Here is a 111,051-nt window from a genome sequence, read left to right as displayed (position 1 = left end):
TCATCGGCGGCCTGGTCGGCGGTGGCGCCCTCGGCTACGACGTCGTCTTCGGCCTCGCCCAGGGCGACCTGGCGACCGGTCTGGTGGCGGGCGGCGCGATCGTCTGCCTCGGCCTGATGCTCGACCGGGTGACCCAGCCCACCGAACGCCGTGCGAAGAAGGGAGCGTGACATGCGAGTCCGCAAGACTGCCGTGATCGCCGCGGCGAGCTCCCTGGCCCTGCTCACCGGCTGCGGCGCGGCCGACATGACCAAGCAGGCGTCGCCCTTCGCCAACGCGCAGGGCTCCAAGACCGTGACCCTGTCCGTGCAGTCCTGGGTGGGCGCCCAGTCCAACGTGGCCGTCGCCCAGTACCTCCTGGAGCACGAGCTGGGCTACCGCGTCGACACCGTCCAGGTCGACGAGGTGCCCGCCTGGGACGCACTCAGCCAGGGCCGCGTCGACGCGCTCCTGGAGGACTGGGGCCACCCCGAGCAGGAACAGCGGTACGTCAAGGACAAGAAGACGATCGCGCCCGGCGGCGAACTCGGCGTCACCGGCCACATCGGCTGGTTCGTCCCGACGTACTTCGCCAAGAAGCACCCGGACATCACCAACTGGAAGAACCTCAACAAGTACGCCGACCAGTTCCGCACCCCGGAGAGCGGCAGCAAGGGCCAGCTGATGGACGGTTCGCCGTCCTACGTCACCAACGACAAGGCGCTGGTGAAGAACCTGAAGCTGGACTACCAGGTGGTGTTCGCCGGCTCCGAGGCGGCGCAGATCACGCAGATGAAGCAGTTCGCCAAGGAGAAGAAGCCCTTCCTGACCTACTGGTACTCCCCGCAGTGGCTCTTCAAGAAGGTCCCGATGACCGAGGTGAAGCTGCCGCCGTACAAGGAGGGCTGCGACGCAGACCTGGAGAAGATCGCCTGCGCCTATCCGCACACCCCGCTCCAGAAGTACCTCAACGCGGACTTCGCGAAGAAGGGCGGCAAGGCGGCGGCCTTCCTGAAGAAGTTCAAGTGGACGACCGAGGACCAGAACGAGGTCTCCCTGATGATCGCCGACAAGAAGATGACGCCGGAGGACGCGGCGAAGAAGTGGGTGGACAGCCACAAGTCCACGTGGAAGAAGTGGCTGTCCTGAGCCTTCCTACGCCAGGAGTCCGGCGGCGATCTCCCGCAGTGCGCGGGTGGCCTGTCGCTGGAGTCCCGGCCCGAAGGTGATCCGGGTGGCCCCTCGTTCGCCGAGTTCGGCGGGCGAGGGGCCGTCGTCCGTCAGGGCCCCGACGTTGATCGGCCCCCGGATCCCGGCCCGCAGCAGCGGCAGAACGTCCGGCGGGACCCCGATCGGGTACACGCAGTCGGCCCCCGCGGCGACGTACAGCGCCGCCCGCTCGATGGCCGCGCCGGGGTCGTCCACCCCGCAGGCGAAGGTGTCGATGCGGGCGTTGACGAACAGCCGGTCACCGGCCGCCTCCCGCACCTCGGCCAGCCGATCGGCGTGCGCCCGCGGGTCCTTGAGCACCCCGTCCGCGGAATCCTCCAGATTGCAGCCGACCGCCCCCACCTCCAGCAGCCGCTCCACGAGGTCCTTCGGCGCGAGCCCGTAACCGCCCTCCACGTCCGCCGACACCGGCACGTCCACGGCCCGGACGATCCGGGCGACCGCCGCGAACATCTCGTCGGCCGGGACCTGCCCGTCCTCGTAGCCCAGGGAGGCGGCGACCCCCGCGCTGGGCGTGGCGAGCGCGGGGAACCCGGCCTCGGCGAACACCCGTGCGCCGGCCGCGTCCCACGGCCCGGGCAGCACGAGCGGATCGCCGGGCGCCCGGTGGTGGTGCAGGGCGCGGAACACCCCGGCCTTGTCCGTCGTACGCCCAGCCCCGGCCGTCACTTGTGCTGCCCCGGCTCGTAGTGCCCCGGCGCCATACGGCACGTCACGCCGAACCGGTTCCACGCGTTGATCACCGTGATCGCGGCGATGACCTGCGCCAGCTCGGCCTCCTCGAAGTGCTTCGCGGCGTTGTCGAAGACCTCGTCCGGCACGAAACCGTGCGTCAGGACCGTCACCGCCTCCGTCAGCTCCAGCGCCGCGAGCTCCTTCGCGGTGTAGAAGTGCCGCGACTCCTCCCACGCCCCGAGCTGGATGATCCGCTCGACGCTCTCCCCGGCGGCCAGGGCGTCCTTGCTGTGCATGTCGAGGCAGAACGCGCAGCCGTTGATCTGCGAGGCGCGGATCTTCACCAGCTCCAGCAGTTTGGGGTCCAGGCCCCGCCGGGCCGCCACGTCGAGCCGGACCATCGCCTTGTAGACCTCGGGCACGTGCGTGGCCCACTCCAGACGGGCGGGCCGTTCGGGGGCGTACTCCATGCTTTCCGGGGCCGTCGTTTCGTCGGTGTGCGTCGTCATGCCCTCGACCCTAGGAGGCAAGCAGCCCAGGGGTATGGTCCATTTCCATGGCGGAATCCTGGGCCACTCTGGGGCTCGACCTGCATGTGGAGCCGAGCGGGCCGGGCCTGCGCCGGGGGCTGACCGACGCCCTGCGCGAGGCCGTGCGCTCCGGGCGGCTGGCCCCCGGCACCCGGCTGCCGTCCTCCCGCGCACTCGCGGCCGACCTGGGGATCGCCCGCAACACCGTCGCCGACGCCTACGCCGACCTGGTCGCCGAGGGCTGGCTCACCGCCCGGCAGGGCTCGGGCACCCGGGTCGCCGAGCGGAGGGTCGTCCCGCCCGCCGGCACCGCACCCCACCCGCGCACTCCCGCCCGCCCGGCCTACGATCTGCGCCCCGGCAGCCCGGATCTCACCTCCTTCCCCCGCGCGGAGTGGCTCAAGGCGGCCCGCCGTGCCCTGAACGCCGCCCCTCACGACGCCCTCGACTACGGCGACCCGCGGGGCCGGCCCGAGTTGCGGGCCGCGCTCGCCGGGTACCTCTCCCGGGCCCGGGGCGTGCGTGCCGACCCCGAACGGATCGTGGTGTGCGCCGGGTTCGCGCACGGCCTGAAGCTGCTCGGCACGGTCCTGCGGGCCCGCGGGGCACGGACCGTCGCGGTCGAGTCGTACGGGCTGGACGTGCACGCCAGGATCCTGGCCGGCTCCGGTCTGGACACCGCCACGCTGCCGTTCGACCGGCTCGGCACCGACCCGGCCGGGCTGTCCGGGGCCGACGCGGTCCTCCTCACCCCCGCCCACCAGTTCCCCATCGGCGTGCCCCTGCACCGCGACCGCCGTGCGGCCGTCGTGGACTGGGCGCGGCGCACCGGCGGGCTGGTGATCGAGGACGACTACGACGGTGAGTTCCGCTACGACCGGCAGCCCGTCGGCGCGCTCCAGGGCCTGGACCCCGACCGCGTGGTCCACCTGGGCACGGCGAGCAAGTCCCTCGCGCCCGGGCTGCGGCTGGCCTGGGCGGTCCTGCCGCCGGGCCTCGCGGAGGAGGTCGCGGCGGCCAAGGGCGGCGTCGACACGTGCGGGGTGCTGGATCAACTGACCCTGGCCGAGTTCCTCACGTCCGGTGCCTACGACCGGCACGTCCGGGCGGTCCGCCTGCACTACCGGCGCCGCCGGGACGCCCTGGTCGCCGCCGTCACGGCCCGGGCCCCACAAGCCCGCGTCAGCGGCATCGCGGCCGGTCTGCACGTCCTGCTGCGGCTGCCGCCGGGCACCGAGCAGCCGGTGGTCCAGGCGGCGCACTGGAGGGGTCTCGCGCTCCACGGACTCGCCCGCTACACCCGTCCCGGCGCGCGGGCCGAGCCCGTCGACGCCCTGGTCGTCGGATACGGCACACCGCCGGACCACGCCTGGTCGGGGGCGCTGGACGCGCTGTGTGCGGTACTTCCCGGATAATCGCGTGAATTCCCCTCCGGAATGCCGCCCGAAGGATATGGTCACCCCATGAATGAACGCTCCCCCATATCCCGCGTCGCCCTGAAGGAAATCACCCCAGACGTCTCCGCGGCAATGGGCTCCCTGCATGCCGCCGCTGTTTCCGCGGCCCAGGACGCCAAACTCGAACCGGAACTGCTGGAACTGGTCAGGGTCCGCGCCTCCCAGATCAACGGCTGTGCGTTCTGCCTCGACCTGCACACCAGGGACGCCCGCGCGCAGGGCGAGGAAGAGCGGCGCCTGCACACCCTGAACGCCTGGCGGGAGGCGCCCTTCTACACCGAACGCGAGCGTGCCGCTCTGGCGTTGACCGAGGCCGTGACACTGGTCCACGACGGCCGCGTCCCCGACGCGGTCTACGCCGAGGCGGCCGCGGTGTTCGACGAGAACCAGATCGCGGCCCTCATCTGGGCGGCCACCGTCATCAATGCGTACAACCGCATCGCGATATCGACCCGCATGGTCCCGAAAAACTGAAGAAGGCAGCAGGAAAAGCCCGCCGGGTCGAATATGGCCCGGCGTCGCTGTTTCCCGCGCAATTCAATCGGCCGGCAGCGGCTCCATCATGCCGTCCAGCCATGCCCGCCACTCCGCGGCCCGTTCCACCGGGGGGATCCGCATCGGCCGTCCGATCCAGCCCGTCACCGGCCGGATGCCGTGCAACGCGTTCAGCAGCCAGATCTCACAGCCGTCCAGCTCGGCCACGGTCCGCTCCCGGTGCGCGATCCGGAACCCGGACCGCAGCGCCCGCTCCTGGACCAGCCCGGCCGTCACGCTCGGCAGGACGGGCAGCCGCGGCGGGGGCAGGCACAGGGTGTCGCCCTCCCACCACAGGACAGCCGCGGTGGCCGACTCCAGGACCGTGCCCGAGGGGGCGATCAGCACCGCCTCCTCCGCGCCCTCGCCCGCGGCCCGGCGGCGCACCCGGGCCAGGGTGTCCAGGTCCGGGCCCTTGCGGCGGGGCACGGTCCGCGGATCGGACTGGCCCGCCGCCCACAGGCGCACCCCGCTGCCGAGCGGCGGAGCGGGCCGCAGGCGCAGCCGCAACTCCATGGAACCCGCCGCCAGTTCCACCCGGGGGAACCACACCCCGGTGCGCGGCAGGGCGGCGGTCACGTCCCGCCAGAACTGCGCGAGCCGGCGCGGCCCGGGCCCGCCGCAGTCGCCACAGGACCGCGAGAACCTCTCCCGATGCCGGGCGTAGGCCCGCACCCGGCCCTCGCGCAGCAGCCAGGAGTCCGCCACCAGCAGCCGTCCCCCGTCCGTGCGCTCGGGGCCCGGGGCCGGGACCAGCCCGCCGTCGGGTGTCCACGCCCACAGTCCCTCCACCACCACCGGCCCCGTCACCACGCGGCCCTCCTCGGTACGCGCGCGGCCCGCGCCACCTCCGGTCCCGTCACCACGCTGCCCTCCTCAGTACGTGCGGCCCGCGACCGCGGGCGCCCCGTGCCGGGGCCCGTACGGCGCGTGCTCCAGCCAGGATCCACACCACGGCAGCATCGGCGCCAGGGCCGCCGCGGCCCGCTGCCTGACCCGGACGGCCCGGCGGCGCGGCCGCAGATGCTCCAGGGCCGTACCGGCCGCGGCGCTGTTGAACAGCCCCGCAGCGCGCCGCACCTCCGCGAAGTGCGCGACCGCCTCGCCGGTCCCGGCGGCGATCGCCTCGGCGGCGGCCGCCGCGTCCGCGATCCCGCTGTTCATCCCGCGCGCCCCGAACGGCGGGAAGAGATGCGCCGCCTCGCCGGCCAGCAGCACCCGCCGGTGCGGGTCGGTGAACGAGGCCGCCACCTTGCGCACGAAGCGGTACGTCGACACCCACAGGATCCGCTCGCCGTAGCCCTCCCCGACGACCGCGGGCAGCCAGCGCCGTACGGCCTCCTCGGTGCCGAACTCCTCCGGCCGGTCCGCGTCGCGGCACTGCAGGTCGACCTGGAAACCCCCGGTGAACGGCACCCGCATCACACTGCGCCCGCCGGCCCCGGGATGCTCGTAGTGGAAGATGCGCTCCCACGGCAGTTCGGCGCCCGGCACATCGGCGACATCCACGACGACGTGGAAGCCCTCGCCCCGGGTGCCCTCCAGCTCGATGCCCAGCGCGCGCCGGACCGCGGAGCGGGCCCCGTCGGCGGCGACGACACGGCAAGCGCTCCACTCCCGCCCGGCGGCATCCGTCAGCCGGACCCCGTCCGCCGTGCTGTGCACGCCCGTCACACGGGCGTCCCACACGAAGTCGACCCCGGCCCGCTCACAGGCCGCGCGCAGGAACCGCTCGGTGTCGGTCTGGCGCAGGCTGGTGAAGGGAGGCGGGCCGGACGGGGGCGGGAAGGTCCGGGCGTAGACCTCACGGCCCCGGTACAGGGTGCGCCTGGTGTGCCAGGTCCGCCCGAACGAGGTGATCTCGGCGGCGAGGCCGGGCAGCATCGCGTCCAGCAGGGCGAGGGTCTCCCGGTGCACGAACAGGGCCCGGCTGCCCGGCCGTTCACGGTCTTGCGGGTCGGCTTCCAGCAGCGTCACCGGCAGGCCGTGCGCCCGCAGCGCGAGGGCCGCCGACAGGCCCACGGGCCCGGCGCCCACGACCACCACCGGGGTCATGCCCGCACACCCTCGGTGAGCATCCGGGCGATCTCCACCCGCTTCACCTTCCAGGTCGCCGTCATCGGCAGTTCCTCGAACCGCCACTGCCGGGGCTCGGCCATCGCCGGCAGCCCCGCCGTGGCCCGCCGCCAGCGCTCCGGGTCCAGGGGCCGCTCGCCGCGCACGCACACCACCGGCACCGGCTCGCGGTCCGCCCCCGGCACGATCACGACCTCGCGCAGCTCCTCCAGCCGGGACATCAGGGTGTCCTCGACCTCCAGGTTGCTGTGCACCGCGTCGATCCGGTCGACCTCACGGTCGATCAGGTACAGCGCCCCCAGCCGGTCCCGGTAGCCCATGTCGCCCATCTCCCACCAGCCGTCGGTGAGCTGACGGTCGTAGCGGTCCGGCAGGCCGAGGTAGGTGAGGATCCGGCCCCGCGTGCGCGCCTCGATCCGGCCCGGGGTGCCCGGCGGGACCCGCGCGCCCTCGGCGTCGGTCACCCGGACCCGGGTGAAACCGGGTATCCCGTAGCCGACCCGGCGGCCGTCCGCCCGGGCCGCACTGCGCCGGGTCACCACCTGGAACGCCACCGGGCCCGTCTCGCTCTGCCCGTACAGCTGGATCAGCCAGGGCGTACGGCGCCGCGAGGCGTCCAGCAGCCGCCGCACGGTGCGTGGATGGATCGCGTCGAACGTCGAGCCGTACGACCGGACCCGGGACAGCGGCGCCCCGGGCGCGTCGGCCAGCTCCTCCCACAGCACGAACGTGTTGGGGTGCGTCTCCACGATGCCGGGCCGGTGCCGGGCCAGCAGCGGGCCCACCGCGGCCGGATCCGGGTCGGTGATCAGCACGAGCGGGCTGCCGAAGTGCAGCAGCACGCCGAGCAGATGGTAGAAGCGCGAATGCACGAACGACATGTGCAGCGCGGCGGTCTCGCCCCGGGTGGGCCGGCCCATCGCCTGCTGCGGCACGAGCCGGTTCCACATGGTCCGCGCGCAGTGCACGGCCAGCTTGGGGACGCCGGTGGTGCCCGAACTGTGGGTGATCAGGGCGGGTTCGCGCGGGTGCAGCCGGACGGGCGGGGGCGGTTCGGCGCCGGTGTACTTCGCCAGGGGCTCGGCACGGGGAGCGTCGTCCACGGACAGGGTGCGCCGTACGAGACCGGACAGGGCGATGCCCTTCAGGCCGTCCAGCGTCGCGGCGTCGGTGACCAGCCAGGGCTGCCGCAGCCGTGCGAGGAGCTGCCCCGCCACCTCCGGGGCCAGCGTCGGCGACAGCAGCACGGGCACGGCCCCGATACGGGAGACGGCACAGGTCAGCAGCATGATGTCGACATTGTCCGCCTTGTGCACCACGACCTGCTCCGAGGGCCGTACCCCCGCCTCCCACAACCGCCCCGAGACCTCCTCCACCACCTCGGCCAGCACGGTGTAGCTCAGGTCGGCCCCGAGGGAGGGGGCTACGTCCAGCGGCCGGTCGAGGGTGACGAAGACCGGCCCGTGCCGGTCGGCCGCACGCCGGAAGACCGGTCCCAGATAGAACCCTCGGTCGGCGAGCAGGTGCTGTCTCATGGGGTCGTCCTCTCCGTGGTGTTCACCAGGCGCCCTCGCGGACCAGATGGCGGCGGAGTTTTCCGGTCGGAGTGCGGGGCAGCGACGGGACGAAGCTGACGCTGCGGGGGACCTTGAAGGCGGCGAGGCTCTCGCGCGCCAGGCCGGTCAACTCGTCGGCCAGACCGTCGCGTACCGGCGCCGCGGGGACCACGAAGGCCCGCAGGCGGCTCGCGCCGCGCCCGTCGGGAACCGCCGCGACGGCCACCTCCCGCACCGCCGGATGGCCGCGCAGCACGGCCTCCACCTCCAGCGGGGAGACGGTGATGCCGCCGACCATCTCCATGTCGTCGACGCGCCCCAGGTGCCGGTACGTGCCGTCCGGTTCGCGGCGGGCCCGGTCCCGCGTGGCCAGCCAGCCGCCCACCAGGGCCCGGGCGGTCTCCTCGGGCCGGCCGAGATAGCCGGGCGTCACCGTCGGCCCGCGCACCCACATCTCGCCCTCGGCGCCGTCCGGCACCGGATGCCCGTCGCGGTCGCGCAGCTCCACCTCGAAGCCGGGGACGGGAAGCCCCACGGTGCCCGGGTGGTTGTGGGCGAAGCCGTTGGCGCAGAACGCGTGACCGGCCTCGGTGGAGCCGATCTGCTCCAGCACCGGCGCGTCCAGCAGCGCGGTCACCTGCCGGGCCAGTGCCTCCGGCAGCCCCTCACCGGCCGACACGGCGGCCCGCACCGAGGCGAAGCAGCCCTCGTGCCCGTGGCCCCGCTCGGCGACCAGCGCGGCGTACGCCGACGGCACGGAGTACAGCAGCGTCACCCGGTGCCGGGCCGCGAGCTCGTCGATGGCGGCCGGAGAGGGCCGCCGGTCGACCAGGACTGCGGAGGAGCCCGAGAACAGGGGGAAGACGAACGCGTTGCCGAAGCCGTAGGCGAAGAACAGTTTCGACACCGACAGGGTGACGTCCTCCGCCGTGATCCGCAGCACCCGCCGCCCGACCAGGTCGTGGTAGGTGCGCGGATCGCCGTGCGTGTGCACGACGCCCTTGGGGTGGCCCGTGGTGCCGGAGGTGTACTGCACGTAGAGCGGGCTGTGCGCGTCGACCCGGTGCGCGGGGGCCGGATCGGCGGCGGGGGCGAGGGCCATCAGCTGGTCGGCGCCGAGCCCCGCCCGGCCGGCGAACCGCCCCTCCAGGCCCGGCCCCGTCACACACAGCACGGCGTCGGTGTCCTCGGCCAGGAACGCGTGGTCGGCGGCCGGGAGTTCGGGGTTGACCGGGACCGCGACGGCCCCGAGCCGGGCGGTGGCGAGGAAGGCCGTCACCCAGGCCGGGGAGTCCGGCAGCGCGAGCAGCACACGGTCGCCGGGGCGCACCCCGTGGCCGGCCAGCACGGTGGCCGCGCGGGCGGCGAGGCCGTGCACCTCACCGTGGGTCCAGGCCCGGTGCCCCTGGTGGAAGGCGGTCCGCGCGGTCCATCCGCGCCGCTCGGCGAGTTCCGCCAGGTGCGCCGCGAGGTTCCCGGGCGCTCCGGTCCCGGCCGGGCTCAGCGTGGCCTGTGGACTGGTCATCGCCGGGCCTCCCCGGCCGCACCGGCCTTCTGCCCCGGCGGGGGCTGCCGGCGCATCCGGTCGGCGGTGTGCCGGTGCAGGGCCCGCATCGGGGCCGCCGTCTTCAGCAGCATCTCCTCGTACTCGGCCTCCGGGTCGGAGCCGAGCACGATCGCGCCGCCCGCCCCGAGATGCACCTGGCCGTCGGCGAAGACGGCGGTACGGATCACGATGCTGAGGTCCGCTCCGCCGCCGCACCCGAAGTAGCCGAGGGCTCCGGAGTAGACGCCGCGGGCCTCGGTCTCCAGCGAGTCGATGATCTCCAGCGTCCGCAGCTTCGGCGCGCCGGTCATCGACCCGCCCGGGAAGCAGGCCCGCACGCAGTCCACCGCGTCCGTACCGGGCCGCAGCCTGCCCTCGACGGTCGACACCAGCTGGTGCACGGTGGCGTACGTCTCCGTGGCCATCAGCTGGGAGACCCGTACGCTCCCGGTCCGGCACACCCGCCCCAGGTCGTTGCGCAGCAGGTCGACGATCATCAGGTTCTCGGCCCGGGTCTTGGCGTCCGCCGCGAGCGCGTCCCGCAGCCGGGCGTCCTCCTCCGGTTCCTCGCCCCGGGGCGCGGTGCCCTTGATGGGCCGGGCCTCGGCGGTGCCGTCCCGGCCGATCCGCAGGAACCGCTCGGGCGAGGAACCGGCCACCTCCAGCTCCCCGAACCTCAGGAACGCCGCGTACGGGGCCGGGTTGTCGCGGCGCAGTGTCCGGTAGAACTCCAGCGCGTCGGGCGGCGCGGGCAGCCGGGCGGCGTTCGTCAGGCAGACCTCGTAGCTGGTGCCCGCCCGCAACGCCTGCCGGCAGGCCTCGATGTCCGCGAGATAGGTCGCCCGGTCGCGCACCAGCCACGGCTCGGCGGCGCCGGGGTCGGCCGGGGCCGGCGGCCCGGGCAGCGGCGGCTGCTCCGTCGCCACGCAGGAGAGGCCGGCCAGCACACCGTCCAGCCAGTCGGCGGCCTCGCTCGCGGCCTGCGGGGTGTCCTCCGCCAGGCACACGACGTAGGTGAAGCCCTCCTCGTGGTCCACCGCGATCACCCGGTCGGCGAACAGCCAGGCGGCGTCCGGGGCGGGGGAGCGGTGCCGGTTGGCCGACCCGCAGTCGGCCTTCACCTCGTAGCCGAAGTAGCCGACGTAGCCGCCGGTGAAGTCGAACGGCAGCCCGGTCGCGTCCACCCGGCGGGTGGTCAGCTGCCGCTTGAGGTAGTCGAAGACACTCGCTCTGACCCGCCGCACCGGCCGGCCCGCCCGCTCGATCTCACACCGCCCGGCGGTGACGTCGTACCGCACGAACTCGGCGAGCGGCCCCTGGTCGTCCCCGAGGAACGAGAACCGCGACCGCCCCGGCTCGACCAGCGAACTGTCCAGCCAGAAGGATCGCGGCGACCCCGCGAACATCCGCCCGAAGACCGCCTCCGTGTCGACGGCACCGCTGATCCGCCGGGTGTGCAGCCGGTAACCGGCCCGCCCGGGACGACGGGGCCGTGGGAAGCCGACGGAGGGCCCGTGCACGTCGGCGGACCCACCGACACCGACGGACGCACCCTGCTCTGCGGCCGAGCCGCCCGTGTGCGCCGTAGCGGTCCCGCCCTGCCCTGCGGCCGAGCCGCCCGTGTGCGCCGTAGCGGTCCCGCCCTGCCCTGCGGCCGAGCCGCCCGTGTGCGCCGTAGCGGTCCCGCCCTGTCCTGCGGCCGAGCCGCCCGTGTGCGCCGTAGCGGTCCCGCCCTGTCCTGCGGCCGAGCCGCCCGTGTGCGCCGTAGCGGTCCCGCCCTGCTCTGCGGCCGGGACACCCATGCGCGCCGAAGCGGCCCCGCCCTGCCCTGCGGCCGGACCGCCCATGTTCGCGGAAGCGGTCCCGCCCGGTGCTTTCGCCGTGCTGAGGGGGACGACAGCCCTCTGGGAGACCGCGGCGACCTGGAAGACGGCCGCCGTCGCGGGCTTGCGCGGGCGCCCGGTGTCCGGCAGGCCCGTCCCCGCCCGCCACACCCCCATGTCGCACTCCGGGACGCCGGGCCGCCGCCGTACTCCCACGTGCGACGGCACGGACGTGTTCTTCGGGCGCAGCTTGCCGGCCCGCTCGGCGGTGAGGTTGCGGAAGTTCACGAGCATGCGGTGCCCGTACTCGGTGAGGACCGACTCGGGATGGAACTGCACTCCCCACAGCGGCCGTGTGCGGTGCCGGAGCCCCATCAGGACGCCGTCCTCCGACCAGGCCGTGGCCTCCAGCGTCTTGGGCAGCGGCTCGCGCACGGCCAGCGAGTGGTAGCGGACGGCGGTGAAGTGCTGCGGCAGCCCGTGGAACAGGTCCCGTCCGTCGTGCCGGACCGTGGACAGATGCCCGTGCCGCGGCTGTGGAGCGGGCCCCACCCGGCCGGCCTCCCCGAGCGCGATGCCCTGATGCCCCAGACACACCCCGAGCACCGGAACCGGGGAGGCCGCGAGCAGCCTGCCCACGATGCCGAAGTCACGCGCCTCGCCCGGGTGCCCGGGTCCGGGGGACACCACGAGGTTGTCGAACGTACGGAGATCGGGGAGGTCGTCGACGGGCGCGTCGTTGCGGACCACCACCGGCTCCTCTCCGTTGACCTCGGCGATCAGCTGGAACAGGTTGTACGTGTACGAGTCGTAATTGTCGATGAGCAGGGTCTTCACCCGCCCACCTCCCTCTGTTCGTTCGCGGGCCTATGTGGCCCGGCGTTTGTGCCGGCCGCGCAGTGCCTGGAGCGACGGATACAGCCATTTCCTGAAGAAACGCTGGAGCCGAGGCATGAGAATCCAGGTGACAAGGGCCGTCACACACAGACACAGCAACAGTGTGCGAAACAGTGCATTGAGGTCACCGAGATAGGGGAGAACCGTCAGATTGAACAGGAGCACCGGCGGGAAAACCGCGCTCATATTCACGAACCACAGTTTCCATTTCGACGGCGGAGCCGGCGGCGCGGGTGTCAGCGTCTGCGCGTCGAACCAGGCCCGGGCGCCCGGCACCCTCCGGCGCTCCGCCTCCCGGGCGACCCCCTCCAGCCGGGCGTCCCACCGCTCCCGGGAGTCTGATTTCTCCCAGGCCAGGGCCGAACCCTCGCTGGCGAAGCGATAGACGACATGCCACTCCGCCCCTCCGTCGACAAGTACCCCACCCCCCAGAAATCCCGGCTGCCGCGCGGTCGCGCCCAGCATGGCCCACCCCCAGGAATGGAAGTCGGCCGCACGGCCCGGCGACACGCGATAGGCCACGGTGACCGTGACGGGATTACTGGTCACGCCGTCCCGTACGGAAAGCGCTCACCCCGCGTTCAAGTTTCAACAAACAATTTTCCGGCCGTTCGCAAGATCACCCCCGAAGGTACGGACTTTCGACAGCCGGAAACCCGCCCCTAGCGTGGCGCCACGGCGCCCTCCTCCGCCTCCACCGGCGCCTCCCCGAACCGCGACAACGCCAGCGCCCCCGCCACCGCCACCGCGAAACCGAGGATCGCCAGCCACCCCAGCCCCGGCCGTGTGCGGTCCCCGAGCCACACCACTCCGATCAGCGCGGGCGCGACGGTCTCCCCGAGCACCAGCCCGGCCGTCGCCGTGGTCACCGACCCGCGCTGCAGGGCCGTGGTGAGCAGCAGGAAGGCCGCCCCGCCGCCGAGCAGCAGCGCGTACGTCGCCGGATTCGGGAACAGCTCACCGGGCGAGAACCCGTCGATCAGCCGCACCGACACCTCCACCACCCCGAACCCCAGCCCCGCCCCCAGCCCGAGCGTCAGCGCCCGCCCCCGCTCCGGCAGCCGCCCGCCGAACGCCCCGAGCAGCAGCACCCCGGCCGCCGCCCCGAGCATCGCCCACGGCAGCCAGCCCGGCCCGGACTCGTCGCCCTCCGCCCCCGACGCCAGCCCCAGCAGCGCGAGCCCGGCACACACCACCGCCACCGCCGCCCACTCCACGCGGCTCAGCCGCACCTTGAGCAGCCGCGCCGCGACCACCGCCGTCACCGCGAGGCTCGCGGCCAGCGCGGCTCCCACGGCGTAGATCGGCACCGATCGCAGCGCCAGGATCTGCAGCACGAAGCCCATCCCGTCCAGCGCGAGCCCGGCGAGGTACCGCCACTGCCGCAGCGCCCGCCACAGCAGCGCCACGTCCCCGCCCGGCCCGGTGGCCGCCGCCGACCGCGCGGCGATCGCCTGCAACACCGTCGCCGTACCGAAGCAGACGGCCGCACCAAGGGCGCACACCATTCCAAAAATCACAAACCGACAGTAGGCGAGCGGTCGTGAACGGGGGGCCATGCGCGCCCGTCCTCACCCATCTCTAGGCTGACCGCTTGTCAGTGCACGGACGGGGAGACACGGGGAGACACGCACATGGCTGAAACACGGCGACGGTTGCGCTCGAGCACGGTGGTGCTGGGCGGCATGGGCGTCCTCGCGGCGGCCCTGTCCGCCTGCGGCTCCGACCCGGACCGCCGCTGCGTGGACCGGGACAGCTACGACTACATCAACGGCTACAAGATCGTCGCCGACAAGAACTGCTCGTCCGGCACGTCCTCCTCGGGCAAGGGCCGCAAGAAGACCGGCAAGACCAGGACCGCCGACGCCGACTGGTACTACGACGCCGACGTCAGCAGCGGCTACGCCGACCACGGCACCTTCAGCCGCAGCGAGGCCGTCGACCGGGGCGGCTTCGGCTGCTCGGGCTCCGGCAGCGGCGGCGGCTGACGGGCGGACACGGCAGATGGAACGCAGAACCGTCGAACCCCGCCCCGGCTGGCAGCAGACCGTCGAGGAACAGGGCCTGATCTACCCCCTGACCCGCTACCCCGACGACTCCCTGCGCCCCTACTGGGACGAGAGCGGGTACTACGTCTTCTCGCTGGAGGAGGTCGAGGCCCTGGAGGAGGTCGTCGAGGACCTCCACCGCATGTGCCTGGCGGCGGCCGGCCACATCGTCACCGAGGACCGCTTCGCCGACCTCGGCATCACCGACCCCCGGGTGGTCCGCACGGTCGCCGAGGCCTGGCAGCGCCGAGCCGAACTCCCCTCCGTCTACGGGCGTTTCGACCTCCGTTACGACGGCACCGGCCCGGCCAAGCTCCTGGAGTACAACGCCGACACCCCCACCTCACTGGTCGAGGCCGCGTCACCCCAGTGGTTCTGGATGGAGGACCGCTTCCCCGGCGCCGACCAGTGGAACTCCCTCCACGAACGCCTCATCGACGCGTGGAAGAAGCAGGCCGCCCTCCTGCCGCCCGGCAGCCCCCTGTACTTCGCGTACTCCTCCGCCGACGAACTCGGCGAGGACATGATGACGGTCGCCTACCTCAAGGAGACGGCCGAGCAGGCGGGCCTGGCCACCGACTGGATCGCCATGGAGGAGATCGGCTGGGACCGCCTCTCCGGCCGCTTCGTCGACAACCGCCTCCGCTTCATCCGCAGCGTCTTCAAGCTCTACCCGTGGGAGTGGCTCACCACCGACCGCTTCGCCGACCATGTCCTGGACACCCTCGACAACGGCGGCGGCACGGGCTCCACCCTGTGGATAGAACCGGCCTGGAAGATGCTGCTCAGCAACAAGGCGCTGCTGGCCATCCTCTGGGAGCTGTACCCGGACCACCCGAACCTCCTCCCGGCGTACCTGGACGGCCCCCGGGACCTGCCGTCCTCCACGGGCTGGGTGGCGAAGCCCCTCCTCGGCCGCGAGGGCGCGGGCGTCACGATCCACGAGCCCGGAGCCGCCCCCACCCTCCGCGACGAGCCCTGCGTCTACCAGCAGCTGGCCCCGCTGCCCGACTTCGACGGCAACCGGGTGGTCCTGGGCGCCTGGGTGGTGGAGAACGAGTCGGCGGGCCTGGGCATCCGCGAGTCCTCGGGCCTGATAACGGACGAGTACGCAAGATTCCTGCCCCACGTGATCCTCTAGTCGGGGCTCAGGGTCACGTCCCTATAGGGGCGCGGGGAACTGCGCGATCAACCACAGACCACCCGCACTCGGCAACGAAGAGCAACCAGGCAGACGCTCCCCGAACCCAGCCGGTACCCTGATCAATGGGCCGTGACTGGCGCGCTGGGATGGGACGAACCATCGGGGAGCGGCCCGAGCAGACAGAGCCGTGCGCCTGGGCCGTACCGTGAACGCTGAACGCAACGTCCGGAGGTCCCCATGTCAGCAGAGCTCACCCCCGCTTCCACCGCCTACCGCGCCGCCCTCGACGTGATCCGCGCCGTCGAACCCCGCGTGGCGGACGCCATCGGCCAGGAGGTCGCCGACCAGCGCGAGATGCTCAAGCTGATCGCCTCCGAGAACTACGCCTCCCCGGCCACGCTCCTGACCATGGGCAACTGGTTCAGCGACAAGTACGCCGAGGGCACCATCGGCCGCCGCTTCTACGCCGGCTGCCGCAACGTCGACACCGTCGAGTCCCTCGCCGCCGAGCACGCCAAGGAACTCTTCGGCGCCCGCCACGCCTACGTCCAGCCGCACTCCGGCATCGACGCCAACCTCGTCGCCTTCTGGGCCGTCCTCGGCGCCCGCGTCGAGGTCCCCTTCCTGGAGAAGACCGGCGTCCGCCAGATCAACGACCTCACCGACGCCGACTGGGCCGAGCTCCGCCAGGCCTTCGGCAACCAGCGCATGCTCGGCATGTCCCTGGACGCCGGCGGCCACCTCACCCACGGCTTCCGCCCGAACATCTCCGGCAAGATGTTCGACCAGCGCTCCTACGGCACGGACCCGGCCACGGGCCTCATCGACTACGAGGCGCTGCGCACCTCCGCCCGCGAGTTCAAGCCGCTGATCATCGTCGCCGGCTACTCCGCCTACCCCCGTCTGGTGAACTTCCGGATCATGCGGGAGATCGCCGACGAGGTCGGCGCGACGCTCATGGTCGACATGGCGCACTTCGCCGGCCTGGTCGCGGGCAAGGTCCTGACCGGCGACTTCGACCCGGTCCCGCACGCCCAGATCGTGACGACCACCACCCACAAGTCGCTGCGCGGCCCCCGCGGCGGCATGGTCCTGTGCGACGACTCGCTCAAGGACCAGGTCGACCGCGGCTGCCCGATGGTCCTCGGCGGCCCGCTCCCGCATGTCATGGCCGCCAAGGCCGTCGCCCTCGCGGAGGCCCGCCAGGAGTCCTTCCGGGACTACGCCCAGCGCATCGTCGACAACTCCCGAGCGCTGGCCGAAGGCCTGATGCGCCGGGGTGCGACCCTGGTGACCGGCGGCACGGACAACCACCTGAACCTGATCGACGTCGCCTCCTCCTACGGCCTCACCGGCCGCCAGGCCGAGGCCGCGCTGCTCGACTCGGGCATCGTCACCAACCGCAACGCCATCCCCGCCGACCCGAACGGCGCCTGGTACACCTCCGGCATCCGCATCGGCACCCCCGCCCTGACCACCCGCGGCCTGGGCACCGCCGAGATGGACGAGGTCGCCGGCCTCATCGACCGTGTCCTCACCACCGCCGAGCCGGGCACGACCAAGTCGGGAGCACCCTCCAAGGCGTCCCACGTCCTCGACGCGAAGATCGCCGACGAGATCTCCCACCGCGCCACCGACCTCGTGGCCGGTTTCCCGCTCTACCCGGAGATCGACCTGGGCTGAGGCCCGCGGCCCGTCACCCGTCCAGGGACTCGGGCCGACACCTTCGCAGGTCACTCGTCGAGGACGCGGCCCGACGCCCTCGGCCCGTCAGTCGTCCAGGTCGATCAGCACCTGACGCGGCTCCTCCCGCGGCGGTCCGGCTTCCCGCCGGGCCGCCGCGCGCCGTATCAGCAGCGTGCCGCCCGCTCCGGACGCGAGCCCCAGCGCCCCCGCCGTCACCGCCCACCGGACGTCGTCCCGCACCCAACCGTCCAGGTCCCCGGCGGCGGCCGTGCTCCCGACGGGCCCGCCCTCCGCGTCACCGATCAGCCGCGCGAGGTCGAACCGGCCGAACACGGAACGTGGCGCCCGGTGCCAGCGGATGTCGTCGTCCTCCACGGTGGGACTGGGGTCCGAGCGCACCCAGGGCGTGCCGTCCTCGGCCACCAGCAGCTGGTCCTGGCGTGCGACGGCCACGTCCCCGCCCGGCGGCCGGTTCGTGCTCGGCCAGCCGCCGACCCCGGACAGCCCCCAGAGCACCGTGAGCCGCACCTGCGGGAAGTCCCCCTCCGCCCAGTCGTCCGGCACCCGCTCGGTCTCCATGTGCGTGGGCTGCAGCAGCTGCCACAGCCGGGCGAAGTCACGCTGCCCCGAGCGCACGGCGGCGGTCCGCCCCGTGCCGCCCGCGACGACCATCGCCACGTCGGGCACGTCCCGCCCCCGCACCGGGAGGGCGGCGGCCGCCGTCCCCGCCACACCCACAGCAGGAACACCCGCCACGGCCAGCGCCAGCCCCCACCGCACGACCCGGCCCCACGACCGTGCCCGGCCCACCCGGCGACGACACCGTGTTCTGCCCGCCCCACCTCGCGCCCGCATCGGTCCCCCTCCGCATCCGCCCCACCCCGGACGCCCGGGGCGGTCCTGTGCCTCAACCTCTTGTTACACCGCCGGGGCCGAACGGGACCTCGTCTGTTTCCGGCCGGTTCCGGATCGGCCCCCGGGACCTGAGAGAATGGTGAGCATGGCCTCTGACCGACCTCGCGTGCTCTCCGGGATCCAGCCCACCGCCGGCTCGTTCCACCTCGGCAACTACCTCGGCGCCGTCCGCCAGTGGGTGGCTCTGCAGGAGACCCACGACGCGTTCTACATGGTCGTCGACCTGCACGCGATCACCATCCCGCAGGACCCGAAGGACCTGCGCGCGAACACGCGCCTGGCCGCGGCCCAGCTCCTCGCGGCGGGCCTCGACCCGGACCGCTGCACGCTCTTCGTGCAGAGCCATGTCCCCGAGCACGCCCAGCTCGCCTGGATCATGAACTGCCTCACCGGCTTCGGCGAGGCCGGCCGGATGACCCAGTTCAAGGACAAGTCCGCCAAGCAGGGTGCCGAGCGCGCCTCGGTCGGCCTGTTCACGTACCCGATCCTCCAGGTCGCGGACATCCTGCTCTACCAGGCCCACGAGGTCCCGGTCGGCGAGGACCAGCGCCAGCACATCGAGCTCACCCGTGACCTCGCCACGCGCTTCAACGGCCGGTTCGGCGAGACCTTCACCCTGCCGAAGCCGTACATCCTCAAGGAGACGGCGAAGATCTACGACCTCCAGGACCCGTCGATCAAGATGAGCAAGTCGGCGTCCACGCCGAAGGGCCTCATCAACCTCCTCGACGAGCCGAAGGCCACGGCCAAGAAGGTCAAGAGCGCCGTCACCGACACCGAGACGGTCATCCGCTACGACGCCGAGAACAAGCCGGGCGTCAGCAACCTCCTGACGATCTACTCGACCCTCACCGGCGAGAGCATCGCCGAGCTGGAGGAGAAGTACACCGGCAAGATGTACGGCGCGCTCAAGACGGACCTCGCCGAGGTCATGGTCGACTTCGTGACGCCGTTCCGGGAGCGCACCCAGCAGTACCTGGACGACCCCGAGACGCTGGACTCGATCCTCGCCAAGGGCGCCGAGAAGGCCCGCGCGGTCGCCGCGGAGACTCTCGCGCAGGCGTACGACAAGGTCGGCTTCCTGCCCGCCAAGCACTGAACCGGCCTCCGGCACACATCCGTACCACCGAACAGCGCTGTACATCACTCCGGTTGCGCCTGCCCGTAACCCGGTCGTGGCCGTACAGTCGATAACCGGGTGGTCGTATCAACGGCCACACTGACACGACGGGAGACGACGTGGGGACCGTAACGATCGGTGTCTCGATCGCGGTCCCGGAGCCTCACGGCAGCGAGCTCCAGCAGCTGCGCGCGGGCTTCGGCGACGCCTCTGCTCACGGCATCCCCACGCATGTCACCCTGCTGCCGCCGACAGAGGTCGACGAGAGCGCCCTGCTGGCCGTCGAGGCGCATCTGGCCGAGGTCGCCGCGGCAGGCCGCGCGTTCCCCATGCGGCTGTCCGGCACCGGCACCTTCCGGCCCGTGTCGCCGGTGGTGTTCGTCCGGGTCGCGGCGGGTGCCGAGGCCTGCACGCTGCTCCAGCAGCAGGTCCGCGACCCCGCGGGTCCGGCCCCCCGCGAACTGCAGTTCCCCTACCACCCGCACGTCACCGTGGCGCACGGCATCGACGAGGCTGCCATGGACCGCGCCTTCGAGGAGCTCTCCGGCTACGAGGCCGAGTGGCCCTGCACCGGCTTCGCCCTCTACGAGCAGGGCGCCGACGGCGTCTGGCGCAAGCTCCGTGACTTCCCCTTCGGCGGCTCGGTGGTCCCCCCGCAGGCCGGACGGGTGGAGCGCGGCTCGGTCCCCACCCGCTGAGCCGCCGCCGCTCGCCGGAACCCCTCGCCGGTCCGACGGCCGGCCGCCGGAACATCCCGCCGGCGGGACGGGCAGCCGCCGGATCACCTGGTCGGCCGGACGGGCAGCCGCAGGAGCACCTAGCCGGTCGCCGGGGCACCTTGCCGGCGGGACGGGCAGCCGCCGGATCACCTAGCCGGCCCGACGGCTGGTCGCCGGGACACCTTGCCGGACGGGCAGCCGCAGGAACACCTAGCCGGTCGCCGGGGCACCTTGCCGGCGGGACGGGCAGCCGCCGCAACACCCAGCCGGCCCGACGGCTGGTCGCCGGGACACCTTGCCGGACGGGCAGCCGCAGGAACACCCAGCCGGCCCGACGGCCGGTCGCCGGGGCACCCCGGCGGTCAGATCGGCAGCCGCCGGAACACCCCGCGGGGCAGGTGCCGCAGCGCCGCCATCACCACGCGCAGCGTCCCCGGCACCCACACCGTCTCCGAGCGGCGCCGCAGCCCCAGCTCCACGGCCGTCGCGACCGCCTCGGGCGTCGTCGCCAGCGGTGCCTCGGGCAGCCCGGCGGTCATCCGCGTCCGCACGAAGCCGGGGCGGACGACCATGACGTGCACGCCCGTGCCGTGCAGCGCGTCGCCCAGGCCCTGCGCGAAGGCGTCGAGACCGGCCTTGCTGGAGCCGTAGATGAAGTTCGCGCGGCGGGCCCGCTCGCCCGCGACGGACGACATCACGACCAGCGAGCCGTGCCCCTGGGACTGGAGCGAGCGGGCGCACACCAGACCCGCCGACACCGCGCCGGTGTAGTTGGTCTGGGCGACCCGCACCGCCGCCTCGGGCTCCCGCTCGTCGCGGGCCTGGTCGCCGAGCAGCCCGAAGGCGAGCAGCACCATGTCGACGTCGCCCTCGGCGAAGACCTTGCCGAGCACGGCCTCGTGGGAGGCCGGGTCGAGGGCGTCGAAGGCGACGGTGTGCACGTCGGCGCCGAGCCCGCGCAGCTGCCCGGCGGCCTCCTCCAGGGCGGGGGAGGGGCGGCCGGCCAGCCAGACCGTGCGGGTGCGGCGGGCGATCAGGCGGCGGGCGGTGGCCAGCGCGATCTCCGACGTGCCGCCGAGGACGAGCAGGGACTGGGGGAGGCCGAAGGCGTCCTTCATGACAGCAGCTCCTAGGGGTTGCTCAGAGACTGAGGCGGCGGGCCAGGTCGGACACGAACACCCCGCGCGGGTCCAACCGGGCGCGCAGCTCGCGGAAGTCGTCGAGGCGCGGGTACATGGCCGCGAGGAGTTCCGGGCGCAGCCGGGCGTCCTTGGCGAGGTAGACGCGCCCGCCCGCGGCGGCGACCTCCTCGTCCAGTTCGTCGAGGAACGCGCCGAGGCCGGGCAGGCCAGCCGGGATGTCCAGGGCCAGCGTCCAGCCCGGCACGGGGAAGGACAGCCAGCCCGGGTCCGACTCCCCGAAGCGCTTGAGGACGGCCAGGAAGGACGGGCAGCGGCGTTCGGAGATGCGGCGCACGATGCGGCGCAGGGCGTCCTCCCGGCCGTGGCCGACGACGAACTGGTACTGCACGAAGCCGCCGCGGCCGTAGACGCGGTTCCAGTGGGGCACGCCGTCCAGGGGGTGGAAGAAGCCGGAGATCCGCTGGAGCCGGCCGGTGCGGGCGCGGGGGGCCTTGCGGTACCAGAGCTCGTTGAACAGGCCCACCGTCGTCCGGCTGAGCAGGCCCTCGGGGAGGACCGCCGGGGTGGCCGGGAGGCGGGGGGTGCGGAAGGCGAGCGGGTCCCGGCGCAGGCGGGCGGGGAGCGCGTCCAGGGGGGCGTGGTCGCCGCGGGTGAGAACCGCGCGCCCGGTGGCGGCGCCCCGGGCCAGCAGGTCGATCCAGGCGACCGAGTAGCGGTAGCGGTGGTCGGTGGCCGCCAGCCGGGCCATCAGGTCGTCCAGGTCCGTCGCCCGCTCGGTGTCGACGGACATCAGCGACGTCTCGACGGGCTGGAGCCGGATCGTCGCGGTGAGGATCACGCCGGTCAGGCCCATGCCGCCGGCCGTCGCGTCGAACAACTGCGTGCCGGGGACCACGGTGCGGATCTCGCCGCCGGCGGTGAGCAGTTCGAGGGCGAGCACGTGCCGCGCGAAGGAGCCGGAGACGTGGTGGTTCTTGCCGTGGATGTCGGCGCCGATCGCCCCGCCGACGGTGACGTAGCGGGTGCCGGGGGTGACCGGCACGAACCAGCCGAGCGGCAGCAGCACCTCCATCAGCCGGTGCAGGGAGACGCCCGCGTCGCACAGCACGGTGCCGCCGTCGGCGTCGATCGCGTGCACCCGGTCCAGGCCCGTCATGTCGAGCACGGACCCGCCCGCGTTCTGCGCCGCGTCCCCGTACGCCCGTCCCAGGCCCCGGGGGATCCCGCCGCGCGCCCCGCAGTCCCGGACGGCGGCCGCGGCCTCCTCGTACGTCCGGGGGCGGACCACCCATGCGGCAGTGGGGGCAGTGCGGCCCCAGCCCGTGACGGTGGTGTGGTCCAGGCCCATGACGTCCGGGTCGGAATCGGTGTCGGCAGACATGTCCGTGACCGTATCGCCCCGATGAGAGCGAATAGTTAGCGAACATGGCATCCCTCCCCGAAATGGGTGATTAATGGGATGTCGCCCAATATTGCCGGAGTTCAGGCCTGAAGGGCGTGAACAGTGAGTCCACATGGACGACCTCGACGACCTGCACGACATGGACCACCGGATCGTTACGGCGCTCAGGGAGTGCGGCACCGACCCACGCGTCGCCGGCGCCGCTCGTGCCCTGTCCTGGGCGGGGGAGCACGCGGCACTGTGGCTGGCGGCGGGGCTCGCCGGAGCCGCCGTCGACGGCGGGCGACGCGGCGCGTGGCTGCGCGGCACCGCACTGACCGCGGGCGCGCACCTGGTCAGCATGGGGGTGAAACGGGTCGTGCGCAGACCGCGCCCCGCGCACGTCGAGCCCCTGGTGCGCACCGCCGGCCGGCACTCCTTCCCCAGCTCGCACGCCGCCTCCGCGGCGGCCGCGGCCGTCGCCTTCGGCGCCCTGGGCGCCCACGCGGTCCCGCCGCTCGCCGGCCTGGTGTGCGTCTCACGGCTGGTCGCCGGTGTCCACTTCCCCACGGACATCGCCGCCGGGGCGGCCCTCGGCGCCCTCACGGCCCGGCTCGGCGCCCGCTGGATGCGGGAGGGCGTCCACCATGGCTGAGACGGCCGTCCTGCGGCAGCGCACCCACGAGGAGCGGCCCGCACCACCCCGCAAGGGCGGTCTCCCGGCCGGTCTCCTCAGGACCGCGCGCCCCAAGCAGTGGGTCAAGAACGTCCTCGTGGTGGCCGCCCCGGCCGCCGCCGGCGAGCTCTTCTCCCGGCACGCGCTGCTCCGACTCGCCCTCGTCTTCTGCCTCTTCACGGCCTGCGCCGCAGCCGTCTACCTCGTCAACGACGCCCGCGACGCCGACGCCGACCGCGCCCACCCCGTCAAACGGCACCGCCCGGTCGCCGCCGGGCAGGTCCCGGTACCCGTCGCCTACGCCGTCGGCGGCTGCCTGGGCGTCCTCGCGCCCGCCGCCGCGGCCTGGCTGTGCGGCCCGGCCGTCGCCGGCCTGCTGACCGCCTACCTGGCCATGCAACTGGCCTACTGCGTCAGCCTCAAGCACGTCCTGGTCGTCGACCTCGCCGTCATCACCACCGGCTTCCTGATGCGGGCCATGGTCGGCGGACTCGCCCTCGGCATCCCGCTCTCGCGCTGGTTCCTGATCACCACCGGTTTCGGCGCGCTGTTCATGGTGTCGGCCAAGCGCTACTCGGAAGCCGTCCAGATGGCCGGAAAGGCGGGCGCCACCCGCGCGTTGCTCACCGAGTACACCACCGGCTACCTCCGCTTCGTCTGGCAGCTCGCGGCCGGCGTCGCCGTCCTCGGCTACTGCCTGTGGGCCATGGAGGAGGGCGGCGTCCCGCACACCAGCGTGCTGCCCTGGCGCCAACTGTCCATGGTCGCCTTCATCCTGGCGATCCTGCGCTACGCCGTCTTCGCCGACCGGGGCACGGCCGGCGAACCCGAGGACGTCGTCCTGGGCGACCGCGCCCTCGCGCTCATCGGCGTCGCCTGGGTGGCGATGTACGGCCTGGCCGTGGCCAACTGGTGACCACGCGCACCTGGCGGAGCACCCCGCTCCCGGACCGCCGGGAACTGCTCGGCTTCGCCGGCGTCGGTCTCCTCGCCTACGCCGTCGACCTCGCCCTGTTCACCGCCCTGCGCGGCCCCGCCGGACTCGACCCGATCACCGCCAAGTCCCTGTCGTTCCTGGCCGCCTGCACGGTCGCCTACGCGGGCAACGCCCTCGGCACCTACCGCACCGCACACGCACCGGGCCTGCGGGCGTACGCCGTGTTCTTCGCGGTGAACCTCGCCGGGGCCGCCGTGCAACTGCTCTGCCTGGCCGTCAGCCACTACGGCCTCGGCCTCACCTCGCAGCGCGCGGACACCGTCTCCGGCGCGGTCGTCGGTATGGCGCTGGCCACAGTCCTGCGGTTCTGGGGTACCCGTACATGGGTGTTCCGGGCGGAGGGCAGAGTCGGATCATGGACTGGCTGAAAAGAATCCCGGTGGTCGGGCCGTGGGCGGAGCGGCTGATGATCACTCACGCGTGGCGGTCGTACGAGCGGCTCGACCGTGTGAAGTGGACACGGCTGGCCGCCGCGATGACCTTCACCAGTTTCGTCGCGTTGTTCCCGCTGCTGACGGTGTCCGCCACCATCGCCGCCGCCACGCTCAGCACAGCGCAGGAACACCAGCTTCAGGACAAGCTCGCCGAGCAGGTCCCCGGCATCTCCGACCAGCTCGACATCGCCGGACTGGTCGACAACGCCGGCACCATCGGGCTCATCGCGGGCGCCCTGCTGTTCTTCACCGGCGTCAGCTGGGCCGGCTCGATGCGTGAGTGCCTGCGGGCGGTGTGGGAGCTGTCCGACGAGGAGGAGAACCCCGTCCTGCGCTACGGCAAGGACGCGGGCGTCCTGATCGGCCTCGGCGGCGCGCTCCTCGTCACCATCGCCGCCTCCGCCGTCGCCTCCGCGATGATCGGCTGGATCACCGAAGAAGCCGGCATCGACGAGGGCGGCTGGGGCGGGGTCCTGCTGCACATCGCCGCGTTCCTGATCGCCGTGCTCGCGAACTTCCTGCTCCTGCTCTACGTCCTGACGCTGCTGCCCGGCGTCGAGCCCACCCGCCACCGCCTGTTCGTGGCGGCGCTGACCGGCGCGATCGGCTTCGAACTGCTGAAACTGCTGCTCAGCGGCTATCTGCAGGGCGTGGCGGCGAAAAGCATGTACGGCGCGTTCGGGGTGCCCGTCGCGCTGCTGCTGTGGATCAACTTCACCTCGAAGCTGGTGCTGTTCTGCGCCGCCTGGACGGCGACGCAGAGCAAAGAGGACGAGGTCCCCGAGATCAGGGACGAGTACGGCGGCGCACCAGATCCGGCAGCGGCCAACGGCGGTTGACGAGGAACGCGCCGCCCGCGAGCAGCACCAGCACCCCACCCGTGATGCCGAGCGCGGTCCCGATGCCGCTGGAGCCGTCCGCGGCCGGGGCACTGGCCACCGGCTTCGAACCGGTCCCGGCCGTGCCGCTGCCGCCGTCCCCGGAGCCGCCCGCCTCGCCCGAGGGGTTCGCTCCGGGCTCGGCCTGCTCGGCGCCCTTGGGCGGCACCAGCTCGCCGACCGGCTGCACCTTCCCGGCCGCCTTGAAGCCCCAGTCGAACAGCCGGGCCGTCTCCTTGTAGACCTCGTTGTGCTCGGGCTTCTCCGGGTTCATCACCGTCACCAGCAGCACCTTGCCGCCGCGCTCGGCGACACCGGTGAAGGTGGCGCCCGCGTTGGTGGTGTTGCCGTTCTTGACGCCCGCGATGCCCTGGTATACCGGCACGTCGGAGTCACCGGCGAGCAGCCGGTTGGTGTTCTGGATCTCGAAGGACTCGCGGACCTGCTTGCCCTTCTTGCCCTTCTTCGTCTGCCCCGGGAACTTGGCGCTGACCGTCGAGCAGTACTCCCGGAAGTCCTTCTTCTGCAGCCCCGAGCGGGCGAACAGCGTCAGGTCGTACGCGGAGGAGACCTGCCCCTCGGCGTCGTAGCCGTCCGGGCTGACGACGTGCGTGTCGAGGGCCTGGAGCTCCTCGGCGTGCGCGTTCATGTCCTTGACGGTGTTGTCGACGCCCCCGTTCATGGCGGACAGCACGTGCACGGCGTCGTTGCCCGAGCGCAGGAAGACGCCCAGCCACAGGTCGTGGACCGTGTACGTCTCCTCCTCCTTTATCCCGACCATGCTGGAGCCCGCTCCGATACCGGCCAGGTCGGCGGGCACGACCTTGTGCTTGGTGTCCCTCGGGAACTTCGGCAGCAGCGTGTCCGCGAACAGCATCTTCAGCGTGCTCGCCGGGGCGAGACGCCAGTGCGCGTTGTGCGCGGCCAGCACGTCTCCGGACTCGGCGTCGGTGACGATCCAGGAGCGCGCGCTCACGTCCTTCGGCAGCGCCGGTACGCCGGCCGCCAGGTTCACCTGCGTGCCCGGCTTGCCGAGCCGGGCGCCGCCCACGCTCGACATCGAGGCCGGCGGAGTGGCCGAGGGGCTCGCGCTCGCCGACGGGCTGTCCGAGGGCTTCGGCGCGGCGACGGCGGCGGGTGCGGCCAGGGCGAGGGACGACAGGACGGCGGAGGTGACCAGTAGGGATCGCCTGGTGGTCTTGTTCGGAGCGGGCACGATCGGAAACGTACATGCCGTACGGGGGGAAGTCCCGTCTCCGGCCCCACCCCGCGAACGGAACCGGACACGGCCTGGCGATACTGGGTGCATGAAGCTCAGCCGCCCCGTCTCCTGGTTCCTGCTCGCCTTCGGGGTGTGGAGCTGGGTCATCTGGATCACTTTCGTCAAGAACCTGGTCAAGGACGGCAGCGGGCTCGCCTTCGACGACGGTCGTCCCACGGCCTACTTCTGGGTGCACCTGCTGCTCGCCGTCGTTTCCTTCGTATTGGGGACGGTCATCGGGGCCATCGGGTTGCGTGGTCTGCGCGCACTGCGCCGGACGTCATAGGGCGATCGGGAGACACGGCACCGTGGTCATCGTTTTCGTACTCGTCGCAGTGCTGGTCCTGGCCGTCGTCGTGACGGCCAACTGGTACGTGTGGCGCCGTCTGTTCCGCGACACGACCAGCGGCCCGGGCCTCGTCCGCCGGGCGGGCGCGGTCCTCATCGCGGGCGGCTGGGTGCTCGCGATCGCCGCCCTGGTCGCCGAACGCTCCGGCGCCCCCTTCCGGCTCCAGCAGGTGCTGGCCTGGCCGGGCTTCCTGTGGCTGGCCCTGTCGATATACCTGCTGCTCGCCGTGGTGGCCGGCGAGATCGTCCGCCCGCTGCTGCGCCGCTTCCTCGAACACCGGGCCGGGCGGACGGAGCAGGCCCTGCACGAGAGCGGTACCGTCACCGGCGCACCCACGGCCGCGACGACCGCACCGACGGCCCAGACGCCCGCACCCGAGCCCGCGACGGCACCCGCGGCCGCCTCCCGGCCCGGCGCCCCCGCGACGCCCCCGCCCTCGCAGACCGACCGGGGACCCGGCGCCGAGGGCGCGCCCGGCACCGACGGCGCACCTGGCACCGAGGGGGTGCCCGGCATCGACGGCGCACAGGGCACCGAGGGCGTGCCCCAGCGGCCCACCACCGCGGACCCCGCACCCGACGCTCCCGCCGGCCCTTCCCGCCGCCTCTTCGTCTCCCGGGTCGTCGCCGGGGCGGCCGCCGCCGCTGCTGTCGGGACCGTCGGGTACGGCACCTACGGTGTGCTGCGTGGGCCCGAGGTGAAGCGGGTCACCGTGCCGCTGGCCAAACTGCCGCGCGCCGCGCACGGGTATCGCATCGCCGTGGTGAGCGACATCCACCTCGGCCCGGTCCTCGGACGCGGCTTCGCGCAGAAGGTCGTCGACACGATCAACGGCACCCAGCCCGACCTGATCGCGGTCGTCGGCGACCTGGTCGACGGCAGTGTGAAGGACCTCGGCCCCGCCGCCGCCCCGCTCGCCCGGCTGAGGGCCCGTCACGGCTCCTACTTCGTCACCGGCAACCACGAGTACTTCTCCGGCGCCGAACAGTGGGTCGAGGAGGTCCGCCGCCTGGGCATCACCCCCCTGGAGAACGCCCGCAGGGAGATGCCGTACTTCGACCTCGCCGGGGTCAACGACGTCGCGGGCGAGGACGAGGGCCAGGGCCCCGACTTCGCGAAGGCGCTCGGCGACCGCGACACCGCACGCGCGTGCGTGCTGCTCGCCCACCAGCCGGTCCAGATCCACGACGCCGTCGAGCACGGCGTCGACCTCCAGCTCTCCGGCCACACCCACGGCGGCCAGCTCTGGCCCGGCAACCTCATCGCCTCCGCCGCCAACCCCACCCTCGCGGGGCTGGACCGCTACGGCGACACCCAGCTCTACGTCTCGCGCGGCGCCGGAGCCTGGGGCCCGCCCACCCGCGTGGGCGCACCGTCGGACATCACCGTCATCGAGCTCGCGTCGAAGCAGGCCTGACCACGAGGACCCTGTGGGAACACTGTGAAACCGGACCGAAAGGCGCATCGGTAAGTTCTTTCCCAACTCACAAGATCTCCCTTCCCCCTGCGCAAATTCCTGTGATTGGGTGAGCCCGCCGCAAAGGGGTGCGGCATACGCACAAGGGCCTTCAGGGGTCTGGGGAGGGCAAAGCCGATGCGATCGGTTCGCATACGGATACTCGCGGGGCTGCTGGTCCTGGCCGCCGCGGGCGTGGGCGCCTGGCAGTTCCTGCCGTCGAAGGGCGACGGGAAGACCATCACGGTCGGTACGACGGACGGCGTCACCTCGCTCGATCCCGCCGGTGCCTACGACGCGGGCTCCTGGGCGCTGTTCAGCAACGTCTTCCAGTCGCTGCTGACCTTCGCGCCGGGCGGCACCGCCCCCGTGCCGGACGCGGCGAAGAGCTGCGCCTTCGTGCACGGAGACCTCACCACCTACCGCTGCGAGCTGCGCGACGGCCTCACCTTCCCCAGCGGCCGGACGATGAACGCCGAGGACGTGAAGTACTCCTTCGACCGGATCCTGCGGATCAAGGCCCCCGTCGGCCCGGCGTCCCTGCTCGGCACACTCGGTTCCGTGGACGCCGACGGCATGACCGTCACCTTCCACCTGACCTCGCCGGACGCGACGTTCCCCTTCAAGGTGGCCACCGGCGCCGGTTCGATCGTCGACCACACCGCTTACTCGGCCGTCAAGCTCCGCACCGACGCCGGTGTCGACGGGACGGGCCCGTACACCCTCACCTCGTACACGAAGGACCACGAGGCGGTCCTCGCGCCCAACCCGCACTACCGGGGCGCCGCCGCCGGCACCGGCCGGCCCGTCGACATGCGCTACTACGCGACCCCCCAGGCCCTGGACACCGCCTGGAAGGACAAGCAGGTCGACGTGGCGACCGACCAGCTGCCGCCCGGTGTCCTCGCCGGACTGAACCCGAGCGACCCCGCCCAGCACGTCTACGAGGCGGACGGCTCGGAGACCCGCAACCTGTACTTCAACACCCGCTCGGGCAAGCCGCTGCACAACCCGAAGGTCCGGCAGGCCATGGCCTGGCTGATCGACCGCGAGGCGCTGGCCGCCACCGTCTACGACGGCACCGTGGACCCGCTGTACTCCCTGATCCCGGCGGGCCTGACCGGGCACACCGCCTCGTTCTTCGACGACTATCCGAAGCCCGACCCGCAGAAGGCCCGGCAACTTCTCACGAAGGCCGGCGTGAGCCTGCCCGTGCACTTCACCTACGGCTATGCCAAGGGGCGCGGCGCCGGTGAGCAGGAGGCGGCCGAGATCAAGAAGGAGCTGGAGGCGAGCGGCCTGTTCCAGGTCACCCTCAAGGGCTACGAGTGGACCGCCTTCCAGAAGCAGTGGGCGACCGGCAAGCTCGACGCGTACGCCGTCGGCTGGGTCGCCGACTTCCCCGACCCGGACACCTTCGGCGCCGCGCTCGTCGGCACCGGCAGCGCCATGAACACCGGCTACAGCAGCAAGACCGTCGACCGGCTCATCAAGGACAGCCGGCGCTTCGCCGAACGGACCGAGGCCGAGCGGGACTTCCGCTCGGTGCAGGACACCGTCGCCGAGGACGTCCCGGTGCTGCCGCTGTGGCAGGCCAAGGAGTACGTCGTCGCCACCGAGGACGTCGGCGGCGGCCAGTACCTCTCGGACGGCACGGGCGTGTTCCGCCTGTGGAGCCTCACCGCCCTCTGACGTCAGGAGTCGGAGCGCCGACGGGCCGCCGGATCGGGGATGGCGTTCGTCATGCCCGGCAGGAACTCGGTGAACAGCTCGTGCACCTCGCGCACGAGCGGCCGCAGCACCCGGAAGCGGGCCAGTGCGACACCCCGCGCGGTGAGCCGGGCACCACGCTCGGCCAGCCGGTAGCTGCGCTCGCGCCCCTCGGTGCGGTCGAAGATCCAGTACAGGACGAGTCCCATCTGGGACAGCCACATCAACTCGGGCAGGATGTCCCGCAGTTCCTCGGGCACCTTGGTCTTCGTGGCCCCGGCGAGCACCTCCCGGTGGACGCTGATGGCCTCCTCGCGCGCGTGCTCCGACTCGGGGGAGAAGGGGCTGAGCGGGCTGTCCGGGTCGGCGGCGTTCTTGAAGAACTGCACCGCGAACTCGTGGTAGGGCGCGGCGATGTCGAGCCAGGCCCGCAGCACCCCCGCGAGCCGGGCCTCCAGGTCGCGCTCCCGGTCCAGGATCTCCCGGACCGCCACCTGGTGCTCGGTGGCGATCCGGTCGTAGAAGCCCTGGATCAGGTGCTCCTTGCCCGCGAAGTAGTAGTACGCGTTGCCGACGGAGACCCCGGCCTCCGTGGCGATGGCCCGCATCGTCGTCTTGTCGTAGCCGCGCTCCTGGAACAGCCGCATGGCCGTCTCCAGGATCAGGGCGCGGGTCTGCTCGGACTTGCTGGGAAGGGCGCCGTCGTCGGGGCCGTCGTTCTTCGCGGACACGGAAAGAGAGCCTAACGTCAGCACCGCTGCGGCTGTCGGTGCGGTGATGGGTGCGGCTACCGGGGGGCGCAGGTGCCGTCGGCGCAGCCCGGCGCGGTGTAGCTCCAGCCGCTGTCCGGGTCGTACGACCAGCCGTCCGCCCGCCGGTAGACCCGCCCGCCCCACTGCGCGCCGCCGCCCTGCGCCCTCTGCCACTGCGTCCCGCCGCCCTGCACCCTCTGCCACTGCGCGCCGCGCCACTTGGCGGCGGCGAGCACCGCGCCCTTGGCGAGGAGGGCGCCGGACGGGGTGCTGAGCCGGTGGGCGAGCGGGCGGTGCTCGCGCAGCGCCCACAGGGTGACCACCCAGGCGGCCGGGCCCCGGTAGACCTGCCCGGCGTCGCCGACGACGGTGATCTCGTCGAGGGTGGCGCCGTGGTCGAGGCCGGGAAAGCGCCGCCGGGCCTCCTCGGAGGCGGCCGGGACCAGCTCCAGCGGTACCAGCTTCGGCTGCCGCTGGAGCCAGTCGCGCAGGAACGCGCACAGGGAGCACTCGGCGTCGTACAGGACGGTGAGCCGGCGGACCGGGGTGGCCGCGCGTGAGCCGGTGGCGTTCATTCCGGTCGTGCTGGTGCTGGTGCTGGTGCTGGTGCCGGTGGCGTTCACGTGGGTCTCCGCTCAGGCCTGAGCCTGCGGGGCGACCCAGCCCTGCGGCGGGACCGGCGGCACCTGCTCCGGCTCCATGGCGCCCCGGCGCCGGATCCGGTTGAGCACGTAGACGTTGGCCAGGTGCATCACGCCGAGCACGAGCAGCACCACGCCGAGCTTGGTCGACAGGGCCTCGAAGATCCCCCGGGCGTCGCTGATGGTCCCGTCGCCGCTCAGGTACAGCGCGACGAACCCGAGGTTGACCAGGTAGAAGCCGACCACCAGCAGGTGGTTGACGGCGTCGGCGAGCTTCTCGTTGCCGTGCAGCACGTCGGCGAGGAAGACCCTCCCGTTACGGCTGAGCGTGCGGGCCACCCAGACGGTCAGACCGATGCTGACCAGCAAGTAGATGACGTAGGCGATGACCGTGCGGTCCATAGCCCCACCCTTCTTGAACACGTTCAAAACGCTGTCGGGGATGACTCTAGACCTACTTTTGAACATGTTCAATACGAGTGCCGGGGCGATTGTCAGTGGTGCCTCGTCGACGAGACGACGGCAGGGGAGCGGCGCACGGCCTGGCGGCTGGAGATCGCCGAAGAACGGCTGACCGTAAGGGAACTGATCCGGCGCCGGGTGGTCCTGGGGGTCGCGGAGTGCAACGCCCGTCCGCCGGAGGTCTTCCGGGGGCTTCCATCCACCGCGAACGCCCGTCGCGGCGGCCGAACGTCGCCTTGTTGCGGTGCGGCGGTCCGATGCGCACGCCGTTGTTCCCGCTCACGGACACCGTCCGGTGCCGTGGCGCAGGGGGATGAGGGCGTCAGGGCCGTCGGGCGGGCGAAGCCGGCCTGGGTGGGCGCGGCGGCGTCCACCTTGCCGAAAACGTCCCGCAAGGTCCGCTCGCCGAGAGCTGTGAAGCGGCCGGCGAGCGGATCGCAGGGACAGCCGAGGTGCCGCAAGTACCGCTTGGTCGCAGTGTCTTGCCCACTCCGCGATCGCGGTCAGTGAGTTGTGCCCCGCGCGGTCATCGCACACACGCCCACCGCGCGTAGCGTCGCCGGCCGGTATCGCACACCCCGGGGATCACGCGGGTCAGGCACCCGGCTCAGAGCGTCACATGCTCAACCGGCGAACGTGACTCTCCCCGGGGCCTGCAGTCGACCTGCAACGATCGAGGCTAGAAGGCGGCAGCGGCCGCTGCCTCGGCTTCCGGCAGCAGGTCCTTGCTCTCCTGGATCACCCTCTCGTACGTGCGCTCGTGGTCCCCGCTTTCGAGAGCGAACCGCAGGAGCGAGTCGGACCAGTTGTCGAAGAGCGAGAACGTGCGGTCCACCACCCGCTTGGCTTCCTCGCGCTGTGCGTCGTCGAGGGACGGCAGGCTTTTCTCTTCCACCTCGGGCGACTTTATGCTGTGCGACGCCTCCGCCATGTAGTGTTTGGTGCCGAAAAACTCACATTCGCGGCCGTCCCGCAGGGTGATTCCCCGGCAGTGGGTGAAGATCGTGATGGAGACAGCCTCGATGGACTCGACCATCGCGAAAACGGCGTACGTGGGGGCGCCCGCGGCGAGCGCGGCCAGTTCCAGGCAGAGACGTCGAGAGTGGCTGAAGTCGGCGCTCCACAGGACCCGCGTGGCGTCCGACAGGGGCATGCTGCTGTCGGCCCCCAGCTTCTCGAGGTCGGTCAGCATCCACTGCCAGTGGAAGTCCTCTTCGTACGTGTGCGCGTTCAGAAGGGCCTGCAGCTGATCGGGCCGGGCGTTGTCTTCGTCTTTGCGGAAGACGTATTTGTTCAGGTCGGAGTAGCCCATGATGAAGGGGACCACGCTGGGCCCCCACGCCAGACGCCTCTCTCCGGGGAGCGACTCGTCGGCGAGCAGGCGAGTGAAGAATGCATGGTTCTCGTACGTCTTCCGATGTTCTTCGATGTAGTCGATGACCTTCTGCATGGAACACTCCGTTCAAGACGTGTCGACATCTCCGCAGCGACAGGCGGAGAAGCCACCATCACATAGGTCTCTTCAACTCATCGTGTTTCACGAAGCGTTGGCATGGAGTCCGCTCTTCTTTCCCGTCGGGATTGCCCATCCTTCTGGAGCGCACACCCCCCCCACCCGCCGCGAACTCACCGCGATGTCGTCCATCCGTACGTCGTACGACGACGGGTTCGGGTCGGCCTGGTACAGCTGCCACCCCAGCTTGAGCCGGTCGAACGTCGGGAAGACGAACGGGTCCGACGTGCCTCCGTGCCGGTCGGTGGAGACGGTCAGGTCGGGCTGGGGCACGCCGTCGAAGTAGACGGTGACACGGTTGTCGTCGGCGTCCATGTGGAACTCGACGCACTGCCATGTGCCGGCCCTTGCCGGGGCCGAGGTCTTCCAGGACGTCCAGTCCCCGGTCGGCCCGAGGTCGGAGCCGACGCCGTAGAAGTTGCCCTTCTCGGTGGGGGCGTACTGCCCACCGAGCGGCCGGACGAGCGTGGGGGAGTCGGCGCCGGAGGCCTCCGCGAGGGTCCAGTGCGCCCAGTCGGGGGCGGTCGGGAATGCGGTCACGCGCAGCCGCAGCCGGGCCCAGAAGCTGTTGCCGGGCGGCTTGAGGCCGGAAAAGGCGAGGAAGGCACGGCCGTTGCCCTCGGTGCGGATGCGGATTTCGCGGCCGTGGCCGGACGACGAACGGGCAATGGTCAGCGTGCCGTTGGACGTGTCGGCGGTCCACCCACGGCCTTCGGTGACCGGGCCGAGGGGAAGGCGGTCGAAGGTCTCCCGTGCGAGGAGCGGGGAGGGACTTGCCGAGGCGGTGGGGGATACCGGCAGCAGCGCGGCAGTCATGGCTACGAGCGCGACGGTGGCTTTCCTCAGGGGCGTCATGGGCGTCAGTCTGGCCACGCCCGGCCACATCAGTCACAGGAGCCCTGCGACGGGTGGCCGGAACCGTCCTGAATCTGGCCGGTTCCGAGGCCTGGCGACTCAGTCGCCCGTTCTCGCCTGCCCGGCCTTGAGGATCTCCTCCACGTCCAGGGTCACCTTCGCGCCGATGGAGTCAGGCAGGGTGACGAGTTCGCCAGGGGCGTGGGGGCGGTGGTTTTCGTAGCCGCTTCCCACCGGCTCGGTCAGGACGTGGAGGCGTTGGTGCCTGCGGTCGACGACGACGTAGACGGGCACCTTGGCCTCGGCATAGGCGGCGACCTTGGTCTTGAGGTCGTCCTTCCAGTTGCCGGAGGTGACTTCCAGGACGAGACGGAAACAGGCCGGGTCGTAGGCGTTGTTCTCGACGAGGTGGTCGTCGATGTCGGCGTCCACCACCACGAGGTCGGGGATGGCGTAGTCCTCGGCGCCGGTGGGGAGCCATAGGCCGACGTTCTGGAGAGTCTCGGTCTCTCCGCCGTGCAGGCCGGCGGCGATGAACGGGATCATGAGGCCGGTGAGGGCTCGGGCATGAGGTGCGTCCGGGGACGGGGTCACGAGGAGATGGCCTCCGATGATCTCGACGCGGTAGCCCGGATGGCGCTCCATGATCTCGTCGGCGATGGTCGTCAGGGTGACCGGCTCTTCTTCGTGGAAGGGCTGCTCGACGGAAGCTGCGGACATCAGGTGCCTCCTGGGAACTGGTGTCGAGGGCATCATCGTAGGTCGGACACCGCCCCCGCGTCCGTCCCGCGCTTCGTCACTCGAAGGTGTGGCATATGCCAGAGGGCCCTGTTTCCAGCGGAAACAGGGCCCTCATGAGCAAGCGGCAGAACGCTCAGAAGCGGCGCGTGATCAGCGCACGCTTCACCTCTGCGATCGCCTTCGTGACCTCGATACCGCGCGGGCACGCGTCCGTGCAGTTGAAGGTCGTGCGGCAGCGCCACACTCCGTCACGGTCGTTGAGGATCTCCAGGCGCTGCTCGCCCGCCTCGTCACGCGAGTCGAAGATGAAGCGGTGCGCGTTGACGATGGCGGCCGGGCCGAAGTACTGGCCGTCGTTCCAGAAGACCGGGCACGAGGAGGTGCAGGCCGCGCAGAGGATGCACTTCGTCGTGTCGTCGAAGCGCTCGCGGTCCTCGGCCGTCTGGAAACGCTCACGCGTCGGCTCGTTCGTGTCCTTCGTGATGAGGAAGGGCATGACGTCGCGGTACGCCTGGAAGAACGGCTCCATGTCGACCACGAGGTCCTTCAGGACCGTGAGGCCCTTGATGGGCTCCACCGTGATCGGCTTCTCGGGGTTGATGTCCTTGATCAGCGTCTTGCAGGCAAGACGGTTCTTGCCGTTGATCCGCATCGCGTCCGAGCCGCAGATGCCGTGCGCGCAGGAGCGGCGGAAGGTGAGAGTGCCGTCCAGGTCCCACTTGATCTTGTGGAGACCGTCGAGGACACGCTCCTTGGGGTCGATCTCCAGCTGGAAGTCTTCCCAGACCGCCTCCGCCGCGACCTCCGGGTTGAACCGGCGGATCCGGAAGGTGACCGTGATGTAGGGGGAGTCGGCGAAACCGGGCTCGGGCTTGCCGGCCGCGTCTTCCTTGTCCAGAACAGGGGTAGCCATCAGTACTTACGCTCCATCGGCTGGTAGCGGGTCTGGACGACCGGCTTGTAGTCGAGACGGACGGTTTCGGAGCCGTCGGCGCCGACCTCGCGGTACGCCATGGTGTGCCGCATGAAGTTGACGTCGTCACGGTTCGGGTAGTCCTCGCGGTAGTGACCGCCGCGGGACTCCTTGCGGGCGAGTGCGGAGACCGCCATGACCTCGGCGAGGTCGAGCAGGTTGCCCAGCTCGACGGCCTCCAGCAGGTCCGTGTTGAACCGCTTGCCCTTGTCCTGGATCGACACGTTCCGGTAGCGCTCGCGCAGCTCCGCGATCTTCTCGACCGCCGTCTTGATCGTCTGCTCGGTGCGGAACACCATGACGTTGGCGTCCATGGTCTCCTGCAGTTCGCGCCGCAGCTCCGCCACCCGCTCGGTGCCGGTGGCGTCGCGCAGCCGCTCCACCTGCTCGACCACGAGTTCCGCCGGGTTCTCCGGCAGCTCGACGAACTCGGCCTTCTGGGCGTACTCGGCGGCGGCGATGCCCGCGCGCTTGCCGAAGACGTTGATGTCCAGCAGCGAGTTCGTGCCGAGGCGGTTGGCGCCGTGCACGGAGACGCAGGCGACCTCGCCGGCCGCGTACAGGCCCGGGACGACGGTGGTGTTGTCCGCCAGGACCTCACCCTCGACGTTGGTCGGGATGCCGCCCATGGCGTAGTGCGCGGTGGGCTGGATCGGGATCGGGTCCGTGTAGGGCTCGATGCCGAGGTAGGTGCGCGCGAACTCCGTGATGTCCGGGAGCTTGGCGTCCAGCTGCTCCGGCGGGAGGTGCGTGAGGTCGAGGTAGACGTGGTCGCCCTCGGGACCGCAGCCGCGGCCCTCACGGATCTCCGTGTAGATGGAGCGGGAGACGACGTCACGGGACGCGAGGTCCTTCATGACCGGCGCGTACTTCTCCATGAAGCGCTCGCCGTCCTTGTTGCGGAGGATGCCGCCCTCACCGCGGGCGCCCTCCGTCAGCAGGATGCCCATGCGCCAGATGCCGGTCGGGTGGAACTGGAAGAACTCCATGTCCTCCAGCGGCAGCCCGCGGCGGTAGACCGCGGCCTGGCCGTCACCGGTCAGCGTGTGCGCGTTGGACGTCACCTTGAAGAACTTGCCGCAGCCGCCGGACGCGTAGACCACGGACTTCGCCTGGAAGACGTGGATCTCGCCGGTGGCGAGTTCGTACGCCACGACGCCCGCCGACTTCTTGACGCCGTCGACCTCGGTGATCAGCTGGTCCAGGACGTAGAACTCGTTGAAGAACTCCACGCCCTCCTTGACGCAGTTCTGGTACAGCGTCTGGAGGATCATGTGGCCGGTGCGGTCGGCCGCGTAGCAGGAGCGGCGGACCGGGGCCTCGCCGTGGTTGCGGCTGTGACCGCCGAAGCGGCGCTGGTCGATCGTGCCGTTCGGGGTGCGGTTGAACGGCAGGCCCATCTTCTCCAGGTCGAGGACCGAGTCGATGGCCTCCTTCGCCAGGATCTCGGCGGCGTCCTGGTCGACCAGGTAGTCACCGCCCTTGACCGTGTCGAAGGTGTGCCACTCCCAGTTGTCCTCCTCCACGTTGGCCAGCGCGGCGGCCATGCCGCCCTGCGCGGCGCCCGTGTGGGAGCGGGTGGGGTACAGCTTGGTCAGCACGGCGGTGCGGCTGCGCTTCGTGGACTCGATGGCCGCGCGCATGCCCGCGCCACCGGCGCCGACGATGACGGTGTCGTACTTGTGGATCTTCATGATTCTCGCAACCCCGTGCCTAGCGGATGTTCGGGTCGAAGGTGAAGATCACCAGCGTGCCCAGCAGGATGGTGAACACCGTGGCGGTGTAGAGCAGGCCCTTGAGCCACAGCCGGGTGTTCGCGCGCTCCGCGTAGTCGTTGATGACCGTGCGCAGGCCGTTGGCGCCGTGCAGCATGGCGAGCCACAGCATCAGCAGGTCCCAGACCTGCCAGAACGGGGACGCCCAGCGGCCCGCCACGAAGGCGAAGCCGATCTTGGAGACGCCGCCGTCCAGCACGAGCTGGATCAGCAGGTGGCCGAGGACCAGGACGACCAGCACGACGCCGGACAGGCGCATGAACAGCCAGGCCGCCATCTCGAAGTTGCCCCGGGTGCTCTTCGGGGTCTTCTTGGTGCGCTGGCGCGGGGCCTCGATGAAGGGCGCCGGGTTGTCGACGGTGTAGACGGCGCCGCCCTCGACGGGGCCGACGCCGGCGGCGGTCTTGTCAGTCGTGGACATGTGCGTCAGCTCCCGAACAGTTCACGAGCGGCGTGGCCGAGGACGGGGTAGATCGCCCCGAGCATCAGCACGACCCACAGGGCGACGACGGTCCAGAGCATCTGCTTCTGGTACCGGGCGCCCTTGATCCAGAAGTCGACGGCGATGACACGCAGGCCGTTGAGCGCGTGGAAGAGGATGGCGGCCACGAGGCCGTACTCCAGCAGCGCGACGATCGGCGTCTTGTACGTGGCCACGACGTTGTCGTAGGCCTCAGGGGACACGCGGACGAGAGCGGTGTCCAGCACGTGGACGAACAGGAAGAAGAAGATGAGGACGCCGGTGACTCGGTGAGCCACCCAGGACCACATTCCTTCCCGGCCGCGGTACAGCGTTCCAGCCGGCACGGAAGTTTCCTCCGGGAGCGGGGATTGGGGCCGCGCCGGCTTGGTGTGTCGGTCGGGCCCGGCCGGGTACGGTCCACCGGCCCCCAGCATCGTAGCGAGGCGCTGCGGCCGGGCTGCGCCGGGGTCCCGGGGTGTGATCAAACTGGCACGCAAAGGGGTACTGCTGGGCTAGTGCGGCCAGGGGGGTGGGGCGTCCCGTTCAGCGGCCGGGTGCGGGTGCCTTGTGGTCGGTCGCGCAGTTCCCCGCGCCCCTCAGGGCGTCCACCAGCCGTTCCTTCGCCAGGTGCCGCAGCTCGTCGGCCACTACCGTCCGCTCTTCCTCCGGATCGTTCGTCAATCGTGACCGGATGGCCTCCAGGAGGCGGTCCAGGGTCTCCGACGGGGACAGGCCGTCCAGGCAGATGACGAACACGTGTCCGAAGCGGGCCTCGTAGGCGGCGTGGGCCGCGCTCAGGGCCGTGTGGGCGGCCGCGTAGGTGTCCGGCGGGAGGGCGGGCAGCGGCTCGGCCGCCAGCGCTTCCGTGAGGTCGGACCAGGCCAGGTCGTAGGCCGCCTCGTCCGCCGCGGCCAGCAGGGAGTCCAGATCCGGGTAGGGGCGGTGGGCCGCGACGCGCCGGGCCCAGCGGAGGCTGCGCAGGCAGGAGAGGAGGGCCTGCTCCAGGTCCTCCTCGGAGGCGGCGTTGAAGTGCTCCACCGGTATGGCGAGTCGGCCGGGGAGATCTGGGACGTGGTGCGCGGGCAGCGGGGGTCCTCGTGGGCGTCACGTGTGTCGGCAGGGCAAGTTGTGAGAGATGTGACGTCACGCTATCGAGTACGACCGTGACGTGTCCGAAGGATGCACGAATTTCACCCGGGAGGGAGAGTTTCGGCACGCGTGGTGGACGCGCGCCGGGCGGCCACGGGTTTTAGGTTGGCTGGGTGAGTCAGCACAGGCGCCGGACTTCGGCGAAGCAGGAGAAACAGCGGCAGGTGCTGGTCGTGGCCATGGCTGTAGCCCTGGTCGTGGTCGGGGCCGGGGTGAGTCTCGGGCTGTGGGCGGCCTCGGGGGGTGACGGCGGGTCAACGGGCCAGGAGGCGGGATCCTCCCGGGGTGCCACCGCGGCGGCGCCCCCGGACAGGGCGCCGGAAGCGGCCCCCACTCCCAGCCCGACCCGCTCCTACCCCCTGTCCGAGACACCCCGCACCATCCCCGCCGTGCGGGACCACGAGCCGGCGCGCGGCCCCGGCTGGAAACCCGAGAAGGGCGACAGGGTGGTCGTGGACGACCCGGCGCTGGCCGACGAGGGCCGGCTGGTCGCCGGTGAGCTGGGGATGACCTACGCGGGCGAGAAGGGCGACAAGAAGGCCGGGGACCTGCGGCTGGCGCTGAACGGCGACAAGGGCGCGAACCCGGAGTCGTACACGATGACCGTGCGCGACGGGCGGGTGCAGATCGACGGGCCCACCGACACCGGGGTCTTCTACGGCACCCGCACGCTCAAGCAGGAGACCCACGACGGCGGCACCGCGCCCGAAGGTGTCGTGAAGGACGCACCGGCCAAGCCGCAGCGCGGGTTCATGCTGGACATCGCGCGCAAGAACTTCACGGCCGGGTGGATCGAGGACCGGATCCGGGAACTGGGCGACCTCAAGTTCAACCAGTTGGGCCTGCACTTCTCCGACGACCAGGGATTCCGGATCGAGTCGGCCTCGCACCCCGAGATCGTCTCGCGGCAGCACCTGACCAAGGCGCAGGTGCGCAAGATCATCGACCTCGCGCAGAGCCGGCACATCACGATCGTGCCCGAGATCGACTCGCCCGGGCACCTCGGCGCGGTCATCGACGCCCACCCCGACCTGCAGTTGCGCACCGCGCAGGGCTCGGCGGTGCAGGGCGCCGTCGACATCTCCAAGGCCGAGAGCGCCGAGATCGTCGACGACCTGCTCGACGAGTACGCGGACCTCTTCCCCGGCGGGCCGTGGCACCTGGGCGGCGACGAGTACCAGGCGCTGACCCGGTCGAACCCGGAGGCGTCGTTCCCGCAGCTGGCCGCCGCCGCCCAGGAGAAGTACGGCTCCGGCGCGACGGTCGCCGACCTCACCACCGGCTGGCTGAACGACCGGGCCGACACCGTCCGGCGGCACCAGCGCACCCCGCGCGCCTGGAACGACGGCTTCTTCCGCGGCACCTCCGTGCAGGCCGCCAAGGACATCCAGGTCGCCTACTGGACCGGCAAGGAGATCGGCGCCCGGGCGCCCCTGGAGTACCTCCAGGCGGGCCGCAAGGTGATCAACTACAACGACGAGTTCATGTACTACGTGCTCGGCGAACCGCAGACCTTCGTCTACCCGACGGGGGAGCGGATCTACAAGCAGTGGACGCCCCGGGTGCTGCGCGGCACCGCGGCCGTCCCCGCGCGCTACGACGACCAGATCCTCGGCGGGTCCTTCGCGGTGTGGTGCGACCTCGCGGACTCCCAGACGCAGGACCAGGTGGCGGCCGGGATCCGGATGCCGCTGCGGGCGACCGTCCAGAAGCTCTGGGACCCGGGCGAGCCGGAGCTGTCCTGGACCGAGTTCCGGGCGCTGGCGGACAGGCTCGGCTGACCGGCACGAATTGGCGCATACGGCTGCGAACTCCCGTACGGCTGTGGTGGTCTTCTGACGCGACCGCAATCGAACATGCCGGGGGGAACCGGGACATGGGCTACTGGGGGTATTTCGTCGTGGGCCGGGGGGAACGGCCGCTGCCGGAGCTGGACGCGCTGGCGGGGGCCGGGGACGGTCCGACGCGGCGCGCCTCGGCGCCGGGCGGATGGCAGGTGTGGGAGTACCCGAGCAGCGACGGCGACATCGGGAACATGAACGCCCTCGCCAGGGAGACCGGGGCGCCGGCGCTCTTCGGGTACGTCATGAACAGCGAGTGCGTCGTGCTGGAGGCCGCGGCCCCGGAGAGCGGGGCGTGGACGACCTGCCTGGCGCGCACCGCGATGGCCGGGTACCTGGGGGCCGACCGGGAGGGCCTCTCGCTGGAGGACTACTTCCTGGAGCCGGGCGACGCCGCCGAGCACGCCGTGCGCTGGGCCGCCGAGGCCGGGCGTGAGGTGAACGCCGAGGCGCTCGTGGACGTACTGACTTCAGACCCTGACCCCCTGGCCGAAAACCTGCTGTTCCGCTTCCTCGACAGACTGGGCGTGGTGCCCCTGTGACACTCCGGGCCCGTTGCACGCAGTAAGGGGAAGTGCGGGTTCCGTGAGGGCTGAGGGCCGGTCGTGGCCTGATCGGGCCCCGGAGAGGACCCGCGGAGGGAGGCGTGGATGAGCCTGGTGGAGTTGATCGCACAGGCCGACGAACGCGGGCTGGCCGCGAGCGGGCTGGCTTGTTTGGATCGGTGCGTGCCCCTGCTGGGCGGCGACGACGAGGTCCTCAGGCCGGTGTGGGCGAGTCTCAGCGACGGCGCCGGTGCCGAGGAGTGGGGCGAGCGGCTGGAGCAGGCGCGCGGCAAGCTGGACGCGGCCGGCGCCGGGGACGAGGCCGCCGCGCTCGCCCTCCGGATGCTCGAGGCCGCTCCCGCCGAGCGGTCCGCCGCCGCGGTCCGGGTGTGGGCCGACGGCTGCTCCGTCGCCTCCCTCCAGATCCACCGGCTCCTGGACACCGCCGAGGACGAGGCCTCGTCCGTCGACTCCCGCCGCGAGGGCCGTACGGAGGGCATGTCGCCCCTCGTCGCCGCCGAACTGCGCCGTCAGATCACCGTCCTGGAGGTCCTGGCCGGACACGGCCCGGCCGGGCTGCGCCGGGCCCTGGAGTTGTCGGTCGAGGGGCGGCGGGTCCTGCGCGCGGTGGTGTCCCGCCGGAGCCGGCAGCGCGGCTGAAGGGCGGCGCCGTTGACCGCCGAGGGGCCCTAAACCCCCTTCCTGGGAGGGTCCTGTGACTGTCCCTTGGGTGAGGTGGGGCGGTCCTGCGCCGCTTCGGGGAAGCCGCCGATTCCGGGTGACGAAACGCTTCGCCCCAGCGCTTTCCGGGATGTGACGACTCAAGCGGAGACCAGGCCATCGGCGGCTGCGAAGCCGCTGCGATGGGCGGCGGACACGGTGGCGACGATGCGCGAGGGTGCACGGCTGCGCCTCGACTACTCGGCGCAGAGCCTGTGGAGCATCGACCGGATGATCGAGGGGATACGGCGGGAGGGAGCGCCCGACGCGGCGGTCCAGCAGGTGCTGCGCGGCTTCGGCGCGTACGCGGGTGAGGTGATGGCGCGTCAGACCGGCGCCGAGTGGTGGGCGACCGGCGGGGACCACTGGATCCGCACCCCCGACGGGCGCCTGTGGGACCCCATCGACGAGGCCCGCCGCTGCTACGGCGGTCATGGATCGCTGCGGCTGCTGTGCCGGGACGCGATGAGCACCGCGCCCCGGCGTTAGCGTCAGCGCGCGCGGGCCTGCCCGTCCACGCGCTGGATCACGCCTTCCACGCCCTCGATGCCTTCGACGCCTTCGAGAACGCCCTCGACGCCCTCGACGCCTTCGACCACGCTCTCGTTGCCGGCCGGAGGTCCGTCGGGCGGCTCGGCGGCGGGCGCGGCCGTCGTCGCGGCGTTCGAGGCCAGGGTGCGGATCTCGGGCAGGTCGTCGTAGAGGTTCTGTCCGGGGCACTCGGTCGGGTAGCCGTCGCGGTGGCCGGAGATGCGGTGGAACGTAACCTTCTGGCCCAGCTTGTACTTGCCGTTGTCGGCGCCGGAGGTCAGCACGACCGTGCCGGTCGGGTCGACGCCGTAGAGGCCGAGCTTCCACGCCGCGACCTTCGCGACCGACGCGCGCACCGCGGCGTTCGTGGCCGCCGTGGAGTAGTCCCCGAGCACCGAGACGCTGCTGGTGGCGGTGTTGAACCCGTAGGTGTGCGCGCCGAGGACGGGTTTGTCGATGCCGCCCGCACGTCCCTCGAAGACGGTGCCGCACTTGTCGACGAGGAAGTGGTAGCCGATGTCGTTCCAGCCGTTGCTCTGCACGTGGTACAGGAACACGCCGCGCACGATCGACGCCGACTGGGAGCAGGAGTAGTCGTTGGTGCCCGCCGTGTGGTGGACGAACACCGCCTTCGTGTTGCCCGTCAGGGTGGGCGGGTCCTTCACCAGGGACTCGTCGGCGCCCCAGGCGGAGCGCGAGGTCACGGTGGGACGCTGGGCCGAGAGCGGGCCGGCGGCGGGCCCGACCGGGTCCGGCCCGGCAGCCGAGGTGTCCACCGGGTCCGGCCCGGCAGCCGAGGTGTGCACCGGGTCCGGCCCGGCAGCCGAGGTGTCCACCGGGTCCGGCCCGGCAGCCGAGGTGTCCACCGGGTCCGGCCCGGCAGCCGAGGTGTCCACCGGGTCCGGCCCGGCAGCCGAGGTGTGCACGGCATCCGACCCGGCCTCGGGGTCGACCAGCTCGACCCGCAGGCCCTCCGGCAGGCGCGAGCCCGTCACGCGCACCTGGACACCGTCCGAGGGCCCGGTCCACAGCGGCTGGGTGCTGCCGCGCACGCCGGCCCGGTCACGGTCGGGGCCGGCCTCGGGGGTACGGCCTTCGGTGTCCAGGGGACGCCAGGCGGTCCACGCGCCGTTCTTCCGGGAGCGGGTACGCACCTGGGCGGTGCCGTCGAAGACCGCGTCCGGATCGTCCCAGGTGATGCCGATCAGGCTGAACGGCTCGGTGGTGCGCGGGGCGAGCGACCGGTCGTGGGGGTCGCCGTCCGGCACCCGGACGGTGTGCACACCGTCCGACGGGGAGGCGTTGGCGGGCAGGCACGGGCCGAGGGCACCCAGGGTCAGGGCCGTGGCGACGGCGGTGCGCAGCAGAAGGCGTGTCATTCGGTGCTCGTCTCCGGTCCGGTGGCGGCGGCGGTGATGTCCTGATCGTCATTCCCGCCGCCCGGGGCCGTCCGGTCGCCCGCCCCGAGAAATCCGGCGAACGGAGGACGGCCCACCGGGTGCCGTCCGGCCGCGCGCCGCCGGCCGGCGTCCTGGTGGCCGGGGCGGTGAACGGCGCCTCCCCGCGGCCGGCCCCCGCCCGGCGCTGTGACACTTCTCAGGAGCCAGGCGCTGATGACCGTGGAGGAGACGGCACAGACACGAGGACGGTTCTTGGGCCAGGGAGCGGAGCCACGCCGCGCGCGGGCGCGCGACGGGGAACTGGGCGCCGCCGTCGTGCGGGCCCAGGACGGTGACGAGGCGGCCTTCGCGGATGCGTACCGGATCGTGCACCCCGGGCTGCTCGGCTATCTGCGCGGACTGGTCGGCGAGGACGCCGAGGACGTGGCCTCCGAGGCCTGGCTGGAGATCGCCCGGGACCTCGGGCGGTTCAAGGGCGACGGAGCCGGGTTCCGCGGCTGGACGGCGACCATCGCCCGGCACCGGGCGCTGGACCATCTGCGCCGCCGCCGCGTGCGCCCGCAGTCCTCCGCGCCGGAACAGGACGTCCTCGACCTGCCGGGACCGCACAGCACGCACGATGAGGCGCTGGAGTCCCTGTCCACCGAGCGCGCCCTGCGACTGGTCGGCGGGCTGCCCCAGGACCAGGCCGAGGCCGTACTGCTGCGTGTCGTGGTGGGGCTGGACGGACCGGCCGCCGCCCGCGTCCTGGGCAAGCGGCCGGGCGCCGTGCGGACGGCCGCGTACCGGGGGCTGAGGCGCCTCGCGGCCCAGTTGGGCGGCGAGGGTGTGACGGATGAGGCTCCCCGGACGCTGGGGGAGTCGACATGAGTGACGACGGCGTCCCGGGCGGCTGCGCCGGGTCCTCCGCCCTGAACAGGGCGGACGGGCGGGACGTATGGAGAAGGCCCGGGACTTCGGGCCGGCCGGGCCGCCGGGAACGGGCCGGCCGTGCGGGACGTGTGGATCGAGCAGGGACGGAACCTGACATGGGTGGACATCAAAGCGGCGGCGGGCCTGCCGGCCGTCGGCGTGTGCACCTCGGCGACGCCGCGTACGCCCACCGGGCGGCACGGGACTTCGACGGTCCGCTGCCCGGCGACCCGGCGACGGCCGGCCCCGGCAGCCCGCCGCGCCGCCCGGGACAGGCCGCTGTCCTCGACGAGGCCGAGGTGCAGACGTTCCTCGCCGCCGCCCTCACGCAGGGCCGGATCGACAGCGAGGCCGAACAGCGGGCCGTGGCCGCGTTCCGGGCCGCCCGGGGCTCCGGCGCGCACCGGGCGCGCTCCCGCCGCCGGGACGACTGGCGGCCCCGGGAGCGGAGGCTGACCGGGCGTTCGCTGAAGACCACTCTCTCCGTGTTGCTCGCCAGTCTCACGCTGGGCGGTGTGGCGGTCGCGGCGATCGGCTCGTCCGACTCCCCGTCCGGCGCCGACGAGCCGGGCCGTTCCCCCGCGTCCACCTCCCCGCCCGCCCCCGGCGGCCCGGCGGGCGGGCCCTCCGGCGCGGGGCCGGGCTCCTCCTCCGCGGCCCCGGACCGGCCCCGTGCCGCTCAGGACGCCGAGGCGCACTGCCGCGCCTACGAGAAGGCCGGGCGCCGGGGCCGGGCCATGGACGCGACGGCCTGGCAGCGCCTCGTCGAGGCCGCAGGTGGAGAGGGGCGCGTCACCGCGTACTGCGCCGAGCAGGCGGCCCGGTCCGACGCGCGCCCCGGCCGTACAGCCGAACCGGGGAAGGGCACGGGAGCCTCCGGGAACAGCGGCAACGGCAACACCAATGCCAACGGCAACGGCAACGGCAACGGCAACGGCAACGGCAACGGCAACGGCAACGGCAACGGCAACGGCCCGGGCTCGGCGAACAGTGGCTCCAAGGCCGGCAACGGCTCGGGGGCCGGAGGCGGCAACTCGGCTGCCGAGGAAGACGGTTCGGCTGCCGGCAGCGACGGCTCGGGGGCCGGGCGCGGCAGCGGCGGCGGAGAGACGGGGACCGAGGGGCGGCCCGCCCGGCCCGGCGACAGCCGTCCCTGAGACGGCCGGACGTCATCACAGGGCCTTCGTCACCGGGCCCGGCCTTCACAGCCCACCTCACACGTCACCTCACCCCGGCCGGCGAGACCAAGCTGCGCGCCATGAGCCCGGACTGCACCGAGGGCGACATCTTCGAAGACATCCGCCGCCACCAGGGCTTCGGCAACGAGGCCAGGGCCGACGCCGCCAAGCGGATGGGGCTCTACCGCATCTTCGATAAGTACAACAACCTTGTACGGCAGCTCGCCGGCGGCTGAGGTGGTAGCCATGACCACCTCGTACCCCGCCGCCCTGCCCCTGCTGATCTGCGTCGTCGTCGCCGCCGTGGCGGCCGTCGGCCTCGTCGGATACGGCCTCCCGGCGATCGGCCGGGGGGCCGTGGCGGGCGGTGGCGCGGCGCTCGCCGGAGCCCTCGCCGCTGTCGCCTGCGTCTGGGGCCTGGTGTCCCTCTTCCTCGACGAGAGCGGCACCGCCCAGGCCTGCCAGGAGGCGAACCCCGCGCTGTACGGGCAGGTGAGCGGCTACCGCGTGTCCTACCTGCCGCCCGCCCTCGACTGCCGCCTGTCGCCGGGTGGTTCCTACCCGGCGGCCGTCCCGGGCTTCCTCACACCCGTGATGACGGTCTGTGCGGTGATCGCGGTGACGCTCGCCCTGATCGCCGTCGCCGAACGCCGCCACACCACCGCATCCGAGCGTCCCGGGAAGAGGACCCCGTGAGCGCCCGGATGCCGGGCGGCGAACGCCGGCGCGTCGCGGTCGCACGCGCCCTGCTGGGCGAGCCCTCACTGCTGTTGTGGACGAAGCGCCGGCACGACGTCCCGAACGGTCCCGGCCGGCCGTGCGCGACCTGCTGTCCGAAGCCGTGGCCAGTATGCTCCAGCGGCCGGTCCGCCGGCGGGCGTGTATCCGGCCTGGGGAGTGTCGCGCATCCCACCCGTGGAGGCGCTGCGCCGCTGATGCCGGGCTGCCCACCGGGACCGGCACGGCCGGTCCGGAGGACGGGCGCCGCGAGTCGCGGAGACGGCCGAGGCCGCCACCCCCCACAGGAGAGGCCCCGGCCGTCGCGCGGTACGGGCCGCGCGGCGGCCCGTACTCCCTACAGCGTCCGGTGTGCGTTTTCTGTCACACCCCTCCGCGTCACGGCTTAGTTGCATCCTGGACGGACATGGACGGGGAGTGGTTTCAGGTCGTAACGTGCCATTCGCGCCAACGCGAAAGCGGTACGACCACCGCAACCACCTGCGGTCCAGGCACCGCAACCACCAATTGAGCAACCACGACGGCGAGAACCCGGTCCGCGAGAGCGGCGCCGGCTCAGGCGCAGAAGGGCGCGCGGTGCTGGGGGACGACGCGGAGCTGACCGCCGCGGTGCGCGCGGCACAGAACGGGGACGAGAACGCGTTCCGGACTGTGTACCGCACCGTGCATCCGCGGCTGCTCGGGTACGTACGGACGCTGGTCGGCGACCCCGACGCCGAGGACGTGACGTCCGAGGCCTGGCTGCAGATAGCCCGGGATCTGGAGCGGTTCACCGGCGACGCGGACCGCTTCCGCGGCTGGGCCGCCCGGATCGCCCGCAACCGTGCCCTTGATCACATACGCATGCGCGGGCGCCGGCCCGCGATCGGCGGCGACGAGACGGAGCTGACCGGCCGGGCCGCCGAGTCGGACACCGCCGGCGAGGCCATGGAGGCGCTCGCCACGAACGGCGCGTTCTCCCTGATATCCCGGCTGCCGCAGGACCAGGCCGAAGCGGTCGTGCTGCGTGTGGTGGTGGGGCTCGACGCGAAGACGGCGGCCGAGACGCTCGGAAAACGCCCGGGAGCGGTCCGCACGGCGGCGCACCGGGGACTGAAGCGGCTCGCCGAACTGCTCGGCGGCGACCCGCAGGCCGATCCGGAATCGGCCGGGGTGCTCGACGCCCTGCCGCCTCAGAGAGAACCGCGCGGCGGTGCGGTGACGTCCGCAGGTGTGACGCACAGCGTCGCGCGGACGCAGAAGGATGTGTGATGGCCGACGAGCAGTACAGGTGGCTGGACCGCGAAACGGCGGAGCGTTTGCTGAGCGGAGAGCCACCCGAAGCTGTCGAAGGCGCCGGCCGACAGCAGGCCCAACACCTTGCCGAAACCCTCGGCGCGCTGTCCGCCGTACCCCCGCTGACCAGCGATGAACTCCCCGGCGAGGCCGCTGCGGTGGCTGCGTTCCGCAAGGCCCGCGAGGAACGCGCCGACGCCGCCGCAGCCCGCGCGGACACCGCGGGACGGGCCGCCGCCCGGCTCGCCGACGCGGGGCTGGTCCGGATCGGGCCCCCTGGTGACAGCGGCACCGGCACCGGCCGGCCACCCCGCTGGGCCCGCCCCGTACGCCTCGGCCTGGCCGCCGCGCTGGCCGTCGGCATGGCGGGCGGGGTCGCCCTCGCGGCCGGAACCGGAGTCCTGAGGGCCCCGTTCGGCGGCGACGAGCCCCGGCCCGGTGCCTCCGTCTCGGCCTCTGTCACCCATCCGGAGCGTCCGCTGGTGTCGCCTTCGCCGAGCGACGCCGTTCAGGGCGGTTCCGCCCCCGACAAGGCCTCTCCTCAGGGCGACGGCGAGCAGCGCGACGACACCGCCCCGGCGCCGGACGAGCACGAGGTCCGCTCCGGCGGCCACCGCGGCGAGATCATCGAAGCCTGCCGCGACCTGCGTGGCGGGAAACGGCCGGACCCCGACCGCAGGCGAGCCCTGCGGGACGCGGCGGGCGACCGGCGGGTGTGGAAGTACTGCAAGGACGTCCTGTCCTCGGCCGGCCCCCGCTCGAAGGAGCGCCGGAACGACGAGCGCGCGGACCAGGGACACCACCAGGGCAAGGGCGCGGACCGGAACCGGCAGCAGGACCGCAAGCAGGACCGCAAGCAGGACCGCAAGCAGGACCGCAAGCAGGCCGGTGAGCAGGACCGCAAGCAGGACGAGGCCGAGCGGAAGGGCCGGAACCGGTCCGGGAAAGGGGGCGACGACGGTGACTGACGCGGACCGTGGCCGGCCCCGGACGACCGGGCCCCCTCTCGCACCGCTGTGACCTGCGGTTTCGTACTCCGTGAAAATGGTTCGGCCGAGGGTGTGACGTTTTCGGCCGCCCCGGCGCAGTAATGAGTGAGCCGACTGGTCATCGGCCGTCGCACAGAGCCGGGGTTCCCCCCGTACCTACGGCTCGTGCACCGAGCGCGGGCGGGACACGTTCCCCCGGTCCCGCCCGCGCCCCATCTTCCGCTCCCGCTGTCACCAGGACACGACGACCTTGTCGCCGTTGCGGACCTGTGCGTACAGCTGTGCGATCGCCGCCTCGTCCCGTACGTTGACGCAGCCGTGCGAGGCCCCCGCGTAGCCCCGGGCGGCGAAGTCCGCCGAGAAGTGCACGGCCTGGCCGCCGCTGAAGAACATCGCGTACGGCATGGGCGAGTCGTAGAGCGTCGAGACGTGGTCGCGGGACTTCCAGTAGACGGAGAAGACGCCCTCCCGGGTCGGCGTGCCCTGCGAACCGAAGCGGACCGCCATCGTCGACACCGTCCGCCCGTCCACCATCCAGCGCAGCGTCCTGCTGGTCTTGTCGATGCACAGCACCCGGCCGGACCGGCAGCGCGCGTCCGGCGGGTCGGCCTGCTGGCCGCCCATCAGGTACAGGTCCCAGCGCCCCGGCTCGCGCGTCATGCCCAGCAGCCGCTGCCAGGTGACGGCGTCGGCCTTCCCGGTGCGCGGCAGCCCGCGCTTGCCCTGGAAGCCGCTGACCGCCCGCTGCGTCGGCTCGTCGTACGTCCCGGTCGGCCCCTCGAAGAGCCAGGCGACCTGACGCAGCCGGGCCTGGAGTTCCCGGACGTCGCGGCCGGTGTCCCCGCGTGACCACAGCACGCGGGGCGGGGTGGGCGCGGCCCGGGGCTTGTCGTCGACCGGCGGCGGCGCGGAACGCGGCGTGGCGCCACCACCGGCGGGCGTACGACCCTGCGACGGCGTGCTGCCGGGCAGCTCGACGTGCACCGGCGGGCGGCGCTCGCCCTCGCCGTCGGGCGTCTGCACCGTGCAGCCGGTCAGCGCCGCCAGTACGGCGAGTCCCGCCGCGAACGCTCTCCCCATGCCCGTACTACGCACACGGCCCCCCGCTCGTCTCACCGGCACGCCCGGATGTCACCTGAGATGTTCCCCGGGCGTGACCCGTCGCGAACCAGGAGGCATGGTGGTGAGCGAGGTCACTGCTCTGCGGGAGGCAACCCACCATGGCGCGTGAGTCGGAGTCCGGACTGCCCATCGAGCCGCTCTACGGTCCGGGGGACCTGCAGGGCTGGGATCCGGCGGAGCGGCTGGGGGAGCCGGGGGCGTACCCGTACACGCGTGGCGTGTACCGGTCGATGTACACGGGCCGGCCCTGGACCATGCGTCAGTACGCCGGTTTCGGTACGGCCGCGGAGTCCAATGCCCGCTACCGGCAGTTGATCGCGCATGGCACGACGGGGCTGTCGGTGGCTTTCGATCTGCCGACCCAGATGGGCCACGACTCCGACGCGCCGATCGCCCACGGTGAGGTGGGCAAGGTGGGGGTGGCCGTCGACTCGGTCGAGGACATGCGGGTGCTGTTCGGCGGGATCCCGCTGGACCAGGTCTCGACGTCGATGACGATCAACGCCCCGGCGGCGCTGCTGCTGCTCCTGTACCAGCTGGTGGCCGAGGAGCAGGGGATCGCCGCGGACCGGTTGACGGGCACGATCCAGAACGACGTGCTGAAGGAGTACATCGCCCGGGGCACCTACATCTTCCCGCCCAAGCCGTCCCTGCGGCTGACCGCCGACATCTTCCGCTACTGCCGGGCCGAGATCCCGAGATGGAACACCATCTCGATCTCCGGCTACCACATGGCGGAGGCGGGTGCCTCGCCCGCGCAGGAGATCGCCTTCACCCTGGCCGACGGCATCGCCTACGTGCGCGCGGCCCTCGCGGCCGGGATGGACGTCGACGATTTCGCGCCGCGTCTGTCGTTCTTCTTCGTGGCCCGCACGACGCTGCTGGAGGAGGTGGCGAAGTTCCGTGCAACGCGGCGGATCTGGGCGCGGGTGATGCGTGAGGAGTTCGGAGCGAGGAACCCCAAGTCGCTGATGCTGCGTTTCCACACGCAGACGGCCGGGGTGCAGCTGACGGCCCAGCAGCCCGAGGTCAACCTGGTCCGGGTCGCGGTGCAGGGGCTGGCGGCGGTGCTGGGCGGGACGCAGTCGCTGCACACCAACTCCTTCGACGAGGCCATCGCCCTGCCCGGCGACAAGTCCGCCCGTCTGGCCCTGCGCACCCAGCAGGTCCTCGCCCACGAGACCGACGTGACCGCGACCGTCGACCCCTTCGCCGGGTCCTACGTCATCGAGAAACTGACCGACGACGTCGAGGCCGCCGTGGTGGACCTGATGGACCGGGTCGAGGAACTCGGCGGCGCCGTCAGCGCCATCGAGCAGGGCTTCCAGAAGGGCGAGATCGAACGCAACGCCTACCGCATCGCCCAGGAAACGGATTCGGGCGAGCGGGTCGTGGTCGGCGTCAACCGCTTCCGGCTCGACGAGGAAGAGCCCTACGAGCCGCTGCGCGTCGACCCGGCCATCGAGGCCCGCCAGGCCGAACGCCTGGCCACCCTGCGCGCCGAGCGCGACCGGCCCGCCCTCGACGCGGCCCTGACCGCGCTGAAGAAGGCCGCCGAGGGCGAGGACAACGTCCTCTACCCCATGAAAGAGGCACTCAAAGCCCGGGCCACCGTCGGCGAGGTCTGCAACGCGCTGCGCGAGGTCTGGGGGGCGTACGTCCCGTCCGACGTCTTCTGACCTGCGGCCCGGGCAGGGATGTCGGACCCGCGTGCGACACTCATTCGCATGTTCGGTGTCGTCGATCTGCCCACCTACCTGGCGGGCCTCGTCCTGATCGTTCTGCTGCCCGGTCCCAACTCGCTGTACGTGCTGTCCGTGGCCGCCCGCCGTGGTGTGCGCGCCGGGTACACCGCCTCGGCCGGGGTCTGGTGCGGGGACACGGTGTTGATGACGCTGTCCGCCGCCGGAGTCGCCTCGCTGCTCCAGGCGAACGCCGTGCTGTTCGCCGTCGTCAAGTACGCGGGGGCCGGATATCTGACCTGGCTGGCCATCGGCATGCTGCGGGCGGCGTGGGGCATGTGGCGGACGCGTGCGGAGCGGATCGCCGGTGACGAGGCGCCCGCGCCCGCCGAGGAGCGGCCCTTCCGCCGTGCCTTCGTCGTCAGCCTGTTCAACCCCAAGGCGATCCTCTTCTTCGTCGCCTTCTTCGTGCAGTTCGTGGACCCGGGGTACGCCTACCCCGCCCTGTCCTTCGTCGTCCTCGGCGCCCTCGCCCAGTTCGCCAGCGTGCTCTACCTCAGCGCGCTGATATTCGGCGGCACCCGGCTGGCCGCCGCCTTCCGCCGCCGCAGGCGCCTGTCGGCGGGGGCGACCTCGGCGGCGGGTGCGCTGTTCCTCGGGTTCGCGGTGAAGCTGTCCCTGGCGAGTTCGTAGCGCACCCGGGCCGGGGTGCCGCACCCTGCGACGTCAGGACCGTTTCGCGCGGGCCCGCCGTACGGCCCGGGTGAGGACGGGCGGCAGCAGGTCCTTGGCGAGCCGGCGGGCCGGCGACGGGACGGGCCGGGCAGGACGCGCCGCACGCGATGAGCTGACCTCGGCGGCGCGGACCGGTGCGGGCTCGGGCTCCACGTAGTGCCGCGACGGCGGGAAGGCCGGTGGCTTCATACCCCGGGAACGGGTCCGGATCAGCCGGTGCCCGGCCGCCTCCTGCATGCTCAGCCCGACGTCCGTGCGCAGCCGGAGCGTGGCGAGCAGTTCCTCCTGGAGCGGCTCGGGATCGCCCCAGGTCGCGTACAGCTTCTGCGTGCTGAGGCAGATGGGGCGCAGACCGCGGTTGAGGACGGCCTCCCAGGCGGCGACCGCGACCCCCGGGGTGTGCTCGGACCGGAAGTCGTCCAGGACCACGATGCCCTCGGGCAGCAGGATGTCGTGGGCCGCGCCGATGTCGCCGTGCACGTGCTCGTACAGGTGCGAGGCGTCGATGTGGATGAAGCGGCAGGAGTCCGGGGCCACCTTCTCGTCCACGAGGGAGCTCGGGCCGGTGATCACCGTGGGCAGGGTGTCGTGGAAGGAGAGGTAGTTCCGCTCGAACGCCTGCTGGGTGAGGGAGGCGTACGACTTGGCCGACTCCGCCTTGTTGGCGTCGTCCGGGGCGTCGCCCTCGAACAGGTCACAGACCGTGAACCGCTCGCCGTCCTGGAGGTGGTGGCCGAGGAGGATCGCGCTCTTGCCCAGGTAGACGCCGAGCTCCAGCAGGTCACCCTTTATGCCGGACTTCTTCTGCTGTTCGAGGAACCAGGTGAACAGCGTCTGGTCCAGGGCCGGGAACCAGCCCGGGACGTCGGTGAGTTCGCCGGGGTGCGTGTCGGTCGCTTGTGCGTGGGTCATGGGACGAGCCTTCTCTCTGAGCGTTGCCCCGATCGACGGCCGGCTGAACGTCCCGTGAACAGCGTCAGCGGGTCTTCGTCAGAGCCGCCCGCAGCCGGGGCGTCAGCGGCTTCTCCACATATTTGTGCAGCAACCACGCCAGCAGCAGCATTGACGCCACCGTCAGTACGAAAGTCACCCCGGACGCCAGCCCCAGACCGCGGTGCAGGGCCTGGATCACCACCCAGCCGAGATGCTCGTGGACCAGATAGAAGGGGTACGTCAGCGCGCCCGCGACCGTCAGCCAGCGCCAGTTCACCCGGCCCAGCAGGCCCAGCGCGATCGCGGCGACCGCCACGAAGCCGAATGTGACGACGGCGACGATCCCGAACGAGGAGCGGTAGGAGAAGGCCTCCGGGTCGGGGGCGTGCCACAGCGACTGCACCGCGTAGTGCTGGCCGATCAGCCAGCCGGCGGCCGTGATGCCCCACCCGTAGACGTCCCGCCGGTCGCGGTGCACGAGGTAGAGGCCGACACCGCCGATGAAGAAGGGCGCGTACTCGGGCATCAGGGCGATGTCGAGCAACGGCATGTTCGCGTTCTCGGCGATCACCGCCGCCAGCAGCCAGCCCGCGCAGAACATGACCACCCGGCGGCGGTTCGCCCCGGGCAGCACGACGCACAGGGCGAACAGGGCGTAGAAGCGGACCTCCGCCCACAGGGTCCAGCACACCCCGAGCACCCGGTCCACGCCCAGGGGCATCTGGAGCATCGTCAGGTTCACCAGGGCGTCGCTGGGTGAGACGGCCTGGTAGGCGACCACCGGCAGCGCGAACACCGCCGTGACGAGGAGCACCGCCACCCAGTAGGCCGGCATCAGCCGGGAGACACGGGAGGCGAAGAACGACTGCAGGGGGCGGCCCCAGCCGCTCATGCAGATCACGAAGCCGCTGATCACGAAGAAGACCTGGACGCCGAGGCAGCCGTAGGCGAACAGCGCGTGCAGGGTGGGGAACTGGTCCTGGGGCGAGGTGCCCCAGGCCTGCGCGACCTCGCCGCCGCGCCCGCCGTAGTGGTACAGCGCCACCATCAGCGCGGCCACCAGCCGCAGCCCGTCGAGCGCGCGCAGCCGCCCCGCGGAATCGCTTCTGCGCCGTGGGACGGTCGTGGCGCCCGGTGGTTCGACCAGCACGGCGACGCCGGGCTGTGGCTTGCGGGTGCTGACGACCGTCTCGGTCACGCTGGAAACCTCTGTGTGGCTCGTATGTCCTTTGCCTGAGCCGCCTGTGGGCGGGCGCGCCTGTCACCCTAGGACGAGAGTTGACGCAATTACGTTCGATGGCGACAGGCTTCGCCTGCCGGTCCCCATGGGTTCATCTGGATGTCGCCGGGGCGGGTCGGGCCGCCGGGCGGACCCGGCTCAGCGGCGTACCGCCTTGCGCAGGGCCCGGGCCCGCCGGACCACCCGGCGCGCCGTGGAATTGCGCGGCAGGAACGCCAGCCGCTGCGGAATCCCCCCGGGCAGCCCGAGCGCGGTGAGGCGGCGCTTCTTGAAGTAGCGCCGGGTGCGCGGGCCGAGGTGCCGGGCGAGGAACCGCTCGGCCTGCGGGCGCAGGTCCGGGTAGATCTGCGGCTGCATGGTGAATCCGAGGGCCGTGACGAGGGCGGACAGCCGCTCGGCGGGCAGGAGGTCACCGTCCTTGCCGCTCTCGAGGCCGGGCAGCAGCGCGTCCGCCAGAGCGGTCGGCACCCGGTTGCTGTTCTGATACGGCGTCAGCCGCTCCAGGAGCAGTTCGGTCCCGATGCGGGCGACGGGCAGGTCGTAGAAGGCGGAGGCCGTGAACAGCGCGGTCGAGAAACAGCCGACGACCAGCGCGGGCCGGGTCCGGTCGAACAGCACCTCGGCGAGCACGGGCGTGTCCAGGACCGTCAGGTCGACGCCCAGCTTCTCCGCCTCGGTCTCCAGGGCGCGGCTGTAGCGGGCCGGTGCGGTCGGGTGGGGCTTGAAGACGACCGCGCGGTGGCCGCGGGCGACGGCGCCCCGCATCATCCGCACGTGCAGGTCCTCCTCCTCCTCGGGGGAGAGGATGTTCAGCGCCGACAGGTACTGGCCGAGCAGCAGCGCCGAGTCGCCCGGCAGGGCGGGCAGTTCGGGCACGGTCTCGGTGACCTCGCCGAGCACCTTCAGGAACGCGGCCGTCGGCACCAGGTGGGCCGGCACGCCGAACTCGGTGAGCAGCATCGGCGTGAGCCCCGGCACCAGATCCAGGTGCAGCAGCCTGCGCACGCGCGTGCCGACCAGCGGGTCCAGCTTGTTGCGGGTGGGGCCGTAGCTCATCAGCCCGTCGGCGTAGACGTCGACGGGAGCGTCGGTGAACAGCTGGGCCACCGTCAGGGCGGGCGCCACCTGGATGGATTCCAGCGCCAGGCTCACCCGGTCGTCGCCGAGGCCCCACAGCAGCCGCAGATAGCGCTCGAAGAGGGGGATGTCGTCGGCTCGCGGCGTCCAGGCCCCGGGGTGGAAGGGGCGGATGGCCTCGTTCCACGACAGCACCTCGTCGAAGTGCTCGCGCAGCGGGGCGAAGCCCGGCATCTCGTCGAGGGCCGGAGTGGTCTCCGGCGTCGTGGAGTTGTTGAACACCAGCAGCACCCGGCGGTCCGGCTCCTCGAAGAGGTCGGAGTCGATCGCGGCGGCCAGGGTGGCGACACCGTACAGCGTCGAGGCGCAGAAGATCTGAGTGGTCCCGGGCATCAGGCGGCCGCTCCCGTCGTGGTCACCCTGCGTCGCAGCCGCCGCAGCTTGGACGAGCGGTCCATGTCCATGGCCTCCAGTGCGTCGGTGAGTGCGTCCTGCGGCATGCGCTTGATCGCTGCCGCGCTCATCGACCGCAGTTGCCTGGCCACGGCCGGTTCGAACCTGTCCTCGTTGGAGAGGTGGTGGGCGATGATCGCGCAGTAGGTCCGCACCGCCTTGGGCAGCAGCCGGTCGGCGTCGCGGTCCGCGGCCGTCTCCTCGATCACCTGGTCGAAGGCCCGGATGAAGTCGAGCTGGCGCACATCGCCGATCTGCGTCAGGGACGAGGCCACCCCCCGCCGGTAGAACACGCCCAGCAGGCTCACCACGGCGAACGACTCCGCCTCACGGTGCAGCTTCCAGATCCACGGCCGGTCCTCCGCCGTGCGCAGACCGTCGGTGAAGTGGAGCACGCCCTTGTCGACCAGGCGGCGGTGATAGGCACCGGCCCAGGCGTAGGCGTAGTCGACGGACGTGGAGCGGTGGGCGGGCAGGATCGCCTCCCGCGGGTCGAACGCCTCCCAGCGCCGCCCGACCGGGACCCGGTGCACGGAACGGGCGCGCGCGGTGGCCTGCACATGGTCGGTGCGCACGAAGTCGCATCCCAGGTCGTCCATCGCGGCCACCAGTTCGGCGAGATAGCCGGGGGCCAGCCAGTCGTCACCGTCCAGGAACGTCAGGTACTCGCCCTGCGCCGCGTCCAGGCCGGTGTTGCGCGCGGTGGCGAGCCCGCCGTTCTGCTCGTGGCGGATGTACCGCACCTGGGCCACATCCGAAAGCTCCTCGGCCGCTCGTTCGAGAATGGCCGGAGTCTCGTCCTTGGAATGGTCGTCGACCAGGATGAACTCGAAATCCCGGTCGGCGTTCGACCGAAGACTTCTGAGGGTGTCCGGGGCATATTGCTGCACGTTGTAGAACGGCACGATCACGGAAAGCTTAGGCACCCGCAAAACGTTAGGAGGCCGCCCGGCAGCTGAACTTTCCGAAGAAGGTACACCGGGTGAACTCAATGTGTCAGAACGGTGCACCGCGTGTACTTCCGGCCTTCCGGCAGGCCAGTTCGGCTCTCGGTGGGCTGTTGTTAACTTTTCGTTGAGTCGCGGTTCCGCCATACCTAGGATTCGCTTCCTAGCGTCATCGACGTGCCAGCAAGTACACCGAAGCGCCCGCGAATCGCCGTCCTCGCGGACAGCGACACCCGATGGAAATGGGGTGCGCTGACCGCGGACCGCATCGCCCCGGGACCGTCCATGGAAGCCGCTCCGCGCGAAGCCGCGCAAGCCGGCCCCCTCCTCGACGGATTCCTGCTGCGCGGCCGGGCGACGCCCACCCCGCGCCAGCTGGAGGAAGTGGGCGTGCGCGCCGACTCGCTGCGGGAGGTCACCGCCGTCGAGTTCCTGCGCGCCATGGCCGAGGGAACCTACGACGTCCTGGTCCTCTCCCTGGTCGGCGGCGGTGTGCAGGCGATGCTGCACGGCCTGGCACGTGTCTGGGAGCACCGCGCCTCCCGGCCCGTGGTCGTCACCGGCTACGTCGGTGTCGTCTACGAGAAGCTCGCCGACGGCCTGCTGCTGCGGCACGGCGCGGACCTGGTCCTCGCCAACTCCCGCCAGGACGCGGACCGTTTCCGGGCCGTCTACGAGGGAGTGGGCGCCGACGCCTCGGCGGTGACCGAGGTGGCCCTGCCGTTCCTCGGCGGCGCGGCCTACGAGGGCGAACACACGCCCTACACGGTCGTCTTCGCCGCCCAGCCCTCCGTCCCGGACAGCCGCAAGGACCGTACGTACCTGCTGAACCGGCTGGTGCAGCACGCCCGCCGGCACCCCGAGCGCGAGGTGCTGCTGAAGCTGCGCTCCAAGCCCGGCGAACACACCACCCACATCGAGGAGTTGCCGTATCAGAGGCTGGTGCAGCGCCTCGATCCGCCCGCCAACTTCAGCCTGGTGTACGGCAACATGGGCGAGGTCCTCGACAGGACCGACCTGCTGGTGACGGTCAGTTCCACGGCCGCCCTGGAGTCCCTGCACCGCCGCATCCCGACCGTTGTCCTGACCGACCTCGGCATCCGCGAGTCGCTCGGCAACCACCACTTCGTGGGCTCCGGCTGCCTCGCCTCCTGGGACCTGCTCGACGCCGGGCACCGGCCCGTGCCCGACGAGGAATGGGTCTCCCGGCAGGGCGTCGCGGCGGACGGTTCGTACGAATCCGCCTTCGACGCGGCCCGTAAGCGCATCGCCGCGCTGCTCGACCGGCCCGGCGGCCTGCCCCCGCTGACCCCGTACTACACCCCCGTCACCGCGCCCGGCTATCTGCCCGGGATCCTCGCCCGCCACCACCTCGGCCCGGACGGCACCCCGCTGCCCGGCGCGCCCGCCGCCGACAAGGACCCCGGACCGGTCCGGCAGATCGTGCGCCGGGCGGCGCGCGGCGCCTACCGCCACGGCGTGCAGCGCGTGGCGCCCGTCATCCGGCGGATGGGGGAGCTGTGAGCCGCCCCGAGACCCCAGCCCAAGGAGTAGACCCCATGTCCCATCCGCAAGCGGGCAAAGGCGCCTCCGTGCGCCGCGTGCTCGCGGTGATCCCCGCGCGCGGCGGCTCCAAGGGCGTGCCCGCGAAGAACCTCCTGCCCGTCGGCGGTGTCCCGCTGGTGGCGCGGGCGGTGCGCGAATGCCGGTCGACCCGGCTGGTGACGGACGTCGTGGTCTCCACCGACGACCAGGCCATCGCTGCCGCCGCCCGCGAGGCCGGTGCCGAGGTCGTGCTGCGGCCCGCCGCCATCGCCGGTGACACCGCCACCTCCGAGGCCGCCGTCCTGCACGCCATGGACGCCCACGAGGCCCTGCACGGGGCACCGGTGGACGTGGTCCTGCTCGTGCAGTGCACCAGCCCGTTCATCGTCCGCGAGGACATCGACGGGGTGGCGGGCGCGATCGCCGAGAACGGCGCCGACACCGCGGTGACCGTGGCGCCCTTCCACGGGTTCATCTGGAGGGACGCCGACACCGAGGCCACCTCCGGGGAGGCGACCGGCGGCTACGGCGTCAACCACGACAAGTCCTTCCGGCCCCGCCGCCAGGACCGCCCCCAGGACCTGCTGGAGACCGGCGCCGCCTACGCGATGGACGCGGCGGGCTTCCGCAAGCACCAGCACCGCTTCTTCGGACACACCGAACTCGTCCGGACCGACCCGGCCCGCGTGCTGGAGATCGACGACCCGCACGACCTCGCCCGCGCCCGGGCCCTCGCGCCGCTCTTCGACGCGGACCGCCCCGGCGCCCTCCCGACCGCCGACGACATCGACGCGGTCGTCCTCGACTTCGACGGCACCCAGACCGACGACCGGGTGCTGGTCGACTCCGACGGACGGGAGTTCGTCTCCGTGCACCGCGGGGACGGACTCGGCATCGCGGCCCTCCGTGCGAGCGGCCGCCTGAAGATGCTGATCCTGTCCACGGAACAGAACCCTGTGGTCGCCGCCCGGGCCCGGAAGCTCAAGCTCCCGGTGCTGCACGGCATCGACCGCAAGGACCTCGCCCTCAAGCAGTGGTGCGAGGAGCAGGGCATCGCGCCGGAGCGCGTGCTCTACGTCGGCAACGACGTCAATGACCTCCCGTGCTTCGCCCTCGTGGGCTGGCCCGTGGCGGTCGCGAGCGCCCACGACGTCGTGCGCGGCGCCGCACGCGCGGTCACCACCGTCCCCGGCGGTGACGGCGCGATCCGGGAGATCGCCAGCTGGATCCTCGGCCCCTCTCTCGATTCCCTCACCAAGTAAGGAACTCTTCGCCATGAGCAACAACTCCCGCATCCGCAAGTTCGGTTCGCGCGAGGCCGGCCCCGGCCGCCCCGTCTACGTCACCGGCGAGATCGGCATCAACCACAACGGCGACATCGAGAACGCCTTCAAGCTCATCGACGCCGCCGCCGAGGCCGGCTGCGACGCGGTCAAGTTCCAGAAGCGCACCCCGGAGATCTGCACCCCGCGCGACCAGTGGGACATCGAGCGCGACACCCCCTGGGGCCGCATGACGTACATCGACTACCGCCACCGCGTGGAGTTCGGCGAGGAGGAGTACGGCCAGATCGACGCCTACTGCAAGAAGAAGGGCATCGACTGGTTCGCCTCCCCGTGGGACACCGAGGCCGTCGCCTTCCTGGAGAAGTTCGACGTCCCCGCCCACAAGGTCGCCTCCGCCTCCCTCACGGACGACGAGCTGCTGCGCGCCCTGCGCGCCACCGGCCGCACGGTCATCCTGTCCTCCGGCATGTCGACCCCGAAGCAGATCCGCCACGCGGTCGAGGTCCTGGGCAGCGAGAACATCCTCCTCTGCCACGCCACTTCGACCTACCCGGCGAAGGCCGAGGAACTCAACCTCCGCGTGATCAACACCCTGCAGGAGGAGTACCCGAACGTCCCGATCGGCTACTCCGGCCACGAGACCGGCCTGCAGACCACCCTCGCCGCCGTCGCCCTCGGCGCCACCTTCGTCGAGCGTCACATCACCCTCGACCGCGCCATGTGGGGCTCGGACCAGGCCGCGTCCGTGGAGCCGCAGGGCCTCACGCGCCTCGTCCGCGACATCCGCACCATCGAGGCCTCCCTCGGCGACGGCGTCAAGAAGGTCTACGAGTCCGAGCTGGGCCCGATGAAGAAGCTGCGCCGCGTCGCCGGTGTGGTCGCCGAGGCGGAGATCGCCACGGCGGCGGGCGAGCCGGTCGGCGTCTGAACGCACCACCCCCACAACCCCCCTTACGACGGGACGGTCGTACGTCGATGAGCCCCCGCGCCGGGAACGCCGGCCCCCACACTCTCGCCTTCGTCGAGAGCCCGGTACAGCTGCTGAACGTGCTGGAGTGGGCGCACGCGCACGCCCCCGGCGTGGGGCTCACCCTCGTGGTGCTGTCACCCGTCGACCCGATGACGCGCGGCCAGCTGCGGCGGATGTCCGACCTGGCCCGCGACGAGGGCCACCAGGTCCGCTGGGAGGAAGCGCGCGGCGGACCGCTCGCGCCCTTCCAGACCATCGGCGGCCTGACCGGCATGCTCCGCAGGGCACGCCGCGTCGTGCTGGGGGACCCCTTCTCCCGCTACGTCCAGCTGCTGCTGACGATCACCCGCGCCCGTGACCTGGTCGTCGTCGACGACGGCACGGCGACGATGGAGTTCGTCGGGCAGCTGGCCCGCGGCGAACGGCTGGTGCGCTGGCACCGCAAGGGCGGCCGCCCCGGCCCGCGGGACGTGGTCTTCGCGCCGGTGTCGGCCTCGGCCCGCCGCCGGCTGACCCCCGGCGAGAGCCGCCGCATCGAGATCTTCTCCTCCATGCCGATGGAGGAGACCCCGGCGGGCGTCACGGTCAGCGAGAACACCTTCGCCTGGACCCGGGCCCGTTTCGGCCCGCCCAGGATCACCAGGGGCGCCGACATGGTCGGCACGTCCCTGGTGGAGACCGGCGTGGTGGACGACGGCCGCTATCTGGAGGCCGTCCACGCCCTGGCCAGGGCACACGGCGCCACCCGCTACTTCGCCCACCGCCGCGAGAGCACGGACAAGCTCCACCGCCTCGCGGTCGAGACGGGCCTGGAGATCGTCCGCCCCGAACTCCCCCTCGAACTGATCGCCCGCCGCGGCCCCATCGGGCGGACGATCCTCAGCTTCCCCTCCACGGTCGTCCACACCCTCCCCCTCGCCCTGTCCGGCACGGAGGTACGCGTCGCGGTCTGCGACATCGACCCCGCCTGGCTGACCGAGAACGCCTCCCCGCGCGCCCAGGGCTTCCTGTCCGGGGTGACGGGAACGGCCCGGGACGTGCACCGGTTGTCGGCGGTGCAGGCGGTGCAGGCGGTGCAGGCGGTGCAGGCGGTGCAGGGAGTGCAGGCAGTGCCGCCGGTACAGGCGGTCTGAGGGCCCCGGGCCGAGAGTGAGGCCGACCCGGCCGGCCGGAGGCCCTGCGCTGCGGCTTGCTACCCTCTGACCTGGCAAGACGCCGGCGGGAGGGCGGACTGTGGCAGCGGCCGGACATGAGGACCACGACGCTCCGAGCCGAGCCGAGACCCTCCGCAGACAGGCCGAACGCGCCTTCCTCTCGGGCCGGGCCGACGAGGCGCACCGGATCGCCGTGCGGGCGCTGGCCGAGGCCGGGCGCACGGCGGAACACTCCGGTGCCCTCCTTCTGGAACACCTCGGCCGCTACCTCGATGCGGGAAGCACCAGCTGGGAGCACGACTACTTCGACCAGTCCCTCGCCGAGCTCGCCCCCGACGCGCCGCCGCGGGAACGGATCCGCGTGCTGTGTTCCGGGGGCCTCGCCCGGCTGCGGCGCGGCCGGACCGAAGACGGCGCAGGGGCACTGGCCGAAGCCGCCGAGCTGGCCCGCGCCGTCGGCGACGGAGCACTGGAGGCCTTCGTGAGCACGATCGTCGCGGAAGCCGCCCTCACCCTCGGCACCCTGGACGAGTCCCTGCGGCACACCCGGCGGGCCCGTCGGCTGGGTATCGAGTCCGGCCGTCACCACCTGGTCGTGCGTTCCTACTTCAACGAGGCCCGCGCCACCTACCTGCGCACCGGGAGCGTCGCCGACGCCGCCCGTATCCGCGGCGCGGGCATGACCTACGCGGCCGATCACGGAGAGCAGGCCACCGAGGAGGGCAACACCCTGCGGCTGGCGTTCATCGAGGACCTGATCGAGGCCGGCCGCTGGACCGAGGCCGACGAGCTGCTCGGCGAACCCGCCCCGGGCGGGCGGCACGGCTCCCTCAACGAGGTCGAGGAGACCCTCGTACGGTCGTGGCTGCTGACCTGGCGGGGCCGGGAACCGGACCCCGCTCCGCCGTTCGTCCGCCTGGTGGCGTCCAGCAGCCCGTTGCACGAGGCCTATCTGCTCAGTCTCGCCCTCGCCGCCGCCGCCCGGCTCGGGGATCACGCCGCCGTCGAGGAGCTGACCGGCCGTGCGCTGGAACTGGCCCGCGGCCATCTCGCACCGCCCAGCAGTGGCCTGTACGTCGTCGACGCGCTCGCCTGCGCGATCCGCGTCCAGACGACCGGGGCCAGGCCGCCCATGCTGCACCCCGAGTGCGCGCCGCACCGGCTGCTGGAGACCCTGGAGGCCGTCCTCGCCCGGGTGCGTCACCACGTCGCCGCGCCGTACGAGCTGACGGACGGAGTCGCGGCGGTGGCGAGGGCGGAGGTGGCACGGGCGGCCGGCGCGAGGGACCCGTCCACGCTCGGCCCACAGGAGGCGGGGCACTGGGAGACCGCGATCTGGGTGTTCCGCCGCACCCACGCCCGCGCCCGGCTCGTCCACGCATTGCTGGGCCGCGCGGCCTGCCACGAGCCCGGTGACGACCACGCCGCGGTCCTGCTCGACGAGGCCGAGCGGATCGCTGAGCCGATGCGGGCAAGGCCCTGGCGCGACGAGATCGCGCGCCTGCGCACGGTCCACCGCCCTGCACGGCACACCGGAGCGGAACCGCGCGCGTTACCGGCGCTCGCGCTGACCCCACGACAGCGGGAAGTGATCGCCCGCCTCGCCCGGGGCCGCACGGACCGGGAGATCGCCACCGAACTGCACCTCAGCGTCCGCACGGTGAACGCCCACGTGGCCCAGCTGCTGACCCGGCTGGGCGTGCGCAACCGAGCGGAGGCCGTGGCCCGGTACGTCCGCTCCGTCCCGGAGGACGGAGAAGGAGGCAGCCGCGAGTCGGGTGACGCGTGACGGCGGCGGGTGATGCGTGACGGCGATGGGTGATGCGTGACGGCGGCGGGTGACCGTGACGGGTGGCGCGGTGACGGGGCGCGAGGGACGGTGACACTCGCACATCAGCGGTGACGGGTCCTCAGCGCTCCGGGCACGGGGGGAGGGGTGCGGTCGTGCGCTGATCCGCGGGCTGGAGCGGGGGCCGTGTGTCACGCCCACCGCTGCGGCACGCGGCCGTTCCCGCCACACAGACCAGGGCCACGCCGGCCACCTGCAGAACGTCGGGTGTCTGGGACAGCACCACGAAACCGATGCCGGTGGCGACGGCCGGCTCGAGACTCATCAGCGTTCCGAACGCCCCCGCCGTCAGCCGGCGCAGCGCGAACAGCTCCAGCAGGTGCGGGAGGATGGGCAGCAGCACGGCTGCCAGTGCCGTGACCGCCAGCACGCCCGGGTCGAACCAGTCCGCCCGCGCCCCGCCACCCGCCACCACGCCCGTGCACAGAGCGGCCGCGGCGGTGGCCAGTGCGACGCCCTGCCGCCCCGGCAGCCGGTCGCCGACGCGCTGGGTCAGGAGGATGTAGCCCGCCAGTCCCGCCGCGGCACCGAGCGCGAACCCGATCCCCGGCCAGTCGGCGGAGGCCTCCCAGGGCCGGGTGAGCAGCAGCACCCCGACCAGCGCGAGCAGCGGCCAGTACAGGTCGGTCCGTCGTCGTGAACCCGCCACGGCGACGAGCAGCGGCCCGGCGAACTCCACCGCGCTCACCGTCCCCAGGGGCAGCCGGTCGATCGCCTGGAACGAGCACAGGGTCATCACCGCGCTCGCCGCGCCCAGCCCCGCCGCCGCACCGAGGTCCCGCCGCGGCAGACGGCTGATCCGCGGCCGGGTCCACAGCAGCAGCAGCACGGCCGCGCAGCTCAGGCGCAGCCAGGCGGTCCCGGCGGGCGACACCCGGTCGAAGAGCAGTACGGCGAGGGAGGCCCCGGTCTGCACGCTGACCATGGCGCAGACGGTGGCCGCGAGCGCGGGAACGGTGCCTCGGACCGGGGGCAGGTGCGGCGATGCGGGTGCGACGGCCGTCATGCCCCGACAGCTCCGGCACTCGTCACGGCGACGGGATCGTGGGCCAGGGTCGCCCGGACGAGGAAGGCGGTTTCGGCGTAGAAGAACTCCCCGTCCCGGGCGGCCTGTTCCACCGCACCCGTCCACGTGTCGACCTCGGCGGCCGACAGAGGGCCCGTCCCGCTCAGCGCCCGCTCCCGCAGAGCCGCGGCGATCTGGTCGACGCGGTGCCGGGCGAACCCGGCCAGCTCGGTGCAGACCGTCACGTGCGTGTCGACCCGCTCGAGCCGCAGCAGACTCTTGCGCACCAGGGAGGCGGCCTTGCGGCCCATCCAGGCGTCGCTGAACCGCATCCACTCCTCCGGGAACTCCGCCCATCCGTGGCAGACGGCCCGGGTCAGCTCCGGGTCGCCGGCGCGTATCACCAGCGCGTCGTAGTCCGTGTGCGAGATCACCGCCCTCCCACCCGGCCGGAGCAGCCGGGCCACCTCGTCGATCAGCGCCCCCGGGTCGCGCAGGAACTCCAGGACGTCGTGGCAGACCACCGCGTCCATGCTCCCGGCCGGGTACCGGGTCGGCTTGTCGAGGTCGTGCACTTCTATCTCGGCGTCCTCCCCGAGCAGGGCGCGTGCGGCCGTCACGGCGCCAGGGTCGACGTCACAGCCGTACAGCACCGCGCCGGACGCTCTCGAAGCCACGGCCTGGAGGGTCCCGCCGGTGCCGCAGCCCAGGTCGAGCACCCGTTGTCCGGGGGCCGCCTCCAGGCTGGTGGCCAGCGCACTGTGAACCGAATGACCGGGCAGGGGCATGCGAACGTCCTTCCACCACTCCGCGACCGACGAGCCTCGTTTCTACCGGCGGGCACGGCGTGGGGGCTTCGGTAGTTCTACCTAGCCGTGACCGCTTGGCCGAAAGGCATCGGACGGGGCGGGCCTCGGTCTGCGGGCCAGGAGGAAAGCGCGCGGCATCTTCTCCTCACCCTGGGGCGCACGCAGCACCCGGGCGTACGTCTCCAGGCCCGCGTTCTCGAGGTGCCCGGCGACCGTGTCCGGGGTGCGCCAGTAGTAGTCGAGCGAGATCTCCTGCCCGAAGCGCTCGGTCAGGCGCTGATGCCCGTCCTCGTCCCCGGACTGGAAACCGAGCAGCACCGGCGCCCCCGGCAGCAGGACGCGGCGGAACCCGGCGAAGACGGACGGCAGGTGATCGTCCGGCACATGGATGATCGAGTACAGCGCGACGATCCCGCCGAGCGTCGCCTCCGGCAGGTCCAGGGCCGTCATCGAACCGACGTGGAAGCGCAGCTCCGGGTGGGCGCGACGGGCCAGGGCCACCATGCGGGGCGACGCGTCGACCCCGAACACCGGCAGCCCCGCCTCGTGCAGCCGCGCCGTCACGTACCCCGGCCCGCTGCCGATGTCCGCGACCGGCGGCCGCCCGGGTGTCCCCGGCGCCCGGACCAGCTCCACGAAGGCCGACAGCAGTGCCCGTTCCAGCGGTCTTCCGGCCAGGCTGTCGGGGTGCTCGGCGGCGTAGGCCTCGGCGATGGCGTCGTACGAGGCCTGCGTGGACTCGACAAAATCGGGGGCGCGCACGAAGCGCACACTAGTGGGGGAGCGGGTCCGGCAGATGAACACGCCGGTGTTCGCCGCGCACGGCGTGGTATCCGTGGAGAGGATGGATGGATACCGGAGTCGTGACGTTGATGTGACTGAAGTCACACTCCGGGGGTGGATGGCCCGGTCCGGCCCAAAAGGCAGGCGAGTTTACCCACCTCACTTGATAGCTATGCGCCGGGCGATCATATTTTCTTCCCCTATCGGGTTGAAGTTTTGTTGATCCAGGGTCGGTCGACCGCCCGGGCGCCCTACCCTTCAAAGGGTGAAGCCACTGATGTCACTGGAGTCCGAGGTCGATCTTCCCGGCGGAGCCGTGCTTCCCGGTGCACTGCCCGACGCTCTGCGGGCGGAGCTCATCGCGTTCCGGCGCGACCTGCACATGCACCCGGAGCTCGGCAACCAGGAGTTCCGCACGACCGCCGCGATCAAGGAGCGGCTGGAGAGGGCCGGCCTCAAGCCGCGCGTCCTCGCCGTGGGGACCGGACTCGTCTGTGACATCGGCGTGGAGGGCGAGCAGTGGGACGGCGGTCCCAGCATGCTCGCCCTGCGGGCCGACATCGACGGCCTGCCCATTCCGGACACCAAGGCGGAGTGCCCGTACCGCTCGACCGTGCCCGACCGTGCGCACGCCTGCGGTCACGACGTGCACACCACCGTCGTCCTCGGCGCCGGCCTCGTCCTCGCCGAACTGCACCGCCGGGGCGCCCTGCCCCGCCCCGTCCGGCTGATCTTCCAGCCCGCCGAGGAGGTGCTGCCCGGCGGCGCCGCCGACGCCATCAAGTGCGGGGCACTGGAAGGCGTCGGCGCGATCATCGCCGTGCACTGCGACCCCCGGGTGGACGCCGGCAAGATCGGGCTCCGTGAGGGTCCCATCACCTCCGCCTGCGACCGGCTGGAGATCGGCCTCGACGGCCCGGGCGGCCACACCGCCCGCCCGCACCTCACCACCGACCTGGTCACCGCCGCCGCCCGCGTCGTCACCGACGTACCCGCGCTGGTCGGCCGCCGCTTCGACAGCCGCAGCGGGCTCGCCATCACCTGGGGCCGCGTCGAGTCCGGGCACGCGCCGAACGTGATCCCGCAGCACGCCGAGCTCTCCGGCACCGTGCGCTGCCTCGACCTCGAGGCGTGGCGGCAGGCCCCCGACGTCGTGGTCGCGGCCATCGACGAGATCGCCAACCTGTACCGCGCCAAGTCGGAGATCAACTACGTGCGCGGCGTGCCGCCCGTCGTCAACGAGCCCGGCGTCACCGAGCTGCTGCGCGACGCGATGATCGCCCGGCGCGGGGTCGAGTCCGTCGAGAGCACCGAGCAGAGCCTGGGCGGGGAGGACTTCTCCTGGTACCTGGAGCACGTCCCCGGCGCGATGGCCCGCCTGGGCGTCCGCACCCCCGGCGAACGCCAGGTCCGCGACCTCCACCAGGGCGACTTCGACGTCGACGAGTCGGCCATCACGGTAGGAGTGGAACTCTTCACGGCCGCGGCCCTGGTCAACGGCCTCCGCTAGAACCGCCTGCCCGGCCGCCCCTGCCTTCCTCCGGGCAGGGGCGGCCGTGCCTCTCTTCGGGGACGCGGTGAACTGCGCGACGAGCCACGACGCCGCCGCACGGCCACTCGGGGGCGCGGGGAACTGCGCGACAAGCCACGACGCCGCCGCACAGGTACTCAGGGGCGCGGGGAACTGCGCGAAAACCACGACGCCGCCGCACGGCCACTCGGGGGCGCGGGGAACTGCGCGACAAGCCACGACGCCGCCGCACAGGCCCGACGACCTCGACCCCCACGCCCCCGGCCCGGGCAGCCACACCCCCGGGCCCGACGGCCTGCTCTCCGGTTGCGAGCGGCGCAGCCCCACGGCAGCCTGGTCCGCGACACGAGGTAGACACGCGCCGTGTTCCCGACCGCTCCCGACTACACCTTTCGACCCCGTTCGATCCCGTGGTTCACAAGGGCGTAACCGGCCATCGGCACGAATGGATAACGGCCCCGCGGCGAACCGTTCCCAGGAGTGTCTACGCGCGTTAATGTGCGCCGAACCGAGCACCCATCGCGGGGCTTTGGAGAATGGGGAACTTCAGATGCGTCGGATTTCCAAACTGACCCGTGTCGCGGTGGGGGTCGCGTCGCTCGGGCTCGTCGCCACGGCCTGCGGCGGCACCAGCAGTGACAGCGGCGACAGCGGCAGCAGTGACAAGGGCCTCGCCATCGCCTACGACGTCGGCGGCAAGGGTGACCAGTCCTTCAACGACGCCGCCTTCGCGGGTCTGACGAAGGCCAAGGACGAGTTCGGCTACAAGACGGCCGACATCGAGCCCACCGAGGGCGAGACGAACGCCGACAAGGAGCAGCGCCTGGCGTCGCTGGCCAAGCAGGGCTACAACCCGGTCATCGGTGTCGGCTTCGCCTACGGCCCGGCGATGAAGGCCGTGGCCGCCAAGTACCCGAAGACCACCTTCGGCATCGTGGACTCCGTCGTCCCGGGCAAGAACGTCGCCTCCCTCGTCTTCGCCGAGGAGCAGGCCTCGTACCTCGCCGGTGTCGCCGCCGCCAAGGCCACGAAGACCGACGTCGTCGGTTTCGTCGGCGGTGTGGACGTGCCGCTGATCCACAAGTTCGAGGCCGGCTACAAGCAGGGCGTGCAGGACACCAACTCCAAGGTGAAGGTCCTGTCGCAGTACCTGACGCAGACGGCCGAGGAGGGCGGCTTCTCCAGCCCCGACAAGGGCAAGGCCGCCGCCGAGGGCCAGATCGAGAAGAAGGCCGACGTGCTCTACGCGGCCGCCGGCCTGTCCGGCCAGGGTGTCATCGAGGCCGCCGCCAAGGCGAAGGTCTGGGCGATCGGTGTCGACTCCGACCAGTACAAGCAGGCCGCCCTGGCGCCGTACAAGAACTACATCCTCACCTCCGCGCTCAAGGACGTCGGCGGCGCGGTCTACGCCCTGTCCAAGTCGGTCCACGACGACAAGCCGCTGACCGGCACCCAGACCTTCGACCTGAAGGTCAACGGCGTGGGCCTGGCGGAGTCCAACCCGCAGTTCGCGAAGGTCGCGGGTCTCCAGGACGCGGTGAACAAGGCCAAGCAGGAGATCATCGACGGCAAGATCAAGGTCAACACCGAGTGATCCGGCCGGTCTGACCAGCCGGAGCGGGCGGGCACCACCTGGGTGCCTGCCCGCTCCGCGTTTCCCGGCCCTCTCCCGGAACCGGATCACCCAGCGCCACCCCCCGTTTGCGGTCGGCAACGCCCCGGCCAAGCCCGGGTGATGGCTTGGCCACGGGCGCATAACAAGGTGGACAGAAGGGGTTTTCAGGCAGGTCTACGCGCGTTAATCTGCGGCGAAGCCAGCGCTGAAGCTGAACCGTCCGGCGCTGTGCACCTCGGTTGTACGACAGGAGCACCCACACATGCGCCGGATTTCCCGGATCACGGTCGCAGGCGCAGCGACCGCCTCCCTGGCCCTCGCGCTCTCCGCCTGCGGCGGCACCTCGACCTCTGCCGGGTCGTCGGACTCGAAGGGCGACAAGGGCCTCGCCATCGCCTACGACGTCGGCGGCAAGGGCGACCAGTCCTTCAACGACGCCGCCTACGCAGGCCTTGAGCAGGCGAAGAAGGAGTTCGGGTACCAGACGGCCGACTTGGAGCCCACCGAGGGCGAGACGAACGCCGACAAGGAGCAGCGCCTGGTCTCCCTGGCCAAGCAGGGCTACAACCCGGTCATCGGTGTCGGCTACGCGTACGCCGCCGCCGTGAAGGGCGCCGCGGAGAAGTTCCCGAAGACCACCTTCGGCATCGTCGACGACGCCACGATCAACACCAAGAACGTGGCCGACCTGGTCTTCAACGAGGAGCAGGCCTCCTACCTGGCCGGCGTCGCCGCCGCCAAGACCTCCAAGTCGAAGGTCGTCGGCTTCGTCGGCGGCGTGGACATCCCGCTGATCCACAAGTTCCAGGCGGGCTTCGCGCAGGGCGTCAAGGACACCGACCCCAAGGTCAAGGTGCTCTCGCAGTACCTGACGCAGACGGCCGAGGAGGGCGGTTTCGCCAGCCCCGACAAGGGCAAGACGGCTGCCGAGGGTCAGATCGAGAAGAAGGCCGACGTCGTCTACGCGGCCGCCGGTCTGTCCGGCCAGGGCGTCATCGAGGCCGCCGCCACCAAGAAGGTGTGGGCGATCGGTGTCGACTCCGACCAGTACCAGCAGGAAGCCCTTGCCAAGTACAAGGACTCCATCCTGACGTCGGCGATGAAGGACGTCGCCAAGGCGGTGTACAACCTGGCGAAGTCGGTCGAGGACGGTAAGCCCGAGACCGGTATCGTTCGTGGCGATCTGAAGTCCGGCGAGGTGAGCCTGTCGAACTCGAACCCGAAGTTCGCGGACGACGCCGAGCTCCAGGCAGCCATCAAGACGGCCAAGGAGAAGATCATCAGCGGCCAGATCAAGGTCAAGAGCAGCTGACGAGCGACTGCCTCGAAGCAGGCGGTAACCCCCGGGGTTACGTCCGCTCGACGGGGTACGGGGAGCTGCTCCTCGTGCCCCGTTGCCGCGGGGCGTCGGCCCCTTTGCATGCCGTAGGGGCGCTACGCGCGTAGACGGCCCCCGTCCCCAGGAGAGTGCGCCATCAACGCGTCCAGCAGCCCTCCGGCCGGAGCGGCGGTCAACGAATCGGTGACCGCCGTCGAACTCGCCGGGATCACCAAGCGTTTCCCCGGAGTCGTGGCCAACTACGACATCCACCTCAGCGTCCGCAAGGGCACCGTGCACGCCCTGGTCGGAGAGAACGGCGCCGGCAAGTCCACGCTGATGAAGATCCTCTACGGCATGCAGAAGCCGGACGAGGGCACCATCGCCGTGGGCGGCGAGCAGGTCACCTTCTCGTCGCCGGCCGACGCCATCGTCCGCGGCATCGGCATGGTCCACCAGCACTTCATGCTCGCCGACAACCTCACGGTCCTCGAGAACGTGGTCCTCGGCAGCGAGAAGCTCTACGGCATCGGTGCCAAGGCCCGCCGCAAGATCAAGGAGCTCTCCGAGCGCTACGGCCTCGGCGTCGAGCCCGACCTCCTCGTCGAGGAGCTCGGCGTCGCCGCCCGCCAGCGTGTGGAGATCCTCAAGGTCCTCTACCGCGGCGCCACCACCCTCATCCTCGACGAGCCGACCGCCGTGCTCGTGCCGCAGGAAGTGGACGCGCTCTTCGTCAACCTGCGCGAACTGCGCTCCGAGGGCCTGTCGGTCATCTTCATCTCCCACAAGCTCGGCGAGGTGCTCTCCGTCGCCGACGAGATCACCGTCATCCGCCGCGGCACCACCGTCGGCACGGCCGTCCCGTCGGAGACGACGCCCCGTCAGCTCGCCGAGATGATGGTCGGCAGCGAGCTGCCCACGCCCGAGACGGCCGAGTCCACGGTCACCGACCGCCCGGTCATCACCGTCGACCGGGTGCGCCTCGCGGCCCCCGGCGGCAAGGCCCTCCTGGACGACATCAGCTTCACCATCCACGCGGGCGAGGTCCTCGGCATCGCCGGCGTCGAGGGCAACGGCCAGACCGAACTGGTCGACGCCCTCATCGGCCTGCGGTCCGCCGACAGCGGCACCATCCGGCTAGCCGACGAGGAGATCACCGCCTGGCCCACCCGCAAGCGGCGCGAGCAGGGCATCGGCTACATCCCCGAGGACCGGCACCGCCACGGCCTCCTCCTGGAGGCACCCCTCTGGGAGAACCGCATCCTCGGCCACGTCACCGAGAAGCCCCTCGCCAAGGGCGTCTGGCTGGACCCGAAGGCGGCCCAGCAGGACACCCGCCGGATCGTGACGGAGTACGACGTCCGCACCCCCGGCATCGACGTCACCGCCGCCTCCCTGTCGGGCGGCAACCAGCAGAAGCTGATCGTCGGCCGCGAGATGAGCCACAAGCCGCGCTTCCTCATCGCCGCGCACCCCACCCGGGGCGTGGACGTCGGCGCCCAGGCCGCCATCTGGGACCACATCCGCGAGGCCCGCCGCGAGGGCCTGGCCGTGCTGCTGATCTCCGCCGACCTGGACGAGCTGATCGGCCTGTCCGACACACTGCGCGTGATCTACAACGGCAAGCTGGTCGCCGACGCCGACCCGGCCACCATCACCCCCGAGGAGCTCGGCTCGGCCATGACCGGAGCCGCCACCGGGCACCTCGAGCACGACGACACCCCCGAGACCTCGAAGGCCGACGCCCCCGAGTCTCCGGAAGACGAGGCCCGCTGATGAAGAAGTTCGACAAGGAGCGCCTCCTCCTCGCGGTGGCCGGACCGGTCATCGCGCTGGCCGTGGCCTTCGTCCTGAGCGCGATCGTGCTGCTCGCCTCGGGCAAGAGCCCCTTCGAGCCGTTCGCCCTGATGTTCGAGCAGCTGGGCTTCTCCGACATCCAGGTCCTGATCATCAACCAGGCCTCGATGTACTACATCGCGGCCCTCGCGGTGGCCATCGGCTTCCGGATGAACCTGTTCAACATCGGCGTCGACGGCCAGTACCAGCTCGGCGCCATGATGGCCGCCGTCGTCGGCGCCCATGTGAACCTGCCGGCCGTCCTGCAGGTCCCGCTGCTGCTCCTGACCGCCGTCCTCACCGGCGCCTTCTGGTCCGGCATCGCCGGCGTCCTCAAGGTCACCCGCGGCGTCAGCGAGGTGGTCGCCACGATCATGCTCAACGCGATCGCCACCTCCGTGATCGCCTACATGTGGCTGCCGAACGTCTTCGGCGTCAAGGCCGGCAACAACAACACCACGGGCGAGATGTCCGAGTCCGGCTGGATCCCCGGCATCAGCCTGGGCGACGCCGGTGAGATCTACGGCCTGGTGCTGCTCGCCGCCCTGCTCGGCATCGGCTACTGGATCGTCCTCAACCGCACCCGCTTCGGCTTCGACCTGCGTGCCTCCGGCGCCTCGACGAGCGCCGCCGCGGCCAGTGGCGTCGACCCCAAGCGCATGGTGCTGACCGCCATGCTGATCTCCGGCGGCATCGCGGGCCTGGCCGGCCTGCCGATCCTGCTCGGCGACAGCCACACCTACGACCTCAACTTCCCCACCGGCATCGGTTTCCTCGGCATCGGCATCGCGCTGCTCGGCCGCAACAGCCCGGTCGGCATCGCCTTCGCCGCCCTGCTGTGGGCCTGGCTCGACAAGGCCTCGCCCGAGCTGGACTTCCACGGCTACGACAAGGAGATCGCGGTCATCATGCAGGGCCTGATCGTCCTCTCGGTCGTCGTCTCCTACGAGGCCGTCCGCGAATGGGGCCTGCGCCGCCAGCAGCGTCGCGTCGGCGCCGAACTCGCCGCCGGACACGTCCTCGGCGCTCAGAACACGAAGGAGGTGGCTGGCCGATGACCACCGCGACCGACGTCAACCAGCCCACGCTGCAGCCCGCGGCGCCGACCGGCCGCCGCCTGTCGTGGCCCGTCCTGCTGCTCGTCATCGCCGCAGGCCTGGCGCTCACCTCGATCGTCCGCATCATCACGGGCGCCGACGGCATCACCAACGTCAGCCAGATGTCCACCGCGCTCCAGCTCGCCGTGCCGATCGGCCTGGCCGGTCTGGGCGGCCTGTGGGCCGAGCGCGCGGGCGTGGTCAACATCGGCCTCGAAGGCATGATGATCCTCGGCACCTGGTTCGGCGCCTGGGCCGGCTTCCAGTGGGGCCCGTGGACCGGTGTCCTGGTCGGCATCCTCGGCGGCGCGATCGGCGGTCTGCTGCACGCCTTCGTGACCGTCACCTTCAACGTCAACCACATCGTCTCCGGTGTGGCCATCAACATCCTCGCCCTCGGCGCCACCCGCTACCTCGCGCCCCTCGCCTTCGAGGGCCACACAGGCGGCTCCGCCAAGCAGTCCCCGGCGGTGGACTCCCTCGGCAACTTCACGGTGCCGGGACTGTCCGACGCCCTGCGGGACCTCAACGCCCACGGCTGGTTCCTGATCTCGGACATCGCCGGCCTGCTCGGCGGCCTGGTCACCAACGTCTCCTGGCTGACCCTGATCGCCATCGCACTGGTCCCCGGCACCTGGTGGATCCTGTGGCGCACCGCGTTCGGCCTGCGGCTGCGCTCCTGCGGCGAGAACCCGGTCGCCGCCGAGTCCCTCGGCGTCAACGTCTACAAGTACAAGTACATCGCCGTCGTCATCTCCGGCGGACTGGCCGGCCTCGGCGGTGCCTTCCTCTCCATCGTCGCCAACCCCTTCTACCTGGAGGGCCAGGTCAGCGGACGCGGCTTCATCGGCCTCGCGGCGATGATCTTCGGCAACTGGATGCCGGGTGGTCTGGCCCTCGGTGCGGGCCTGTTCGGCTACACCGACAGCCTCAACCTGCGCGGCGGCTCCTCCAACGTGCACGCCCTGCTGCTGCTCGGCGCGCTGCTGCTGATCATCGGGGCGATCTTCCTCGTGGTCCGCAAGAAGTACGCCCCGTCGATGATCACCGCGGTCGTCGCCGCCCTGGTCTTCGCCTGGTACGCGACCACCGACGAGGTCCCGAACCAGGTCGTCTCCGCCACGCCGTACGTCATCACCCTCATCGTCCTCGCCATGTCCGCCCAGCGGCTGCGGATGCCGAAGGCGGACGGGCTGCCGTACCGGAAGGGGCAGGGCAAGTGACCGGCACCGGCCCGGACGTCGACTGGGAGAAGCTGCGCGCGGTGGCGCGGGACGCCATGTCCCGGGCGTACGCCCCGTACTCCGGCTACCCGGTCGGCGTGGCGGCCCTCGTCGACGACGGCCGGATCATCTCCGGCTGCAACGTCGAGAACGCCTCGTACGGGCTCGGACTGTGCGCCGAGTGCGGCCTGGTGTCCGAGCTGCACAACACCGGCGGCGGCCGGCTGACGCACTTCACCTGCGTCGACCGCGACGGCGACACGCTCGTCCCGTGCGGCCGCTGCCGTCAGTTGCTCCACGAGTTCGGCGGTCCGGATCTGCTGCTGGAGACCCCCGCGGGGATCCTGCCGCTCTCGGAGATGCTGCCCCAGGCCTTCGGCCCGGAGCACCTCAGCAAGTAATTTCCGTGCGGCCCCTCTGAGTTGCTCACGCGACCGGCTCAGAGGGGCCGTACGGCTTCTGGAAACCTCGGAAGGAAGCCAAGCCATGGCCATGGACGTCATCTCCGTCATCCGCACCAAGCGGGACCGCGGTGAACTCAGCGACGCGCAGATCGACTGGGTCATCGACGCGTACACCCGCGGGGAGGTCGCCGACGAGCAGATGTCCGCTCTCGCCATGGCCATCCTGCTGAACGGAATGAACCGCCGCGAGATCGCCCGCTGGACGGCCGCGATGATCGCCTCCGGCGAGCGCATGGACTTCTCGTCCCTGTCCCGCCCGACGGCCGACAAGCACTCCACGGGCGGTGTCGGCGACAAGATCACCCTTCCGCTGGCGCCTCTGGTCGCCGCGTGCGGTGCGGCCGTCCCCCAGCTCTCGGGCCGCGGCCTCGGCCACACCGGCGGCACGCTCGACAAGCTGGAGTCCATCCCCGGCTGGCGCGCGCTGCTGTCCAACGAGGAGATGCTGAACGTCCTCGACACCACCGGCGCGGTCATCTGCGCCGCCGGTGACGGCCTCGCCCCCGCCGACAAGAAGCTCTACGCGCTGCGCGACGTCACCGGCACGGTCGAGGCGATCCCGCTGATCGCGTCCTCGATCATGTCCAAGAAGATCGCCGAGGGCACGGGTTCGCTGGTCCTGGACGTCAAGGTCGGCACCGGCGCCTTCATGAAGACCATCGAGGACGCCCGCGAACTGGCCTCCACCATGGTGGGTCTCGGCACCGACCACGGCGTGAAGACGGTCGCGCTCCTCACCGACATGTCCACCCCGCTCGGCCTCACCGCGGGCAACGCCCTGGAGGTCCGCGAGTCGGTCGAGGTCCTGGCCGGTGGCGGCCCCGCGGACGTCGTCGAGCTGACGGTCGCGCTCGCCCGCGAGATGCTCGACGCGGCCGGCATCAAGGACGCCGACCCGGCGAAGGCCCTGGCCGACGGTTCGGCGATGGACGTCTGGCGGCGCATGATCGCGGCCCAGGGCGGCGACCCGGACGCGGCCCTGCCGGTCGCCCGCGAGCAGCACGTGATCAAGGCCCCGTCGTCCGGTGTCCTGAGCCGCCTCGACGCCTACGACATCGGCGTCGCCGCCTGGCGCCTCGGCGCGGGCCGGGCCCGCAAGGAGGACCCGGTGCAGGCGGGCGCGGGCGTCGAGCTGCACGCCAAGCCGGGCGACACGGTGCGCGAAGGCCAGCCCCTTCTCACCCTCCACACGGACACGCCCGAGCGCTTCGAGTACGCCCTCCAGTCGATCGAGGGCTCCTACGACGTCGCGGCGTCCGGCACGGACTTCACGGCGTCGCCGGTGGTGCTGGAGCGGATCGCCTGACCTGGGGTTTTCTCGTTCGGGTGAACGGGGCTGGTGGACCCGCACCAGTCCCGTTCGGCATGCTGGGATCGGTGACGCACTGATTGGAGTACCGCCATGAGCGCACTCACCGTCGACCACTCGCCGGCCAACGGGCACGAGTGGGACGACCTCGTCCGGATCTGGCAGGAGACGGACGCGCCGGAGGGCTGCAAGGTGGAGATCATCGAGGGGATCGTCACCGTGGCACCACCGCCGTCCAACGCCCACAACGACATCGCCGACCTGGTCCAGCGAGCCCTGTACGAGGTCATCCCCAGGCACTGGGGCATCTACCAGACTCTGGGCACGGCAGTCCCGTCCCGGGACGGGCTCTACATTCCTGATCTCGCGGTAGCCCCCAGGCAGGTGCTGCGTGACGAGGGTGGCAACTTCATCCCAGCGGCTGCCGCCGAACTCATCGTCGAGATCACGTCCAAGTCGAACGCGGCGCACGACCGGATCAAGAAGGCCGCAGGCTACGCCCAGGCCGGTGTGCCGTTGTACCTGCTCATCGACGGCTGGGCCCCCGGCGGTCCCACCATCACGCTCTACGGCGAACCGCAACGGGACGTCTACCGGGTTCTCGACGCGGGCAAGTTCGGGGAACATATCGCGTTGCCCGAGCCCTTCGGCCTCGAACTCGACACCGGCGAGTTCGACGGGAACTGAGTCACCCCAGCACCGCCGCCACGACCACCAGCACCGGCACCGCAAGCACCGTCGACAGCAGGATCGCCTCCCGCGCCAGGACCTCGCCCACCCGGTAGCTGCTCGCATAGGTGAACAGGTTCTGGGCGGCCGGCAGTGCGGACGTCACCACCACGTCGAGCAGCAGGGCACCGTGCAGGCCGAAGACGCCCGCCGCCAGCGCCCAGGCGACCAGGGGCTGGACCACGGACTTCAGGGCCACGGCGAGGAGCACCGGGGCCCGTTCCGCACCGCGCAGCGGGAGCGTGCTGCCGCGCAGGGAGATGCCGAAGGCCAGCAGGACCGCCGGGACCGACATGTTGCCGATCAGGGTGAGGGGGTCCAGCAGGGGGCCCGGCACCCTCAGGCCCGACGCCGAGACCGCCACCCCGGCCAGGGAACCCAGCGCTATCGGATTGCGCAGCGGCGTCAGCAGCCGCTGCCACAGCGGCCGCTTCTCGCCACCGCTCGCCAGGTCCAGGACGGTCAGGGCCACCGGTGTCACCCCGACCAGCTGGAACAGCAGCACCGGCGCGACCAGTGACGCGTCACCCAGCACGTACACGGCGATGGGGATGCCCAGGTTCCCGGAGTTGACGTAGCTGGAGCACAGCGCGCCGATCGTCGTCCGGCCCACGCCCCAGCCCCGCGCCGCACCCACCGCCACGAAGACACCCGCCGCCGCTGCCGTGCTCATGGCCGTGACCAGCAGCCGGTCGGAGAAGATCACCGACAGGTCGGCCTGCGCGAGGGTCGTGAAGAGCAGCGCCGGGGACGCCACGTGGAAGGCGAGCTTGGTGAGGACCTCGCGGCCCCCGTCGCCCAGATACCCCCGGCGGCCGATCAGATAGCCGACGCCGATGACGACGGCGATGACCGCGAACCCGCTCAGCACCCCCCGCACGGCACCTCCCCACCGGCGAAGAAGGTGTCGGACAGCGTGGCAGGGAGAGATGGTTGGAGCATGCAGCCAACCCTCCGGGGAAGGCGCTGCCCAGGTCAATGTGATCCTCACGGCGCCGCAGGCCGTTGTCGCGGCCCGGCAGGACGGACAGACGCGATGAGTTACAGCCGCCCACCCGGTCTACCGATCGTGGACGCCATGACACCGCCCGTGCTCGTACTGCCCGGCCCTGTCACCCGGGACGAGGTGAGAGGGCTCAGCGACGATGTGCGGGCACTGCTGCACGGCAGCGGTGCCCGGGTCGTGGTGTGCGATGTCGCGGGAGTGGGGCCGCCGGGGCTCGCCGCCGTCGACCTGCTGGCGAGGCTCCAGCTGGCCGCCCGCCGGGCCGGGGGACGGATCCGGCTGCGCGACCCCGACCCGGCCCTACGCGCCCTGCTCGACCTGGTCGGTCTCCGCTTCGAGGTGGAGGGGGAGATCGAACAGCGGGAACCAGCGCTGGGTGTCGAGGAAGCAGTGGAACCCGGTGATCCGGCCGTCTGAGATCTCCAGAACCTGGACCGCCCACGGCATGAAACCGCCGTTGTCCGGGTCCGGCTTGTACTGGGCGAACCCCGGCAGGCCGTTGACCTGCACGGGCACCAGCCGGGAGCCCGCGCAGGGAGCGCCGAGCGTGGTCATGAAGCCGGTGATGTCCCGCGTACCCGTCAGCCACAGGTCGAACGGCGGCATCGTCATGACCGCGTCCTCGTGCAGCAGGGCCGTCAGCGCCGCCATGTCGTAGCCCTCGAAAGCCGCCACATACCGGTCCAGCAGCTTCTTCTGGTCCTCGTCCAGCGGGTCCGAGACCGCCGCGTCGGCGCCCGGCTCCCGGCGGTCGGCCAGGGTGGCGCGGGCCCGCTGGAGGGCGCTGTTCACCGACGCCACCGAGGTGCCCAGCAGCTCGGCGACCTCACTGGCCTTCCAGGCCAGGACCTCGCGCAGGATCAGCACGGCCCGCTGCTTGGCCGGGAGCCGCTGCAGGGCGGCCATGAAGGCGAGCCGGACGGACTCCTTGGCGATCGCGGTCTCGGCCGGGTCGCCGGTCGTGGGCAGCACACGGGCGTCCGGCATGGGCTCCAGCCAGGTGTTGTCCGGGCGGGGGGAGAGGGCGGCCCGGGCGAGCGGGGTGGACTCGGTCAGGTCCATGGGCCGGGCCCGCTTGTTGCCCGCGGTGAGCATGTCCAGGCACACGTTGGTCGCGATCCGGTAGAGCCAGGAGCGCAGGCTGGAGCGGCCCTCGAACTTGTCGTAGCTGCGCCAGGCGCGGACCATCGTGTCCTGCACCGCGTCCTCGGCCTCGAAGGAGGAGCCGAGCATCCGGTAGCAGTACCCCGTCAGCTCCGTCCGGTGTGCCTCCAGCCTGATGTCCAGGTCCGTCGCTGCCGCCGTGCCGTTCGCCATCTCCACCCACCCCTGTGGACGTTCTGTTCGCGCGCCGTTGCGCCCCAGCACTTCGGAAGCTACCGCAGCCCACTGACAACGGCCCCTCGAGCGCACAAGAGTGCAGGTCGAAGCAGGTGATCCAGACCGGCCGCGACGGACCCGGCGGCCTTCACACCAACTCCTTCACCGACATGAGCGGATGCCGGTGCGCCCCGGCCCCGGCACCGGCGTCCGCCCGGGCAGCGCCCGTGCCGCCCCGCCCACGGCGTCGGTGAACTCCGTACGGTCGATCCGGAACTCCATGAAAAATCCCCCTGCTCGGTCCGGTGGTCAGCCGGTGCGGACGGTATCCGCACCCACTGACAACCGGCCCCGAACAGGGGGATCGGCGCCGAAGCTCAGGCAGCCGCGGCCAGGTGGCGGCGCTGCAGCCGGGCCGCCCGGGTCCCGAAGACGGTGATCGTCACGACGCCCAGGACCGCCAGGAGCCCCACCCCGACCGTCCCGGCCCAGCCGCCCGCGTGGAAGGCGATCGCGCCGACCGTGCTGCCCGCGCTGGAGCCGATGTAGTAGGCGGACTGGTACAGCGCGGAGGCCTGGGCGCGGCCGTGCGTGGCCGTCTTGCTCACCGCCGAGGAGGCGACCGCGTGGCCCGCGAAGAAGCCCGCCGTGATCAGGACCAGGCCCAGCAGGACCAGGGGCAGGGTGCCCGCCAGGGACAGCAGCAGGCCCGCGGCGGTCGTGCCGCCGCCCGCGTACAGCGCGCCCCGGCGGCCCAGCCGGCCGACCAGCCGGCCCGCGGTCGACGCCGACACCGTGCCGACCAGGTACACCAGGAAGATGGAGCCGATGATGCCCTGCGGCAGGGAGAACGGGGCCTCGGTCAGCCGGTAGCCGATGACCGTGTACACGCCGCCGAACACCGTCATGAACAGCGCGCCGATCGCGTACAGCCGGCACAGCAGCGGGTTGGACAGGTGGTCACGGACCGTCCGGGCCAGGACGCGCGGCCGCAGCGAACCGGCCCTGAAGTGCTTCGGGGCGGGTAGCAGCAGCCGGAAGGCCACCGCGCACGCCACCGCGATCACGCCGACGACGCCGACGGCGGCCCGCCAGCCCCACTCCTGCGCGACCCAGCCGGTGATGACCCGGCCGCTCATCCCGCCGACGCTGTTGCCGGCGACGAACAGGCCGATGGCGGTGACCAGGGCCTTGGGGGTGACCTCCTCCGCGAGGTAAGCCGTCGCCGACGCCGGCAGACCGGCCAGGGCCGCGCCCTGCAGGGCCCGCAGCGCGATCAGCACGCCGAGGGAGGGGGCGAAGGGCACCAGCAGCCCGAGCGTGACGGCCACGGCCAGCGACGCGGTCATGACCGCCCGGCGTCCGAAGCGCTCCGACAGGGCGCTCATCGGCAGCACGAACAGCGCCAGCCCGCCCGTCGCGGCCGCCACCGTCCAGCTCGCGTCGCTCGCCGCCACCCCGAACTCGCCGGAGATCAGCGGGAGCAGTGCCTGGGTGGAGTACAGCAGCGCGAAGGTCGCGACACCCGCGAGGAAGAGGGCGAAGCTCATCCGGCGGTAGCCGGGGCCGCCCGGGGACACACGGGAATCGGCAGTGGGGACAGAGGCATCGGCGCCCACGACGGTGGACGCCCCGGTACTGGCGGGAGACATGCCTCGAACCTACGGAGCCCCCACTCATCCGTCCAATGCATGGAACGGTCATAATCGTTCCCATGGTGCATCAACCGAGCTCACAGGGCCGCCTGTCACCGAGCAGTGACACAGAAGACATGCCGGAGATGTCGAAGCTGCTGGCGCCGCGCCTCGCCTACTTCGCGGGCGTCGCCCGCACCGAGCACGTCACCCGCGCCGCCCAGGAGATGAACGTCCCCCAGTCGACCCTGTCCCGCTCCATGGCCCGCCTGGAGCAGGATCTGGGCGTCGACCTGTTCGCCCGGCACGGCCGCACGGTCTCCCTCACCCCGGCCGGCCGCACCTTCCTCGCCTCCGTGGAGCGCGCCCTGGCCGAGGTGGAGCGCGCCGCCGAGGAGGTGCGCGCCGACGCCGACCCGACCACCGGCAAGGTCGCCTTCGGTTTCCTGCACACCATGGGCGCCGAGACCGTCCCGGGCCTCCTGCACGCCTTCCGTGCGGACCACCCGCGCGTCCGCTTCAGCCTCGTCCAGAACTACGGCGAAGCCATGCTGGAACGACTGCGCGCCGGCGAGCTCGACCTGTGCCTGACGTCCCCGGTGCCGGACGCCCCCGACCTGGTGGCCCGCCGCCTGGACGAGCAGAAGCTGCGCCTGGTCGTCCCCGCCGACCACTCCCTGGCCGGCCGCCGCCGCATCCGCCTGGCCGAGGCCGCCGACGAAACTTTCGTCACCCTGGAACCCGGCTACGGCCTGCGCCGCATCACCGACGACCTGTGCAAGGAGGCCGGCTTCAAGCCCCGCATCGCCTTCGAGGGGGAAGAGGCGGAAACACTGCGGGGCTTGGTGGCGGCGGGCCTCGGGGTCGCCCTCCTGCCCCCACCGGCCGTCCCCCGCCCGGGCGTCGTGGAACTGACGGTCACGGCACCGCGAGCCGTCCGCGAGATCGGCGTGGCCTGGCTGGAAGGCCACCCGGACACACCCCCGGTAGCGGCTTTCAAAAGGTTCCTGCTCTCAAGAAGGGGCAGCTTGTTGCCCACCTGAACGGCAGAGGACGTCAGGGGCGCGGGGAACTGCGCGACGAGCCACGCACGACCCGCATTCCGAAGACACGCTCGACCTCTACGGCGCTATCGTCTCCGCCCGAAGCCGGAGGCCAACGGCATCCGCAACCCCAACGGCGGCGGCGCGGCGAACGCATCCCGCACGGGCCGCGACACCGCCCGCCCGAACAACGCCCCCATCACGAAGTCCTCGGCCAGAGCCAGCACTTCGTCCCGGTACTGATGCAACCCGTGCCCGTCCGCGTGCACTTCGAACCGGCACACGTCCCGGTTCGCCTTCTTCGCCCGTGCCGCCAGCCGGAACGACAGCTCCGGATCCGTCCGCCCGTCGTTCGTGCCGTGCACGATCAGCACCTGGCGCCCGACCAGCTGCTTCACCGGTTCGGGTGGCGCGGCGGAACCCTCCTCCGGCAGCCAAGGGGCGAGCGCGAGCACGGAGTTGACGGCGTCATGCCCGCCTGCCCGCAGCCCGGCCCGGCCGCCCATTCCGATGCCTGCGAGGCAGACCGGGACGTCTCCGTACCGCCGTACGGCCTCGTCGGCCGCCCAGGTCGCGTCCTGCGCGAGATTGGCCTCGTCGCCGTTCCAGCCGCGGCAGCGGTAGTGCACGACGTGCGCGGCGAGACCCTCGTCCCGGCCCGCGCGGGCCAGGCGGCGCCCGACGGCCCGCACGGAAGCGGCCGCCAGCAGGGACGAGGGTCTGCGGCCGGAAACCTCGTCGCCACCGGGGAGCAGCAGCACCACGCCGCTCACCGCCGTCGGTTCCGGACCGAGTGCCCTGCCCAGCCGGGCCCTGCGAACCGGCGTCGCTTGGTGTGCCATGACAGAACAGTGTCAGAAGCGCGGGTGTACTCGACCCGTCCTCGGGGTCACCGTTACGTATCGACGAAAACGTCAAGCGTCGCGGAACGCGCCGTCTACGCGCGTAGGCGTTACAGTGCGGAAATGACGAGCCAGACCATTGCGAACACCCCGACACCGGACCAGATCCGCCGGGCACCCAAGGTTCTGCTGCACGACCACCTCGACGGCGGTCTGCGCCCCGGCACCATCGTCGAACTCGCCCGCGCCCGCGGTTACACCCAGCTCCCCGACACCGACCCCGAGAAGCTCGGCGTCTGGTTCCGTGAGGCCGCCGACTCCGGTTCCCTGGAACGGTACTTGGAGACGTTCTCGCACACCGTCGGCGTCATGCAGACCCGTGACGCCCTGGTCCGGGTCGCCGCCGAGTGCGCCGAGGACCTGGCCGCGGACGGCGTCGTCTACGCCGAGGTGCGCTACGCCCCCGAGCAGCACCTGGAGGGCGGCCTCGGTCTCGAAGAGGTCGTCGAGGCCGTCAACGAGGGCTTCCGGGAAGGGGAGCGCCGCGCCCGGGAGAACGGTCTGCGCATCCGCGTGGGCGCGCTGCTCACCGCCATGCGGCACGCGGCCCGCGCCCTGGAGATCGCCGAACTGGCCAACCGCTACCGGGACCTGGGAGTCGTCGGATTCGACATCGCCGGTGCCGAGGCCGGCTACCCGCCCACCCGGCACCTGGACGCCTTCGAGTACCTCAAGCGCGAGAACAACCACTTCACCATCCACGCCGGCGAGGCCTTCGGTCTGCCCTCCATCTGGCAGGCTCTCCAGTGGTGCGGCGCCGACCGGCTCGGCCACGGTGTGCGGATCATCGACGACATCCAGGTCCACGAGGACGGCCGGGTCGAACTCGGGCGGCTCGCCTCCTACGTCCGGGACAAGCGCATCCCGCTGGAGCTGTGCCCGAGCTCCAACCTGCAGACCGGGGCCGCCTCCTCGTACGCGGAGCACCCCATCGGTCTGCTGCGCCGGCTGCACTTCCGGGCCACGGTCAACACGGACAACCGCCTGATGTCCCACACCAGTATGAGCCGGGAATTCGAGCACCTTGTCGAGGCGTTCGGTTACACCCTCGACGACATGCAGTGGTTCTCCGTCAATGCGATGAAATCATCTTTCATTCCTTTCGATGAACGACTGGCCATGATCAATGACGTGATCAAGCCCGGATATGCCGAGCTGAAATCCGAATGGCTGTTCCGCCAGACCGCCTCCACCAGCGGTTCTGGTGCCTCCTAGGGCTGAATCAGGGGTATTCGGCACACAGGGAATGCGGGCGGTGTTCACCATCCGTCCGCATTTCGATGTTTGCGGCGGGCCGGGCTGCCTGATTACGGTCGCTGAACCGCTCACACCCGTCATCCCGTAACGAGGACGCATTTCATGAAGCAGTCTGCTGCCAAGACCCTCGGTGTCGCCGCTCTCGGTGCCGCTTTCGCCGCCGCCGGTGCGGGTGCCGCCAACGCCGCCACGAACCTCCCGGACCCCGCGCAGACGCTGGAGGCCGTCACCGTGGCGGCCCCGGCGGAGCAGCTCTCCCGGACGCTGCCGGCGGGCGCGGGTGAGGCGCTGGGCCAGGGGCAGAGCCTGGCCGGTACCGGTCTCGCCGCCGCACAGCCGGTCGCCGGGCAGGTGCTCGCCCAGGGTCCGACCGGCCCGGCCGCCAAGCTGCTCGGCGGGCTCCCGGCCAAGGGCCTGCCGGTGAACGGCGTGCCGGCCGTCTGAGCCTCCCGTCGCGGCGGACGCACACGCCGATGGGGCGCACCCGGTCTCGGGTGCGCCCCATCGGCGTTCTCACGTACGGGCGTTACCAGGCCGTCCTGGCCTTGCCGTGCGTCTTGTCCTCCGCCGGCAGCAGGATCCACAGCGCGATGTACAGCAGGAACTGCGGGCCGGGCAGCAGACACGAGATCAGGAAGATCACCCGCATCGTGGTCGCGGAGGTGCCGAAGCGCCGGGCCAGTGCGGCGCACACTCCGCCGATCATGCGGCCGTGGGTGGGGCGGGCGAGGCGGGACATGTGCGACTCCTTCAGTGTCGGTGCGTGAGGCCTCTCGTCCGAGTACCCCATCTGCACTCCACGCTACGGAGACGAAGGGGGCAAAGCGTCGCTCCACGGGGCGATCCCGACCCTGGGAATCGTCGGGGTCCGACCCTGAGCCGGCTCCTCCGGGGGGAGGGGCGCGCGCAGCAGCCGGGCGGTGGTGCGGCGGCGCAACCAGGAGCGGCCCGCCGGAACCAGCGCGAGATGAGCGAGGGCCACGCCCACGGTGTTCAGGAACAGCGAGTCGACGTCGACGACCTGACCGGGCACGCCGGTCTGCAGCAGTTCGATGCCCCAGGAGAGCAGCGCCCCGGCCGCGACCGTGCGCAGCAGGGACGCCAGCGGCGAGACGACCAGCCTGCCGCCGGCCAGCGGCAGCAGCACACCCAGCGGGGCGAGCAGGGCCAGCCCCTCCCCGACACGGCGGGCCGCCTCGGGCCAGCCCAGGGCGAGATCGGCCCGGATACCGGCGAACGGACGGAGATTGGCGGGCATCACCCAGGGCACGTCCAGCGGCCGCAGCGTGAACCAGGCGACGAACGCCAGGTGTGCGACGAGGAGGACACCTCCTGTCACACGGATGCGGAACGCGGCGCTGCCGCCGATGGAGCCTTGACGCTGCACGCCCCCCAAGACGCGGCCTCCGGCGCCTTCGGTTCCGGGATGGGCCCCGTCGGCCCTGTGAGGCATACGCCACAGCCCGCGAGGATCACTCCCCGGCCGCGTCCTTCGACGGCGGTTCCGCACTGCCCGGCCTGGCCCGCACCTCGTCGGTGCACTCGTAGCGGCGCGGGCCCTCGGCGCCCGGGCCGCCCAGGACCACCGAGCCGTCGCCCTCGGCCGCGGCCGAGTCGGAGAAGGTGCACACGATCTGCGCGAGGGCGTACGAGGTGAGGCCGGCCGGTGCCGTGCTCAGCCGCAGCGTGTCCTCCGGGTCACCGGGGCGCGGCCGCCCGACCGTGATGCCGCCGCGGACGTCCGTGCTGTAGCCGGCTTCCTTCTCGGCGGTCGACGGCGGCGTGGCGAGCTGGTTCAGCAGGCCCTGCGCGACGAGCCTGCGCCGCTCGGAGTCGGCCGCGCCGTCCGGGACCCGCACGGTCCGGTCGACGGTCACCAGCGAGGACCCGCACAGCAGGAACACCTGCACCGGCAGCCCCCTGGTGGCCTGGGTGGAGACGTCCGGCTCGGAGAGGGAGCACTGCACCCGCGAGGGCGCGGGCCCGAAGTTCGTCGGCACCTCCGTGGCCCGGATCCCGCAGCCGGCCAGCAGCACGGCGAGCGCCGCAACGGCGAGCGACCGGGAGGCGGCCGCCAGACGCGTGGTCATCATGCGTCCCCCTTCGAGTCCTCGCCCCGCGTCCGGTCGGTGCCGCTCTCCTGCCCCGGCTCGTCCTCGGCGGGCTGCTCCTCCGCGGGGGACGTGCCGCGCGGGAGCCGCAGGGTGAACACCGCACCCGAGTCGGGCGAGTTGGCCGCGGTGATCTCACCGCCGTGGATGTGGGCGTTCTCCAGCGCGATGGACAGCCCGAGGCCACTGCCCTCGGAGCGCGGCCGGGAGGCGCTGGCCTTGTAGAAGCGGTCGAAGACGTGCGGCAGGACGTCTTCCGGAATGCCGGGCCCGTGGTCCTGGACCTCGATGACGATCGAGTCGTCCGCCTCCCGCACGGACACCCGCACCGGGGAGCCGCCGTGCTTGAGCGCGTTGCCGATGAGGTTGGCCAGGATGACGTCCAGGCGGCGCGGGTCCAGCCGGGCGTGCAGGCCGCGCTCGGCGTCCAGCTCGACCGCGTCCAGCCAGGCCCGGGCGTCGATGCAGGCGGTGATCTGGTCGGCGAGGTCGACGTCGTCCAGGACGAGCCGCGCGGTGCCCGCGTCGAAGCGGGTGACCTCCATCAGGTTCTCGACCAGGGAGTTCAGCCGCCGCGTCTCGCTGACCACCAGCCGGACGGCCGGCTCGATCATCGGGTCCATGCTGCCGGTCTCCGCCTCGAGCTCCTCCTCGAGCACCTCCGTCACGGCGGTGATCGCGGTGAGCGGCGTGCGCAGCTCATGGCTCATGTCGGCCACGAACCGCCGGGACGCCTCGTCGCGCGCGGCCATGTCGGCCACCCGCTTCTCCAGCGCCTCGGCCGCGTTGTTGAACGTCCGTGACAGATCGGCGAGTTCATCGGTCCCGGACACCCGCAGCCGGGTGTCCAGCTTGCCCTCGCCGAGCCGCCGCGCAGCCGTCCCGAGCCGCTGCACCGGCTTCAGCACGGTCGTCGCCGCGGCCTGCGCCAGCAGCGCCGAGCCGATCAGCGCGAGCCCCGTGGCGATGCCCAGCGACCAGGCCAGCGAGTTGAGGTCCTTGGCCTCCGGTTCCAGCGACTTGAGCATGTAACCGGTCGGGCCGCCGCCGATCACCCGCGTACCGGCCACCAGGTACGGGGTGTCGTGGTCGACTATCCGCTGCCAGTACAGGTGGTACGGGGACTTGTTGGCCCCGTCGACCTTCTGCGTCCTGTTGACCGCCGTGCGCAGCGACTTCGGCACGTCCCGCAGCGCGAAGCCGTTCAGCCCGCCGGAGCTGCCGTAGACGGTCCGGCCCTCGGCGTCGCGGCCGACCAGCAGCACGCTGAAGCGCTGGTCGCTGCCCGCCATCTGGCCCGCCGTGTGCTGCAGCTCGTCCTGCGTGGGACGCTCGGGCAGCGCACCCGCCCGGTTCTGCATCTCCTGCTCGAAGTCGCGCAGCACGGCGTCCTGGGTGCGGGTGAGCACGGCCTCGCGGTTGAGCCAGTACGCGATGGCGGACGCGGACACGGCGGCCGTCAGGGCCACCAGTCCGAAGACGACGACCAGCCGCAGCCGCAGGCTGGTGAAGCGCAGCCGCGACAGAACTCCCTTGCGCGCCCCGGTCCAGCCGTGGGCCCCCCCTTGGTGCGCCTGTGTCACTGAGGCGCGTCCAGCCGGTAGCCGACACCACGCACGGTACGGATCAGCGTCGGGGACGACGGCACGTCCTCGACCTTGGCACGCAGCCGCTGGACACACGCGTCCACGAGACGCGAGTCGCCCAGGTAGTCGTGCTCCCACACCAGCCGCAGCAGTTGCTGCCGGGACAGCGCCTGGCCCGGCCGCCGGCTCAGCTCCAGCAGCAGCCGCAGCTCGGTCGGCGTGAGCTGGAGATCCTCGCCGTTCTTCGTCACGGTCATCGCCGAGCGGTCGATGACGAGGCTGCCGAAGCTGGCCGCGTCGTTCGACTCCCGCTCGCCGCGCCGCAGCACGGCCCGGATCCGGGCGTCGAGCACCCGCCCCTGCACCGGTTTGACGACATAGTCGTCGGCGCCGGACTCCAGTCCGACCACCACGTCGATGTCGTCGCTGCGCGCGGTCAGCAGGATGATCGGCAACTGGTCCGTGCGCCGGATGCGCCGGCACACCTCGAACCCGTCGATGCCGGGCAGCATCACGTCCAGCACGATCAGATCCGGCCGCTGCTCACGGAGCAGCTTCAGACCGTCCTCACCGCTGGCAGCGGTCGCCACGCGATGACCCTGGCGCGTCAGTGAGAGCTCCAGGGCCGTCCGGATGGCGTCGTCGTCCTCGATCAGCAACAGGGAAGGCACGCGCTCATTCTGGCCCATGGAGGGGCCGGGGTTCGACCGGTGGGGCCCACTCGGTGCGGCCGGTACCGCCGACAGGTGTGCGGGAGCTGTGGCCGGCCTGTGGCCGACCCCTGTGACAGGTCTGTGACAGTCGGCGGACACGGCCATGAAAGTGCCGCGGCAAGCTTCTCGGCACAGGCAAGAAAGCCCGCCCGAACAGGCGGGCCGCACATCGGAAGTCCACGACGGGGGGCGCGAGATGAACACGCTGCACGGCATCAGCACCAGCGCAGTTGTCACGCGTCTGCACGACGTGCACCGGGGTTCCGAGAAGTCCGGTGCCGTGAGCACGCGGGGGTGCGCTCACGGCACCGGGCGTCAGCACACCGGGTTCATGACGGTGGTCGACGCACACACGGGGGAGAACAAGGGGACGGGGGAGGCTCACGGGGGAGCCGCGTACGGGGAGGGCTCGGGGGAGCGCCGCTCGATGGCGGAGGCCGTAGATGCCGAAGCGGCGTTTACCGCCTACGTCCAGGAGCGCCGCGCCTCCCTGTACGCAACCGCCTACCACCTGACCGGTGACCGCTTCGAGGCCGAGGACCTGCTGCAGAGCGCGCTGTTCTCGACCTTCCGGGCGTGGGACCGGATCAGTGACAAGGCCGCGGTCGGCGGATACCTCCGCCGCACCATGACCAACCTGCACATCAGCGCCTGGCGGCGCCGCAAGCTCAACGAGTACCCGACCGAGGAACTGCCGGAGACGCCCGGCGACACGGACGCGATGCGCGGCACCGAGCTGCGCGCGGTCCTGTGGCAGGCGCTGGCCCGGCTGCCCGAACTCCAGCGCACCATGCTGGTCCTGCGCTACTACGAGGGCCGCACGGACCCGGAGATCGCGGAGATCCTCGACATCAGTGTCGGCACGGTGAAGTCCAGCATCTGGCGGTCGCTCCGCCGGCTGCGCGAGGACGAGGTCCTCAGCTTCGGCCGTGACGAGGAGGACGCCTTCGGCGAGCTCGTCGCCTGAAGGCCGGGGGGGGGAGCACCACAAGGGGGCCCACGGGGGAACTGCACGGACGCTGGGGGGCGTCTTCGCAGGAGAGTGGGGACTCGGGGGAGGACCACGGGGGAAACAGGGGAGCGGGACTGGAGGGCCGGGGGGTCCGTCCAGTCCCGCTTTCTTTGTCTCTCAGCCGTCCGGGCTGCCCCGGCCGCCCCCGTCTAAGCCGCCGTGCGGAGGCTCTCGCAGCGGCCCGCCGCCGCTGCCGCCAGCCGGCCCATCGCCTCGTCGCGGTCGCAGGCGTACGCGCCCAACGCGGTCTGGCGGGCGACGATCGTGCGCTCCTGCCGCATCAGGCGCCAGCCGCGGCGCAGCAGGAACGGCACCGACTTGCGGCCCTCCTTCAGGTCCCGCAGGAAGCGTCGGCGGAACGTCTTCACCGGCCCCCGGCTCAGGCACAGCGCGTCGGCGAGGACGCCGAGTTCACCGCAGCGCGTGACGATCTCCGCGGCGAAGACGCCCTCCGCGATGAACAGCGGGGTCCGTCCGATGTCGACCGTCTCGTCGCCGGTGCGGGCGCTGAGCGAGAGGTCGTAGACGGGAACCTCCGTACGGCCCGTGCGGCACAGGCCGGTGATCGCGGCGACGGCGGTGTCCGCGTCCCAGGAGTCCGGGTGGTCCCAGTCGATGTCGGAGCTCCCCGCCACCAGGGGCAGTGTCGGGTCGTCGCCCTCCTTGTAGAAGTCGTCGAGCCGCAGCACCGGAAGGCCGGAGCGGGCCGCGAGGAGGGACTTGCCGGAGCCGGAAGGGCCGCAGAGCAGCACGACTCGCGTCGGTATGGGCAGAGGAGAACTCACGGGACACCAGTGTGAGGCATCGACCGGGCGCCGTACGACCCCGCGGGTCGGCTTTGATGCGTGCGTCACATCTCAACTACCCTTCGTGTCGTTCTGATTACCCGCAGCGTCAGAAGGTGGCAGTGATGGCCCGACACGACTCATCCATGAAGCCGGCCGCTCAGCGTGCCCTGGCCGTCCTCGCGACCGCCGGTATCGCGCTCGGGGCGGGCGCGGCGGCGGCCGCGGCGGGCACCGGCTCGCCCCTCGACGTCGTCCACACCTCTGCGGGGAAGACCGACCCGCGGGCCGGCCTCAAGGCGGCGGGCGACACCCTCGCCCACACCACCGGCGCGATCACGGGCCTCAAGCCCAACCCCCTCGCCGGTACGGGAGTCGACCCGCTCGACAACAGCGTCGGCACCGAGGTCGCCGACTTCAAGCCGATGTCGTCCCGGGAGGTGACGGGGCCGGTGGCCCAGGCGCCGTCGATCGGGGGGATGCCTGTGGTGGAGCGCCTGGACGAACCGCTCTCGCGATAACTCATCGTCCTCGCAGCGGGACCTCCCGGACCAGCCACGCCACCGCGAAGGCGGCGGCACACAGCACGGCCGTGCCGAGCGCGACACCGTGCAGGCCGTCCACCACGCCGGCCCGGAACGCGTCCCGGACCGGTTCGGGCAGGTCCCGCAACAGGCCGGGTGTCAGCTGCTGTTCGGTGAGCCGCCCGCCCTCGGTGCCGAGCCGGTCCGTCACGGCAGCCGTGAGCCGGCCGGTGTAGACGGACCCGAGCACGGCGACGCCCAGGGAGCCGCCGATGGTGCGCAGCAGGGTCTGGGTGCCGCTGGCCGCGCCCATGTCGCGGGGTTCGGCGCTGTTCATCGTGATGAGCATCGCCGGCTGCATGAGACAGCCGATGCCCACGCCGAGCGCCAGCGTCGGACCGGAGGCGACGGACACCGGTGTGTCCGTGCCGAGCCACAGCAGCGACAGTGCCCCCGCCGCGGCCAGCGCGCCGCCCGCGATCGGGTAGGCGCGGTAGCGTCCGCCGCCGGCGATCCGCCGGCCGATGACGAGTTGAGCGCCGATCATGCCCAGCATCAGCGGGAGCAGCAGCAGTCCGCTCCCGGTGGACGACATGTCCCGCACGAACTGCAGGTACTGCGGCAGGTAGCTCGCCGCCGCGAGCATGGCCGCGCCCGTGACGAAACTGAGGACCTGCGCCACCGTGAAGTTCCGGTCCCTGAACAGCCGGGGCGGGATCACCGGCTCCGGGGCGCGCCGCTCGACCCGCACGAAGGCGGCCAGCGCCACCGCACAGCCCAGACCCAGCCCGATGATCTGCGGCGACGTCCAGGAGTACGTCGTCCCGGCCCAGCTCGCCAGCAGGGTCAGGGCGAGGATCGCGCCGGTGAGCAGCCCGGCCCCCGCCAGGTCGATCGGCGCCTTCACGCGGGTCGCGCGCAGCCGGACTCCATGGCCGATCAGGATCAGCGCGACGGCGCCGACAGGGACGTTGACGTAGAACACCCAGCGCCAGTCCAGGTGGTCCGTGAGGAAGCCGCCGACCAGCGGGCCGCCGATCATCGCGGCGGGCAGCAGCACTCCGATCAGAGACTGGGCGCGTCCGGCCTCTGCAGGGGCCAGCAGCGTGCCGATGAGGGAGAGCCCCCCTACGAACAGGCCGCCCGCGCCGATTCCCTGCAGGGCCCGGAAGGCGATCAACTGGCCCATGTCCTGGGCGAGTCCGCACAGCACCGAGCCGGTCAGGAACACCGTGATGGAGGTGAGGTAGCTGCCCTTGTGACCGTAGAGGTCGCCGATCTTGCCCCAGATCGGGGTGGAGACGGCCGTGGTCAGCAGATAGGCGGTGAGCACCCAGGAGAGGTGGTCGAGGCCGCCGAGGTCGCCGACGATGGTGGGCAGCGCGGTGCCGACGACGGTTCCGTCGAGCGTGGCGAGCACGATGCCGAGCAGCAGTCCGAGGATGACGAGCCGGGAGGGCGGGGCGGCCGGGCGGGCGGACTCCTCCGCGGCCGTCGCCGTGGTGTGCGTGTCCATGATTCCCCCTGTGTCGAGGTCGGTGGTCAGGCGACGTAGCGACGCTGGGACTTGGCGTCCCGCAGGGCGTGGCCCCACCAGGCGAGCTGGTCGAGCAGGGCCTTCGCGGCCGTGTCGGCGGCGGAGTCCTTGCAGGCGCCGTTCTCGTCGAAGCAGCTCCACGCGTCGTGGAAGCTGACGGTGTTGCGGATGGTCGTGGCGTTCACCTCGGCCATGACGACCCGCAGCTGCTCCACCGCGCGCAGACCGCCGGACAGGCCGCCGTAGGAGACGAAACCGACCGGCTTGCCGTGCCACTCCTCGCCGTGCCAGTCGATCGCGTTCTTCAGGGACGCCGGGAAGCTGTGGTTGTACTCGGGCGTGACGAGGAGGAAGGCGTCGGCCGCGGCGAGGCGCGGTGAGACGAGGGCCAGTTGCTCGCGGTGGTCCGGTGCCGGCTGCCGGCCGAACGCCGGGAACACGGTCGGCAGCGGTGTCTCGGCGAGGTCGACGACGTCGGCCGTCAGGTCGTCGCGCTGCTCGATGTGGCCGGTCAGCCACTTCGTCACCACGGGTGCGAAGCGCCCCTCGCGGGTCGAGCCGACGAGGACGGCGACACGGAGCGGTTCGATGTGGTCGGGCATGGATCCCCCTGGATGTGTACGGCGTATCGGGTCGCGTACAACGTACACAGAGGATGTGTACGACGTCTACTGGAGATACGCTGTACGCGACGCAATGAGCGGGAGGAGCGAGGCATGGCGGTCGCGAAGAACGCGAAGAAGGAGGGTCAGGAGAGCGGAACCGGGGAGCCCACTCTCTGGGAGCGCATGGAGCGGCCCACCCCTGTTCCGCGCGCCTCACTGACCCTGGAGCGCATCGCCGCCGCCGCGGTCGAGATCGCCGACGAGGAGGGCGGCGCCGCCGTCACCATGCGCCGCCTCGCCACCCGGCTCGGCGTCGCCCCCATGGCGGCCTACCGGCACGTCGACGGCAAGGACGACCTGTGGGCACTCATGATCGACCGGGTTTCCCGGGACATGACGGTCCCGGAGGGCACGACGGACTGGCGGGAGGTGCTGCGCTCCTACGCCCTCCAGGCCCGGGAGCTGATGCTCGCCCACCCGTGGATGGCGGCCATGCCCACCTCGGTCATCATGCTCACGCCGTCACGGATGGCCGTCGCGGAGCGGCAGCTGGCCGCCCTCGCCGTGTGCGGCCTGGACGCCGACTCGATGATGGCCGCCTTCCGGGCCGTCACCTCCTTCGTCCACGGCTCGGCCCAGACCGAGATCGCCCTGCGTGAATACCAGGAACGCAACGGCTGGACCAGCGGCGACGAGACCCGCGAGGCGCTCGCCCCGCAGATGCGCTACCTGATCGGCACGGGCCGCTACCCGGCCTTCGAGCAGTACGCCCTCGGCGCGACCCGCAAGGACGACCGGGCCTGGGAGTTCACATTCGGCCTCGACTGCGTTCTCGACGGCATCGGGCAGCGGCTCGGCATCTGAGGCGAGGCGGACCGGAGAAGCCCCGGGCCTCCTGGACGGAGAAGGGCCGGGGCTTCCGTATCGAGGGGGCCGGGCTAGTACGAGGAACCCGATGCGCCCAGTGACCCCGTGGGGTGCCAGACCGTTTTGGTCTCCAGGAACGCCGTCAGGCGGTCGGTCCCGGGGGTCTCCGCGTAATCCACAGGCTGTGGACGGAGAACCCGCTTGAGGTTGTCGGCCGCCGCGATCTCCAGTTCCTTCGCCAGCACCTCGTCGGCGCCCGCGAGGTCGATCGCGTTGACGTCCTGGTGGGCCGCCAGCGGGGCCGCGATCTCCGCCGTACGGCCCGACAGGACGTTGACCACGCCGCCCGGGACGTCCGAGGTGGCCAGGACCTCGGCCAGGGACAGGGCGGGCAGCGGGGACTTCTCGCTCGCCACCACGACCGCCGTGTTGCCCGTCGCGATCACCGGGGCGAGCACCGACACCAAGCCCAGGAACGACGACTCCTGCGGCGCCAGGACGGCGACCACACCGGTCGGTTCGGGGGACGACAGGTTGAAGAACGGGCCCGCGACCGGGTTGCCGCCGCCGACCACCTGGGCGATCTTGTCGGTCCAGCCCGCGTACCAGACCCAGCGGTCGATCGCCGCGTCCACGACGGCGGCCGCCTTGGACTTCGACAGGCCCTCCGCGTCGGCCACCTCACGGGCGAACTGGTCGCGGCGGCCCTCCAGCATCTCCGCGACGCGGTACAGGACCTGACCGCGGTTGTACGCCGTCGCCCCGGACCAGCCGCCGAACGCCTTGCGGGCGGCGACGACCGCGTCCCGGGCGTCCTTGCGGGACGACAGGGGCGCGTTCGCCAGCCACTTGCCCTTCGAGTCGCTCACCTCGTACACCCGGCCGCTCTCGGAACGCGGAAACTTCCCGCCGACGTACAGCTTGTAGGTCTTGAACACCGACAGTCGTGCATCAGACATCGAGGTACGCCTCCAGGCCGTGGCGGCCGCCCTCGCGGCCGAAGCCCGACTCCTTGTAACCGCCGAACGGCGACGTCGGGTCGAACTTGTTGAACGTGTTGGACCAGACGACCCCGGCGCGGAGCTTGTTCGCGACCGCCAGGATGCGCGAGCCCTTCTCCGTCCAGATGCCGGCGGACAGGCCGTACGGCGTGTTGTTGGCCTTCGCGACCGCCTCGTCCGGAGTGCGGAAGGTCAGCACCGACAGCACCGGGCCGAAGATCTCGTCGCGGGCGATCCGGTGCGCCTGGGTGACGTTCGTGAACAGCGTCGGGGCGAACCAGTAGCCGCTCTCCGGCAGTTCGCACGCCGGCGACCAGCGCTCGGCGCCCTCCGCCTCGCCCTGCTCGACGAGCGAGGTGATGCGGGTGAGCTGCTCCTCGGAGTTGATCGCGCCGATGTCCGTGTTCTTGTCCAGCGGGTCGCCGAGGCGCAGCGTGGACAGGCGGCGCTTCAGGGACTCCAGGAGCTCCTCCTGGATCGACTCCTGCACCAGCAGGCGGGAGCCCGCGCAGCAGACCTGGCCCTGGTTGAAGAAGATGCCGTTGACGATGCCCTCGACGGCCTGGTCGATGGGGGCGTCGTCGAAGACGATGTTCGCGCCCTTGCCGCCCAGTTCCAGCGTGACCTTCTTCTTGGTCCCGGCGACCGTGCGGGCGATCTCCTTGCCGACGGCAGTGGAGCCGGTGAAGGCGACCTTGTTCACGTCCGGGTGGGCGATCAGCGCCGCACCCGCGTCGCCGTAGCCCGGGAGAATGTTGACGACGCCCTTGGGCAGGCCCGCCTGGCGGCAGATGTCCGCGAAGAACACCGCCGAGAGGGGGGTGGTCTCGGCCGGCTTCAGCACGACCGTGTTGCCGGTCGCGAGAGCCGGAGCGATCTTCCACGCCAGCATGAGGAGGGGGAAGTTCCAGGGGATGACCTGGCCCGCCACGCCGAGGGGCCTCGGGTTCGCGCCGAAGCCCGCGTGGCCGAGCTTGTCCGCCCAGCCCGCGTAGTAGAAGAAGTGCGCCGCGACCAGGGGGAGGTCCGCGTCGCGGGTCTCCTTGATCGGCTTGCCGTTGTCGAGCGTTTCGAGGACGGCGAGCTCGCGGGAGCGCTCCTGGATGATGCGGGCGATGCGGAAGAGGTACTTCGCGCGCTCCGCGCCCGGGAGCGCCGACCACTTCTCGAAGGCCCGGCGCGCGGCCTTCACCGCGCGGTCGACGTCCTCGGAGCCGGCCCGGGCGACCTCGGAGAGGACCTCCTCGGTCGACGGGGAGACCGTCTTGAAAACCTTGCCGTCCGCCGCTTCGACGAACTCGCCGTCGATGAACAGGCCGTACGAGGGGGCGATGTCGGCGATCGCACGCGACTCGGGAGCCGGGGCGTATTCGAATACCGAAGACACGTTTTCCATAGTCATGGGGTCTCAGTCCACCGTCACGTAGTCGGGACCGGAGTAGCGGCCGGTGGCCAGCTTCTGCCGCTGCATCAGCAGGTCGTTCAGCAGCGAGGAGGCGCCGAAGCGGAACCAGTGGTTGTCCAGCCAGTCCGCGCCCGCGGTCTCGTTGACCAGCACGAGGAACTTGATGGCGTCCTTGGAGGTGCGGATGCCACCGGCCGGCTTCACACCGACCTGGATGCCGGTCTGTGCGCGGAAGTCCCGCACCGCCTCCAGCATGAGCAGCGTGTTCGCCGGGGTCGCGTTGACCGCGACCTTTCCGGTGGAGGTCTTGATGAAGTCCGCGCCCGCCAGCATGCCGAGCCAGCTCGCGCGGCGGATGTTGTCGTACGTCGAGAGCTCGCCCGTCTCGAAGATGACCTTCAGGCGCGCGGAGGTGCCGCAGGCCTCCTTCACGGCGGTGATCTCGTCGTACACCTTCAAGTATCGGCCCGCGAGGAACGCCCCGCGGTCGATGACCATGTCGATCTCGTCGGCACCGGCGGCGACCGCGTCGCGCACGTCGGCCAGCTTGACGTCGAGCGCGGCGCGTCCGGCCGGGAACGCCGTGGCCACCGAGGCGACCTTCACGCCGGAGCCGGCGACGGCCTCCTTGGCCACGGCCACCATGTCGGGGTAGACGCAGACCGCCGCGGTGGCGGGCGTCGTACGGTCCGTCGGGTCGGGCTTGACCGCCTTCGCGCCGAGCGCCCGGACCTTGCCCGGGGTGTCCGCGCCTTCCAGCGTCGTCAGGTCGACCATCGAGATCGCGAGGTCGATGGCGTACGCCTTCGCGGTCGTCTTGATCGAACGGGTACCGAGGGAGGCTGCGCGGCCCTCGAGTCCGACCGCGTCGACGCCGGGGAGCCCGTGGAGGAAGCGGCGCAGCGCGCTGTCGGACGAGGCGACGTCCTTGAGGGGGTGAGCTGCGGTGAGTGCAGAACTGGGCATGGTCACCAGACGAGCATATCTACGCGCGTAGCGGCTGTACAGTCCCCGGTTCTCTCCCGGGCGGATCCGGGTTTTCTCCCGGGCGGATCCGACGCTTGCCTTGGGCGGATGAGGGGCCCGCGGACGTGTCCGGCAGAATCGAGACATGACGAGCCCCGAACCCCAGCCGCCGGCGCCGCAGCCCTCGGAACCCGAGTCCAAGGACCGGGTGTACCGGTCGGTCCCGGCCATCGCCGGTGGCGTGCTGCTGCTCGCCATCACCGGGTGGCTCGGGATCGACGCGGTGATCTCGGGGGAGGGGCGCACGCCGTGGCTCGCGCTCGCCGTGCTGCTCCTGGTCGCGCCGCTGGTCGTCGCCTTCACCCTGCGGCCGGCCGTGTACGCCGGCGACGACCGGCTGCGGATCCGCAACCCCTTCCGGCTCGTCGTCGCGCCCTGGGGCCAGGTCGCCTCGCTGCGCTCCGCGTACTCGAACGAGGTCCTCACCGAGTCCGGTACGAAGTACCAGCTGTGGGCCGTGCCCGTCTCACTGCGCGCCCGCAAGAAGGCCGCGCGGCGCGAGATGCGGGCGACCGCACAGGCGCGGCGGGAGATGGGCCGGGACGAGGGCCGCGGCAGCGCGCTCGGGATGCGGGCGGGGCTGGGCGACGGCCTCGGCGGGGACTCCGTCTCCGACGGCCCCGTACGGGCCGAGACCGACCGGATCATGGACGAGCTGCGCGGCCTGCACGAGGCGCGTCACCAGGCGGAGTCGGCGCAGGGCGAGGTGACCGTGCGGTGGGCCTACGAGGTGCTGGCGCCGGCGGTCGCCGGGGCCGTGCTGGTGCTGATCCTGGTGGCGATGGGCTGAGCGCCGCGAAGGGGCGATGGCTGACCGCGGCGGAAGAGCGACGGGCTGACTGCGGGCGTAGGGCGGCAGGCTGACCGTGGCGAAAGGGCGATGGGCCGACCGAGGCGGAAGGGCGATGGGCCGACCGAGGCGGAAGGGCGACGAGCTGACCGCAGCGGAAGGGCGGTGGGCCGACCGAGGCGAAAGGGCGATGGGCCGACCGAGGCGGAAGGGCGACGGGCTGACCGCAGCGGAAGGGCGGTGGGCCGACCGTACAAAGGCGGTGGCCGACCCCTGCGAGGACGGCGCCGGCTGACTGCCGCTGAGGAAGACGCCGGCCGGCTGCCGCGAAAAAGCGGTGGAGGCGGTGCGGCCCCCGCCTAGGTTCGGGGCATGAGTACCCGTACCTTCCGTGTCACCGTGCGAGGCGTCTTCGACGGGCTGAGCGCCGAGCAGCGGGCCGGGCTGCTGGAGCGGGCCGCGGAGCACGACGTGCTGCGCGCGGCCTTCACGCCCGAGGGGAGCCTCACCTACGACGTGGCCGTGCGGCCCGCCTTCACCTTCCGCTTCCTGGACTCCGGGGAGGCCGAGGAGGACATCCTGGAGGCCGCCGAACGGGCCGAGGCGTCGGCGCGGGCGTGGCTGGAACAGCGCGGCTACGGCTACAAGAACCTCAGGTCCACCGCCGAGGACCTCTCCCAGGCGCCTCTCGGCAAGCGGCAGCGGCGGGAGGCCGCCCGGAAGGGGGCCTGAGGCTCGGCGGGGGCGGTGGTACGGCCTCGGCGGGGTGATGGTGCGGCCACGGTGGGGGTGGTGCCGCTGGGCTCCGCTCCCGGACGGCCGCCGGGGTGTCGTCCGGCTTCGGCTCGGCGGCTCCGGCCACGGACACACGTCGGCGGTCGTGCCGGGTTTCGCCTCAGATGCCCGCCGCTGCCGACAGGTCGCGCTTGATCGACTCCAGTAGTGCCGTCGCCTTCGCGCGGGCCTCCGGGAGATCCTGGTGCGAACCCACCGGGATCACGACCTCCAGGTAGCACTTCAGCTTCGGCTCCGTGCCGCTCGGGCGGACGATCACCCGTGCGCCGTCCAGGGTGTAGCGCAGGCCGTCCGTGGGCGGCAGCTCGGCCGTGCCCTTGGTGAGGTCGTCGGTACGGGTGATCTGCAGGCCGGCCAGTTCCGTCGGGGGCTGCTCGCGCAGGCGGCGCATGGCGGCGGCGATGAGGGAGAGGTCCTCGACGCGGACCGAGAGCTGGTCCGTGGCGTGCAGGCCGTGCTCCACCGCCAGGTCGTCCAGCAGGTCGAGGAGCGTGCGGCCCTCCTCCTTGAGCCCGGAGGCCAGTTCCGTGATGAGCAGCGCGGCGGTGATGCCGTCCTTGTCGCGTACGCCCTCGGGGTCCACGCAGTAGCCGAGGGCCTCCTCGTAGCCGAAGCGCAGGCCCTCGGCGCGGGCGATCCACTTGAAGCCGGTGAGGGTCTCGACGTGGGGGAGGCCCGCCTTCTCGGCGATCCGGCCGAGGAGGGACGACGAGACGATCGACTCCGCGAAGGTGCCCCTGGCTCCGCGCCGGACCAGATGGGCGGCGAGCAGGGCCCCGACCTCGTCGCCGCGCAGCATCCGCCAGTCGGTGCCGTCCTGTACTGCGACGGCGCAGCGGTCCGCGTCCGGGTCGTTGGCGATGATCAGGTCCGGGGTGGTCCCGGCAGCGCGGGCCGTCGCGAAGGCCAGGTCCATCGCGCCGGGTTCCTCCGGGTTGGGGAACGCGACGGTCGGGAACTCCGGGTCGGGTTCGGCCTGCTCGGCGACGAGGACCGGCTCCGGGAAGCCGGCGCGGGCGAAGGCGGCCAGGAGGACGTCCTTGCCGACGCCGTGCATGGCCGTGTACACCGTGCGGGCCGTGCGGGGAGAGTTCTCGGACAGGACGGCGTCCGTGCGGGCCAGGTAGGCGTCGAGGACGCTGTCGTCGAGGGTGTCCCAGCCTTCGGTGGGGCGCCGGACGGTGGTGAGGGACGGGACGGCGGCGATCTCCGCCGCGATGTCGGCGTCCGCCGGGGGGACGATCTGCGAGCCGTCGCCGAGGTAGACCTTGTAGCCGTTGTCGCGGGGCGGGTTGTGGCTGGCGGTGACCTCCACGCCCGCGACCGCGCCGAGGTGCCGTATCGCGAAGGCGAGCACGGGGGTCGGGAGGGGGCGGGGGAGGACGGCCGCGCGCAGGCCCGCGCCGGTCATGACGGCGGCGGTGTCCCGGGCGAAGTCGCGCGACTTGTGGCGGGCGTCGTAGCCGATGACGACGAGCCCGTTGTCGTGGCCCTGCTTCTTGAGGTACGCGGCGAGGCCGGCGGCGGCGCGGATGACGACCGAGCGGTTCATGCGCATGGGGCCGGCGCCGAGTTCGCCGCGGAGGCCGGCGGTGCCGAACTGGAGCGTGCCGCTGAAGCGGGCGGCGAGTTCGGTGTGGTCCTCGGCGTCGAGGAGGCGGGCCAGCTCGGTGCGGGTGTCCGGGTCGGGGTCCTCGGTGAGCCACGCCTGGGCCTGTGCGATGAGTTCTTCGTGCACGGTGTGGGGTCAGCCTCTCCGGTGTGGTGTGGGTCTGCGTGAGGTGGTGGGGGTGCGCGTCTTCGCCTGACCGTCGGGTGGGGGTCGGGGCCGCGCCGGGGGGTGTCCGTCCTCGGAACGGCGCGATGGGGTGGGGTACCGACTAACCGTCCGTTGACGCGCCAACCGCTGCGGGCGGACACCCCTCCGACACGTCCCCTTCTCGCCGTACGCGGCTGCGGGATCGCCCTTCCGAGGCGGCCGGGAATGCGTCCCCTTCTCGTCGTGGGCGGCCGCGGCGGCTTTCTCGCGCGGGCGACTACCACCCCTCAGGGGCGCGGGGAACTGCGCGACCAGCCCCCGCGTACGCAGCCGCCGGACGACCTGCCGAAGCCTCTCTCAGAGGCGGCCGAGCACCTGCGCGAGCAGGGAGCCCATGCGGGTCGCGGAGTCGCGGCCCGCCTGGAGGACCTCCTCGTGGTTCAGGGGCTCGCCCGTCATGCCCGCCGCGAGGTTGGTGACGAGGGAGATGCCCAGGACCTCCGCGCCCGCCTCACGCGCGGCGATCGCCTCGAGGACCGTCGACATGCCCACCAGGTCCGCACCGATGACCCGGGCCATGCGGATCTCGGCCGGAGTCTCGTAGTGCGGGCCGGGGAACTGGGCGTAGACGCCCTCCTCCAGCGTCGCGTCGACCTCCTTGCACAGGGCCCGCAGGCGCGGGGAGTACAGGTCGGTGAGGTCGACGAAGTTCGCGCCGACGATGGGGGAGGTGGCGGTGAGGTTGATGTGGTCGCTGATGAGGACCGGCTGGCCGGGGCGCATGCCCTCGCGCAGGCCGCCGCAGCCGTTGGTGAGGACGACCGTCTTGCAGCCGGCCGAGACCGCGGTGCGGACACCGTGGGCGACCGCGGCCACCCCGCGGCCCTCGTAGTAGTGCGTACGGCCCAGGAAGACCAGGGCGCGCTTGTTGCCGATCCGGTACGAGCGGATCTTGCCGCCGTGGCCCTCCACCGCCGGCGGCGGGAAACCGGGGAGCTCGGTGACCTGGAACTCGGCCTCGGGGGCGCCCAGGGCGTCCACGGCCGGAGCCCAGCCGGAGCCCATCACGAGGGCGACGTCGTGGGTCTCGGCGCCCGTCAGTTCGCGCAGACGGGCCGCGGCGGCGTCGGCGGCCGCGTGGGGGTCGCCCTGGATGTCGTCCGGAAGAAGAGATGCGTTCACGCCGATGAGGGTAGCCGCTGTTTGCCTACGCGCGTAGATGGCAGAGCTCACGGGGTGGCGATCGTTGTCTTGTCGTTTCCGACGAGTGGTCGCGCGCGCGGCCCTCAGCAGGGGCGCTTGCGGAGCTCCATCACGTAGTCGTGGGGGGCGCCGGCCGACTCGGCCGCGTCGGCGATCTCGCCCAGGTAGCGCGCGGAGGGCAGGCCGCCCTCGTAGGCGTTCAGGGCGAAGGCCCAGGCGGTGTCCTCACCGTCGAGGGTGTGGACCCGTACGCGCGTACGGCGGTAGATGTCGAGGCCCACGCCCTCCCAGCGGTCCAGCGACTCCTCGTCCATCGGTGCGATGTCGTAGAGCGAGACGAAGACCTGGGAGAGGGGGTCCTCGACGATCGTCGGCAGGGCGCCCTCCCAGCCCATGTGCTCGCCGCCGAAGGTCAGTCGCCATCCGTTCAGCCAGCCGGTGGCGCGCAGCGGCGAGTGCGGGGCGCGGCGGGACATCAGCCGCGCGTCGAGGTTGCCGGCGTACGCGGCGTAGAGCGACATGGGGGAAGGGTACGGCAGGTGGTCCGGCGTCACTCGTGTAACGACAGGCGCACGGGCGGGCCCCCGGGGCGGTGTCACCTTGTTGCGTGCGGGACAATGGAGTACGTGACTCGGATCGTGATCATCGGTGGCGGACCCGGCGGATACGAAGCGGCCCTGGTGGCCGCTCAACTCGGCGCGGAGGTGACCGTCGTCGATTGCGACGGTCTGGGCGGGGCGTCGGTGCTCACCGACTGCGTGCCGTCGAAGACCCTGATCGCCACGGCCGAGGTGATGACCACCTTCGACTCCTCGTACGAGGAGCTGGGGATCATCGTCGCCGACGACACCCCACCGATGGAGCAGGCCGCCCGGGTGGTGGGCGTCGACCTGGGCAAGGTCAACCGCCGTGTGAAGCGGCTCGCGCTCGCCCAGTCGCACGACATCACGGCCTCCGTGACGCGTGCCGGGGCGCGTGTCATGCGCGGGCGCGGCCGGCTGGAGGGCATGCAGGGGCTCGACGGGTCGCGCAAGGTCGTGGTGCGCGCCGCCGACGGCAGCGAGGAGACCCTCACGGCCGACGCGGTGCTCATCGCCACCGGCGGGCACCCCCGTGAGCTGCCAGACGCCCAGCCCGACGGCGAGCGGATCCTCAACTGGACCCAGGTCTACGACCTCGACGAACTGCCCGAGGAACTGATCGTGGTCGGGTCGGGTGTGACCGGCGCCGAGTTCGCCGGCGCCTACCAGGCACTCGGCTCCCGGGTGACGCTCGTGTCGTCGCGCGACCGCGTGCTGCCCGGCGAGGACCCGGACGCGGCGGCCGTGCTGGAGGACGTCTTCCGGCGGCGCGGCATGAATGTCATGGGGCGTTCCCGCGCGCAGTCCGCCAAGCGGGTGGGGGACCGGGTCGAGGTGACCCTCGCCGACGGGCGGGTCATCACCGGGTCGCACTGCCTCATGGCCGTCGGTGCCGTGCCCAACAGTGCGGGCATGGGGCTGGAGGACGCCGGTGTCCGGCTGCGCGAGTCCGGCCACATCTGGACCGACAGGGTGTCCCGTACGACCGCTCCCGGCGTGTACGCGGCCGGTGACGTGACCGGCGTGTTCGCCCTCGCGTCCGTGGCCGCCATGCAGGGCCGCATCGCCATGTACCACTTCCTGGGCGACGCCGTGGCCCCGCTCAACCTGAAGACGGTCTCCTCGAACGTCTTCACCGACCCGGAGATCGCCACCGTCGGCTACAGCCAGGCCGACGTGGACGGCGGGAAGATCGACGCCCGGGTCGTGAAGCTGCCGCTGCTGCGCAACCCGCGGGCCAAGATGCAGGGCATCCGCGACGGCTTCGTCAAGATCTTCTGCCGTCCGGGTACGGGCATCGTGGTCGGTGGTGTGGTCGTGTCACCGCGTGCCTCGGAACTGATCCACCCCATCTCGATCGCGGTCGACAACAATCTGACCGTCGAACAGATCGCGAACGCCTTCACCGTCTATCCCTCCCTGTCGGGCTCGATCGCAGAGGTGGCACGGCAGTTGCACACGCGCAAGGAGAACGGCGAGGGCTGAGTCCGAAACCGACTCCTCCCTGGTCACGGGGAGTGTTCGGCCATTCGTACGGCATAGGCGGCGGGACTAGGCCCTATACCACTTCCCGCTGCCCAGTGCGAACATCTTCTGCTATTCAGCGCAAACTGCTGAAAGCAGACGGTCGCTGGCGTTACTGTCAGTTTCGTGTTCGCTGCAGAACGTCGCCAATTGATCCTCGAAATGGTGCGAGCGAACGGGGCCGTGTCGCTCCGTGAGCTCGCCCGCGTCGTCCAGACCTCCGAAGTGACCGTACGGCGGGACGTGCGCGCGCTGGAGGCAGAAGGACTCCTCGACCGCCGGCACGGCGGTGCGGTACTGCCGGGCGGTTTCACGCGGGAGTCCGGCTTTCCGCAGAAGTCTCATCTCGCGACCGCCGAGAAGACCGCCATCGCCGACCTCGCCGCGAACTTCGTGGAAGAGGGAGAGGCGATCGTGGTCGGGGCGGGTACGACGACCCAGGAGCTGGCCCGCCGGCTCGCCCGGGTGCCCGGGCTCACCGTCGTCACCAACTCCCTCCTCGTCGCCCAGGCGCTGGCCCATGCCAACCGGGTCGAGGTCGTGATGACCGGCGGTACGCTCCGCGGTTCGAACTACGCGCTGGTCGGGAGCGGGGCGGAGCAGTCCCTGCACGGGCTCCGGGTGTCGCGGGCATTCCTGTCCGGGGCCGGGTTGACCGCCGAGCGCGGGCTGTCCACGTCCAACATGCTGTCGGCGTCCGTCGACCGGGCGTTGGTGCAGGCCGCGGCGGAGGTGGTGGTCCTCGCCGACCACACCAAGCTCGGCACCGACACCATGTTCCAGACCGTGCCCACGGATCTCATCACCCGCCTCGTCACGGACGAGCCGCCCGCCCATGACGACCGTGCGGCCACGGAACTCCAGGCGCTTGCCGACCAGGGCGTGCAGATCGCTGTCGCCGGGGGGCAGGGGGGTTCGGCCGGGGCGGGTGCTGGGGGCCCGGGGGGTGATTCCGTTCCGGCGCGTCAGCAACGCCGAGATGTGCCGGTGCCGGGGCCTCGACGGCAGGTGCCGGGGGGTGGGGGGCAGTTGAGGTCTGCTTCTGCCTCGATGCTGGGTGAGCAGGGGCCCGGGGCGGAGCGGGCGCGAGTGGCGGATCTGCGGCGGCGTTGAGGCCGACGGTGGGCTGAGCTGCGGTTTGCTTTCCGGCACCCCGGCGTTGTTGCCGAGGCGGGGGGTCCGCAACCCGGCGAAGCGGGTGCCGCTGCGCCCACCCTCCCCCAAGCTCTCGGCTTCGCTCGAGCAGGGGGGACCCCCATCGCCCCCAGCGGCACGCATGCCCGTAGCCAGGGCGGAGGGCACGCGCGCCTGCGTGCGGTGTGAAGCGGATGTGCTGCGGCAGTACGCATGCCCGCAGCCAGGGGCCAAGAGGGCCTCCCGCCGCGCCCGCCGCCCGCAGCCGCGCGAGACGGGCGCCCGAACGGTGCGCCTGCGGCGCGAGCCACGACGTTGCGGCGCCCGCGTACGGCGAGAAGGGGACGTGTCGGGGGGTGTCCGCCCGCAGAGGTTGTCGCGTCAACGAACAGTCGGTCGGCACGCAACCCCATCGCGACGTTCCGAGGACGGACACCCCCCGGCGCGGCCCCGACCCACCACCCGGCGAAGGCGAAGGCGCGCACCCCCACAGGCGCTGCCACAAGCCACCCCCGCGCGGTAGGCCGACCTACGGCTGCGCCCCGACCACTGCGCCCCGACCACTGGGCCGAGCCCCTGTCTCTGCGCCCCGACACACCCGAGACCGGGCCGGAAACACCAAGGCGCGGCCCCGCCCCGCCGAGGGGTGGGCGCCGCGCCGAGTGTGTGAGGGGGGCGTCAGTCCTTGATCTCGCAGATCGCCGCGCCCGACGTCACCGACGCGCCGATCTCCGCGCTCAGGCCCTTGATCGTGCCCGAGCGGTGCGCGTTCAGCGGCTGCTCCATCTTCATGGCCTCCAGGACCACGATCAGATCGCCCTCCTTGACCTCCTGGCCCTCCTCGACGGCCACCTTGACGATGGTGCCCTGCATCGGGGAGGCGAGGGTGTCACCGGACGCCACCGGGCCCGACTTCTTCGCCGCGCGGCGCTTCGGCTTGGCGCCGGCCGCGAGACCCGTACGGGCCAGCGACATGCCCAGCGACGACGGCAGGGAGACCTCGAGACGCTTGCCGCCGACCTCGACGACGACCGTCTCGCGGCCCGGCTCCTCGTCCGTGTCCGCATCCGCCGGCGCGGCGAACGGCTTGATCTCGTTGACGAACTCCGTCTCGATCCAGCGCGTGTGCACCGTGAACGGGTCGGAGGAGTCCGTCAGCTCCGGCGCGAACGCCGGGTCCTTCACCACCGCACGGTGGAACGGGATCGCCGTGGCCATGCCCTCGACCTGGAACTCCTCCAGCGCGCGGGAGGCCCGCTGCAGCGCCTCCTTGCGCGTGCGGCCGGTGACGATCAGCTTGGCCAGCAGGGAGTCCCACGCCGGGCCGATGACCGAACCGGACTCCACACCCGCGTCCAGACGGACACCCGGGCCGGACGGCGGGGCGAACGTCGTGACCGTGCCGGGAGCCGGGAGGAAGTTGCGGCCCGGGTCCTCGCCGTTGATGCGGAACTCGAAGGAGTGGCCGCGCAGCTCCGGGTCGCCGTAGCCGAGCTCCTCGCCGTCGGCGATGCGGAACATCTCGCGCACCAGGTCGATGCCGGCGACCTCCTCGGTGACCGGGTGCTCCACCTGGAGACGGGTGTTGACCTCGAGGAAGGAGATCGTGCCGTCGAGGCCCACGAGGAACTCGACCGTGCCGGCGCCGACGTAACCGGCTTCCTTCAGGATCGCCTTGGAGGCGGAGTACAGCTCCTCCATCTGCGCGTCGGACAGGAAGGGGGCCGGAGCCTCCTCCACCAGCTTCTGGTGACGGCGCTGCAGGGAGCAGTCACGGGTGGACACGACGACCACGTTGCCGTGCTGGTCGGCCAGGCACTGCGTCTCCACGTGCCGCGGCTTGTCCAGGTACCGCTCGACGAAGCACTCGCCCCGGCCGAACGCGGCGACGGCCTCACGGACCGCCGAGTCGTACAGCTCCGGCACCTCTTCGAGGGTGCGGGCGACCTTCAGACCACGACCGCCACCACCGAAGGCGGCCTTGATCGCGATCGGCAGCCCGTGCTGCTCGGCGAACGCGACGACCTCGTCGGCACCGGACACCGGGTCGGGCGTGCCGGCCACCAGCGGGGCACCCGCGCGCTGCGCGATGTGCCGGGCGGCGACCTTGTCACCGAGGTCGCGGATCGCCTGCGGCGGCGGGCCGATCCAGATCAGGTCCGCGTCCAGGACCGCCTGAGCGAACTCGGCGTTCTCGGAGAGGAACCCGTAGCCGGGGTGGATCGCGTCCGCGCCGGACTCGCGGGCGGCGTTGAGCACCTTCTCGATGTCGAGGTAGCTGGTGCCCGGCGTGTCACCGCCCAGGGCGAACGCCTCATCCGCGGCGCGGACATGCAGAGCGTCCCGGTCCGGGTCGGCGTAGACGGCCACGCTCGCGATACCGGCATCCCGGCAGGCCCGGGCCACGCGGACAGCGATTTCGCCACGGTTGGCGATGAGCACCTTGCGCACGATTGAGGCTCCCTCCTTGAAACAAGCCGAGTTTAGGGACAGCCGACACGACACTTCGACCCGTCCCCAGTGGTGAGCTTGCCCACACGGAGCGTGATGCGTGGCTCGCTCGACCCGCGAAATCCCTTGTCGCACCGCGGTACGCAGTACTCCTGCGGGAAACCCTAGCCGTCTCCTGTGGTCAAGGTCTCTGTCATCACGTGCTGCGGGCCACTCGGTTTCTTTGTGGAGTCCCTACGAATGGCCCAATGATTCTTTGCCCGCTGCCGGACCCTTGTCCCCCGGTTTACCGGTTAGTAGCGTTCGCGGTGTCTTCAGAGGGAAGAGGGTGGGCCCGGTGATACGCAGGCCGGTGGCGTGGGTCGTGGCGGTGGTGCTGTTCGCCGAGGCGTTCGGTCTCGCGGCGCTCAACTGGTTCCTGGGGGTCGTCGTCGACCGGCAGGACATGTCGCTGGCCGGCCTGGACCCGCACATGATGTCCGTGTCGTCGAAGATCGGCGGGGTCGTCTTCGGTCTCTACTTCGCCCTGTGCGGCCTGGTCGCCCTGCTGGTGGCGCTGCGGGACCGGCCCCCGGCGGGCTTCGGGCGCGTGCTGCTGATCAGCGCGGCGGTCGTGCACGGTGTGCTGGGCGCGTTCACCTGGGGGCTCGTCGGCTGGCCGGCGTTCCTGTTCATGATGCTGGTGCTCGCCCTGATCGTGCTGCTGCTGATGACGTACGACCGTCCGGCGGAACCCGCCGACGCCGTGCCCGGGGCCGGGAAGAGCGGCGACGGGTCCCCGGTCACTTCTCCGCCGGCGCCCACAACTCCGTGATGCCGACGCCCAGGTCGGCGAGGAGCCGCCGGACCAGGGGGAGGCTGATGCCGATGACGTTGCCGTGGTCGCCGTCGATGCCGTCGATGAACGGGGCCGAGCGGCCGTCCAGGGTGAACGCCCCGGCGACGTAGAGGGGTTCTCCGGAGGCGACGTAGGAGGCGATCTCCTCGTCGGTGGGCTCGCCGAAGTGGACGACGGTCGAGGCGGTGGCGGAGACGTAGCGGCCGGTGAGTGTGTCGTAGACGCAGTGGCCGGTCTGGAGGGTGCCGGCGCGGCCGCGCATCGACTTCCACCGAGCGGTGGCCTCCTCGGCGTCGGCGGGCTTGCCGAGGGCCTGGCCGTCCAGGTCGAGCACGGAGTCGCAGCCGATCACGAGCGCGCCCTTGACCTCCGGCCGGGCCGCCACGACGGAGGCCTTCGCCTCGGCCAGGGCCAGCGCCAGCTCGGCGGGGGTGGGAGCGGTGACGGCGTCCTCGTCGACACCGCTCACGATCACCTCGGGAGCGAGGCCGGCCTGGCGGAGCAGGCCGAGCCGGGCGGGGGACTGGGAGGCGAGGACGAGTCGGCGGCGCGGCTGATCTGTCATGCGTTCAGCGTATCGGCGTCACCCGGCGCGGCTCACCTCACGCCGATCACGATCATCCCCAGCACCATGGCCAGGGCCAGGAGAACGCTCAGCCGCCGCAGCATGTCCTGCATGTCACGCATCTCTTCGGGCGGTTCGTTCTCGGGGTCGGACCACAGCATGTCACCAGCGTGCGGCCTGGCAGGGCGGGGCGCCTGAGTAGCGATACTCAAATCGGCGCCCCGCGTTGCCGCACGTGCGCGCGGTTCCGCGCGCCTCCGGGGCGGGAGCTCTAACCCGGCCAGTAGGTGCGGCCCCACGCCGCCGGCCCCGGCTGGGGCAGGCGGTGGGCCGCGATGCGGGACGGATCGGACCAGGAATCGCGGGACGCGGGCGCGCCGGGCGGGGCGGCTGCCGCCGCCGCGGCGCGCGCCCTGACCACCGCCAGGGCGGCGGCCAGCTCCTCCGGGGTCGGGTTGCCCCGTACGACCTTGATCGTCATGTGGGCCTCCTGGGCTCGCTGCGGGCTAGAGGGGGATGTTGCCGTGCTTCTTCGGAGGCAGGGATTCCCGCTTCGTACGCAGTTGACGCAGACCTCGTACGACGTGCCGACGGGTCTCGGACGGCATGATCACGGCGTCGACGTAACCGCGCTCGGCCGCGACGTAGGGGTTGAGGAGGGCGTCCTCGTACTCCTGGATCAGCCGCGCCCG

General features: G+C 71.8%; 110 protein-coding genes and 1 riboswitch (2 of these 111 running past the window's edge). Of the genes, 54 read left to right on the top strand and 56 right to left on the bottom strand.

Features of this window, described 5'->3' with window-relative positions:
- Both ACFCXS_RS01825 and ACFCXS_RS01820 read left to right on the top strand, forming a co-directional pair.
- Positions 1-170 carry the 3' end of an ABC transporter permease gene (locus ACFCXS_RS01825; RefSeq protein WP_376640934.1) on the top strand. Its footprint begins 1,780 nt before the window's first position, so only the last 170 of its 1,950 coding nucleotides appear in the window; its start codon lies off the left edge, out of view; the stop codon is at positions 168-170.
- Between the two features lies 1 nt (position 171).
- Positions 172-1,128: an ABC transporter substrate-binding protein gene (locus ACFCXS_RS01820; RefSeq protein ID WP_376640932.1), complete on the top strand. Its 957-nt coding sequence runs from the start codon at positions 172-174 to the stop codon at positions 1,126-1,128.
- 6 nt (positions 1,129-1,134) lie between these two features.
- On the opposite strand, the gene ACFCXS_RS01815 is transcribed toward ACFCXS_RS01820, so the two are convergent.
- Positions 1,135-1,878, bottom strand: coding sequence for an isocitrate lyase/phosphoenolpyruvate mutase family protein (locus tag ACFCXS_RS01815; RefSeq protein ID WP_376640930.1), 744 nt, complete (start codon positions 1,876-1,878; stop codon positions 1,135-1,137).
- Positions 1,875-2,393 carry a carboxymuconolactone decarboxylase family protein gene (locus ACFCXS_RS01810; RefSeq protein WP_376640928.1) on the bottom strand — a complete coding sequence of 173 codons (519 nt, stop codon included), beginning with the start codon at positions 2,391-2,393 and terminating at the stop codon, positions 1,875-1,877. Before ACFCXS_RS01810 ends, ACFCXS_RS01815 begins: the two co-directional genes overlap by 4 nt.
- Before the next feature lie 47 nt (positions 2,394-2,440).
- Here ACFCXS_RS01810 and ACFCXS_RS01805 point away from each other — a divergent pair, with 47 nt between their 5' ends.
- Together ACFCXS_RS01805 and ACFCXS_RS01800 are read left to right on the top strand one after the other, a co-directional pair.
- Positions 2,441-3,829 (top strand): PLP-dependent aminotransferase family protein, encoded by a 1,389-nt coding sequence (locus ACFCXS_RS01805; RefSeq protein WP_376640926.1) that lies wholly within the window; start codon positions 2,441-2,443, stop codon positions 3,827-3,829.
- Positions 3,830-3,877: 48 nt separating this feature from the next.
- On the top strand, positions 3,878-4,345 hold the full coding sequence (locus ACFCXS_RS01800) for a carboxymuconolactone decarboxylase family protein (protein WP_376640924.1): 468 nt from the start codon (positions 3,878-3,880) through the stop codon (positions 4,343-4,345).
- A gap of 63 nt (positions 4,346-4,408) precedes the next feature.
- Here the strand turns inward: ACFCXS_RS01800 and ACFCXS_RS01795 are convergent, their stop codons facing one another.
- The 7 genes from ACFCXS_RS01795 to ACFCXS_RS01765 form a co-directional block, all read right to left on the bottom strand.
- Positions 4,409-5,215: an aminotransferase class IV gene (locus ACFCXS_RS01795; protein ID WP_376641500.1), complete on the bottom strand. Its 807-nt coding sequence runs from the start codon at positions 5,213-5,215 to the stop codon at positions 4,409-4,411.
- A gap of 66 nt (positions 5,216-5,281) precedes the next feature.
- Positions 5,282-6,460 carry an FAD-dependent oxidoreductase gene (locus ACFCXS_RS01790; RefSeq protein ID WP_376640922.1) on the bottom strand — a complete coding sequence of 393 codons (1,179 nt, stop codon included), beginning with the start codon at positions 6,458-6,460 and terminating at the stop codon, positions 5,282-5,284.
- A complete protein-coding gene (locus ACFCXS_RS01785) occupies positions 6,457-8,016 on the bottom strand; it encodes a class I adenylate-forming enzyme family protein (RefSeq protein ID WP_376640920.1) in 1,560 nt (519 codons plus the stop codon). The genes ACFCXS_RS01790 and ACFCXS_RS01785 overlap by 4 nt, the downstream gene beginning before the upstream one ends.
- 22 nt (positions 8,017-8,038) lie before the next feature.
- Complete coding sequence (locus ACFCXS_RS01780) at positions 8,039-9,562, bottom strand: AMP-binding protein (protein ID WP_376640918.1); 1,524 nt, start codon at positions 9,560-9,562, stop codon at positions 8,039-8,041.
- Positions 9,559-12,243: an aminodeoxychorismate synthase component I gene (gene pabB / locus ACFCXS_RS01775; protein ID WP_376640916.1), complete on the bottom strand. Its 2,685-nt coding sequence runs from the start codon at positions 12,241-12,243 to the stop codon at positions 9,559-9,561. The genes ACFCXS_RS01780 and pabB overlap by 4 nt, the downstream gene beginning before the upstream one ends.
- Positions 12,244-12,273: 30 nt before the next feature.
- Positions 12,274-12,852 (bottom strand): antibiotic biosynthesis monooxygenase, encoded by a 579-nt coding sequence (locus tag ACFCXS_RS01770; RefSeq protein ID WP_351635922.1) that lies wholly within the window; start codon positions 12,850-12,852, stop codon positions 12,274-12,276.
- A 113-nt stretch (positions 12,853-12,965) separates the two neighbouring features.
- Complete coding sequence (locus tag ACFCXS_RS01765; protein ID WP_376640913.1) at positions 12,966-13,811, bottom strand: hypothetical protein; 846 nt, start codon at positions 13,809-13,811, stop codon at positions 12,966-12,968.
- Positions 13,812-13,937: 126 nt separating this feature from the next.
- Here ACFCXS_RS01765 and ACFCXS_RS01760 point away from each other — a divergent pair, with 126 nt between their 5' ends.
- The 3 genes from ACFCXS_RS01760 to ACFCXS_RS01750 all read left to right on the top strand — a co-directional run bounded on the left by ACFCXS_RS01760 (position 13,938) and on the right by ACFCXS_RS01750 (position 17,178).
- Positions 13,938-14,291: a hypothetical protein gene (locus tag ACFCXS_RS01760; RefSeq protein WP_376640911.1), complete on the top strand. Its 354-nt coding sequence runs from the start codon at positions 13,938-13,940 to the stop codon at positions 14,289-14,291.
- A gap of 16 nt (positions 14,292-14,307) precedes the next feature.
- Complete coding sequence (locus ACFCXS_RS01755) at positions 14,308-15,492, top strand: glutathionylspermidine synthase family protein (RefSeq protein ID WP_376640910.1); 1,185 nt, start codon at positions 14,308-14,310, stop codon at positions 15,490-15,492.
- Between the two features lie 122 nt (positions 15,493-15,614).
- Positions 15,615-15,701: riboswitch (ZMP/ZTP riboswitch) on the top strand.
- A gap of 31 nt (positions 15,702-15,732) precedes the next feature.
- Entirely contained in the window at positions 15,733-17,178 is a 1,446-nt protein-coding gene (locus ACFCXS_RS01750) for a glycine hydroxymethyltransferase (RefSeq protein ID WP_376640908.1), read from the top strand.
- Positions 17,179-17,265: 87 nt separating this feature from the next.
- On the opposite strand, the gene ACFCXS_RS01745 is transcribed toward ACFCXS_RS01750, so the two are convergent.
- Positions 17,266-17,961, bottom strand: a complete 696-nt coding sequence (locus ACFCXS_RS01745; protein ID WP_376640906.1) for a hypothetical protein — start codon at positions 17,959-17,961, stop codon at positions 17,266-17,268.
- A 220-nt stretch (positions 17,962-18,181) separates the two neighbouring features.
- On the opposite strand from ACFCXS_RS01745, the gene trpS reads away from it, so the two are divergent.
- Positions 18,182-19,195: a tryptophan--tRNA ligase gene (gene trpS / locus ACFCXS_RS01740; protein WP_376640904.1), complete on the top strand. Its 1,014-nt coding sequence runs from the start codon at positions 18,182-18,184 to the stop codon at positions 19,193-19,195.
- 140 nt (positions 19,196-19,335) lie between these two features.
- On the top strand, positions 19,336-19,914 hold the full coding sequence (locus tag ACFCXS_RS01735) for a 2'-5' RNA ligase family protein (RefSeq protein ID WP_376640902.1): 579 nt from the start codon (positions 19,336-19,338) through the stop codon (positions 19,912-19,914).
- Positions 19,915-20,297: 383 nt separating this feature from the next.
- Here ACFCXS_RS01735 and ACFCXS_RS01730 read toward each other — a convergent pair whose 3' ends face one another.
- Both ACFCXS_RS01730 and ACFCXS_RS01725 read right to left on the bottom strand, forming a co-directional pair.
- The gene (locus ACFCXS_RS01730) at positions 20,298-21,053 is read right to left on the bottom strand and encodes a decaprenylphospho-beta-D-erythro-pentofuranosid-2-ulose 2-reductase (protein ID WP_352095522.1); all 756 of its coding nucleotides are present in this window, start codon (positions 21,051-21,053) and stop codon (positions 20,298-20,300) included.
- Between the two features lie 22 nt (positions 21,054-21,075).
- Positions 21,076-22,458: an FAD-binding protein gene (locus ACFCXS_RS01725; RefSeq protein ID WP_376640900.1), complete on the bottom strand. Its 1,383-nt coding sequence runs from the start codon at positions 22,456-22,458 to the stop codon at positions 21,076-21,078.
- Between the two features lie 133 nt (positions 22,459-22,591).
- Here ACFCXS_RS01725 and ACFCXS_RS01720 point away from each other — a divergent pair, with 133 nt between their 5' ends.
- The 4 genes from ACFCXS_RS01720 to ACFCXS_RS01705 are packed head-to-tail and all read left to right on the top strand — an operon-like array spanning position 22,592 to position 25,404.
- Complete coding sequence (locus tag ACFCXS_RS01720) at positions 22,592-23,113, top strand: phosphatase PAP2 family protein (protein WP_376640898.1); 522 nt, start codon at positions 22,592-22,594, stop codon at positions 23,111-23,113.
- A complete protein-coding gene (locus ACFCXS_RS01715) occupies positions 23,106-24,050 on the top strand; it encodes a decaprenyl-phosphate phosphoribosyltransferase (RefSeq protein ID WP_376640896.1) in 945 nt (314 codons plus the stop codon). The genes ACFCXS_RS01720 and ACFCXS_RS01715 overlap by 8 nt, the downstream gene beginning before the upstream one ends.
- Positions 24,047-24,499 carry a GtrA family protein gene (locus ACFCXS_RS01710; protein WP_376640894.1) on the top strand — a complete coding sequence of 151 codons (453 nt, stop codon included), beginning with the start codon at positions 24,047-24,049 and terminating at the stop codon, positions 24,497-24,499. The genes ACFCXS_RS01715 and ACFCXS_RS01710 overlap by 4 nt, the downstream gene beginning before the upstream one ends.
- Positions 24,487-25,404, top strand: coding sequence for a YihY/virulence factor BrkB family protein (locus ACFCXS_RS01705; protein ID WP_376640892.1), 918 nt, complete (start codon positions 24,487-24,489; stop codon positions 25,402-25,404). Before ACFCXS_RS01710 ends, ACFCXS_RS01705 begins: the two co-directional genes overlap by 13 nt.
- Here the strand turns inward: ACFCXS_RS01705 and ACFCXS_RS01700 are convergent.
- The gene (locus tag ACFCXS_RS01700; protein ID WP_376640890.1) at positions 25,352-26,659 is read right to left on the bottom strand and encodes a D-alanyl-D-alanine carboxypeptidase family protein; all 1,308 of its coding nucleotides are present in this window, start codon (positions 26,657-26,659) and stop codon (positions 25,352-25,354) included. The two genes, ACFCXS_RS01705 and ACFCXS_RS01700, sit on opposite strands and share 53 nt — an antisense overlap.
- A 91-nt stretch (positions 26,660-26,750) precedes the next feature.
- Between ACFCXS_RS01700 and ACFCXS_RS01695 the strand changes: the two genes are divergently transcribed.
- The 3 genes from ACFCXS_RS01695 (at position 26,751) to ACFCXS_RS01685 (ending at position 30,201) form a co-directional block, all read left to right on the top strand.
- The gene (locus tag ACFCXS_RS01695; RefSeq protein WP_003992504.1) at positions 26,751-26,990 is read left to right on the top strand and encodes an SCO4848 family membrane protein; all 240 of its coding nucleotides are present in this window, start codon (positions 26,751-26,753) and stop codon (positions 26,988-26,990) included.
- Positions 26,991-27,012: 22 nt separating this feature from the next.
- Positions 27,013-28,470, top strand: coding sequence for a metallophosphoesterase (locus tag ACFCXS_RS01690; RefSeq protein ID WP_376640888.1), 1,458 nt, complete (start codon positions 27,013-27,015; stop codon positions 28,468-28,470).
- A 177-nt stretch (positions 28,471-28,647) separates the two neighbouring features.
- Positions 28,648-30,201 (top strand): ABC transporter substrate-binding protein, encoded by a 1,554-nt coding sequence (locus ACFCXS_RS01685; RefSeq protein WP_376640886.1) that lies wholly within the window; start codon positions 28,648-28,650, stop codon positions 30,199-30,201.
- Between the two features lie 2 nt (positions 30,202-30,203).
- Here ACFCXS_RS01685 and ACFCXS_RS01680 read toward each other — a convergent pair whose 3' ends face one another.
- The 11 genes from ACFCXS_RS01680 to ACFCXS_RS01630 all read right to left on the bottom strand — a co-directional run bounded on the left by ACFCXS_RS01680 (position 30,204) and on the right by ACFCXS_RS01630 (position 39,432).
- The gene (locus ACFCXS_RS01680) at positions 30,204-30,950 is read right to left on the bottom strand and encodes a TetR/AcrR family transcriptional regulator (protein WP_376640884.1); all 747 of its coding nucleotides are present in this window, start codon (positions 30,948-30,950) and stop codon (positions 30,204-30,206) included.
- A gap of 56 nt (positions 30,951-31,006) precedes the next feature.
- Positions 31,007-31,546 (bottom strand): thiol-disulfide oxidoreductase DCC family protein, encoded by a 540-nt coding sequence (locus ACFCXS_RS01675; RefSeq protein WP_376641499.1) that lies wholly within the window; start codon positions 31,544-31,546, stop codon positions 31,007-31,009.
- 60 nt (positions 31,547-31,606) lie between these two features.
- Positions 31,607-32,014, bottom strand: coding sequence for a hypothetical protein (locus ACFCXS_RS01670; protein WP_376640882.1), 408 nt, complete (start codon positions 32,012-32,014; stop codon positions 31,607-31,609).
- A gap of 739 nt (positions 32,015-32,753) precedes the next feature.
- Entirely contained in the window at positions 32,754-33,524 is a 771-nt protein-coding gene (locus ACFCXS_RS01665; protein WP_376640880.1) for a hypothetical protein, read from the bottom strand.
- Between the two features lie 87 nt (positions 33,525-33,611).
- Complete coding sequence (locus ACFCXS_RS01660; protein ID WP_376640878.1) at positions 33,612-34,442, bottom strand: hypothetical protein; 831 nt, start codon at positions 34,440-34,442, stop codon at positions 33,612-33,614.
- Positions 34,443-34,541: 99 nt separating this feature from the next.
- The gene (locus ACFCXS_RS01655) at positions 34,542-35,162 is read right to left on the bottom strand and encodes a Uma2 family endonuclease (RefSeq protein WP_376640876.1); all 621 of its coding nucleotides are present in this window, start codon (positions 35,160-35,162) and stop codon (positions 34,542-34,544) included.
- A gap of 154 nt (positions 35,163-35,316) precedes the next feature.
- The gene (locus tag ACFCXS_RS01650; RefSeq protein WP_053674628.1) at positions 35,317-36,096 is read right to left on the bottom strand and encodes a succinate dehydrogenase iron-sulfur subunit; all 780 of its coding nucleotides are present in this window, start codon (positions 36,094-36,096) and stop codon (positions 35,317-35,319) included.
- On the bottom strand, positions 36,096-37,850 hold the full coding sequence (gene sdhA / locus ACFCXS_RS01645; protein WP_376640873.1) for a succinate dehydrogenase flavoprotein subunit: 1,755 nt from the start codon (positions 37,848-37,850) through the stop codon (positions 36,096-36,098). The genes ACFCXS_RS01650 and sdhA overlap by 1 nt, the downstream gene beginning before the upstream one ends.
- A 19-nt stretch (positions 37,851-37,869) precedes the next feature.
- On the bottom strand, positions 37,870-38,352 hold the full coding sequence (locus ACFCXS_RS01640; RefSeq protein WP_053674630.1) for a succinate dehydrogenase hydrophobic membrane anchor subunit: 483 nt from the start codon (positions 38,350-38,352) through the stop codon (positions 37,870-37,872).
- 5 nt (positions 38,353-38,357) lie between these two features.
- Positions 38,358-38,738 (bottom strand): succinate dehydrogenase, cytochrome b556 subunit, encoded by a 381-nt coding sequence (sdhC, locus tag ACFCXS_RS01635; RefSeq protein ID WP_010047075.1) that lies wholly within the window; start codon positions 38,736-38,738, stop codon positions 38,358-38,360.
- Positions 38,739-38,937: 199 nt separating this feature from the next.
- The gene (locus ACFCXS_RS01630) at positions 38,938-39,432 is read right to left on the bottom strand and encodes a 2-oxo-4-hydroxy-4-carboxy-5-ureidoimidazoline decarboxylase (protein WP_376640870.1); all 495 of its coding nucleotides are present in this window, start codon (positions 39,430-39,432) and stop codon (positions 38,938-38,940) included.
- A gap of 290 nt (positions 39,433-39,722) precedes the next feature.
- On the opposite strand from ACFCXS_RS01630, the gene ACFCXS_RS01625 reads away from it, so the two are divergent.
- The 4 genes from ACFCXS_RS01625 to ACFCXS_RS01610 all read left to right on the top strand — a co-directional run bounded on the left by ACFCXS_RS01625 (position 39,723) and on the right by ACFCXS_RS01610 (position 43,138).
- Positions 39,723-41,324 carry a glycoside hydrolase family 20 protein gene (locus ACFCXS_RS01625; RefSeq protein WP_376641498.1) on the top strand — a complete coding sequence of 534 codons (1,602 nt, stop codon included), beginning with the start codon at positions 39,723-39,725 and terminating at the stop codon, positions 41,322-41,324.
- Positions 41,325-41,419: 95 nt separating this feature from the next.
- Positions 41,420-41,926, top strand: a complete 507-nt coding sequence (locus ACFCXS_RS01620) for a hypothetical protein (RefSeq protein ID WP_376640868.1) — start codon at positions 41,420-41,422, stop codon at positions 41,924-41,926.
- 108 nt (positions 41,927-42,034) lie between these two features.
- Positions 42,035-42,589: a hypothetical protein gene (locus tag ACFCXS_RS01615; protein ID WP_376640866.1), complete on the top strand. Its 555-nt coding sequence runs from the start codon at positions 42,035-42,037 to the stop codon at positions 42,587-42,589.
- Between the two features lie 153 nt (positions 42,590-42,742).
- Positions 42,743-43,138 carry a hypothetical protein gene (locus ACFCXS_RS01610; RefSeq protein WP_104777767.1) on the top strand — a complete coding sequence of 132 codons (396 nt, stop codon included), beginning with the start codon at positions 42,743-42,745 and terminating at the stop codon, positions 43,136-43,138.
- Between the two features lie 2 nt (positions 43,139-43,140).
- Here ACFCXS_RS01610 and ACFCXS_RS01605 read toward each other — a convergent pair whose 3' ends face one another.
- Positions 43,141-44,559, bottom strand: a complete 1,419-nt coding sequence (locus ACFCXS_RS01605) for an N-acetylmuramoyl-L-alanine amidase (RefSeq protein ID WP_376640863.1) — start codon at positions 44,557-44,559, stop codon at positions 43,141-43,143.
- A 273-nt stretch (positions 44,560-44,832) separates the two neighbouring features.
- Between ACFCXS_RS01605 and ACFCXS_RS01600 the strand changes: the two genes are divergently transcribed.
- From ACFCXS_RS01600 to ACFCXS_RS01575, 6 genes are all read left to right on the top strand, one after another.
- Complete coding sequence (locus ACFCXS_RS01600) at positions 44,833-45,450, top strand: RNA polymerase sigma factor (protein WP_376640861.1); 618 nt, start codon at positions 44,833-44,835, stop codon at positions 45,448-45,450.
- A 158-nt stretch (positions 45,451-45,608) separates the two neighbouring features.
- Positions 45,609-46,649: a hypothetical protein gene (locus ACFCXS_RS01595; protein WP_376640859.1), complete on the top strand. Its 1,041-nt coding sequence runs from the start codon at positions 45,609-45,611 to the stop codon at positions 46,647-46,649.
- Between the two features lie 101 nt (positions 46,650-46,750).
- Positions 46,751-46,906, top strand: coding sequence for a hypothetical protein (locus ACFCXS_RS01590; protein WP_376640857.1), 156 nt, complete (start codon positions 46,751-46,753; stop codon positions 46,904-46,906).
- Positions 46,907-46,916: 10 nt separating this feature from the next.
- Positions 46,917-47,366, top strand: a complete 450-nt coding sequence (locus ACFCXS_RS01585; protein ID WP_376640855.1) for a hypothetical protein — start codon at positions 46,917-46,919, stop codon at positions 47,364-47,366.
- Between the two features lie 618 nt (positions 47,367-47,984).
- Positions 47,985-48,659, top strand: a complete 675-nt coding sequence (locus ACFCXS_RS01580) for an RNA polymerase sigma factor (protein WP_376641497.1) — start codon at positions 47,985-47,987, stop codon at positions 48,657-48,659.
- Positions 48,659-49,651, top strand: coding sequence for a hypothetical protein (locus tag ACFCXS_RS01575; RefSeq protein ID WP_376640853.1), 993 nt, complete (start codon positions 48,659-48,661; stop codon positions 49,649-49,651). The genes ACFCXS_RS01580 and ACFCXS_RS01575 overlap by 1 nt, the downstream gene beginning before the upstream one ends.
- 252 nt (positions 49,652-49,903) lie before the next feature.
- On the opposite strand, the gene ACFCXS_RS01570 is transcribed toward ACFCXS_RS01575, so the two are convergent.
- Positions 49,904-50,752 carry a L,D-transpeptidase family protein gene (locus ACFCXS_RS01570; RefSeq protein WP_376640851.1) on the bottom strand — a complete coding sequence of 283 codons (849 nt, stop codon included), beginning with the start codon at positions 50,750-50,752 and terminating at the stop codon, positions 49,904-49,906.
- A 140-nt stretch (positions 50,753-50,892) separates the two neighbouring features.
- Here ACFCXS_RS01570 and ACFCXS_RS01565 point away from each other — a divergent pair, with 140 nt between their 5' ends.
- Together ACFCXS_RS01565 and leuE are read left to right on the top strand one after the other, a co-directional pair.
- The gene (locus tag ACFCXS_RS01565) at positions 50,893-52,473 is read left to right on the top strand and encodes a methylmalonyl-CoA mutase (protein ID WP_376640849.1); all 1,581 of its coding nucleotides are present in this window, start codon (positions 50,893-50,895) and stop codon (positions 52,471-52,473) included.
- Between the two features lie 48 nt (positions 52,474-52,521).
- Positions 52,522-53,169: a leucine efflux protein LeuE gene (gene leuE / locus ACFCXS_RS01560; RefSeq protein WP_376640847.1), complete on the top strand. Its 648-nt coding sequence runs from the start codon at positions 52,522-52,524 to the stop codon at positions 53,167-53,169.
- A gap of 33 nt (positions 53,170-53,202) precedes the next feature.
- On the opposite strand, the gene ACFCXS_RS01555 is transcribed toward leuE, so the two are convergent.
- The 4 genes from ACFCXS_RS01555 to ACFCXS_RS01540 all read right to left on the bottom strand — a co-directional run bounded on the left by ACFCXS_RS01555 (position 53,203) and on the right by ACFCXS_RS01540 (position 57,840).
- A complete protein-coding gene (locus ACFCXS_RS01555) occupies positions 53,203-54,123 on the bottom strand; it encodes a class I SAM-dependent methyltransferase (RefSeq protein WP_376640845.1) in 921 nt (306 codons plus the stop codon).
- A gap of 64 nt (positions 54,124-54,187) precedes the next feature.
- A complete protein-coding gene (locus ACFCXS_RS01550; RefSeq protein WP_376640842.1) occupies positions 54,188-55,342 on the bottom strand; it encodes an acyltransferase family protein in 1,155 nt (384 codons plus the stop codon).
- Positions 55,343-55,522: 180 nt separating this feature from the next.
- On the bottom strand, positions 55,523-56,854 hold the full coding sequence (locus tag ACFCXS_RS01545; protein ID WP_376640840.1) for an alpha-2,8-polysialyltransferase family protein: 1,332 nt from the start codon (positions 56,852-56,854) through the stop codon (positions 55,523-55,525).
- On the bottom strand, positions 56,854-57,840 hold the full coding sequence (locus ACFCXS_RS01540; RefSeq protein WP_376640838.1) for a glycosyltransferase family 2 protein: 987 nt from the start codon (positions 57,838-57,840) through the stop codon (positions 56,854-56,856). The genes ACFCXS_RS01545 and ACFCXS_RS01540 overlap by 1 nt, the downstream gene beginning before the upstream one ends.
- A gap of 198 nt (positions 57,841-58,038) precedes the next feature.
- On the opposite strand from ACFCXS_RS01540, the gene ACFCXS_RS01535 reads away from it, so the two are divergent.
- From ACFCXS_RS01535 to ACFCXS_RS01515, 5 genes are all read left to right on the top strand, one after another.
- Positions 58,039-59,385: a DUF6716 putative glycosyltransferase gene (locus tag ACFCXS_RS01535; RefSeq protein WP_376640836.1), complete on the top strand. Its 1,347-nt coding sequence runs from the start codon at positions 58,039-58,041 to the stop codon at positions 59,383-59,385.
- A gap of 35 nt (positions 59,386-59,420) precedes the next feature.
- Complete coding sequence (locus ACFCXS_RS01530; protein WP_376640834.1) at positions 59,421-60,668, top strand: cytidylyltransferase domain-containing protein; 1,248 nt, start codon at positions 59,421-59,423, stop codon at positions 60,666-60,668.
- Between the two features lie 13 nt (positions 60,669-60,681).
- On the top strand, positions 60,682-61,620 hold the full coding sequence (locus tag ACFCXS_RS01525) for an N-acetylneuraminate synthase family protein (RefSeq protein ID WP_344458228.1): 939 nt from the start codon (positions 60,682-60,684) through the stop codon (positions 61,618-61,620).
- 47 nt (positions 61,621-61,667) lie between these two features.
- On the top strand, positions 61,668-62,795 hold the full coding sequence (locus ACFCXS_RS01520) for a hypothetical protein (RefSeq protein ID WP_376640831.1): 1,128 nt from the start codon (positions 61,668-61,670) through the stop codon (positions 62,793-62,795).
- A 100-nt stretch (positions 62,796-62,895) separates the two neighbouring features.
- Positions 62,896-64,605, top strand: coding sequence for a LuxR C-terminal-related transcriptional regulator (locus ACFCXS_RS01515; RefSeq protein ID WP_376640829.1), 1,710 nt, complete (start codon positions 62,896-62,898; stop codon positions 64,603-64,605).
- A gap of 121 nt (positions 64,606-64,726) precedes the next feature.
- On the opposite strand, the gene ACFCXS_RS01510 is transcribed toward ACFCXS_RS01515, so the two are convergent.
- The 3 genes from ACFCXS_RS01510 to ACFCXS_RS01500 form a co-directional block, all read right to left on the bottom strand.
- Positions 64,727-65,671 carry a DMT family transporter gene (locus ACFCXS_RS01510; RefSeq protein WP_376640827.1) on the bottom strand — a complete coding sequence of 315 codons (945 nt, stop codon included), beginning with the start codon at positions 65,669-65,671 and terminating at the stop codon, positions 64,727-64,729.
- Positions 65,668-66,459, bottom strand: coding sequence for a methyltransferase domain-containing protein (locus tag ACFCXS_RS01505; RefSeq protein ID WP_376640825.1), 792 nt, complete (start codon positions 66,457-66,459; stop codon positions 65,668-65,670). The genes ACFCXS_RS01510 and ACFCXS_RS01505 overlap by 4 nt, the downstream gene beginning before the upstream one ends.
- An 81-nt stretch (positions 66,460-66,540) precedes the next feature.
- Positions 66,541-67,242: a class I SAM-dependent DNA methyltransferase gene (locus ACFCXS_RS01500; protein ID WP_376640822.1), complete on the bottom strand. Its 702-nt coding sequence runs from the start codon at positions 67,240-67,242 to the stop codon at positions 66,541-66,543.
- Between the two features lie 298 nt (positions 67,243-67,540).
- On the opposite strand from ACFCXS_RS01500, the gene ACFCXS_RS01495 reads away from it, so the two are divergent.
- The 9 genes from ACFCXS_RS01495 (at position 67,541) to ACFCXS_RS01455 (ending at position 78,343) form a co-directional block, all read left to right on the top strand.
- On the top strand, positions 67,541-68,773 hold the full coding sequence (locus ACFCXS_RS01495) for a M20 family metallopeptidase (protein WP_376641496.1): 1,233 nt from the start codon (positions 67,541-67,543) through the stop codon (positions 68,771-68,773).
- Between the two features lie 571 nt (positions 68,774-69,344).
- Positions 69,345-70,388: a BMP family protein gene (locus tag ACFCXS_RS01490; protein ID WP_376640820.1), complete on the top strand. Its 1,044-nt coding sequence runs from the start codon at positions 69,345-69,347 to the stop codon at positions 70,386-70,388.
- 283 nt (positions 70,389-70,671) lie between these two features.
- Positions 70,672-71,721: a BMP family protein gene (locus tag ACFCXS_RS01485; RefSeq protein WP_376640818.1), complete on the top strand. Its 1,050-nt coding sequence runs from the start codon at positions 70,672-70,674 to the stop codon at positions 71,719-71,721.
- 210 nt (positions 71,722-71,931) lie between these two features.
- A complete protein-coding gene (locus ACFCXS_RS01480; protein WP_376640816.1) occupies positions 71,932-73,503 on the top strand; it encodes an ABC transporter ATP-binding protein in 1,572 nt (523 codons plus the stop codon).
- Entirely contained in the window at positions 73,503-74,621 is a 1,119-nt protein-coding gene (locus ACFCXS_RS01475; protein WP_376640814.1) for an ABC transporter permease, read from the top strand. Before ACFCXS_RS01480 ends, ACFCXS_RS01475 begins: the two co-directional genes overlap by 1 nt.
- Entirely contained in the window at positions 74,618-75,883 is a 1,266-nt protein-coding gene (locus ACFCXS_RS01470; RefSeq protein WP_376640812.1) for an ABC transporter permease, read from the top strand. Before ACFCXS_RS01475 ends, ACFCXS_RS01470 begins: the two co-directional genes overlap by 4 nt.
- Positions 75,880-76,284 carry a cytidine deaminase gene (locus ACFCXS_RS01465; protein WP_362234923.1) on the top strand — a complete coding sequence of 135 codons (405 nt, stop codon included), beginning with the start codon at positions 75,880-75,882 and terminating at the stop codon, positions 76,282-76,284. Before ACFCXS_RS01470 ends, ACFCXS_RS01465 begins: the two co-directional genes overlap by 4 nt.
- A gap of 91 nt (positions 76,285-76,375) precedes the next feature.
- Positions 76,376-77,653 (top strand): thymidine phosphorylase, encoded by a 1,278-nt coding sequence (locus ACFCXS_RS01460; RefSeq protein ID WP_376641495.1) that lies wholly within the window; start codon positions 76,376-76,378, stop codon positions 77,651-77,653.
- Positions 77,654-77,749: 96 nt separating this feature from the next.
- Positions 77,750-78,343 carry a Uma2 family endonuclease gene (locus tag ACFCXS_RS01455; protein WP_376640809.1) on the top strand — a complete coding sequence of 198 codons (594 nt, stop codon included), beginning with the start codon at positions 77,750-77,752 and terminating at the stop codon, positions 78,341-78,343.
- Between the two features lies 1 nt (position 78,344).
- On the opposite strand, the gene ACFCXS_RS01450 is transcribed toward ACFCXS_RS01455, so the two are convergent.
- Positions 78,345-79,265, bottom strand: coding sequence for an AEC family transporter (locus tag ACFCXS_RS01450; protein ID WP_376640807.1), 921 nt, complete (start codon positions 79,263-79,265; stop codon positions 78,345-78,347).
- Between the two features lie 156 nt (positions 79,266-79,421).
- On the opposite strand from ACFCXS_RS01450, the gene ACFCXS_RS01445 reads away from it, so the two are divergent.
- On the top strand, positions 79,422-79,808 hold the full coding sequence (locus ACFCXS_RS01445) for an STAS domain-containing protein (RefSeq protein WP_376640805.1): 387 nt from the start codon (positions 79,422-79,424) through the stop codon (positions 79,806-79,808).
- On the opposite strand, the gene ACFCXS_RS01440 is transcribed toward ACFCXS_RS01445, so the two are convergent.
- Both ACFCXS_RS01440 and ACFCXS_RS01435 read right to left on the bottom strand, forming a co-directional pair.
- Positions 79,692-80,708 carry a sigma-70 family RNA polymerase sigma factor gene (locus ACFCXS_RS01440; RefSeq protein ID WP_376640803.1) on the bottom strand — a complete coding sequence of 339 codons (1,017 nt, stop codon included), beginning with the start codon at positions 80,706-80,708 and terminating at the stop codon, positions 79,692-79,694. The genes ACFCXS_RS01445 and ACFCXS_RS01440 overlap by 117 nt on opposite strands.
- Positions 80,709-81,088: 380 nt before the next feature.
- Positions 81,089-82,363, bottom strand: coding sequence for an MFS transporter (locus ACFCXS_RS01435; protein WP_376640801.1), 1,275 nt, complete (start codon positions 82,361-82,363; stop codon positions 81,089-81,091).
- A gap of 62 nt (positions 82,364-82,425) precedes the next feature.
- Between ACFCXS_RS01435 and ACFCXS_RS01430 the strand changes: the two genes are divergently transcribed.
- Complete coding sequence (locus tag ACFCXS_RS01430) at positions 82,426-83,388, top strand: LysR family transcriptional regulator (RefSeq protein ID WP_376640799.1); 963 nt, start codon at positions 82,426-82,428, stop codon at positions 83,386-83,388.
- A gap of 86 nt (positions 83,389-83,474) precedes the next feature.
- On the opposite strand, the gene ACFCXS_RS01425 is transcribed toward ACFCXS_RS01430, so the two are convergent.
- Complete coding sequence (locus tag ACFCXS_RS01425) at positions 83,475-84,230, bottom strand: alpha/beta hydrolase (protein WP_376640798.1); 756 nt, start codon at positions 84,228-84,230, stop codon at positions 83,475-83,477.
- Between the two features lie 123 nt (positions 84,231-84,353).
- On the opposite strand from ACFCXS_RS01425, the gene ACFCXS_RS01420 reads away from it, so the two are divergent.
- On the top strand, positions 84,354-85,505 hold the full coding sequence (locus ACFCXS_RS01420) for an adenosine deaminase (protein WP_376640796.1): 1,152 nt from the start codon (positions 84,354-84,356) through the stop codon (positions 85,503-85,505).
- A gap of 144 nt (positions 85,506-85,649) precedes the next feature.
- Entirely contained in the window at positions 85,650-85,991 is a 342-nt protein-coding gene (locus ACFCXS_RS01415) for an ATP-binding protein (RefSeq protein ID WP_376640793.1), read from the top strand.
- Between the two features lie 82 nt (positions 85,992-86,073).
- Here ACFCXS_RS01415 and ACFCXS_RS01410 read toward each other — a convergent pair whose 3' ends face one another.
- The 5 genes from ACFCXS_RS01410 to afsQ1 all read right to left on the bottom strand — a co-directional run bounded on the left by ACFCXS_RS01410 (position 86,074) and on the right by afsQ1 (position 89,915).
- Entirely contained in the window at positions 86,074-86,286 is a 213-nt protein-coding gene (locus ACFCXS_RS01410) for a PspC domain-containing protein (RefSeq protein WP_104777715.1), read from the bottom strand.
- Between the two features lie 63 nt (positions 86,287-86,349).
- A complete protein-coding gene (locus ACFCXS_RS01405; RefSeq protein ID WP_376640791.1) occupies positions 86,350-86,934 on the bottom strand; it encodes a VanZ family protein in 585 nt (194 codons plus the stop codon).
- A gap of 85 nt (positions 86,935-87,019) precedes the next feature.
- Complete coding sequence (locus ACFCXS_RS01400; RefSeq protein ID WP_376641494.1) at positions 87,020-87,637, bottom strand: hypothetical protein; 618 nt, start codon at positions 87,635-87,637, stop codon at positions 87,020-87,022.
- Positions 87,637-89,241, bottom strand: a complete 1,605-nt coding sequence (locus ACFCXS_RS01395) for an ATP-binding protein (RefSeq protein WP_376640789.1) — start codon at positions 89,239-89,241, stop codon at positions 87,637-87,639. The genes ACFCXS_RS01400 and ACFCXS_RS01395 overlap by 1 nt, the downstream gene beginning before the upstream one ends.
- Positions 89,238-89,915 (bottom strand): two-component system response regulator AfsQ1, encoded by a 678-nt coding sequence (gene afsQ1, locus ACFCXS_RS01390; protein ID WP_053675520.1) that lies wholly within the window; start codon positions 89,913-89,915, stop codon positions 89,238-89,240. The genes ACFCXS_RS01395 and afsQ1 overlap by 4 nt, the downstream gene beginning before the upstream one ends.
- A gap of 238 nt (positions 89,916-90,153) precedes the next feature.
- Between afsQ1 and ACFCXS_RS01385 the strand changes: the two genes are divergently transcribed.
- Positions 90,154-90,924: a SigE family RNA polymerase sigma factor gene (locus tag ACFCXS_RS01385; protein WP_376640786.1), complete on the top strand. Its 771-nt coding sequence runs from the start codon at positions 90,154-90,156 to the stop codon at positions 90,922-90,924.
- Positions 90,925-91,118: 194 nt separating this feature from the next.
- Here ACFCXS_RS01385 and ACFCXS_RS01380 read toward each other — a convergent pair whose 3' ends face one another.
- The gene (locus ACFCXS_RS01380) at positions 91,119-91,823 is read right to left on the bottom strand and encodes a uridine kinase (protein WP_376640784.1); all 705 of its coding nucleotides are present in this window, start codon (positions 91,821-91,823) and stop codon (positions 91,119-91,121) included.
- A 56-nt stretch (positions 91,824-91,879) separates the two neighbouring features.
- Here ACFCXS_RS01380 and ACFCXS_RS01375 point away from each other — a divergent pair, with 56 nt between their 5' ends.
- Positions 91,880-92,275, top strand: a complete 396-nt coding sequence (locus ACFCXS_RS01375; protein WP_376640782.1) for a hypothetical protein — start codon at positions 91,880-91,882, stop codon at positions 92,273-92,275.
- Position 92,276: 1 nt separating this feature from the next.
- Here the strand turns inward: ACFCXS_RS01375 and ACFCXS_RS01370 are convergent, their stop codons facing one another.
- Complete coding sequence (locus ACFCXS_RS01370) at positions 92,277-93,794, bottom strand: DHA2 family efflux MFS transporter permease subunit (protein ID WP_376640780.1); 1,518 nt, start codon at positions 93,792-93,794, stop codon at positions 92,277-92,279.
- Positions 93,795-93,820: 26 nt separating this feature from the next.
- Positions 93,821-94,417, bottom strand: a complete 597-nt coding sequence (locus ACFCXS_RS01365; protein WP_376640778.1) for an NADPH-dependent FMN reductase — start codon at positions 94,415-94,417, stop codon at positions 93,821-93,823.
- A gap of 114 nt (positions 94,418-94,531) precedes the next feature.
- Here ACFCXS_RS01365 and ACFCXS_RS01360 point away from each other — a divergent pair, with 114 nt between their 5' ends.
- Positions 94,532-95,284, top strand: a complete 753-nt coding sequence (locus ACFCXS_RS01360) for a TetR/AcrR family transcriptional regulator (protein ID WP_376640776.1) — start codon at positions 94,532-94,534, stop codon at positions 95,282-95,284.
- 74 nt (positions 95,285-95,358) lie between these two features.
- On the opposite strand, the gene ACFCXS_RS01355 is transcribed toward ACFCXS_RS01360, so the two are convergent.
- Genes ACFCXS_RS01355 through deoC form a run of 3 tightly spaced genes read right to left on the bottom strand, consistent with a single transcriptional unit; the run spans position 95,359 to position 98,659 of the window.
- Positions 95,359-96,246: an aldehyde dehydrogenase family protein gene (locus ACFCXS_RS01355; protein WP_376640774.1), complete on the bottom strand. Its 888-nt coding sequence runs from the start codon at positions 96,244-96,246 to the stop codon at positions 95,359-95,361.
- A complete protein-coding gene (locus ACFCXS_RS01350; RefSeq protein ID WP_376640773.1) occupies positions 96,239-97,675 on the bottom strand; it encodes an aldehyde dehydrogenase family protein in 1,437 nt (478 codons plus the stop codon). Before ACFCXS_RS01350 ends, ACFCXS_RS01355 begins: the two co-directional genes overlap by 8 nt.
- A 21-nt stretch (positions 97,676-97,696) precedes the next feature.
- Positions 97,697-98,659, bottom strand: a complete 963-nt coding sequence (deoC, locus tag ACFCXS_RS01345) for a deoxyribose-phosphate aldolase (RefSeq protein ID WP_376640771.1) — start codon at positions 98,657-98,659, stop codon at positions 97,697-97,699.
- Between the two features lie 145 nt (positions 98,660-98,804).
- Here deoC and ACFCXS_RS01340 point away from each other — a divergent pair, with 145 nt between their 5' ends.
- Together ACFCXS_RS01340 and ACFCXS_RS01335 are read left to right on the top strand one after the other, a co-directional pair.
- Positions 98,805-99,509: a PH domain-containing protein gene (locus tag ACFCXS_RS01340; protein WP_376640769.1), complete on the top strand. Its 705-nt coding sequence runs from the start codon at positions 98,805-98,807 to the stop codon at positions 99,507-99,509.
- Positions 99,510-99,881: 372 nt separating this feature from the next.
- Positions 99,882-100,241 carry a DUF6204 family protein gene (locus ACFCXS_RS01335; RefSeq protein WP_376640767.1) on the top strand — a complete coding sequence of 120 codons (360 nt, stop codon included), beginning with the start codon at positions 99,882-99,884 and terminating at the stop codon, positions 100,239-100,241.
- Positions 100,242-100,404: 163 nt separating this feature from the next.
- Here ACFCXS_RS01335 and ACFCXS_RS01330 read toward each other — a convergent pair whose 3' ends face one another.
- The 3 genes from ACFCXS_RS01330 to ACFCXS_RS01320 all read right to left on the bottom strand — a co-directional run bounded on the left by ACFCXS_RS01330 (position 100,405) and on the right by ACFCXS_RS01320 (position 103,787).
- Positions 100,405-102,042, bottom strand: coding sequence for a phospho-sugar mutase (locus ACFCXS_RS01330; RefSeq protein ID WP_376640765.1), 1,638 nt, complete (start codon positions 102,040-102,042; stop codon positions 100,405-100,407).
- A gap of 378 nt (positions 102,043-102,420) precedes the next feature.
- Entirely contained in the window at positions 102,421-103,245 is an 825-nt protein-coding gene (locus ACFCXS_RS01325) for a purine-nucleoside phosphorylase (protein ID WP_053675495.1), read from the bottom strand.
- Between the two features lie 104 nt (positions 103,246-103,349).
- Positions 103,350-103,787, bottom strand: coding sequence for a gamma-glutamylcyclotransferase (locus ACFCXS_RS01320; RefSeq protein ID WP_033311347.1), 438 nt, complete (start codon positions 103,785-103,787; stop codon positions 103,350-103,352).
- Between ACFCXS_RS01320 and ACFCXS_RS01315 the strand changes: the two genes are divergently transcribed.
- Entirely contained in the window at positions 103,722-105,332 is a 1,611-nt protein-coding gene (locus ACFCXS_RS01315; protein WP_376640762.1) for an NAD(P)H-quinone dehydrogenase, read from the top strand. The genes ACFCXS_RS01320 and ACFCXS_RS01315 overlap by 66 nt on opposite strands.
- Positions 105,333-105,497: 165 nt before the next feature.
- Entirely contained in the window at positions 105,498-106,484 is a 987-nt protein-coding gene (locus tag ACFCXS_RS01310; protein WP_376640760.1) for a DeoR/GlpR family DNA-binding transcription regulator, read from the top strand.
- A gap of 699 nt (positions 106,485-107,183) precedes the next feature.
- Here the strand turns inward: ACFCXS_RS01310 and ACFCXS_RS01305 are convergent.
- The gene (locus tag ACFCXS_RS01305) at positions 107,184-108,956 is read right to left on the bottom strand and encodes an acetyl/propionyl/methylcrotonyl-CoA carboxylase subunit alpha (protein WP_376640758.1); all 1,773 of its coding nucleotides are present in this window, start codon (positions 108,954-108,956) and stop codon (positions 107,184-107,186) included.
- A 337-nt stretch (positions 108,957-109,293) separates the two neighbouring features.
- Between ACFCXS_RS01305 and ACFCXS_RS01300 the strand changes: the two genes are divergently transcribed.
- A complete protein-coding gene (locus ACFCXS_RS01300; protein WP_376640756.1) occupies positions 109,294-109,770 on the top strand; it encodes a hypothetical protein in 477 nt (158 codons plus the stop codon).
- Here ACFCXS_RS01300 and ACFCXS_RS01295 read toward each other — a convergent pair.
- The 4 genes from ACFCXS_RS01295 to ACFCXS_RS01280 form a co-directional block, all read right to left on the bottom strand.
- The gene (locus tag ACFCXS_RS01295; RefSeq protein WP_104777696.1) at positions 109,739-110,359 is read right to left on the bottom strand and encodes a nucleoside triphosphate pyrophosphatase; all 621 of its coding nucleotides are present in this window, start codon (positions 110,357-110,359) and stop codon (positions 109,739-109,741) included. The genes ACFCXS_RS01300 and ACFCXS_RS01295 overlap by 32 nt on opposite strands.
- A 32-nt stretch (positions 110,360-110,391) precedes the next feature.
- Positions 110,392-110,520, bottom strand: a complete 129-nt coding sequence (gene mmpB / locus ACFCXS_RS01290; protein WP_107092457.1) for a morphogenic membrane protein MmpB — start codon at positions 110,518-110,520, stop codon at positions 110,392-110,394.
- A 110-nt stretch (positions 110,521-110,630) separates the two neighbouring features.
- Positions 110,631-110,840 carry an acyl-CoA carboxylase epsilon subunit gene (locus tag ACFCXS_RS01285; protein ID WP_184908978.1) on the bottom strand — a complete coding sequence of 70 codons (210 nt, stop codon included), beginning with the start codon at positions 110,838-110,840 and terminating at the stop codon, positions 110,631-110,633.
- A 25-nt stretch (positions 110,841-110,865) separates the two neighbouring features.
- Positions 110,866-111,051, bottom strand: partial view of an acyl-CoA carboxylase subunit beta gene (locus tag ACFCXS_RS01280; RefSeq protein ID WP_376640753.1) — the 3' portion only. It continues 1,419 nt past the right edge of the window; only the last 186 of its 1,605 coding nucleotides appear in the window; its start codon lies off the right edge, out of view; its stop codon occupies positions 110,866-110,868.

This window comes from Streptomyces sp. NPDC056373, assembly GCF_042262425.1.
GTDB lineage: Bacteria > Actinomycetota > Actinomycetes > Streptomycetales > Streptomycetaceae > Streptomyces.
The sequence above is the reverse complement of the archived record's forward strand: the minus strand, read 5'-3'. Positions and strand labels throughout refer to the sequence as shown.

Coding starts and splice junctions, on each gene's coding strand:
- ACFCXS_RS01320 (WP_033311347.1), bottom strand. CDS start 103,787: ATGTCGCTCTACGCCGCGTACGCCGGCAACCTCGACGCGCGGCTGATG.
- ACFCXS_RS01505 (WP_376640825.1), bottom strand. CDS start 66,459: ATGCCCCTGCCCGGTCATTCGGTTCACAGTGCGCTGGCCACCAGCCTG.
- ACFCXS_RS01705 (WP_376640892.1), top strand. CDS start 24,487: ATGGACTGGCTGAAAAGAATCCCGGTGGTCGGGCCGTGGGCGGAGCGG.
- ACFCXS_RS01665 (WP_376640880.1), bottom strand. CDS start 33,524: ATGCAGAAGGTCATCGACTACATCGAAGAACATCGGAAGACGTACGAG.
- ACFCXS_RS01590 (WP_376640857.1), top strand. CDS start 46,751: ATGAGCCCGGACTGCACCGAGGGCGACATCTTCGAAGACATCCGCCGC.
- ACFCXS_RS01470 (WP_376640812.1), top strand. CDS start 74,618: ATGACCACCGCGACCGACGTCAACCAGCCCACGCTGCAGCCCGCGGCG.
- ACFCXS_RS01495 (WP_376641496.1), top strand. CDS start 67,541: ATGTCACTGGAGTCCGAGGTCGATCTTCCCGGCGGAGCCGTGCTTCCC.
- ACFCXS_RS01435 (WP_376640801.1), bottom strand. CDS start 82,363: ATGTCTCCCGCCAGTACCGGGGCGTCCACCGTCGTGGGCGCCGATGCC.
- sdhA (WP_376640873.1), bottom strand. CDS start 37,850: ATGAAGATCCACAAGTACGACACCGTCATCGTCGGCGCCGGTGGCGCG.
- ACFCXS_RS01585 (WP_376640855.1), top strand. CDS start 46,917: ATGACCACCTCGTACCCCGCCGCCCTGCCCCTGCTGATCTGCGTCGTC.
- ACFCXS_RS01485 (WP_376640818.1), top strand. CDS start 70,672: ATGCGCCGGATTTCCCGGATCACGGTCGCAGGCGCAGCGACCGCCTCC.
- ACFCXS_RS01355 (WP_376640774.1), bottom strand. CDS start 96,246: ATGTCTGATGCACGACTGTCGGTGTTCAAGACCTACAAGCTGTACGTC.
- ACFCXS_RS01410 (WP_104777715.1), bottom strand. CDS start 86,286: ATGTCCCGCCTCGCCCGCCCCACCCACGGCCGCATGATCGGCGGAGTG.
- ACFCXS_RS01335 (WP_376640767.1), top strand. CDS start 99,882: ATGAGTACCCGTACCTTCCGTGTCACCGTGCGAGGCGTCTTCGACGGG.
- ACFCXS_RS01725 (WP_376640900.1), bottom strand. CDS start 22,458: ATGTCTGCCGACACCGATTCCGACCCGGACGTCATGGGCCTGGACCAC.
- ACFCXS_RS01715 (WP_376640896.1), top strand. CDS start 23,106: ATGGCTGAGACGGCCGTCCTGCGGCAGCGCACCCACGAGGAGCGGCCC.
- ACFCXS_RS01670 (WP_376640882.1), bottom strand. CDS start 32,014: ATGGACCGCACGGTCATCGCCTACGTCATCTACTTGCTGGTCAGCATC.
- ACFCXS_RS01445 (WP_376640805.1), top strand. CDS start 79,422: ATGAGTTACAGCCGCCCACCCGGTCTACCGATCGTGGACGCCATGACA.
- ACFCXS_RS01510 (WP_376640827.1), bottom strand. CDS start 65,671: ATGACGGCCGTCGCACCCGCATCGCCGCACCTGCCCCCGGTCCGAGGC.
- ACFCXS_RS01655 (WP_376640876.1), bottom strand. CDS start 35,162: ATGTCCGCAGCTTCCGTCGAGCAGCCCTTCCACGAAGAAGAGCCGGTC.
- ACFCXS_RS01750 (WP_376640908.1), top strand. CDS start 15,733: ATGTCAGCAGAGCTCACCCCCGCTTCCACCGCCTACCGCGCCGCCCTC.
- ACFCXS_RS01460 (WP_376641495.1), top strand. CDS start 76,376: ATGGACGTCATCTCCGTCATCCGCACCAAGCGGGACCGCGGTGAACTC.
- ACFCXS_RS01440 (WP_376640803.1), bottom strand. CDS start 80,708: ATGGCGAACGGCACGGCGGCAGCGACGGACCTGGACATCAGGCTGGAG.
- ACFCXS_RS01340 (WP_376640769.1), top strand. CDS start 98,805: ATGACGAGCCCCGAACCCCAGCCGCCGGCGCCGCAGCCCTCGGAACCC.
- ACFCXS_RS01490 (WP_376640820.1), top strand. CDS start 69,345: ATGCGTCGGATTTCCAAACTGACCCGTGTCGCGGTGGGGGTCGCGTCG.
- deoC (WP_376640771.1), bottom strand. CDS start 98,659: ATGCCCAGTTCTGCACTCACCGCAGCTCACCCCCTCAAGGACGTCGCC.
- ACFCXS_RS01420 (WP_376640796.1), top strand. CDS start 84,354: ATGACGAGCCAGACCATTGCGAACACCCCGACACCGGACCAGATCCGC.
- ACFCXS_RS01760 (WP_376640911.1), top strand. CDS start 13,938: ATGGCTGAAACACGGCGACGGTTGCGCTCGAGCACGGTGGTGCTGGGC.
- trpS (WP_376640904.1), top strand. CDS start 18,182: ATGGCCTCTGACCGACCTCGCGTGCTCTCCGGGATCCAGCCCACCGCC.
- ACFCXS_RS01425 (WP_376640798.1), bottom strand. CDS start 84,230: ATGGCACACCAAGCGACGCCGGTTCGCAGGGCCCGGCTGGGCAGGGCA.
- ACFCXS_RS01625 (WP_376641498.1), top strand. CDS start 39,723: ATGGCTGTAGCCCTGGTCGTGGTCGGGGCCGGGGTGAGTCTCGGGCTG.
- ACFCXS_RS01455 (WP_376640809.1), top strand. CDS start 77,750: ATGAGCGCACTCACCGTCGACCACTCGCCGGCCAACGGGCACGAGTGG.
- ACFCXS_RS01430 (WP_376640799.1), top strand. CDS start 82,426: ATGGTGCATCAACCGAGCTCACAGGGCCGCCTGTCACCGAGCAGTGAC.
- ACFCXS_RS01375 (WP_376640782.1), top strand. CDS start 91,880: ATGGCCCGACACGACTCATCCATGAAGCCGGCCGCTCAGCGTGCCCTG.
- ACFCXS_RS01810 (WP_376640928.1), bottom strand. CDS start 2,393: ATGACGACGCACACCGACGAAACGACGGCCCCGGAAAGCATGGAGTAC.
- ACFCXS_RS01545 (WP_376640840.1), bottom strand. CDS start 56,854: ATGCCCGGGACCACTCAGATCTTCTGCGCCTCGACGCTGTACGGTGTC.
- ACFCXS_RS01520 (WP_376640831.1), top strand. CDS start 61,668: ATGAGCCCCCGCGCCGGGAACGCCGGCCCCCACACTCTCGCCTTCGTC.
- ACFCXS_RS01415 (WP_376640793.1), top strand. CDS start 85,650: ATGAAGCAGTCTGCTGCCAAGACCCTCGGTGTCGCCGCTCTCGGTGCC.
- ACFCXS_RS01365 (WP_376640778.1), bottom strand. CDS start 94,417: ATGCCCGACCACATCGAACCGCTCCGTGTCGCCGTCCTCGTCGGCTCG.
- ACFCXS_RS01530 (WP_376640834.1), top strand. CDS start 59,421: ATGTCCCATCCGCAAGCGGGCAAAGGCGCCTCCGTGCGCCGCGTGCTC.
- ACFCXS_RS01295 (WP_104777696.1), bottom strand. CDS start 110,359: ATGACAGATCAGCCGCGCCGCCGACTCGTCCTCGCCTCCCAGTCCCCC.
- ACFCXS_RS01805 (WP_376640926.1), top strand. CDS start 2,441: ATGGCGGAATCCTGGGCCACTCTGGGGCTCGACCTGCATGTGGAGCCG.
- ACFCXS_RS01555 (WP_376640845.1), bottom strand. CDS start 54,123: ATGACCCACGCACAAGCGACCGACACGCACCCCGGCGAACTCACCGAC.
- ACFCXS_RS01765 (WP_376640913.1), bottom strand. CDS start 13,811: ATGGTGTGCGCCCTTGGTGCGGCCGTCTGCTTCGGTACGGCGACGGTG.
- mmpB (WP_107092457.1), bottom strand. CDS start 110,520: ATGCTGTGGTCCGACCCCGAGAACGAACCGCCCGAAGAGATGCGTGAC.
- ACFCXS_RS01475 (WP_376640814.1), top strand. CDS start 73,503: ATGAAGAAGTTCGACAAGGAGCGCCTCCTCCTCGCGGTGGCCGGACCG.
- ACFCXS_RS01790 (WP_376640922.1), bottom strand. CDS start 6,460: ATGACCCCGGTGGTGGTCGTGGGCGCCGGGCCCGTGGGCCTGTCGGCG.
- ACFCXS_RS01525 (WP_344458228.1), top strand. CDS start 60,682: ATGAGCAACAACTCCCGCATCCGCAAGTTCGGTTCGCGCGAGGCCGGC.
- ACFCXS_RS01780 (WP_376640918.1), bottom strand. CDS start 9,562: ATGACCAGTCCACAGGCCACGCTGAGCCCGGCCGGGACCGGAGCGCCC.
- ACFCXS_RS01385 (WP_376640786.1), top strand. CDS start 90,154: ATGAACACGCTGCACGGCATCAGCACCAGCGCAGTTGTCACGCGTCTG.
- ACFCXS_RS01755 (WP_376640910.1), top strand. CDS start 14,308: ATGGAACGCAGAACCGTCGAACCCCGCCCCGGCTGGCAGCAGACCGTC.
- ACFCXS_RS01660 (WP_376640878.1), bottom strand. CDS start 34,442: ATGACGCCCCTGAGGAAAGCCACCGTCGCGCTCGTAGCCATGACTGCC.
- ACFCXS_RS01820 (WP_376640932.1), top strand. CDS start 172: ATGCGAGTCCGCAAGACTGCCGTGATCGCCGCGGCGAGCTCCCTGGCC.
- ACFCXS_RS01565 (WP_376640849.1), top strand. CDS start 50,893: ATGGCGCGTGAGTCGGAGTCCGGACTGCCCATCGAGCCGCTCTACGGT.
- ACFCXS_RS01360 (WP_376640776.1), top strand. CDS start 94,532: ATGGCGGTCGCGAAGAACGCGAAGAAGGAGGGTCAGGAGAGCGGAACC.
- leuE (WP_376640847.1), top strand. CDS start 52,522: ATGTTCGGTGTCGTCGATCTGCCCACCTACCTGGCGGGCCTCGTCCTG.
- ACFCXS_RS01620 (WP_376640868.1), top strand. CDS start 41,420: ATGGGCTACTGGGGGTATTTCGTCGTGGGCCGGGGGGAACGGCCGCTG.
- ACFCXS_RS01285 (WP_184908978.1), bottom strand. CDS start 110,840: ATGACGATCAAGGTCGTACGGGGCAACCCGACCCCGGAGGAGCTGGCC.
- ACFCXS_RS01605 (WP_376640863.1), bottom strand. CDS start 44,559: ATGACACGCCTTCTGCTGCGCACCGCCGTCGCCACGGCCCTGACCCTG.
- ACFCXS_RS01695 (WP_003992504.1), top strand. CDS start 26,751: ATGAAGCTCAGCCGCCCCGTCTCCTGGTTCCTGCTCGCCTTCGGGGTG.
- ACFCXS_RS01640 (WP_053674630.1), bottom strand. CDS start 38,352: ATGTCCACGACTGACAAGACCGCCGCCGGCGTCGGCCCCGTCGAGGGC.
- ACFCXS_RS01785 (WP_376640920.1), bottom strand. CDS start 8,016: ATGAGACAGCACCTGCTCGCCGACCGAGGGTTCTATCTGGGACCGGTC.
- ACFCXS_RS01800 (WP_376640924.1), top strand. CDS start 3,878: ATGAATGAACGCTCCCCCATATCCCGCGTCGCCCTGAAGGAAATCACC.
- ACFCXS_RS01370 (WP_376640780.1), bottom strand. CDS start 93,794: ATGGACACGCACACCACGGCGACGGCCGCGGAGGAGTCCGCCCGCCCG.
- ACFCXS_RS01570 (WP_376640851.1), bottom strand. CDS start 50,752: ATGGGGAGAGCGTTCGCGGCGGGACTCGCCGTACTGGCGGCGCTGACC.
- ACFCXS_RS01650 (WP_053674628.1), bottom strand. CDS start 36,096: ATGGCTACCCCTGTTCTGGACAAGGAAGACGCGGCCGGCAAGCCCGAG.
- ACFCXS_RS01615 (WP_376640866.1), top strand. CDS start 42,035: ATGAGCCTGGTGGAGTTGATCGCACAGGCCGACGAACGCGGGCTGGCC.
- ACFCXS_RS01685 (WP_376640886.1), top strand. CDS start 28,648: ATGCGATCGGTTCGCATACGGATACTCGCGGGGCTGCTGGTCCTGGCC.
- ACFCXS_RS01730 (WP_352095522.1), bottom strand. CDS start 21,053: ATGAAGGACGCCTTCGGCCTCCCCCAGTCCCTGCTCGTCCTCGGCGGC.
- ACFCXS_RS01675 (WP_376641499.1), bottom strand. CDS start 31,546: ATGAACGCCACCGGCTCACGCGCGGCCACCCCGGTCCGCCGGCTCACC.
- ACFCXS_RS01575 (WP_376640853.1), top strand. CDS start 48,659: ATGGCCGACGAGCAGTACAGGTGGCTGGACCGCGAAACGGCGGAGCGT.
- ACFCXS_RS01595 (WP_376640859.1), top strand. CDS start 45,609: ATGGGTGGACATCAAAGCGGCGGCGGGCCTGCCGGCCGTCGGCGTGTG.
- ACFCXS_RS01720 (WP_376640898.1), top strand. CDS start 22,592: ATGGACGACCTCGACGACCTGCACGACATGGACCACCGGATCGTTACG.
- ACFCXS_RS01400 (WP_376641494.1), bottom strand. CDS start 87,637: ATGACCACGCGTCTGGCGGCCGCCTCCCGGTCGCTCGCCGTTGCGGCG.